Annotated in this window: 105 protein-coding genes, 2 tRNA genes, 1 pseudogene and 1 riboswitch (1 of these 109 only partly in view); of the genes and pseudogenes, 49 read left to right on the top strand and 59 right to left on the bottom strand. The window is 62.8% G+C overall.

Annotated features, from left to right (window positions below; genetic code table 11):
* The 7 genes from HU770_RS00540 to HU770_RS00510 form a co-directional block, all read right to left on the bottom strand.
* Nucleotides 1–284, bottom strand: the beginning of a protein-coding gene (locus HU770_RS00540) for an MBL fold metallo-hydrolase (protein ID WP_186660238.1). The gene continues 361 nt to the left of window position 1, outside the view; 284 of the gene's 645 nt are visible here — the first part of the coding sequence; the start codon lies at nt 282–284; its stop codon lies off the left edge, out of view.
* 1,381 nt (nt 285–1,665) lie between these two features.
* Nucleotides 1,666–2,358 (bottom strand): HAMP domain-containing sensor histidine kinase, encoded by a 693-nt coding sequence (locus tag HU770_RS00535; RefSeq protein ID WP_186662879.1) that lies wholly within the window; start codon nt 2,356–2,358, stop codon nt 1,666–1,668.
* Entirely contained in the window at nt 2,355–3,962 is a 1,608-nt protein-coding gene (locus tag HU770_RS00530; RefSeq protein ID WP_033701281.1) for a tetratricopeptide repeat-containing response regulator, read from the bottom strand. Before HU770_RS00530 ends, HU770_RS00535 begins: the two co-directional genes overlap by 4 nt.
* A 172-nt stretch (nt 3,963–4,134) precedes the next feature.
* The gene (locus HU770_RS00525; protein ID WP_186662878.1) at nt 4,135–6,852 is read right to left on the bottom strand and encodes a LuxR C-terminal-related transcriptional regulator; all 2,718 of its coding nucleotides are present in this window, start codon (nt 6,850–6,852) and stop codon (nt 4,135–4,137) included.
* A gap of 278 nt (nt 6,853–7,130) precedes the next feature.
* Complete coding sequence (locus HU770_RS00520; RefSeq protein ID WP_186662877.1) at nt 7,131–8,495, bottom strand: DUF1329 domain-containing protein; 1,365 nt, start codon at nt 8,493–8,495, stop codon at nt 7,131–7,133.
* 25 nt (nt 8,496–8,520) lie between these two features.
* Nucleotides 8,521–10,407: a DUF1302 domain-containing protein gene (locus tag HU770_RS00515; protein ID WP_186660245.1), complete on the bottom strand. Its 1,887-nt coding sequence runs from the start codon at nt 10,405–10,407 to the stop codon at nt 8,521–8,523.
* A gap of 333 nt (nt 10,408–10,740) precedes the next feature.
* Complete coding sequence (locus HU770_RS00510) at nt 10,741–12,423, bottom strand: fatty acid--CoA ligase (protein ID WP_047582748.1); 1,683 nt, start codon at nt 12,421–12,423, stop codon at nt 10,741–10,743.
* A 215-nt stretch (nt 12,424–12,638) separates the two neighbouring features.
* Between HU770_RS00510 and HU770_RS00505 the strand changes: the two genes are divergently transcribed.
* The 3 genes from HU770_RS00505 (at nt 12,639) to HU770_RS00495 (ending at nt 15,510) form a co-directional block, all read left to right on the top strand.
* A complete protein-coding gene (locus HU770_RS00505; RefSeq protein WP_033701288.1) occupies nt 12,639–13,604 on the top strand; it encodes a 2-hydroxyacid dehydrogenase in 966 nt (321 codons plus the stop codon).
* Nucleotides 13,605–13,658: 54 nt separating this feature from the next.
* Nucleotides 13,659–14,657: a class I SAM-dependent methyltransferase gene (locus tag HU770_RS00500; RefSeq protein ID WP_186662876.1), complete on the top strand. Its 999-nt coding sequence runs from the start codon at nt 13,659–13,661 to the stop codon at nt 14,655–14,657.
* A gap of 39 nt (nt 14,658–14,696) precedes the next feature.
* A riboswitch (yybP-ykoY riboswitch) is annotated at nt 14,697–14,838 on the top strand.
* 90 nt (nt 14,839–14,928) lie between these two features.
* Nucleotides 14,929–15,510 (top strand): TMEM165/GDT1 family protein, encoded by a 582-nt coding sequence (locus HU770_RS00495; RefSeq protein ID WP_177326489.1) that lies wholly within the window; start codon nt 14,929–14,931, stop codon nt 15,508–15,510.
* Between the two features lie 60 nt (nt 15,511–15,570).
* Here HU770_RS00495 and HU770_RS00490 read toward each other — a convergent pair whose 3' ends face one another.
* The 4 genes from HU770_RS00490 to HU770_RS00475 all read right to left on the bottom strand — a co-directional run bounded on the left by HU770_RS00490 (nt 15,571) and on the right by HU770_RS00475 (nt 17,565).
* Entirely contained in the window at nt 15,571–16,386 is an 816-nt protein-coding gene (locus HU770_RS00490; RefSeq protein ID WP_033701292.1) for a M48 family metallopeptidase, read from the bottom strand.
* A gap of 97 nt (nt 16,387–16,483) precedes the next feature.
* Nucleotides 16,484–17,104, bottom strand: a complete 621-nt coding sequence (locus HU770_RS00485) for an SOS response-associated peptidase (RefSeq protein WP_186660251.1) — start codon at nt 17,102–17,104, stop codon at nt 16,484–16,486.
* A 15-nt stretch (nt 17,105–17,119) separates the two neighbouring features.
* Nucleotides 17,120–17,380 carry a DUF2007 domain-containing protein gene (locus tag HU770_RS00480; protein ID WP_033701294.1) on the bottom strand — a complete coding sequence of 87 codons (261 nt, stop codon included), beginning with the start codon at nt 17,378–17,380 and terminating at the stop codon, nt 17,120–17,122.
* Complete coding sequence (locus tag HU770_RS00475) at nt 17,380–17,565, bottom strand: CPXCG motif-containing cysteine-rich protein (protein ID WP_033701296.1); 186 nt, start codon at nt 17,563–17,565, stop codon at nt 17,380–17,382. Before HU770_RS00475 ends, HU770_RS00480 begins: the two co-directional genes overlap by 1 nt.
* Nucleotides 17,566–17,687: 122 nt before the next feature.
* Here HU770_RS00475 and HU770_RS00470 point away from each other — a divergent pair, with 122 nt between their 5' ends.
* Nucleotides 17,688–18,857 carry a 1-acyl-sn-glycerol-3-phosphate acyltransferase gene (locus tag HU770_RS00470; protein WP_033701297.1) on the top strand — a complete coding sequence of 390 codons (1,170 nt, stop codon included), beginning with the start codon at nt 17,688–17,690 and terminating at the stop codon, nt 18,855–18,857.
* Nucleotides 18,858–18,890: 33 nt separating this feature from the next.
* Here the strand turns inward: HU770_RS00470 and HU770_RS00465 are convergent, their stop codons facing one another.
* Nucleotides 18,891–19,151 (bottom strand): hypothetical protein, encoded by a 261-nt coding sequence (locus tag HU770_RS00465; RefSeq protein ID WP_033701298.1) that lies wholly within the window; start codon nt 19,149–19,151, stop codon nt 18,891–18,893.
* A 160-nt stretch (nt 19,152–19,311) separates the two neighbouring features.
* Between HU770_RS00465 and HU770_RS00460 the strand changes: the two genes are divergently transcribed.
* Nucleotides 19,312–19,518: a hypothetical protein gene (locus HU770_RS00460; RefSeq protein WP_186662875.1), complete on the top strand. Its 207-nt coding sequence runs from the start codon at nt 19,312–19,314 to the stop codon at nt 19,516–19,518.
* Between the two features lie 67 nt (nt 19,519–19,585).
* Here the strand turns inward: HU770_RS00460 and HU770_RS00455 are convergent, their stop codons facing one another.
* Nucleotides 19,586–20,170 (bottom strand): YajG family lipoprotein, encoded by a 585-nt coding sequence (locus tag HU770_RS00455; protein ID WP_033701300.1) that lies wholly within the window; start codon nt 20,168–20,170, stop codon nt 19,586–19,588.
* 144 nt (nt 20,171–20,314) lie between these two features.
* Here HU770_RS00455 and HU770_RS00450 point away from each other — a divergent pair, with 144 nt between their 5' ends.
* Nucleotides 20,315–20,548 (top strand): hypothetical protein, encoded by a 234-nt coding sequence (locus HU770_RS00450; protein ID WP_033701301.1) that lies wholly within the window; start codon nt 20,315–20,317, stop codon nt 20,546–20,548.
* 602 nt (nt 20,549–21,150) lie between these two features.
* Entirely contained in the window at nt 21,151–22,656 is a 1,506-nt protein-coding gene (mqo, locus tag HU770_RS00445; protein WP_186660253.1) for a malate dehydrogenase (quinone), read from the top strand.
* 63 nt (nt 22,657–22,719) lie between these two features.
* On the opposite strand, the gene HU770_RS00440 is transcribed toward mqo, so the two are convergent.
* From HU770_RS00440 to HU770_RS00425, 4 genes are all read right to left on the bottom strand, one after another.
* Nucleotides 22,720–23,010, bottom strand: coding sequence for a PA4642 family protein (locus tag HU770_RS00440; protein ID WP_033701304.1), 291 nt, complete (start codon nt 23,008–23,010; stop codon nt 22,720–22,722).
* A 68-nt stretch (nt 23,011–23,078) separates the two neighbouring features.
* Nucleotides 23,079–23,549, bottom strand: coding sequence for a hypothetical protein (locus tag HU770_RS00435; protein ID WP_033701305.1), 471 nt, complete (start codon nt 23,547–23,549; stop codon nt 23,079–23,081).
* Nucleotides 23,550–23,614: 65 nt separating this feature from the next.
* A complete protein-coding gene (locus tag HU770_RS00430; protein WP_186660257.1) occupies nt 23,615–24,088 on the bottom strand; it encodes a WbuC family cupin fold metalloprotein in 474 nt (157 codons plus the stop codon).
* Between the two features lie 2 nt (nt 24,089–24,090).
* Nucleotides 24,091–24,648, bottom strand: a complete 558-nt coding sequence (locus HU770_RS00425; RefSeq protein WP_033701308.1) for a hypoxanthine-guanine phosphoribosyltransferase — start codon at nt 24,646–24,648, stop codon at nt 24,091–24,093.
* Nucleotides 24,649–24,808: 160 nt separating this feature from the next.
* Here HU770_RS00425 and upp point away from each other — a divergent pair, with 160 nt between their 5' ends.
* Together upp and HU770_RS00415 are read left to right on the top strand one after the other, a co-directional pair.
* On the top strand, nt 24,809–25,447 hold the full coding sequence (upp, locus tag HU770_RS00420) for a uracil phosphoribosyltransferase (RefSeq protein ID WP_033701309.1): 639 nt from the start codon (nt 24,809–24,811) through the stop codon (nt 25,445–25,447).
* A 2-nt stretch (nt 25,448–25,449) separates the two neighbouring features.
* Nucleotides 25,450–26,715, top strand: a complete 1,266-nt coding sequence (locus tag HU770_RS00415) for a uracil-xanthine permease family protein (RefSeq protein WP_033701311.1) — start codon at nt 25,450–25,452, stop codon at nt 26,713–26,715.
* Between the two features lie 51 nt (nt 26,716–26,766).
* On the opposite strand, the gene hemH is transcribed toward HU770_RS00415, so the two are convergent.
* Both hemH and HU770_RS00405 read right to left on the bottom strand, forming a co-directional pair.
* Nucleotides 26,767–27,780 carry a ferrochelatase gene (gene hemH, locus HU770_RS00410; RefSeq protein WP_186662874.1) on the bottom strand — a complete coding sequence of 338 codons (1,014 nt, stop codon included), beginning with the start codon at nt 27,778–27,780 and terminating at the stop codon, nt 26,767–26,769.
* A 13-nt stretch (nt 27,781–27,793) separates the two neighbouring features.
* Nucleotides 27,794–28,699, bottom strand: a complete 906-nt coding sequence (locus tag HU770_RS00405) for a TIGR01777 family oxidoreductase (RefSeq protein WP_033701313.1) — start codon at nt 28,697–28,699, stop codon at nt 27,794–27,796.
* A gap of 186 nt (nt 28,700–28,885) precedes the next feature.
* On the opposite strand from HU770_RS00405, the gene HU770_RS00400 reads away from it, so the two are divergent.
* The 5 genes from HU770_RS00400 to HU770_RS00380 all read left to right on the top strand — a co-directional run bounded on the left by HU770_RS00400 (nt 28,886) and on the right by HU770_RS00380 (nt 33,964).
* The gene (locus HU770_RS00400; protein ID WP_186662873.1) at nt 28,886–29,872 is read left to right on the top strand and encodes an NAD(P)/FAD-dependent oxidoreductase; all 987 of its coding nucleotides are present in this window, start codon (nt 28,886–28,888) and stop codon (nt 29,870–29,872) included.
* A 106-nt stretch (nt 29,873–29,978) separates the two neighbouring features.
* Nucleotides 29,979–30,947 (top strand): DUF523 and DUF1722 domain-containing protein, encoded by a 969-nt coding sequence (locus HU770_RS00395; protein WP_186660263.1) that lies wholly within the window; start codon nt 29,979–29,981, stop codon nt 30,945–30,947.
* Nucleotides 30,937–31,836, top strand: coding sequence for a MerR family transcriptional regulator (locus tag HU770_RS00390; RefSeq protein WP_186662872.1), 900 nt, complete (start codon nt 30,937–30,939; stop codon nt 31,834–31,836). Before HU770_RS00395 ends, HU770_RS00390 begins: the two co-directional genes overlap by 11 nt.
* Entirely contained in the window at nt 31,827–33,254 is a 1,428-nt protein-coding gene (gene phrB, locus HU770_RS00385) for a deoxyribodipyrimidine photo-lyase (protein WP_186662871.1), read from the top strand. Before HU770_RS00390 ends, phrB begins: the two co-directional genes overlap by 10 nt.
* A gap of 11 nt (nt 33,255–33,265) precedes the next feature.
* A complete protein-coding gene (locus HU770_RS00380) occupies nt 33,266–33,964 on the top strand; it encodes an SDR family NAD(P)-dependent oxidoreductase (RefSeq protein WP_186662870.1) in 699 nt (232 codons plus the stop codon).
* A 68-nt stretch (nt 33,965–34,032) separates the two neighbouring features.
* Here HU770_RS00380 and HU770_RS00375 read toward each other — a convergent pair whose 3' ends face one another.
* From HU770_RS00375 to hemA, 6 genes are all read right to left on the bottom strand, one after another.
* Nucleotides 34,033–34,551: an acyloxyacyl hydrolase gene (locus HU770_RS00375; protein WP_033701321.1), complete on the bottom strand. Its 519-nt coding sequence runs from the start codon at nt 34,549–34,551 to the stop codon at nt 34,033–34,035.
* A 106-nt stretch (nt 34,552–34,657) separates the two neighbouring features.
* A complete protein-coding gene (murI, locus tag HU770_RS00370) occupies nt 34,658–35,455 on the bottom strand; it encodes a glutamate racemase (protein WP_186660271.1) in 798 nt (265 codons plus the stop codon).
* On the bottom strand, nt 35,448–36,203 hold the full coding sequence (locus HU770_RS00365) for a molybdopterin-synthase adenylyltransferase MoeB (protein WP_033701323.1): 756 nt from the start codon (nt 36,201–36,203) through the stop codon (nt 35,448–35,450). Before HU770_RS00365 ends, murI begins: the two co-directional genes overlap by 8 nt.
* Nucleotides 36,197–37,027, bottom strand: a complete 831-nt coding sequence (prmC, locus tag HU770_RS00360) for a peptide chain release factor N(5)-glutamine methyltransferase (RefSeq protein ID WP_186662869.1) — start codon at nt 37,025–37,027, stop codon at nt 36,197–36,199. Before prmC ends, HU770_RS00365 begins: the two co-directional genes overlap by 7 nt.
* Nucleotides 37,027–38,109: a peptide chain release factor 1 gene (gene prfA / locus HU770_RS00355; protein ID WP_186660275.1), complete on the bottom strand. Its 1,083-nt coding sequence runs from the start codon at nt 38,107–38,109 to the stop codon at nt 37,027–37,029. Before prfA ends, prmC begins: the two co-directional genes overlap by 1 nt.
* Nucleotides 38,106–39,383 (bottom strand): glutamyl-tRNA reductase, encoded by a 1,278-nt coding sequence (gene hemA, locus HU770_RS00350; protein WP_033701328.1) that lies wholly within the window; start codon nt 39,381–39,383, stop codon nt 38,106–38,108. The genes prfA and hemA overlap by 4 nt, the downstream gene beginning before the upstream one ends.
* 333 nt (nt 39,384–39,716) lie before the next feature.
* Here hemA and HU770_RS00345 point away from each other — a divergent pair, with 333 nt between their 5' ends.
* The 8 genes from HU770_RS00345 (at nt 39,717) to ychF (ending at nt 46,505) form a co-directional block, all read left to right on the top strand.
* Nucleotides 39,717–41,438: a tetratricopeptide repeat protein gene (locus tag HU770_RS00345; RefSeq protein ID WP_156310538.1), complete on the top strand. Its 1,722-nt coding sequence runs from the start codon at nt 39,717–39,719 to the stop codon at nt 41,436–41,438.
* Nucleotides 41,439–41,442: 4 nt separating this feature from the next.
* Nucleotides 41,443–42,060: a lipoprotein insertase outer membrane protein LolB gene (gene lolB / locus HU770_RS00340; RefSeq protein ID WP_033701330.1), complete on the top strand. Its 618-nt coding sequence runs from the start codon at nt 41,443–41,445 to the stop codon at nt 42,058–42,060.
* 3 nt (nt 42,061–42,063) lie between these two features.
* A complete protein-coding gene (gene ispE / locus HU770_RS00335; protein WP_033701331.1) occupies nt 42,064–42,924 on the top strand; it encodes a 4-(cytidine 5'-diphospho)-2-C-methyl-D-erythritol kinase in 861 nt (286 codons plus the stop codon).
* A gap of 19 nt (nt 42,925–42,943) precedes the next feature.
* Nucleotides 42,944–43,018 (top strand) — tRNA-Gln (locus HU770_RS00330).
* A 47-nt stretch (nt 43,019–43,065) separates the two neighbouring features.
* On the top strand, nt 43,066–44,007 hold the full coding sequence (locus HU770_RS00325) for a ribose-phosphate pyrophosphokinase (protein WP_003247410.1): 942 nt from the start codon (nt 43,066–43,068) through the stop codon (nt 44,005–44,007).
* Between the two features lie 118 nt (nt 44,008–44,125).
* Nucleotides 44,126–44,719, top strand: a complete 594-nt coding sequence (locus HU770_RS00320) for a 50S ribosomal protein L25/general stress protein Ctc (RefSeq protein ID WP_033701332.1) — start codon at nt 44,126–44,128, stop codon at nt 44,717–44,719.
* A 79-nt stretch (nt 44,720–44,798) separates the two neighbouring features.
* Nucleotides 44,799–45,383, top strand: coding sequence for an aminoacyl-tRNA hydrolase (gene pth / locus HU770_RS00315; protein WP_008099045.1), 585 nt, complete (start codon nt 44,799–44,801; stop codon nt 45,381–45,383).
* A 21-nt stretch (nt 45,384–45,404) separates the two neighbouring features.
* The gene (ychF, locus tag HU770_RS00310; RefSeq protein ID WP_033701333.1) at nt 45,405–46,505 is read left to right on the top strand and encodes a redox-regulated ATPase YchF; all 1,101 of its coding nucleotides are present in this window, start codon (nt 45,405–45,407) and stop codon (nt 46,503–46,505) included.
* A 79-nt stretch (nt 46,506–46,584) separates the two neighbouring features.
* On the opposite strand, the gene HU770_RS00305 is transcribed toward ychF, so the two are convergent.
* The 7 genes from HU770_RS00305 to ycaC all read right to left on the bottom strand — a co-directional run bounded on the left by HU770_RS00305 (nt 46,585) and on the right by ycaC (nt 54,139).
* A complete protein-coding gene (locus HU770_RS00305) occupies nt 46,585–47,601 on the bottom strand; it encodes a DUF2955 domain-containing protein (protein WP_047582777.1) in 1,017 nt (338 codons plus the stop codon).
* Nucleotides 47,591–48,688, bottom strand: coding sequence for an HlyD family secretion protein (locus HU770_RS00300; protein WP_033701336.1), 1,098 nt, complete (start codon nt 48,686–48,688; stop codon nt 47,591–47,593). The genes HU770_RS00305 and HU770_RS00300 overlap by 11 nt, the downstream gene beginning before the upstream one ends.
* Entirely contained in the window at nt 48,685–50,205 is a 1,521-nt protein-coding gene (locus HU770_RS00295) for a TolC family protein (protein WP_186660279.1), read from the bottom strand. Before HU770_RS00295 ends, HU770_RS00300 begins: the two co-directional genes overlap by 4 nt.
* 13 nt (nt 50,206–50,218) lie before the next feature.
* Complete coding sequence (locus HU770_RS00290; RefSeq protein ID WP_186662868.1) at nt 50,219–51,316, bottom strand: AI-2E family transporter; 1,098 nt, start codon at nt 51,314–51,316, stop codon at nt 50,219–50,221.
* A gap of 39 nt (nt 51,317–51,355) precedes the next feature.
* Entirely contained in the window at nt 51,356–52,552 is a 1,197-nt protein-coding gene (locus HU770_RS00285) for a monovalent cation:proton antiporter-2 (CPA2) family protein (protein WP_186660283.1), read from the bottom strand.
* 35 nt (nt 52,553–52,587) lie between these two features.
* Nucleotides 52,588–53,406, bottom strand: coding sequence for a polyphosphate kinase 2 (gene ppk2 / locus HU770_RS00280; protein WP_033701341.1), 819 nt, complete (start codon nt 53,404–53,406; stop codon nt 52,588–52,590).
* Between the two features lie 112 nt (nt 53,407–53,518).
* A complete protein-coding gene (ycaC, locus tag HU770_RS00275) occupies nt 53,519–54,139 on the bottom strand; it encodes an isochorismate family cysteine hydrolase YcaC (RefSeq protein WP_033701343.1) in 621 nt (206 codons plus the stop codon).
* A gap of 263 nt (nt 54,140–54,402) precedes the next feature.
* On the opposite strand from ycaC, the gene HU770_RS00270 reads away from it, so the two are divergent.
* The 4 genes from HU770_RS00270 (at nt 54,403) to HU770_RS00255 (ending at nt 59,259) form a co-directional block, all read left to right on the top strand.
* On the top strand, nt 54,403–54,792 hold the full coding sequence (locus HU770_RS00270) for a nuclear transport factor 2 family protein (protein WP_186662867.1): 390 nt from the start codon (nt 54,403–54,405) through the stop codon (nt 54,790–54,792).
* Nucleotides 54,793–54,884: 92 nt separating this feature from the next.
* Complete coding sequence (locus tag HU770_RS00265) at nt 54,885–56,384, top strand: cytosine permease (RefSeq protein ID WP_186660288.1); 1,500 nt, start codon at nt 54,885–54,887, stop codon at nt 56,382–56,384.
* A gap of 13 nt (nt 56,385–56,397) precedes the next feature.
* Complete coding sequence (locus HU770_RS00260; protein ID WP_186662866.1) at nt 56,398–57,828, top strand: aldehyde dehydrogenase family protein; 1,431 nt, start codon at nt 56,398–56,400, stop codon at nt 57,826–57,828.
* A 213-nt stretch (nt 57,829–58,041) separates the two neighbouring features.
* Complete coding sequence (locus HU770_RS00255) at nt 58,042–59,259, top strand: DUF3422 domain-containing protein (RefSeq protein ID WP_186662865.1); 1,218 nt, start codon at nt 58,042–58,044, stop codon at nt 59,257–59,259.
* A 28-nt stretch (nt 59,260–59,287) separates the two neighbouring features.
* Here HU770_RS00255 and HU770_RS00250 read toward each other — a convergent pair whose 3' ends face one another.
* The 3 genes from HU770_RS00250 to HU770_RS00240 are packed head-to-tail and all read right to left on the bottom strand — an operon-like array spanning nt 59,288 to nt 63,480.
* Nucleotides 59,288–61,690 carry a DUF3772 domain-containing protein gene (locus tag HU770_RS00250; protein ID WP_186662864.1) on the bottom strand — a complete coding sequence of 801 codons (2,403 nt, stop codon included), beginning with the start codon at nt 61,688–61,690 and terminating at the stop codon, nt 59,288–59,290.
* A 56-nt stretch (nt 61,691–61,746) separates the two neighbouring features.
* Nucleotides 61,747–62,805, bottom strand: coding sequence for a bifunctional DNA-binding transcriptional regulator/O6-methylguanine-DNA methyltransferase Ada (gene ada / locus HU770_RS00245; RefSeq protein WP_186662863.1), 1,059 nt, complete (start codon nt 62,803–62,805; stop codon nt 61,747–61,749).
* A 48-nt stretch (nt 62,806–62,853) separates the two neighbouring features.
* On the bottom strand, nt 62,854–63,480 hold the full coding sequence (locus HU770_RS00240; RefSeq protein WP_156310551.1) for a DNA-3-methyladenine glycosylase: 627 nt from the start codon (nt 63,478–63,480) through the stop codon (nt 62,854–62,856).
* Nucleotides 63,481–63,652: 172 nt separating this feature from the next.
* On the opposite strand from HU770_RS00240, the gene HU770_RS00235 reads away from it, so the two are divergent.
* Complete coding sequence (locus tag HU770_RS00235) at nt 63,653–64,168, top strand: sigma-70 family RNA polymerase sigma factor (RefSeq protein ID WP_186660297.1); 516 nt, start codon at nt 63,653–63,655, stop codon at nt 64,166–64,168.
* The gene (locus HU770_RS00230; protein ID WP_186660299.1) at nt 64,155–65,111 is read left to right on the top strand and encodes a FecR domain-containing protein; all 957 of its coding nucleotides are present in this window, start codon (nt 64,155–64,157) and stop codon (nt 65,109–65,111) included. The genes HU770_RS00235 and HU770_RS00230 overlap by 14 nt, the downstream gene beginning before the upstream one ends.
* Before the next feature lie 12 nt (nt 65,112–65,123).
* Here HU770_RS00230 and HU770_RS00225 read toward each other — a convergent pair whose 3' ends face one another.
* From HU770_RS00225 to HU770_RS00215, 3 genes are all read right to left on the bottom strand, one after another.
* A complete protein-coding gene (locus tag HU770_RS00225; RefSeq protein ID WP_186662862.1) occupies nt 65,124–66,281 on the bottom strand; it encodes an MFS transporter in 1,158 nt (385 codons plus the stop codon).
* A gap of 78 nt (nt 66,282–66,359) precedes the next feature.
* Nucleotides 66,360–66,503: a hypothetical protein gene (locus HU770_RS00220; RefSeq protein ID WP_167334465.1), complete on the bottom strand. Its 144-nt coding sequence runs from the start codon at nt 66,501–66,503 to the stop codon at nt 66,360–66,362.
* 138 nt (nt 66,504–66,641) lie between these two features.
* The gene (locus HU770_RS00215; RefSeq protein ID WP_033701358.1) at nt 66,642–67,856 is read right to left on the bottom strand and encodes an MFS transporter; all 1,215 of its coding nucleotides are present in this window, start codon (nt 67,854–67,856) and stop codon (nt 66,642–66,644) included.
* A gap of 192 nt (nt 67,857–68,048) precedes the next feature.
* Between HU770_RS00215 and HU770_RS00210 the strand changes: the two genes are divergently transcribed.
* Nucleotides 68,049–68,972 carry a FecR domain-containing protein gene (locus HU770_RS00210; protein ID WP_186662861.1) on the top strand — a complete coding sequence of 308 codons (924 nt, stop codon included), beginning with the start codon at nt 68,049–68,051 and terminating at the stop codon, nt 68,970–68,972.
* A 95-nt stretch (nt 68,973–69,067) separates the two neighbouring features.
* Nucleotides 69,068–69,144: transfer RNA gene (locus HU770_RS00205), tRNA-Met, on the top strand.
* Between the two features lie 116 nt (nt 69,145–69,260).
* Here the strand turns inward: HU770_RS00205 and HU770_RS00200 are convergent.
* On the bottom strand, nt 69,261–69,878 hold the full coding sequence (locus HU770_RS00200; RefSeq protein WP_033701361.1) for a LysE family translocator: 618 nt from the start codon (nt 69,876–69,878) through the stop codon (nt 69,261–69,263).
* Between the two features lie 121 nt (nt 69,879–69,999).
* Here HU770_RS00200 and HU770_RS00195 point away from each other — a divergent pair, with 121 nt between their 5' ends.
* Entirely contained in the window at nt 70,000–70,917 is a 918-nt protein-coding gene (locus HU770_RS00195) for a LysR substrate-binding domain-containing protein (protein WP_186662860.1), read from the top strand.
* Here HU770_RS00195 and HU770_RS00190 read toward each other — a convergent pair.
* The 4 genes from HU770_RS00190 to HU770_RS00175 all read right to left on the bottom strand — a co-directional run bounded on the left by HU770_RS00190 (nt 70,857) and on the right by HU770_RS00175 (nt 73,444).
* Nucleotides 70,857–71,441: a D-Ala-D-Ala carboxypeptidase family metallohydrolase gene (locus HU770_RS00190; protein ID WP_186662859.1), complete on the bottom strand. Its 585-nt coding sequence runs from the start codon at nt 71,439–71,441 to the stop codon at nt 70,857–70,859. The two genes, HU770_RS00195 and HU770_RS00190, sit on opposite strands and share 61 nt — an antisense overlap.
* 75 nt (nt 71,442–71,516) lie before the next feature.
* Complete coding sequence (gene can, locus HU770_RS00185) at nt 71,517–72,155, bottom strand: carbonate dehydratase (RefSeq protein WP_033701363.1); 639 nt, start codon at nt 72,153–72,155, stop codon at nt 71,517–71,519.
* Nucleotides 72,156–72,206: 51 nt separating this feature from the next.
* Nucleotides 72,207–72,662, bottom strand: coding sequence for a ribosomal protein S18-alanine N-acetyltransferase (rimI, locus tag HU770_RS00180; protein WP_186660307.1), 456 nt, complete (start codon nt 72,660–72,662; stop codon nt 72,207–72,209).
* Complete coding sequence (locus HU770_RS00175; protein ID WP_186660309.1) at nt 72,659–73,444, bottom strand: energy transducer TonB; 786 nt, start codon at nt 73,442–73,444, stop codon at nt 72,659–72,661. Before HU770_RS00175 ends, rimI begins: the two co-directional genes overlap by 4 nt.
* Before the next feature lie 236 nt (nt 73,445–73,680).
* Here HU770_RS00175 and mksB point away from each other — a divergent pair, with 236 nt between their 5' ends.
* The 3 genes from mksB to mksF are packed head-to-tail and all read left to right on the top strand — an operon-like array spanning nt 73,681 to nt 78,495.
* Nucleotides 73,681–74,970 (top strand): Mks condensin complex protein MksB, encoded by a 1,290-nt coding sequence (gene mksB, locus HU770_RS00170; RefSeq protein WP_186662858.1) that lies wholly within the window; start codon nt 73,681–73,683, stop codon nt 74,968–74,970.
* Nucleotides 74,960–75,667, top strand: a complete 708-nt coding sequence (gene mksE, locus HU770_RS00165; RefSeq protein WP_033701368.1) for an Mks condensin complex protein MksE — start codon at nt 74,960–74,962, stop codon at nt 75,665–75,667. The genes mksB and mksE overlap by 11 nt, the downstream gene beginning before the upstream one ends.
* Nucleotides 75,664–78,495: an Mks condensin complex protein MksF gene (mksF, locus tag HU770_RS00160; protein ID WP_186662857.1), complete on the top strand. Its 2,832-nt coding sequence runs from the start codon at nt 75,664–75,666 to the stop codon at nt 78,493–78,495. The genes mksE and mksF overlap by 4 nt, the downstream gene beginning before the upstream one ends.
* Nucleotides 78,496–78,646: 151 nt before the next feature.
* Here the strand turns inward: mksF and HU770_RS00155 are convergent, their stop codons facing one another.
* The 5 genes from HU770_RS00155 to rplU all read right to left on the bottom strand — a co-directional run bounded on the left by HU770_RS00155 (nt 78,647) and on the right by rplU (nt 82,334).
* Entirely contained in the window at nt 78,647–79,108 is a 462-nt protein-coding gene (locus HU770_RS00155) for a CreA family protein (protein WP_047582786.1), read from the bottom strand.
* Complete coding sequence (proB, locus tag HU770_RS00150; protein WP_033701371.1) at nt 79,105–80,223, bottom strand: glutamate 5-kinase; 1,119 nt, start codon at nt 80,221–80,223, stop codon at nt 79,105–79,107. The genes HU770_RS00155 and proB overlap by 4 nt, the downstream gene beginning before the upstream one ends.
* A gap of 85 nt (nt 80,224–80,308) precedes the next feature.
* Nucleotides 80,309–81,535, bottom strand: a complete 1,227-nt coding sequence (gene cgtA, locus HU770_RS00145; protein ID WP_033701372.1) for an Obg family GTPase CgtA — start codon at nt 81,533–81,535, stop codon at nt 80,309–80,311.
* A gap of 188 nt (nt 81,536–81,723) precedes the next feature.
* Nucleotides 81,724–81,981, bottom strand: a complete 258-nt coding sequence (gene rpmA / locus HU770_RS00140; RefSeq protein WP_008092023.1) for a 50S ribosomal protein L27 — start codon at nt 81,979–81,981, stop codon at nt 81,724–81,726.
* Between the two features lie 38 nt (nt 81,982–82,019).
* Nucleotides 82,020–82,334 carry a 50S ribosomal protein L21 gene (gene rplU, locus HU770_RS00135; protein ID WP_003247466.1) on the bottom strand — a complete coding sequence of 105 codons (315 nt, stop codon included), beginning with the start codon at nt 82,332–82,334 and terminating at the stop codon, nt 82,020–82,022.
* Between the two features lie 245 nt (nt 82,335–82,579).
* Here rplU and HU770_RS00130 point away from each other — a divergent pair, with 245 nt between their 5' ends.
* From HU770_RS00130 to HU770_RS00120, 3 genes are all read left to right on the top strand, one after another.
* Nucleotides 82,580–83,548 carry a polyprenyl synthetase family protein gene (locus HU770_RS00130; protein ID WP_033701373.1) on the top strand — a complete coding sequence of 323 codons (969 nt, stop codon included), beginning with the start codon at nt 82,580–82,582 and terminating at the stop codon, nt 83,546–83,548.
* Between the two features lie 153 nt (nt 83,549–83,701).
* Nucleotides 83,702–84,043 carry a zinc ribbon domain-containing protein YjdM gene (locus HU770_RS00125; RefSeq protein ID WP_033701376.1) on the top strand — a complete coding sequence of 114 codons (342 nt, stop codon included), beginning with the start codon at nt 83,702–83,704 and terminating at the stop codon, nt 84,041–84,043.
* 151 nt (nt 84,044–84,194) lie between these two features.
* Nucleotides 84,195–84,440, top strand: coding sequence for a hypothetical protein (locus HU770_RS00120; RefSeq protein ID WP_003256316.1), 246 nt, complete (start codon nt 84,195–84,197; stop codon nt 84,438–84,440).
* 26 nt (nt 84,441–84,466) lie between these two features.
* Here HU770_RS00120 and HU770_RS00115 read toward each other — a convergent pair whose 3' ends face one another.
* The 5 genes from HU770_RS00115 to HU770_RS00095 all read right to left on the bottom strand — a co-directional run bounded on the left by HU770_RS00115 (nt 84,467) and on the right by HU770_RS00095 (nt 89,189).
* Nucleotides 84,467–85,084, bottom strand: coding sequence for an FKBP-type peptidyl-prolyl cis-trans isomerase (locus tag HU770_RS00115; protein WP_033701378.1), 618 nt, complete (start codon nt 85,082–85,084; stop codon nt 84,467–84,469).
* Between the two features lie 85 nt (nt 85,085–85,169).
* Nucleotides 85,170–85,475 carry a DUF6482 family protein gene (locus HU770_RS00110; RefSeq protein WP_033701379.1) on the bottom strand — a complete coding sequence of 102 codons (306 nt, stop codon included), beginning with the start codon at nt 85,473–85,475 and terminating at the stop codon, nt 85,170–85,172.
* Nucleotides 85,476–85,584: 109 nt separating this feature from the next.
* Nucleotides 85,585–86,073: a TIGR00645 family protein gene (locus HU770_RS00105; protein WP_016501546.1), complete on the bottom strand. Its 489-nt coding sequence runs from the start codon at nt 86,071–86,073 to the stop codon at nt 85,585–85,587.
* Nucleotides 86,074–86,249: 176 nt separating this feature from the next.
* Nucleotides 86,250–86,588: a hypothetical protein gene (locus HU770_RS00100; protein ID WP_016713353.1), complete on the bottom strand. Its 339-nt coding sequence runs from the start codon at nt 86,586–86,588 to the stop codon at nt 86,250–86,252.
* 162 nt (nt 86,589–86,750) lie between these two features.
* Nucleotides 86,751–89,189, bottom strand: a complete 2,439-nt coding sequence (locus HU770_RS00095; RefSeq protein WP_033701381.1) for an ATP-binding protein — start codon at nt 89,187–89,189, stop codon at nt 86,751–86,753.
* A 254-nt stretch (nt 89,190–89,443) separates the two neighbouring features.
* Between HU770_RS00095 and HU770_RS00090 the strand changes: the two genes are divergently transcribed.
* The 4 genes from HU770_RS00090 to HU770_RS00075 all read left to right on the top strand — a co-directional run bounded on the left by HU770_RS00090 (nt 89,444) and on the right by HU770_RS00075 (nt 92,860).
* Entirely contained in the window at nt 89,444–89,932 is a 489-nt protein-coding gene (locus HU770_RS00090; RefSeq protein ID WP_033701382.1) for a DUF3015 domain-containing protein, read from the top strand.
* 75 nt (nt 89,933–90,007) lie between these two features.
* Nucleotides 90,008–91,861 (top strand): DUF4105 domain-containing protein, encoded by a 1,854-nt coding sequence (locus tag HU770_RS00085; RefSeq protein ID WP_186660564.1) that lies wholly within the window; start codon nt 90,008–90,010, stop codon nt 91,859–91,861.
* A 78-nt stretch (nt 91,862–91,939) separates the two neighbouring features.
* Nucleotides 91,940–92,296 (top strand): lipoprotein, encoded by a 357-nt coding sequence (locus tag HU770_RS00080; protein WP_033701385.1) that lies wholly within the window; start codon nt 91,940–91,942, stop codon nt 92,294–92,296.
* A 66-nt stretch (nt 92,297–92,362) separates the two neighbouring features.
* Nucleotides 92,363–92,860, top strand: a complete 498-nt coding sequence (locus tag HU770_RS00075) for a GreA/GreB family elongation factor (RefSeq protein WP_186660566.1) — start codon at nt 92,363–92,365, stop codon at nt 92,858–92,860.
* 66 nt (nt 92,861–92,926) lie between these two features.
* Here the strand turns inward: HU770_RS00075 and gdhA are convergent, their stop codons facing one another.
* The 3 genes from gdhA to HU770_RS00060 form a co-directional block, all read right to left on the bottom strand.
* Nucleotides 92,927–94,267 (bottom strand): NADP-specific glutamate dehydrogenase, encoded by a 1,341-nt coding sequence (gdhA, locus tag HU770_RS00070; RefSeq protein WP_186662856.1) that lies wholly within the window; start codon nt 94,265–94,267, stop codon nt 92,927–92,929.
* A 324-nt stretch (nt 94,268–94,591) separates the two neighbouring features.
* Nucleotides 94,592–96,259 carry an energy-dependent translational throttle protein EttA gene (gene ettA, locus HU770_RS00065; protein WP_027594531.1) on the bottom strand — a complete coding sequence of 556 codons (1,668 nt, stop codon included), beginning with the start codon at nt 96,257–96,259 and terminating at the stop codon, nt 94,592–94,594.
* A 260-nt stretch (nt 96,260–96,519) separates the two neighbouring features.
* Nucleotides 96,520–96,918: a hypothetical protein gene (locus HU770_RS00060; RefSeq protein ID WP_047582799.1), complete on the bottom strand. Its 399-nt coding sequence runs from the start codon at nt 96,916–96,918 to the stop codon at nt 96,520–96,522.
* A 271-nt stretch (nt 96,919–97,189) separates the two neighbouring features.
* Here HU770_RS00060 and HU770_RS00055 point away from each other — a divergent pair, with 271 nt between their 5' ends.
* The 4 genes from HU770_RS00055 to HU770_RS00040 all read left to right on the top strand — a co-directional run bounded on the left by HU770_RS00055 (nt 97,190) and on the right by HU770_RS00040 (nt 104,339).
* Nucleotides 97,190–101,020: a bifunctional diguanylate cyclase/phosphodiesterase gene (locus HU770_RS00055; protein ID WP_186662855.1), complete on the top strand. Its 3,831-nt coding sequence runs from the start codon at nt 97,190–97,192 to the stop codon at nt 101,018–101,020.
* A 309-nt stretch (nt 101,021–101,329) separates the two neighbouring features.
* Entirely contained in the window at nt 101,330–102,583 is a 1,254-nt protein-coding gene (gene glyA / locus HU770_RS00050) for a serine hydroxymethyltransferase (RefSeq protein WP_033701398.1), read from the top strand.
* A gap of 142 nt (nt 102,584–102,725) precedes the next feature.
* Nucleotides 102,726–103,316, top strand: a complete 591-nt coding sequence (locus tag HU770_RS00045; protein WP_186662854.1) for a hypothetical protein — start codon at nt 102,726–102,728, stop codon at nt 103,314–103,316.
* Nucleotides 103,317–103,385: 69 nt separating this feature from the next.
* Nucleotides 103,386–104,339 carry a bile acid:sodium symporter gene (locus HU770_RS00040; protein ID WP_186662853.1) on the top strand — a complete coding sequence of 318 codons (954 nt, stop codon included), beginning with the start codon at nt 103,386–103,388 and terminating at the stop codon, nt 104,337–104,339.
* A 78-nt stretch (nt 104,340–104,417) separates the two neighbouring features.
* On the opposite strand, the gene HU770_RS00035 is transcribed toward HU770_RS00040, so the two are convergent.
* Nucleotides 104,418–105,347, bottom strand: a complete 930-nt coding sequence (locus HU770_RS00035) for a malate dehydrogenase (RefSeq protein ID WP_186662852.1) — start codon at nt 105,345–105,347, stop codon at nt 104,418–104,420.
* A gap of 114 nt (nt 105,348–105,461) precedes the next feature.
* Between HU770_RS00035 and HU770_RS00030 the strand changes: the two are divergent.
* Nucleotides 105,462–106,448: pseudogene (locus HU770_RS00030) on the top strand (TonB-dependent receptor); the annotation flags it as partial.
* A 183-nt stretch (nt 106,449–106,631) separates the two neighbouring features.
* On the opposite strand, the gene HU770_RS00025 reads toward HU770_RS00030, so the two are convergent.
* Entirely contained in the window at nt 106,632–106,859 is a 228-nt protein-coding gene (locus tag HU770_RS00025) for a hypothetical protein (RefSeq protein WP_095063997.1), read from the bottom strand.
* A gap of 580 nt (nt 106,860–107,439) precedes the next feature.
* Between HU770_RS00025 and HU770_RS00020 the strand changes: the two genes are divergently transcribed.
* Entirely contained in the window at nt 107,440–108,000 is a 561-nt protein-coding gene (locus tag HU770_RS00020) for a hypothetical protein (protein ID WP_177447937.1), read from the top strand.
* A gap of 579 nt (nt 108,001–108,579) precedes the next feature.
* Here HU770_RS00020 and arfB read toward each other — a convergent pair.
* Nucleotides 108,580–108,993: an alternative ribosome rescue aminoacyl-tRNA hydrolase ArfB gene (arfB, locus tag HU770_RS00015; protein WP_033701529.1), complete on the bottom strand. Its 414-nt coding sequence runs from the start codon at nt 108,991–108,993 to the stop codon at nt 108,580–108,582.
* 857 nt (nt 108,994–109,850) lie between these two features.
* Between arfB and HU770_RS00010 the strand changes: the two genes are divergently transcribed.
* A complete protein-coding gene (locus HU770_RS00010) occupies nt 109,851–111,197 on the top strand; it encodes a phospholipase D family protein (protein WP_186662851.1) in 1,347 nt (448 codons plus the stop codon).
* A gap of 162 nt (nt 111,198–111,359) precedes the next feature.
* Nucleotides 111,360–112,220 (top strand): hypothetical protein, encoded by an 861-nt coding sequence (locus HU770_RS00005; RefSeq protein ID WP_186662850.1) that lies wholly within the window; start codon nt 111,360–111,362, stop codon nt 112,218–112,220.
* The last annotated feature ends 529 nt before the right edge of the window (nt 112,221–112,749 follow it).

Genomic DNA, 112,749 nt, shown 5'->3' with positions numbered 1-112,749 from the left:
TTGTCCCACAGCGACTGGTCGTCCTTGTGCAGGTGCAATGTCGCGCCAGTCAGTTCCTTCAACTTGCCCGAGGCGAGGAAGTGATCGAAATGCGCGTGGGTGTGGATGATACTTACCAAGGTCAGGCCATGGGCTTGCAGGCGGGCGAGGATCTTCTCCGGGTCACCGCCTGGGTCGACGACGATGGCCTTTTTGCTCAGCGGGTCGCCGATCAGGGTGCAATTGCACTGCAGGGGGCCTACGGGGAAGGTTTCGCGGATGAGGGTGGGGGGAGCGTGGTTCATTCAACGTCTCGGTAGTAAAACAGGGGGATCTACGCAGTTCCTGGAATGAGAAAACCACCGAAGCATCATCAATCCGCTGAAAATCGGAATGCGAAAACTCACCTTCGGTAAACGAAAAACCGGCACTTTGGCCGGTTTTTACACAGAAGACCTGAGACAGTCAGGTACAGGAGCTGGTGCGGCTTGGTGATGGCATTTTGATCTTCAGGATGAAGCGCCTGCGAGAGGGCCAACCGGCTCAAGCTCTGCCCCCTTCCCTTTAGCGACTTGTAGGAAACGCATTTGGTTTTCGGAAATTCGACCTGCGAGGCGTCTAGCCTCAGCCTCAAATTTCGCCACCAATAGCTTTTCCTGCCTCTTTGCGGATCGCATGATTACCTCCAAAGCCTGATCGGGCATAGCACGGATACTATTAGGGATCTATCTGGATCACAAGCCGACCATCAGACGTGTTTGTGAATCCAAGCGCTTCATATAGTGGCCTTGCCCCAGCGAGAGGGTCTTGCACCTCGATCTCCCGACAACCCAACATTCGGGCGTAATAATCAACGGCCAACAGTGCCAGAGAGGCGACCTGCCCCTTCAGCGGATGAGACCTACAAGGGTTGCTCTCCAACAATATGACCTTTATGCACAGGCGGCTTCTTCGGGGGCTTGCTTAACAGAGACCGCAGAGCTCAGTACCGTACCAGATAGAAAGATCGAAACCCTTCGTGTCTTTATCTTTCCAGGCAGAAACCTCCTCCCAAGGGAACAGGGCGACACCCTCTGACCACTCAAGGGAAGCAGTAATGGCTTCATACGTTATGGGCTCCATTCGGACACTGGTAGTCGCGATAGAGTTGCTCAAAAACTCTGGTTGACGGTGCAGGAACTCATTGACAAGGGCTCTGGCCTGGGATCGAAAGACTTGGTAACGAAGATTAATATTTCGCTGCCTCATGGAAGTCCCTTCCACCGAATGGACTCCATAACCATTCAGAACTCAAGCCCGACTGATCCCATTCGCTCCCAAATCAGTAGTTCTGCCGATTGCGGCGAATTCAAGTCACATTGACTGATGAGCGAAGCCAGGTCGTACGGACCCATCTTGACGCTATTCATATTGCTCACTGCCCGCCCCTCACCTTCAAGCCGGTCTGGAAGATCAGGCAGAGTCCATGAGTGGAGCTTGGATTGCTGAACAGGGTTGCTCATGATTCATTCACTGGCAGTCATTTGGAATCGGATATCTACCAGCTCGAACCCTAATGAAAAAGGGCTAAAAATCCCTCTTAGCTGTCTTCGGATCCTTCCCACAGTACATCGGGAAACCTTTCCTCCAAGTCGACCGGAAAGGTTACGCTTTATGACAATAGAGGCACTTTTTCAGCCTTTCACCTCAAGGCAAATACAACCTGAACAACCCGCCCCCAAGCGCCCCGCCATTTGAAATCTCGATGCGCCCCTTCACCCCATCGCTCTCATGCAGCGCCGCGATCCGCGCAGCGAAGTACAGGCCCAGGCCAGTACTGCCACTGTGTGAATCGATCCCCTGAATGAACTCTTCCTGGCGTTCGAGCATGCGCTGTGGATAACCCGGGCCGTCATCGTTGACGCAGATCACCAGTTGGTTGGCCTCTTCCTCGATGCTGATCAACAAGGCATGCCCGGCAAAACGGGTGGCGTTGGTGATCACGTTGGCGATCACCGACGCCACCAGTTCGCGGTCGAAAAAGCCCAACGGGTTGTCGGTGTCGATACGCCAGGTGGCGAGGATGTCGTTGTGCTTGAGTACTTCCTGATGGGCAGCCAACTGGGCTTCGATGAAGTCGTCCAGCTCGTGGTAGTCCGGGCAGACCGGCAGCTGGTTGACACCCAGTTTGTACAGCCCCAACAGCTGCACCAGCATACCGTTGAGGTGGCGGAACTCGTGCTCCATCACCCCTTGCTCGGTGCCAGTGCGCAACTCTTCGGGCAAGCGCGCCAGCCACTGGTCATGGGACTGGATCAGCGCTGACAGGGAGTTTTTGAGGTCGTGCACGGTGGAGGCGATCACCGTGGAAAAATCCAGCCCCTGATTGTCTTGATTCATGCGCCGAACACTCGGATGTGCAGTTTGCCATAGCGGTCATAGCGGTTGTCGCTGGCCGGGATGCCGGCAACGCTGGTCAAGGCGTTGCGGCATTCCTGCATGATCGCAGGCTGTGGGTCATCCCCCCCGATGCGCAGCAGCGCCTGGGCGGTGTTGAGGGCGATGCTGATGTTCTTCGGTTGCAAGGCCAAGGCCTTGCGGAACAACTGCAGCGCTTCGTCGAGCTGACCTCCCTGGTAACTACGCACTCCCTGGCGGTTGAGGGTTACGGCTTCGGTGATCGCATTGAGTACGGCCGGATCATCCGTCAGCTTGGCTACCTTCTGCATGACCTTGGGGTCATCGCCATAGCTTTCCACACAGCTTTTGAGCACCCCAATCGCGGCCGCTTCCTGCCCTGACGCCTGCAGTTGGGCAGCCACTGTCAGCGCAGCATCGACCGAGAAGAACTGTTCCATCTTGTCCAGACGCTGCATGGCCTGCTCGGTGAGCTTGGCGGCCGTCTCGGCGTCACCGGCCTGCTGCAGGCTCGCGGCTTTCATCATCCGGGCGCGCACCTGCAAGCCTTGATCCTCGGGGTTTTCCTTGGCCACTTCACTGAGCACGGTGTTGATCTCGACGCGGGTCCGGGCGTCCAGGCCAAAGCCTGCGTTCTTGCTCATCAAGGCCTGCACCAGGCCAAGGTTGTTCTCGGCATCCTTGTAGCGCGAACTCTGCCCCTGGTTCACTGCATGGCGGAACGCCTTCGAGGAGGTTTCAAAGTCCTCGTTGCCCAGCGCCAGCTTGCCCAGCGTGGCCTGCCGACGTACCGACAGCGGCGACAGCCGCACTGCTTCTTCCAGCATGTTCTGCGCGCGCTTGTTCTCGCCCTGCGCCACCAGCACTTCGGCCATGCCGTCGTACAGGCCCGGCATGATCGGGAAGGCCTTCAGTGCCTGCTCGTACACGCCCTGAGCCTGGGCATTCTGGCCACGCTTGTGCATCAGGCTGCCCAGCGCCGAGTACACCCACGGCTGCGGGCGGCTGGCGAGAATGGCCTTGAGGAACTTTTCCAGCTCGTCAAAGCGATTGAGGTTGCGCAGGGCATCGGCCCGGTAGCGCAGGCACAAAGGGGCGAAGCGCGGGTCCTTCTTGCACAGCTCGGCGCAGGCCGCCAGGACTTCGGCCGGGCGACCGCGGTCCAGGGCCTGGAGGATCGGCTTGAGCAAGGTCTTGCGCTGGAACAGCTTCTCGACGCGCTGGGCCAGGCCTACCCGGTTGAACGGCTTGGTCAGGTAGGCATCGGGCTCATGCTCGATGGCACTGAGGACGATGGCCTGGCTGCTCTCGGCCGTCACCATGATGAACACGCACTCATGGCTGATGTGCTTGTCGAGGATCAGGTCTTCGAGCACCTGCTGGCCGTTCTTCTTGCCGTCGCCCAGGTGGAAGTCCTGCAGGATGAAGTCATAACGTTTCTGCGCGCACATGCGCAGGGCCTGCTCGCCGCTGTCGGCAGTGTCCACGTCGCGCACACCCAGCTCGCGCAACATGGAACGTGTCGACGTACGAAAGTCGGTGAAGTCGTCGACGATCAGAAAGCTCTTTTGCCCGTACTGCAGCATCAACACGACCTGTATTGGGATGATTGAAAAATCGCGCAAGGCGATGCATACCACCGAATGCTGTATCGGCAACCGGTCGGGAAAGATGAGGGTTGAGCATGCAGCGCGCTAAACAATTGCGCGCAGTGGCCTCAAGCCATTACTTTAGCGAGCAAACCCCGCGAGGGCTACCTCAGGCCAGCAAGCCCAGCGATTTGGCCTTGGCCACCGCTTGCGTCCGGCGCTCGACGCCCAGCTTGCTGTTGATGTGGCTGGCATGGGTCTTGACGGTATGCAGCGAGATAAACAGCCGCTCGCTGATCTGCTGGTTGGAACACCCCTGCGCGATCAGTTCAAGCACAGCCCGCTCCCGACCACTCAACGCCTCGCCGCTGCCGCTGCTGACCACAGGTAATGGCGGCAGGCGCTTGAGCAGTTCGGCCTGCACCGCGCAACCGGGGTGCGCTGCAAGCTGCTCGTGCAGCCACTGTGGGTGTTTTTCGAGCAACGTTTGGAAGGGGTGCAGCACGCCGCCCTGCGCGGCTTCGAGCGCCTTGGGCAGCAGCCCGGCAGCTTGCGCTTCACGGCCCTCCCCTAGCAGCAGGGCAAGCCACTGGCACAGTGCACTGACGGCCAGCAGCATGCCGCCACTGGCCAAACCCCGTTCGACCAGCCCCGACAGGCGCTGAATAGATTCATCTGTGCGCAGCTGGATACGCGCCAGCAACGCCTGCTGCAGTTCGATATGCAGTGGCAGCAACGGGTGAAACTCCGGGGCCGCTGCGGGCTGCTCGCCGCCGTAGGTCTGCCCCAGCCGCAGCAACCACGACTCGGCAAGGTCGGTACGCCCTTGCGCCAGCCACAGCTCGCATTTGACCAGGGTAATCATGGCCAGGTAGTAGATCGGCGGAACATCCCAGATGTGCATCAGCCGCTCCGCCTCGGCCAGCTCGGCGAACGCTTCGGCGAAGTGGCCCTCGCGGCCATCGAGCGTCGCAATCACACAGTGGCCGATCAGCACGCTGATGTCCCGGCAGGCCCGCGCTTCACCCAGCCCCGCACGCAGGCGCGCACGGCCTTGGGCGGCTTGCAGGCGCGAAACCAGCAGGTAGCCCTCGTACAGGGTCAGCCGCGCCCGCACCGCATACAAGCGCTGCCCCGACAGCCCCTGCAGGCGCTGCAAGCCTTGGCGCACTTCGTCCAGGGCCCGCAACACTTCACCACGGGCATGCAGCACCCGCGCCCGATCATAGTGCGCCAGGGCCTCGAACAGCGGGTTGCCGACACGCTGGGCCAGCTCCAGAGCTTCGCGGTTCCAGCCCCGCGCATGCCAGAAGTCGGCATCGGCAATGGCCAGGTTGGACAGTGTCGACAGGCACACCAGGCGCTGGCCATAACGCTTGCACGGCAGGCTTTGCAGCGCTTCACCGCAATAAGCCAAGGTGCGCTCGCGATCACCCCGCCCGCGCGCGATGACGCCGCTCAGCGCCAGCCACTGGGCCAGCATCGACTTCTGCGCGGTCGCCGACGGTGCAGGCAGAAAACGGCTGAGGTAACCGGCCAGTTCTTCGGCCGCATCCAGCTGGCAAGCCAACCCCAACGCCCAGCTATACAGCACGATCAGCCGCGGCGTGCTGATCAGCAAGCTTTCTGGGAGGTCCATCTTCCAGCGCAGCAGCATGCCGACGTTCTGCTCGGCCAGCAGCTGCTCCTCGGAAAGGCTCTGCACCAGGTCGGCAGCCACATCGAGGTGGCCGGCACGCAGCGCCTGTTCAACCGCCTCGTCCAGCAAGCCTTGCCCCTCGAACCAGCGGCAGGCACGCAAGTGCAGGCCCGCCAGCGGTTCGCTGGCCTGGCGGCTACGCAGCAGGTCAGAGAACAGGTGGTGGTAACGAAACCAGTGACCGTGCTCGTCCAGCGGCACCAGAAACACCTGGTGAGCCTGCAGGAAGCGCAGGATCGCGGTACTGTCCTCGCGGCGACGCAGGGCATCGCAGAGCGGCGCACAGAAGCGCTCCTGGCACGCCGTTTCGTAGAGAAAGGCCTGTACGTCCGCCGGCAGGATCTCGATGACTTCTTCCAGCAAGTAATCGCGTATCAGCCCTTCGCCGCCATGCAAGGCGTGGGGCAAGGCATGCTCATCGCCTGATTCGCTGGCCGCAAGCTGCCAGAAGCGTAGCCCGGCCACCCAGCCGTCACTGCGCTGGATCAGGTTGTCCAGTGCCTGGCCACGCAGGCCGGTGGGTTGGCGGCCGATTACCGCCAACGACTCGTCAGGCGTCAGGCGCAGCTCCTGCTCGTTGAGTTCGACCAGTTGCCGGGACAGACGCAAGCGCGCCAGGTGCCAATCCGGACGCTGGCGGCTGGTGATCAACAGCACCAGGCCATTGGGCAAGTGATTGAGGAAAAACTGCAGGCAACTGTCGAGTACCGGCCCTTGCGCCAGGTGATAGTCATCCAGCACCAGTAGCAGGGGCGTATCGGCTTGCAGGTACTGCGCCAGCTCGTCGAGCAGGCCGTCGAGCCACTCCTCGAAGGCGAATGGCTGGTGACGCTGGCGCATTTTCAGCAGGCCCATGGCCTGGCCACCCAAGGCGGGGCAGTACTGCTGCAGGCCTTCGAGCAGCCGCTCAAGAAAACGCCCGGGGTCGGCATCGCGCTGGCTCAGGCCAAGCCAGAGGCTTCGCCAGTGCTCGGGCAGTGCTTCGCAGAACTCGATGGCCAACGAGCTTTTACCAAAGCCCGCCGGCGCGTTGACCAGCAGCAACCGCCCGTTCAGGCCTGCCTGCAGGCGCTGGCACAGACGTGCACGCGGCACGTGGCCGTCCGGCAGCGGTGGCCGAAAGAAACGCCCGCCCAGCAGGCCGAGGGCCTGGCTGGCGAATCCATGCGTACGGGACAGATCTGTCATGGCCGGCTCGTTCTGATGGGAAGACAACGGCGATACGGATGCTTGCGAGACTAGCGGGTAACGCAGCGCATTTGAAGATGATGGGCGCAATTGCGCTGTAAAAGACTACGACAAAAAGCAACAACCCTGATGGACGAGCACTAGGCCGGGGCTTTGGCGGAACATTCACCGGCCTTATCGCGGCCCTGCAGGTGGCCGCGAATTGCGCAGTGGCTGAACAGAAACGCCCCGGCAAGCCGGGGCGTTCTGGGGATCACACGGAGTTGCAGGTTATCAGCTCAACGAATACCCGACTGACGCAGGGCCGCTGGCTGGAAGTCGGCTTTGCTGGCACTGAAGCCAAAGTCGTAAGCGCGCTTCTCTTCGTTCTTCATGCCCAGCGCCAGGTAACGACCCGACTGCAGGTCGTAAATGGTTTCCAGGGTGTACCAAGGTACTTCTTTGTTGTAATACGGCTGTGAATGGGCTTCGGAAACGCGCCACAGCTGGCCACGACCGTCGTACTGATCGATCACTGCAGCCTGCCAGGTGTCCTCATCGATGTAGAAGTCACGCTTGGCGTAGACGTGCCGCTGACTCGGTTTGAGCGTTGCAACCACGTGCCAGACGCGGCGCAGCTCGTAACGGGACAGGTCCTGGTTGATGTGCCCGGCCTTGATGATGTCGACGTACTTCAGCTTGGGGTCATCCAGCTTGAAGGCGTTGGAGGCGATGTACAGTTCCTTCTTGCCTTCCAGCTTCCAGTCGTAGCGGTCTGGCGCACCGTTGAACATGTCCAGGTTGTCCGAGGTACGCAGGCCGTCGGCAGCAGTACCCGGGCCGTCGTACGACACTTGCGGTGCCTTGCGTACGCGACGCTGGCCGGCGTTGTAGATCCAGGTATTGCGCGGTTCTTTCACCTGGTCGAGGGTTTCGTGCACCAGCAGCACGGTACCGGCCAGGCGTGCGGGCGCGGTCACTTCCTGCTTGAAGTAGAAGAGGATGTTACCCGGGTTGTTCGGGTCGTAATCCTTCATCTTGTCGCGGAAGACGAACTGGTCCGAGAAGTTCACAGCGACGAACGAGCCGTTCTGCTGCGGCGTGGCCTGGATCACCAGACGACTGACACTGCCCCCACGGTAGCGGGTAATGTGGTTCCAGATCACTTCCAGGCCGCTTTTCGGGATCGGGAACGGCACCGCCGTGTCGAAGTTGTTCAAGCCGTTGCCGCCTTCCACCAGCGTGGTCTGGGTGGCGTTTTTCTTGATGGCGGCGAACACGTCGGCAGGTACCGTGGAGCCGCGATGGGTCTTGAATACCGGGATCCTGAAGCTGTCCGGGTAGCGTTTGAACATGGCCAGTTGGCCCGGAGAAAGCTTGTCCTTGTACTGATCGGCGTTCTGCGCAGTGATGGTGAACAACGGCTTTTCACTGCCATACGGGTCGGCCAGGAAGCCCTTGCCGTCGACGCTACCCGCCGTCTTCGACAGCGGCTCCCACGGGCCGATCGAGCCATCGGCGTTGCCGGCCTTTTCGGCGCCCATCGGGGTCAGGGTACTGCCCAACTTGGCCGCCTCGTCGGCGGATACCGCAGCCATGACGCTGGTCGCCAGCAGGGACAGGCCCAGTACACCGGCTTGCAGCACACTTCTGGTCTTGTTCATGTTGTGTCGTCCTGAATCAGTATTCTTAGAAGTTCACGCCGAAGCTGAGGGCGACGAAGTCGCGGTCATCCACGGTGCTGTACTTGCCGTCGAAGAAGTTGGTGTACGACAGGCTCGCCGTATAGGTGTTCTGGTACTCGGCGTCCAGGCCCAGGCTGACGGCCTTGCGGCCTTCCTCGAAGTTGGCACCAGGGCCAGGCGAGTAGCCGGAAACGTCATGCGACCAGGCCACGCTGGGCTTGAGGTTAACCCCGGCGAAGACGTCGTTGTAGTCCCAGATGACCCGGGCGCGGTAGCCCCAGGAGGTGCTGGTGGTGTAGCCGTCGTTCTCGCATTTGCGATTCAGGTTGGTGGTGGATGCCCCAGCACCTGCGCCAGCGATGGTGCTGCCATTGAGCGCCTGGCAGGTGTCCGCACCGCCGGTAGCAGGCAGCGGGCCAGGCCCGAAGACCGGGTCACGGCCGTAGCGGGTCTCGCGTGCGTTTTCCAGGCCGCCAACGTGGGTAACCCCAACTTCGCCCACCACAGTCATGCGGCTGGCGCCCATTACCTGGTCGAAGAAGTGCGTCAGCGTAGTCTGGAACTGGGTGATTTCCTTGCGACGGTAGCCGTGCAGGTCTTGGCCGGGGGTACCGGAGAGCAGCGAAGCGTTGGTCAGTGCGCCACCAATCGGACGCACGCCCGAGAACAGGATGTCGGTGGTATTCAGTTGCACGGGGGCATTGGGGCGATAGCTGACTTCACCACTCCACGCCGTACCCGTAGGCAGCGTAGTGGAGAAGCTCAGGCCGTACAGGCGGATGTCCTCGGGGTACTCGACGAAGTACTCGGAGTTACCGGCCACAATCAGCGGTGCCAGCGCTCGCAACTGTGCAGGCAGCGCGCTCAGGCCGGCGAACACCGACGGTGGGGCGCCAGTGGCACTGAAGATCGGCGCGCGGCTGTGGTAGTTCATGAAGTAGGCACCGAACTCGGTGTCCAGCGGGTCGAACATGTAGCGCAGAGCCACGCCGAACTGGCCGCTGTCACGGGCATCACGGTCGGCGCCGCGGCGCACCATCACCCCTTCTTCGTTGATGTTCACGCCCTGAGTGGCGAGGAACTGCTGGGCTGCGCCCGGCACCGTGCGGCTGCTGTTGAGCACGCGCAGGTTGTCGGTACAGCCGTCGGCGATGATATCTGGCTGGGAGAAGAACGTGCCGCAGTTGTCGACGACGGTCTGGTCCCATTCGATCTGATAGAAGGCCTCGGCCGACAGGTTATCGGTCAAGCTCTGGGAGATGTAGAACATGTTGACCGGGATCAGGCCTTCCTTGATCTCGGCCCCCGGGCGGCGGAACGCGGACACGTCGATCGGGTTGATCGAGTTGATGCCGCCGCCGATGAAGGTACTCTCACCCCAGCTGACAACCTGCTTGCCCAGGCGCACCGAGCCTGGCATGTCGCCAATCGAATAGTTGTGATAGACGAACGCATCGAGCAGTTCGGCACCGGAAGACTTGGCGCCTTCCTTGCGGTTGGAGTCGCTGATGTCCTTGAACTCGCGGCTTTCGTCCTTCAGCTCGAAGTCGTACCAGTACTTGCCACGCACGAACACGCCGGTGTCACCGTACTTGAGTTCGAGGTCATGGATGCCCTTGAAGATCTTGGAGAACGTTTCACCCTTCTTGAAGTTCAGGTGGCCATCGTCGGAGGTCTGCGACAGGCCTTTGCCGCCGTTGTTCACCCCGATCAGGTTCTTGTTGGGGTTGGCCGTCGACCAACTGGCGCCGATGGAGAGCGACGAGTCGAACTGGCCTTCGATTTCACCAATGTTGAAACTGACAGCGAAAGCAGGACTTGCGAGCGTGGAAGCAAGGCTGACGGCCAGGGGCAACTTGGCCCGGCGCCAGAACAGGTTTGCAGATTTCATCGACGCTACTCCATGTACTTTTTTGTTATGGCAGTGAGTCCTTTCAGAAACGGCCCGTGGGACCGGTATGCAGGCTTGCGCCTGCGGCAACACGGCTTGCGCGTGTCGCCCTCCCCCATTCCTGAAAATCCCCTGGCCTCGACTATAGCCAGCAAGGCACAGGCGCTTGATCCCTCTAAAGTGTGATTTGCGCTCCGTGCCGCCAACTCGCACCGACGTTTTTCTTCGTGACGCGCTGGCAGTGCTGAAGCATGGCGCATTTTGGCTGTTTGGCAAGGCGCCGGGCTCTCTAGCATGCGGGTCGTGTTCTGACGTACACGACCCGCACGGTGCTCACAGAGTCGACAGGAACGCGCTGTTACTGGCCTGCCACTGGACGATGTCCTGGCGGATGCGTTTCTTGTCGAGTTTGCCGACACTGGTCTTGGGAATTTCAGTAACAACGGCGATCTGGCTTGGAATTGCCCACTTGTTGATGTGCCCCTCTTCGACAAAAGGCTTGAGGTGGTCCTTGAGCGACTTGGCGTCAATGGCCTGCCCGTCGCGCACCACCAGCAGGGCAAAGGGTCGCTCGCCCCACTGCGGGTCGGCGACACCCACCACCGCCACTTCGCGCACCGCCGGGTGACGGCTGATCAGGTCTTCGAGGTCAAGCGAAGATACCCACTCGCCGCCGGTCTTGATCACATCCTTGATGCGATCGCGGATATCGATGTAACCCATGCCGTCGAGGGTCGCGACGTCACCGGTGTGCAGCCAGCCGCCCTGCCACAGCTCTTGGCTCTTTTCCGGCTCCTTGAAGTAGCCCATGGTCAGCCACGGGGCTCGCAGCACCAGTTCGCCCTGGGTCTCGCCATCGGCCGGGAGGAAATTACCCTCGCCGTCGACGATCGCCGCTTCCACCAGGGGCACCGGCACGCCGGCCTTGATCCGGTAGGTGATGCGCTCATCCTCGCTGCCGGCCTGCAGTTCGTCGTTCAGGTGCGCGGCCGAAATCAACGGGCAGGTCTCGGACATGCCGTACGCCGCCGTCAGCTGGATACCGCGCGCCAGTGCAGCCTGGTACAACGACCGGTTAAGCGAACTGCCGCCGATGATGATCTTCCAGCCACCGAAGTCCTCGCCCTGGGCGCTGGGGCAATTGAGCAGCATCTGCAGGATGGTCGGCACGCAATGGGAGAAGGTGACTTTCTCTTCACGCCACAGCTTGACCAGCATGTCCGGCTCGTAGCGCCCCGGGTACACCTGCTTCATGCCAAGCATGGTGGCGGCGTAAGGGATGCCCCAGGCATGCACGTGGAACATCGGGGTGATGGGCATGTACACATCGTTGCTGCCCAGCAGGCGCACGCTGTCGATGCTGCCGGTCACCGAGGCTTCAGCCAGGGTGTGCAGCACCAGTTGCCGATGGGTGAAGTACACCCCCTTGGGGTTGCCGGTGGTACCTGTGGTGTAGAAGGTGGTGGCCACCGAGTTCTCGTCGAAATCCGGGAAGTCGTAGCGTGGGCTGGCGGCGGCGAGCAACTGTTCGTACTCGCCGACCAGGTTGGGCAGCTCGGCGGTCTTGTCAGGGCCATCGGTCAGCAGCACGGTCTTGTCGACCGTCGTCAACTGACCGGCGATGGCCTGGTAGAGCCCGACGAAGTCACTGTTGACCAGCACCACCCGGTCTTCGGCGTGGTTCATGGTGTAGAGGATCTGTTCCGGTGACAGGCGCACGTTGATGGTGTGCACCACCGCGCCGATCATCGGGATGGCGAACATGCATTCCAGGTAGCGATGGCTGTCCCAGTCCATCACCGCCACCGTGTCACCGGCCTTGACCCCGGCTTCGGTCAGGACATTGGCCAGGCGAGCGATACGCTCGTTGAGCTGTGGATAAGTCAGGCGCAACTGATCGCGATAAACGATCTCGCGGGTTTTCTCGTAACGGCTGCCGGACATCAGCAGGCGTTTGATCAGCAGCGGGTAGGCGTAGGCGCCTTCGGCGGGTTTGATGATGCGGGTCTGCAACATGGGTATCCCTTTTCTGAAAAGCGGGCCGGACAAGTCTGGATCTACTGTAGTAGCTCAATGTGACGGTCAAATCAGCCGAAGGAATGATTTGGGCCGTTGAGGTATGAGTGGCAGGCGTTGACGCGCGGTAACCGCGGGCTAGACACTGCGGCTAACCCCTTCGGGCTTTGCACCGAAACCCATGCCCATTGCCCGCCCCGCCACCGGAGAACCCCATGCCCAGCCCGCGTCGCGCCGTGTTCCTCGATCACCAGTCCCTGGACCTGGGTGACCTTGACCTGTCGCCCTTGCAATCGCAGTTCGAGGCGTTCGAGCTGTTTGCCGCCACCCGCCCGGAGCAGGTCGCCGAACGCCTGCAGGGCGCCGTCGCGGTGATCAGCAACAAGGTCATGCTCGATGCCGCAGCCCTAGCGGCCAACCCGCAGCTCAAGCTGATCCTGGTGGCCGCCACCGGCACCAACAATGTCGACCTGGCAGCGGCCCGCGCCCAAGGCATCACGGTGTGCAACTGCCAGGGTTATGGCACGCCGTCGGTGGCCCAGCACACCCTCGCCCTGCTGCTGGCCCTGGCCACGCGCCTGTGCGACTACAACCAGGCGGTGGCTGACGGCCAATGGGCCAAGGCCAACCAGTTCTGCCTGCTGGACTTCCCCATCGTCGAGCTGGAGGGCAAGACCCTTGGCCTGCTCGGCCATGGCGAGCTGGGCGGCGCGGTGGCACGCCTGGCGGAAGCCTTTGGCATGCGCGTGTTGAGCGGGCAGATCCCCGGCCGCCCGGAGCGCGCCGACCGCATGCCGCTGCAAGACCTGCTGCCGCAAGTCGACGCGCTGACCCTGCACTGCCCACTGAACGAGCATACCCGGCATATGATCGGGGCCGACGAGCTGGCCCTGCTCAAGCCCGGTGCCCTGGTGGTCAACACCGCCCGGGGCGGACTGATCGACGAGCAGGCACTGGCCGACGCCCTGCGCCAGGGCCACCTCGGTGGCGCCGCCACCGACGTGCTCAGCGTCGAGCCGCCGGTCAATGGCAACCCGCTGCTGGCAGGCGATATCCCCCGGCTGATCATCACCCCGCACAGTGCCTGGGGTGCAGTGGAGTCGCGCCAGCGCATCGTCGGCCAGCTCAGCGAGAATGCCCAGGCCTACTTCGCCGGTCAGCCACGCCGCGTGGTCAGCTGAGCGCAGCGTTAGCCTCTGCTACACTGCGCGACTTTTTTCCAGGAGGCGTCGTCCATGGACCCGCGCAGTGAAGTGTTGCTCCGCCAGGCGGACCTGTTCCAGGGCCCGCTGCTGATCGCCGGTGCGCCCGCCGACGATCTGCTCGGCCACCTGCCCATGGCCCATGGCTGGACCTGGCATGCCGGCGACCAGGCCATGCTCGAAGGGCGCTTTGCCGGGCGCAGCCACTACGGTGTCGAACCGCCCCCGGTGGCCTTCGACAGCGCCGTGCTGTTTCTGCCCAAGTCCCGTGAGCTGGCCGCCTACCTGCTCAACGCCCTGGCGTCGCGCCTGGCCGGGCGCGAGTTGTACCTGGTCGGGGAGAAACGCGGCGGTATCGAAGGCGCGGCGAAGCAACTGCAGGCCTTTGGCAAACCGCGCAAGCTCGACAGCGCCCGGCATTGCCAGTTGTGGCAAGTGACCGTCAACCAGGCGCCAGCGGCCACGCCGCTGCAAAGCCTGGCCGAGCGCTTCGAGCTCGACCTCGAAGACGGCCCACTGCAGGTGGTCAGCCTGCCGGGCGTGTTCAGCCATGGCCGCCTCGATCGCGGTACCGCACTGCTGCTCAAGCACCTCGATGGCCTACCGTGCGGGCATGTACTGGACTTCGGTTGCGGTGCCGGCGTGCTGGGTGCCACGGTGAAACGCCGCTATCCGCAAAGCCGGCTGACCTTGCTGGACGTCGACGCCTTCGCCGTGGCTGCCAGTCGCCTGACGTTGGCCGCCAACGGCCTGGAAGGTGAAGTGATCAGCGGCGATGGCATCGACGCGGCCCCCACCGACTTGAGCCTGATCCTGAGCAACCCGCCGTTTCATACCGGGGTCCACACCAACTACCAGGCGTCGGAGAACTTGCTGAAGAAATCCAGCGTTCATCTGCGAAAAGGTGGTGAAATGCGCCTGGTGGCGAACAGCTTCCTGCGCTACCAGCCGCTGATCGAAGGGGCGCTGGGCAACTGCCAGGTACGCGCCGAGGCCGACGGTTTTCGTATCTACCAGGCAACACGCGGTTAAAAACAGCGCTTGCCGAAACCGATTCGGCTAGGCAGAATCCGCACCGTCCTAGGGGAGTAGTCTCCCGCGAGCACCCAGCTCGCCCGGCACGCGTCAACATACTTGGCCCACAGGCCATGGCGCGTGCGACCCGCTATGCAGCGCCTGCATAGAGAGATCCGCACAGACGGATCCGCGGTTTGACAAGACCTATGACACGCACACCTTACCCGGGGCGGGAAGGCTGTACGTGTCATAGCCGTGTCGACCCGCCCCCGTAGGAAACCTGATGCTGGAATCCCTGCTGGTCCCCACCGCCATCGTTGCCCTCGCCGAAATCGGCGACAAGACGCAACTGCTCGCGCTCATTCTCGCTGCCCGCTTTCGCAAGCCTTGGCCGATCATCGCCGGTATAATCGCCGCCACCCTGGCCAACCATGCCGCCGCAGGCGCCGTGGGTGCGTGGGTCGGCGGGTTCTTCAGCGACTCGGCGCTGCACTGGATCCTGGCCGCCAGCTTCACCGCCACTGCACTGTGGACGCTGGTGCCGGACAAGATGGATGACGATGAAAATCCCGCGCGCCGCTTCGGCCCGTTCCTGACCACACTGATTGCGTTCTTCCTGGCCGAGATCGGCGACAAGACCCAAGTGGCCACGGTGATGCTTGCAGCACAGTACCCACACCTGATCATGGTCATCATCGGCACCACCCTGGGCATGCTGATTGCCAACGTGCCGGTGGTACTGGCGGGTAACTTTGCGGCGGATAAACTGCCGTTGACGCTGATTCGTCGCCTGGCGGCTACCGCGTTCATCGTGCTGGCGGTCGTGGCCGTTTATTCGGCGATGAAAGCCAGTGGCTGGGTGGGGTAACACAAAGCTGGGGGCGCCTTGCGTTGCAAAAGGGCCGCAAAGCGGCCCCCATCGCAATGCTTACTTCTTGGCCGCCTGATACAACGGCATCACCTTCGGAATGGCTGCCTGCAACGAGGCGATACGGCTCTCGGACGCCGGGTGAGTGCTCATGAACTCAGGCGGCGCGCCTTCGGAAGCCTTGCTCATCTTGTTCCACAAGGTGATCGCGGCATTCGGGTCGTAACCGGCACGCGCCGACAGCTCCAGGCCGATCAGGTCCGCTTCGTTCTCGTTGGAACGGCTGTTGGGCAGGGTCATGGCGTAGTTCACCACGGTATCGGCCAAGGCCATGCTGCTCTGGCCCAGTCCGAAGAGGGCGCCCGCGCCCTGGCGGGCCATTTCCACACCATAGGCCTTGGACATCGCTTCGCGGCTGTGCTCACGCAAGGCGTGGGCGATCTCGTGGCCGACCACCGCTGCAATCTCGGCATCGGTCAGCTTGAGCTGGTCGATCAGGCCGGTGTAAACGATGATCTTGCCGCCAGGCCCGCAGTTGGCATTGAGCTCATCGCTCTTGATCACGTTGACTTCCCACTTCCACTGCGCAGCATCCGGGCGGAAGATCGGCGCCTGGGCGATCAGCCGGTCAGCGATGACCTGCACGCGCTTGGCGTCGGCGCTGGACTTGTCCAGCACGCCTTTGTTCGACGCCTCACCGAGGGTCTGCTGGTAGGACTGGGCATACATCTGGTTGACCTCATCGGTCGAGAGCATGCTGAACATGTACTGCTTGCGCTCGACACCGACGGCCCCGCCGCTGGTCGTATTTACCGACTGGCAGCCTGCCAGCAGGATACCGGCGCTCAACAGACTGACAACAAATGACTTACGCATGAAAACACTCCCTTTTACATGCGGCGTATCCTAGGCCTAGTCGCCCAGGCCCGCCATAGCCGCAGGGAAGAATTTTACCGGCACTGCAGCCAGCGCATCAGGCCGGGGTCAGGCACTCTGGCGCATCGAGCTTCGGGTCATTGACGAAGTGTGCCAACGCCCGCTCACGCAACGTGGCCGGCGGGCTTGCCAGCAATTCATGCAACCGCGCCATCGGCGTATCAGGGGCCAGCCAGGCCGCTCGCCCCGCCTCATCCAGAATCAAAGGCCGGCGCTGGTTCATGGCCGCCTGGGTCACCACCGCGCAACTCAACCAGACTTGGTCCTGTACCGGATACGCCTCCCACACCGCTGCGAAATACAGCGAAGCCCCCTCCCCTGGCGTCAGCCAGTACGGGCGTTTGCGCACAGTACCGCGCCACTCATAGAAGCCATTGGCCGGCATCAGGCAACGGCGCTGGCGAAACGCCTCGCGGAACATCGGTTGCTCGGCAAGGGTTTCGGCGCGGGCATGGGCAGGCGTACGGGAAAGGTCGGTGAGCCAGGCCGGGGTCAGCCCCCAGCGCGCCTTGGCCAGTTGCTGCTGGCCGTCGAGCTGGCGCTGTATCAGCACCGAAGCACCCGGCGAGATATTCCATTGAGCCGGCTGGCCGGCCGGAAAGCCCGGCAGACTGGCAAGGGCCTGGGGCCAGCGAAACAGGGCGTAACGTCCACACATGAGCGAATTCTGAACCTAGCAGATCAAGGTACCGGGATAGCTCTCCGGTTCGTCGCCAACCAGTGGCTGGGCAGCATTGTACGCATCGATCAGCTGCCGTGCGTATTCGGCCTGCTCGTCGGGCACGGCCAGCGCCAGCAAGCCCTGCATCGGTAGCTCACCGGCAGCACCGACCAGGTCGCGCCCAATCAAATGTACCGAGACACCTTCACTGGCCAGCATGCCCATCAGCATTTCGGCCTCCAGCAAACTCTCCGGTTCGTAGATTCGCTGCATCAGGCATCGTCCTCGCGTCTGACCTCAAGCATCCATTCGTCACCGTGCACCTGCAAAATGAACACCACAGGCTGGCAACACACTTGGCAATCCTCGGTGTAGCGCTGGTCGCCACCGGAAATATCGACAGTGGTTTCCACACGTTCGCCACAATAAGGGCAATCATAGAAGTCGGTTTCCAGCATCGCGGCCTCCGCGGTGACTTATGCGTATAATTGCCGGTCTGATTACAGGGCCTGCGTGTGTTCGAGCCGTTTTTCGGACCCCGTCCCTACCTTATTACCCTAGCCGTTTCCAACAAGAGAGCATGATGGGCGAATTCGATGCCATCCGACCGTACGACGACGCTGAGGTCCCTGCCGTGCTGGCACGCCTGCTCAGCGACCCGGCATTCCTCGATATCCTCACCCACTTCCGCTTCCCGCGTGCGGCTGGCCCCCTCGGATGGCTGCTCAAGCCGCTAATCGCCCGTCGCCTGCGCAAGGAGTTCGCCGGCGTCACCTGCGTCTCGACCTTGCAGGACAAAGTCGAGTACTACGTCGATCAAACCATCGAACGTGCCACCGATGGCGTCACCTACTCGGGCGTCGAGCAGCTCAAGGCCGGCACCGCGTACCTGTTCCTGGCCAACCACCGCGACATCGTCATGGACCCGGCCTTCGTCAACTACGCCGTGTACCACGCCGGCCTGCCGACCCCACGCATCGCCATCGGTGACAACCTGCTGCAAAAGCCCTTCGTCAGCGACATGATGCGCCTGAACAAGAGCTTCATCGTGCACCGCTCGCTCAGCGGTCGTCGCGAAAAGCTGGCGGCTTACCAACTGCTTTCGGCCTACATCAACCACTCGATCCGCAACGATACTGCGTCGATCTGGATCGCCCAGGCCGAAGGCCGTGCCAAGGATGGTGACGACCGCACCGACTCGGCGATCCTCAAGATGTTCCACATGAGCCGCAAGGACGAACCGTTCGGCGCGGTCATCCAGAGCCTTAACCTGACGCCGGTGTCGATCAGCTACGAGTACGACCCCTGCGACCAGGCCAAAGCCCGTGAGCTGTACATCCGCGCCACCACTGGCACCTACAAGAAGGCGCCGGGCGAAGACGACAACAGCATCGCCAAAGGCATCACTGGCTACAAAGGTCGTGTGCACATCAACTTTGCAGCGCCGGTGACCGAATACTTCGAAGACACCAAGCAGTTGGCAGCCGAAATCGACCGGCAGATCCTCGGCGGCTACCGGCTGTTCCCGGTGCACTACCTGGCCTACGCGATGTGGGACGAAAAGGATGAGGCACTGCAGGTGCCGAGTGCCGAGAAGGTGTTCCCGGCCGAAGAGTTGGCGCGGGCCAAGGAAGAATGGCAGCGGCGCCTGGAGGCATGCCCCGAAGAGCAGCGGCCGTACCTGGTGTTGCAGTATGCGACGCCGGTGCGCAACCAGTATCAGGTCAGGCAGCAGGCACCGGTCGCCTGACTAACCTTGGGGCTGCTCTGCGGCCCCAGGTTTTCAGACCCAGGTACTGAACCAGGACAACAACAGCGCCAGGGCCAGGCACGAAAAACCGAGAATATAGAAGTAACGCGGCACCCTCAGGTCAAACGCATCCATCACCCCTTCATCCATTGCCAGGCTTTCACGCGTGACCGCCTCGCGGCGCCGTGCGCTGTGCAGCAGCAGGCCGCCTGGGCAGGTCATCAGCAATGCCAGCAGGTTGATCAGCTTGGTGGGATGGGCGGCCAGAAACCCCCAGAGCACTTGCAACGACATCACGCTTCCTCGGTTTGAACGACAACGAAGGCCGGCATTCTACCCAACTCCGACCCAGGCGCCCGGCCTGGGCGACAAAGTGTCACTAAATTTCATCTGTCACATGCTCGTCATCAGAACAGGCCACCCTGTCGGCCTTTCCCCGATCCGGAGCTTGTTCATGCTGCACGCCGAAAACCAGGACCGCCTCTATCTCGTTGCCCAGAGCGACGAACAACAGGCGTTGATCGACGGTTTCGCCATCAATGTGCAAGACCGGCAGTGGCTGGTCTATTGCGCATTGGGAGGGCATGCTCATGAAGACTTGCCAGAGGTGGATGTTGCCACCGGTTTCAGCGTGCTGGATTTCCACATCCTGGCGGCCTGAAGCCCCCGCAGCCACCCACAAAAAACCCGCTGCCAGGCAGCGGGTTTTTTGTAAGGCAACTGACGGCTTACTCGGCCAGCACCTGCCCGATGGTCGGGTCTTTGAACAGGCGGGTCAGGGCGTCGCTCAGCACATCACTGACCAGCTTGGTGTTGGTTTCCTGGTTCGGCGCCATGCCGAAGCGCTGATCCAGCGAAGCGCCGTAACGGCCGCTGTAGCGGCGGTTGGCGTTGGCCACGTCGGCACGGAAGGTGGCGCCGATGGTGGCCTCGGTCACGTACAGGTTGTCCTTGGGCGACTGGTATTTCAGCTCGGCCAGGGTCACGGTCAGTTGCGGCGCATTGTTAGCGTTCGGCGTCGGGGTGAAACCGAGCAGGCGTACAGCGGCTTCGGCCTGGGCCTGCAGCTTGGGCAGCACATCATTGCCACTGACGCTGATGGTGCTGGTCTCGGGGTACATGCCACCGCGAGTGCCCAGGGACTGCGAAGCCCGACCATCAACCACCTTGACCACCACCGGCTGACCCTGGCCGACAGGTGCGAGCTGGGCGGTGAGCTTGGGTTGCGGGCTGAGTTGTTGCGGGCTGTGGGCACATCCGACCAGGCTGAGGCTGGCCACGGCGATCAAACCGAACAACAGACGTTGCAACATGCGCGTTTCTCCAGAAAATGCGGCTAAGGCGCACAGTATACCCAGCCTCGCACAGGCCAGTCATCGCCAAGGCTGCGCTGTCACAATCGTTTCATGCCCCTGCCGTTATCCTTGGCCCAGCCCTAACACAAAGGACTCACCGCCATGGCCTCGCTCTGGACCCTGCTCTTCCAACGCCCGCGCCACCGCCCCTATGCCCACCTTGACGCCGACGGCAAATGCCTGGCGTTCAAGCACTGTAGCCAGCCGCCAAGCGGCAGTGGCTGGGTGCAGGTCAGCGAAGTGCAGCTCGCCTGGCTGGGCCGCCAACTGCCCGCCAGCGCTCGGGTTTGCGCGCGCGCAAACAACCGTTGGCATCAACGCAGCCTGCCGGCCTGACAAACGCTGCAATAAAAACCACGAATAACGACCTTTCTGCCCGCGACATCGCTATAATCTCCCCCCGATTATAAGGACGTCTCCTGATCGGGCCCCGCATTTGCCGCTTGACCCCGGCACCTTCACCGCTTCGCCCACAGAGAGCCTTCCACTCAGGTCTTGCATCGGCTGTCGTGCCTGCTTTTCCGGCCCTTCGCACTGCATGAACCTGTGGGTTGCCATCGCGCAGTCCCCTTTTGAGGTTCACGTCTCCAAAAGAGCGTGAAAAAACGGTTTTTCACAACTTCACGAGAGTGTGGCGAGCAAATGAACAGTCTGGCATGTGCAAAAGCAGCAGATGTGTCCCGAACAGCCCTGAACAGGCGGCAACTGCGCTCATCCCGGATGAGTATTTGAGGCCGCTCCATAACGCACGCACGACACCTTGACCATAAGTCGAATTGCCGCACCTGTGGCAAACGGGGTTCAATACCTGAACCCGAAGACTGATTGGCGGTGTCCGCGGAAGTTGCAAGAACTGCGAAAAGTCGGACATGGCGATCCTGGCAAACCCAGGTCCTATGCTGTCAATTAGGTAGCTGTAGATTGTGGAGACGCGTTAAATGGCGCAGAACGAATCGGTTGATGTAGTACTGGTAGGCGCGGGCATCATGAGTGCCACCCTGGCCGTACTGCTCAAGGAGCTCGACCCGACCCTGAAGCTTGAGGTCGTCGAGGCGATGGACTCCGGGGCCGCGGAAAGCTCCAACCCCTGGAACAACGCAGGTACCGGCCACGCTGGCCTGTGCGAGCTTAACTACACGCCCCAGGCCGCCGATGGCAGCATCGACATCAAGAAGGCCGTGCACATCAACACCCAGTTCGAGGTCTCGCGCCAGTTCTGGGCCTACCTGAGCAAGAAGAGCAACTTCGGCTCGGCGCGTGCTTTCATCAACCCTGTCCCGCACCTGAGCTACGTCGAAGGTGAAAAGGGTGTGTCCTTCCTCAAGAAGCGCTTCGAGCTGCTCAAGCAGCATCACGCCTTCACCGAGATGGAATACACCGAAGACAAGGCCGTGATGAAGGACTGGATGCCGCTGATGATGCCCGGCCGCCCGGCCGACCAGCACATCGCCGCCACCCGCGTGGCGAAAGGCACCGACGTCAACTTCGGCGCGCTGACCAACAAGATGCTCAAGCTGCTGGCCGACACCCCGGACACGCAGGTCAAGTACAGCAAGAAAGTCGTCGGCCTGCGCCGTAACGGCAGCGGCTGGACCGTGAGCATCAAGGACGTCAACAGCGGCGGCAGCCGTGAAGTCGATGCCCGCTTCGTGTTCCTCGGCGCCGGCGGCGCGGCCCTGCCGCTGCTGCAGCTTTCCGGCATCCCCGAGAGCAAAGGCTTCGGCGGCTTCCCGGTCAGCGGCCAGTGGTTGCGCTGCGACAACCCGGAAATCGTCAAACTGCACCAGGCCAAGGTCTACAGCCAGGCCGCAGTCGGCGCGCCACCGATGTCGGTGCCGCACCTGGATACCCGCGTGGTGGACGGCAAGACCTCGTTGCTGTTCGGCCCTTACGCCGGCTTTACCACCAAGTTCCTCAAGCATGGCTCGTTGATGGACCTGCCGCTGTCGGTACGCATGGGCAACATCGGCCCAATGCTGGCCGTAGCCCGCGACAACATGGACCTGACCAAGTACCTGGTCAGTGAAGTGATGCAGTCGATGGAGCAACGCCTGGAAGCCCTGCGTCGCTTCTACCCGCAGGCTAAAGCCGAAGACTGGCGCCTGGAAGTGGCCGGCCAACGCGTGCAGATCATCAAGAAAGACCCGAAAAAAGGCGGCATTCTGCAGTTCGGTACCGAGCTGGTCTCGGCTCAGGACGGCAGCCTGGCGGCGCTGCTCGGCGCATCGCCGGGTGCTTCGGTCACCGTTTCGATCATGCTCGAACTGATCGAGCGCTGCTTCCCCGAGCAGGCCAAAGGTGCCTGGGCTGCCAAGCTCAAGGAGATTTTCCCGGCTCGCGAGAAGACCTTGGCAACCGATGCTGCGCTGTACCGCAAGATCAGTGCCGACAACGATGCGGCGCTGGAACTGGTAGAAGACAGCCCGGCCCAGCATTACGCCTGAGCTGGCTGAAACGAAAAAACGCCCCTCGGGGCGTTTTTTTGTGGCTGCGATACAGGCTACACATCAGCCCCGAGCTTTCTCGATGACCTCGATGTACTCCGGCGCACCGCGCTGGTCGGCGATTACCTCGACAAAGGTCTTGCCGTGCTCGTCCTTGCCATCCAGGTCCAGGCCAGCTTCGACGAAGAAGCGGACGAAACGCTCGAAGTCGTCAATACGCAGACCGCGGTAAGCCTTGATCAGCTTGTGCTGAGAAGGCGAAGTCACGCCATCGGCCGGCTCGAACTGAAGGTACGACTTGATGTAGTCGTCGCTGATTTCGTCACCGATTACCTGTTTCTTGTCTTTACGCATTGCCGACTCCAACTGGACCATCACGGAATTTCGAAGGCCGGCAGTTTACCCCCCGCAGGGCGCACGCCTCAACGCGTACGTACGGTCCCGGTGTGCAGGTCGGCCCAGATATGGCCGTTGCCATAGGTCAGAAACTGTACGTAGAGCGTCTCGTTGCGCAAAAGGTCCATGATCACGCGGTAATCGCTGACCGGGTAATTGAGGCTCAAGGTGCGGGTTTTTTCGTCATAGACCGGTTTTTTCAAGCTTTTGCCGGGCTCGCCATCGAAGGTCAGCAGCACCTGGGCAAGGGTGGCGCCCTTGCTCAGCGGCTTGCCCTTGAGGCGCATCTGCAACGAGGCGGTGATCGGGATCGGCTGCTGGTCGGACTGGCGCTGGGCACCTACTACGACCGAATAATCGGTCACCTGCAGCAGTTGCTGACCAGTCGGCGCTTCCTGGCGCAACGACAGGTCATCGGGCGGCAGAAACTGGCTGTGCAGGGGTGCTGCACCGATCGGCAGGCTGACCGCCAGCAGGAGGGGAACAATCGCACGCATGTGAGGCTCCTTGGCATGAACAGGCACTCTAGCATGCTGTGTTCAGCCTGTACCGGAGCCGCCGCTCAATCGAACTGCGCGCGCATCCAGGCCTGGTACTCGGCCACGCCCGCTTCGCCTTCGCGTGGCGCCCAGTGCGCATGCTCGCCCTCGCCCACCGGCCGGTACGGCCCGGCCTTGCACTCGAACAAGATGCTGTCTGGCTCCAGCACCACCAACCCATGGTAGGTACCGGGTGCCAGGTCCACGCCCAGGCAGTCACCGCCAGCCTGCAGCACACGCTTGTCGGTCAGCGCGCCCTGCTCATCGAAAATCAGCAGGCCCAGGCGCCCCTTGAGCACGATCAGTGCTTCGGCCTTGTCGTCATTCAGATGCCGATGCGGCGGGATGTACGTGCTCGGCTGCAACCCGACCGCCATGCGGTGGCAGGGCTCTTCCATCTCGTGGAAATTGTGGTGCTGCCGCCCGCGAGGGTTGGCGGCAGCCTTTTGCGCCAGCCCAGCGAACAGCGATTGGTCGATGAACGCGGGCTGGCGCATGGTCACAGCCCCTTGACGGCGAAGATGCCGTTGGCGTTGCGCCAGTAGCCTTTGTAATCCATGCCATAGCCGAAGATGTAGCGATCGACGCACGGCAGGCCGACGTAGTTGGCCTTGAGGTCCGGGCTGGCCTTGCGGTCGTGGTCCTTGTCGATCAACACCGCGGTGTGCACCGAGCGAGCGCCGGCGTGCTTGCAGAACTCGATGATGGCGCTGAGGGTGTGGCCTTCGTCGAGGATGTCGTCGACGATCAGCACGTCACGGTCGATGAACGAGACTTCAGGCTTGGCCTTCCAGAACAGCTCACCGCCGCTGGTCTGGTTGCGGTAGCGGGTGGCGTGCAGGTACGACGCTTCCAGCGGGAACTGCAGGTGAGTCAGCAGCTTGCCGGTGAAAATCAGGCCGCCATTCATCACGCAGAAGACCACCGGGTTCTTGTCGTGCAGGTCTTTGCAGATCTGCTCGCCGACCTTGGCGATGGCCGCTTCGACTTCGGCTTCGTTGTACAGACAGTCAGCTTCGCGCATGACTTGACGGATGTGCTCGAGATCGGCGGACATTGCGCTCTCCGGGGGTATTTTGGAAAAGCGGGCAAAGGTACGCATCCGCTCGTCACAGATCAAGCATTTATGGACTAACGTCCAAAAGGACTACACGACAGCACAGGTTGAATAGATTAATCTAGCGCGGTTTTTTTGCCCGCCTTTCGGAGCCCCCCCTATGCCCACTCGTGAGATCCGCCATCCGCTGATCCGCCACAAGCTCGGCCTCATGCGCCGTGCCGACATCAGCACCAAGAATTTTCGCGAACTCGCCCAGGAAGTCGGCGCGCTCCTGACCTATGAAGCCACTCAAGACCTGCCGTTGGAAACCTACGAGATCGACGGCTGGTGCGGCAAGGTGCAGGTCGAAAAAATCGCCGGCAAGAAGATTACCGTGGTGCCGATCCTGCGCGCCGGTATCGGCATGCTCGACGGCGTGCTCAGCCTGATTCCGGGTGCCAAGGTCAGTGCCGTTGGCGTCGCGCGCAACGAGGAAACCCTCGAAGCCCACACCTACCTGGAAAAGCTCGCACCGGATATCAACCAGCGCCTGGCCTTGATCATCGACCCGATGCTGGCCACCGGCGCCTCGATGGTCGCCACCATCGACCTGCTGAAAAAGGCTGGCTGCAAGGAAATCCGCGCCATGGTCCTGGTTGCAGCACCGGAAGGTATCGACGTGGTGGAAAAAGCCCACCCCGACGTACAGATCTACACCGCCTCGATCGACCAGCGCCTCAACGAGCACGGCTACATCGTGCCGGGCCTGGGTGATGCCGGCGACAAGATCTTCGGCACCAAGCAAAAGGACGCCTGACCATGCAGGACGGCTTCAACGACCCGCTCTGGCGCCAGGTCGTTTCGGGCGCGCAGATGCTCTTCGTGGCATTTGGCGCGCTGGTGCTGATGCCACTGATCACCGGCCTCGACCCGAACGTCGCGCTGTTCACTGCTGGCATCGGCACGCTGCTGTTCCAACTGGTCACCGGCCGTCAGGTACCGGTGTTCCTGGCGTCGAGCTTTGCCTTCATCACCCCCATCATCCTTGCCAAGGGCCAGTTCGGCCTGGCCGAGACCATGGGCGGCGTGATGGCCGCAGGCTTCGTCTACACCTTCATGGGGCTGATGGTCAAAATCAAAGGCACCGGTTTCATCGACCGCATGCTGCCGCCCGTGGTGATTGGCCCGGTGATCATCTCGATCGGCCTGGCCATGGCGCCGATCGCCGCCAACATGGCCATGGGCAAGGGCGGTGATGGTGCTGCGCTGATGCCTTACCAGACCGCCATGCTGATCTCGATGCCGGCGCTGCTGACCACCTTGATCGTCGCGGTGTTCGGCAAGGGCATCTTCCGCCTGGTACCGATCATCTCCGGCGTGCTGGTGGGCTTTGCCCTGGCGTTCGCCTTCGGTGTGGTCGACACCGCCAAGATTGCCGCCGCGCCTTGGCTGGAGATCCCCAACTTCACCGCGCCGGCGTTCAACTGGCAGGCCATCCTGTTCATCGTGCCGGTGGCGTTGGCGCCGGCGATCGAACACATCGGCGGGGTGATCGCTGTGGGCAGCGTGACCGGCCGCGACTACCTGAAAAAGCCCGGCCTGCATCGCACCTTGCTGGGTGATGGCTTGGCGACCACGGCTGCCGGCCTGTTCGGTGGCCCGCCCAACACCACCTACGCCGAAGTGACTGGCGCGGTGATGCTGACCAAGAACTACAACCCGAAGATCATGACCTGGGCGGCGATCTTTGCCATCACCCTGGCCTTCATCGGCAAGTTCGGCGCGCTGCTGCAGAGCATTCCGGTACCGGTCATGGGCGGTATTCTGTGCCTGCTGTTCGGTTCGATCGCGGCGGTGGGCATGAACACCATGATCCGCCACAAGATCGACCTGGCCGAAGCGCGCAACCTGGTGATCGTTTCGGTGACCCTGGTGTTCGGCATTGGCGGGGTCTTGATCGGCAGCGGTGACGGCCCGGACGACTGGGGCCTCAAGGGTATTTCCCTGTGCGCCGTAGTGGCCATTGCCCTGAACCTCATTCTGCCGGGCAATGATGGCTGGAAGAACAAGAAGCTGGATGTGTAAGAGCGGCCTTGCCAGACCGCTCGCAAAGGGCCGCAATGCGGCCCTTTGCATTCAAGCCTTTTCGCACATCCCCGCCAACACCCGCACCCACTCCGGGTGATCATTCAGGCACGGCACCAGCACCAACTCCTCGCCCCCCGCCTCGATGAACTGCTCCTTGCCGCGGTCGCCAATCTCTTCCAGCGTCTCGATGCAATCGGCAACGAACGCGGGGCACATCACCAGCAGCTTCTTCACCCCCGCAGCAGCCAGTTCATCCAAGCGATTCTCGGTGTAGGGTTCGATCCACTTGTCCCGCCCCAGCCGCGACTGGAACGACACCGACCACTTGCCGTGCGGGATACCCATTTTCTGCGCAAACGCCTTGGCCGTGGCCTGACATTGCCCTCGATAGCACACTGCGCGCTCCTCGGCACTGGCGTCCTTGCAACAATCGGCCGCTCGGAAATCATGCTTGCCGGTGGGGTCCAGCTTCTTCAGGTGCCGCTCCGGCAGCCCATGGAAACTCAGCAGAAGGTGATCGTAATCCTTCTCCAGATAGGGCCTGGCACTGGCCACCAGCGCGTCGATGTAGTCGGGATGATCGTAGAACGGCTGCAGTACACGCATCTGCAGCGGCAGCTGGCGTTCGCTGATGGTCTGCTTCGCCTGCTCGACCACCGTGGTAACCGTACTGTCGGCAAACTGTGGATAAAGCGGTGCCAGGGTGACCGTGCGCACGCCTTGGGCGGCCAGGCGCTCGAGCGCCTCGGGCAATGCCGGCTGGCCATAGCGCATGGCCATCTCCACCGGGCCATGGGGCCAGTGCTCGACCATCGCCGCTTGCAGACGGCGGGTCAGCACCACCAGTGGCGAACCGTCCTCCCACCAAATGGAGGCGTAGGCGTGCGCCGACTGTTCCGGGCGCTTGATCAAGATCAGTGAGACCAGCAAGCGCCGCACCGGCCAGGGCAGGTCGATCACGTACGGGTCCATCAGGAACTGGTTGAGGTAACGGCGCACATCGGCCACCGAAGTGGAGGCCGGGGAACCCAGGTTGACCAGCAGCAGGGCGTGATCAGTCATGCAGCGTCCTATGTCAGAGGCGGCTGGACAAGTCGTCCAGGGCCGATTGCAGATCATTGAAACGGAAGGTGAACCCTGCCGCCAGCAAGCGCACCGGGCGCGCCCGCTGGCCACCGAGCAACAGCGTCGACAGCTCGCCAAGGCCGGCCTTGAGCAACAGCGCAGGCACGGGCAGCACGGCCGGCCGGTGCATGGCCCGGCCCAGGCGCTTGGCGAACTCGCGGTTGCGCACAGGCTCTGGGGCGCAGGCATTATAAGGACCGCTGGCGTCCTTGTGCTGCAAGAGAAAATCAATCAGGGCGACCTGGTCGTCTATATGGACCCACGGCATCCACTGCCGGCCATCGCCCAACGGCCCGCCCAGCCCCAGTTTGAAGGGCAGGCGCAGGCGCGACAAAAAGCCGCCATCGCTGGCCAGCACCAGCCCCGTTCGCACCAGCACCACCCGGATGCCTTGTGCCTGCGAACGCTGGGCGGTTTCTTCCCAGGCGATGCACAACTGGCTGGCAAAATCTTCGCGTACCGGCTGCGATACCTCGGTCAGTTCGCGCTCACCGCCATCCCCGTACCAACCCACCGCAGACCCGGAGATCAGCACCTCCGGGCGCTGCTCGCGGCTGCCCAGCCAAGCCAGCAACTGCTCGGTCAGGGTGACCCGGCTGGCCCACAGCAGGTTACGCCGGGCGCCGGTCCAAGGCCGATCGGCAATCGGCGCGCCGGCCAAGTTGATGACCGCATCCAACTGATCATCCGCCTGCAGTTCTTCCAGCCGGGCGATGCCGCGCACCTGGCTACCGCACAGTTTGGGTACCTGATCAGGCCGGCGGCTCCAAACCGTAAGGCGATGGCCCTGGCCGAGCCAGAGCTGGCACAGGTGCCGGCCTATCAAACCGGTGCCGCCTGTCAGCAATATATGCATGGCTGTGTCCTCGCAGAATGCGGCAGTGGTCTATTTTTAGAACAAGGCACTTTTTTGACCCGACGCTCTCGGATAAACATAGGCCAACCTGCTCTATAAAGCGGAATAACCTTATACAAAATTTGTGCATTGTACAGGTTTGCCTGACAGCGTAGTCTGCTCACAGCAAGGTTTGAAGAGGCCATCATGACAGTACCTATTGCCATCATCGGTGCCGGTATCGCCGGTCTGTCCGCCGCCCAGGCGCTGCAAAAGGCCGGGCAATCCGTGCATTTGTTCGACAAAGGCCACGGCAGTGGCGGGCGCATGGCCAGCAAGCGCAGCGACGCTGGCGCGCTGGACCTCGGCGCCCAGTATTTCACTGCCCGTGACCGGCGTTTCGTCGATCAGGTCCAGCAATGGGTGGCTGCGGGTTGGGCCGAGCAATGGAAGCCGCAACTGTACAACTACCGCGACGGCGAACTCACACCCTCCCCGGATGAGCAGACTCGCTGGGTAGGCGTGCCGCGCATGAGTGCCATCACCCGCGGCATGCTCAAGGATGTGACGGTCAACTTTGGCTGCCGCATCGCTGAAGTATTCCGCGGCAAGCAGTACTGGCACCTGCAAGACACCGAAGGCTGCAGCCACGGCCCGTTCAGCCGCGTGGTGATCGCGGTGCCTGCGCCGCAGGCAACGCCGTTACTGGCCTCGACGCCCAAACTGGCTGCCGTGGCCGCTGGCGTGCAGATGGAGCCTACCTGGGCCGTCGCCCTGGGCTTCCAGACGCCACTGGACACCCCCATGCAAGGTTGCTTCGTGCAGGACAACCCGCTCGACTGGCTGGCCCGCAACCGCAGCAAGCCCGGGCGTGACGAGCACCTCGACACCTGGGTGCTGCATGCCACGTCGAGCTGGAGCCGGCAGCATATCGACCTGCCCAAGGAAGAGGTGATCGAGCAGTTATGGGGCGAATTCGCCGAACTGGTCGGCTGCGTGGTGCCGGCACCCACCTTCTCCCTCGCCCACCGCTGGCTGTATGCACGCCCCACCAGCCACCATGAGTGGGGCGCGTTGGCCGATGCCGATCAGGGCCTGTACGCCTGCGGCGACTGGTGTTTGTCCGGCCGCGTCGAGGGGGCTTGGCTGAGTGGCCAGGAAGCCGCTCGCCGGCTGCTGGAGCATCTCGACTGAACGGGCGCTGAGCCTGTACAAAAAAATCAGTTTGCATAACGCCAAGGCTGTGCTGGAATAAACTTGTACAAAATAGATATCGCGTACAAGTTTACCGGAGACAGCCATGCAATCCCCTTCCGCTCACTGCAAGCCTCGCATCGCCATCAGCGCCTGCCTGACCGGGCACAGTGTGCGCTACAACGGTGGGCACAAGGCATCCGACTTGTGCCGCGCGCAACTTGAAGCGCACTTCGAATGGCTGCCGGTTTGCCCCGAGGTCGCTATCGGCCTCGGTGTACCGCGCGACCCTATTCGCCTGGTAGGCAACCCGGAGCAGCCGGAAGTGGTCGGTACCCGCAACCCCGGCATGGACCTCACCGGCCCGCTGCGCACCTATGGCGAGCAGATGGCCGGCGAGCTCGACGATATCTGCGGCTATATCTTCATGCAGAAGTCACCTTCGTGCGGGTTGGAGCGGGTCAAGGTCTACCAGGATAACGGCCACCCTGCGTTGCATAGCGGACGTGGTGTGTATGCCCAGGCCTTCTGCAACCTTCGCCCGGACCTGCCGGTGGAGGAGGAAGGCCGCCTGCATGACGCAGTGCTACGCGAAAACTTCATCAGCCGCGTATACGCCTATGCCGATTGGCAGCGCCTGCTGGCCGAAGGCTTGAGCCGCGGCGCCCTGGTGCGGTTTCACTCGCGCTACAAGTACCTGCTGATGGCCAACAACCCCCATGCCTACCGCACCCTGGGGCGACTACTGGGCAGCATGAGCCGGGATGACGACCCGCAGCAGGTCGGCCCACACTATTTCAGCCAGCTGATGCAGGCCCTGCGCCGCTGCGCCAGCCGTGGCACGCACTGCAACGTACTGCAGCACCTGAGCGGTTACTTCAAAGATGCCCTGACCCAGCAGGACAAGGCCGAACTGCAAGCCATCATCAGCCAGTACCAACAGGGCGTGGTGCCGCTGGTGGTGCCGCTGACGCTGCTCAAGCACCACCTGCGCAAGCACCCCGACCCTTACCTGATGCAGCAGGCCTACCTGCAGCCACACCCCGAAAGCCTAGGATTGCGCAATGCCGTCTGAGGCCCTGCTAGCGATCGGCGAACTCGCCCGCCGCACCGGCGTCAACCCAGTCACCCTACGGGCCTGGGAGCGCCGTTACGGCCTGCTCAAGCCACAGCGCACCGCAAAAGGGCATCGCTTGTATTCCAACGAGCAGGTCGAACGGGTCGAAGCGATCCTGGCCTGGCTGCAGCGCGGCGCATCGGTGGGGCAGGTGCGCGAGCTGCTCGATAAACCGGCCAGCACCGCCCCACACAGCAACTGGCAGGCGCGACAGACGCAGTTGATCGAGGCTATCGCCAACCTCTCGCAGCGGGCACTTGACCAGCAACTCAACCAGGCCATGGCGCTGTACCCCGCCATTACCCTGTGCGAGCAATTGCTGCTACCCCTGCTCGACAGCCTGGACCTGCGCTGGCGCAACTATTTCAATGCACGGCTTGAGCAAGTGTTCTTCCACAGCTGGCTGCGCAGCAAACTCGGCGCCCGGGTGTATCACGACAACCAGCTGCTACAGGGTGCGCCAGTGCTGCTGGCCGAAGACAGCGAACGCGCCTTCGACCCTGAGCTGTGGCTGTGCGCCTGGCTGCTCAGCAGCAACGGCATCCCCGTCGAGGTGCTTGAACAGCCGGTGGGTGGCCCGCAACTGCAACGGGCCATCGCCGCGCTGCAACCGCGCGCCCTGTTGCTGCACCTGGGGCCACGCATCGACATCAAGGCCTTGCAGCGCACGCTGCAGGGTACGCCGGGGGCAAAACTGCTGGGCGGCGCCACGCTCGCCCTGCATGAAGCCCAACTGAACGCCCTCGACCTCCCCGACCTGCTCCTGTTCGATACCCCGCAGGCGGCATTGCGCTTGCTTCAAGGCAATGACCGCCGGCCTGTAGAGATGAATGCACCATGCAATTGATCTGGCTGCGCAGCGACCTGCGCATCGACGACAACACCGCCTTGAGCGCCGCCTGTGAGCGCGGCCCGACCGTCGCCCTGTGGCTGCTCAGCCCCGGCCAATGGCAGGCTCACGACGACGCCGCCTGCAAAGTAGACTTCTGGCTGCGCAACCTGCGCGCGCTGCGCCAGGCACTGGGCACACTCAACATCCCGCTGCTGATCCGCTCAATTGACAGGTGGGATCAGGCATCCGATGCAATAATATCAGTATGCCATCAGCATCGGATAGATAGCGTGCACTGGAACGACGAGTACGGCATCAACGAACAGCGCCGCGACCAGGCTGTGCGGGCGCGGCTGGAGCAATCAGGCGTGCAGGCGCACAGCTACCTCGACCAGCTGTTCTTCCGCCCTGGCACCCTCCTTACCCGCAGTGGTGACTACTTCCAGGTCTTCAGCCAATTCAAGAAACGCTGCCTGGAGCATCTGCACCGCAGCCTCCCCGCGCTGGCCCCACGGCTAAAGCCCCAGGCGCCTCTGGCGATCGCCAGCGACCCGCTACCTGAGCATGTGCTGGGCTTCGACCCAGTACCGCGTGCCTTGCGCGATGGCTGGCCAGCGGGCGAAGCCGAAGCGCAAGCACGGCTGTCGCGTTTTCTCGAAGAGCGGGTGGAAGACTACCAACACCAGCGCGACCTCCCGGCCAAGCCCGGCACCAGCGAGCTCTCCGCCTACCTGGCCGCCGGGGTGATTTCGCCCCGGCAATGCCTGCACGGGGCCTTGGCCAGCAACCGTGGCGAGTTCGACAGCGGCAGCACCGGCATCCAGACCTGGGTCAACGAGTTGCTTTGGCGGGAGTTCTACAAGCACATCCTGGTGGGTTATCCACAGGTATCCCGTCACCGCGCTTTCCGTGCCCAGACCGAAGCCCTGCCCTGGCGTGATGCACCTGAAGACCTCGCGGCCTGGGAACAGGGGCGCACCGGTTTTCCGATCATCGATGCCGCCATGCGCCAGTTGCTGCACACCGGCTGGATGCACAACCGCCTGCGCATGATCGTCGCCATGTTCCTCAGCAAGAACCTGCTGATCGACTGGCGCAAAGGCGAGCGACATTTCATGCGTCACCTGATAGACGGCGACCTGGCAGCCAACAACGGCGGCTGGCAGTGGAGCGCATCTACCGGCACCGACGCCGTGCCCTATTTCCGCATCTTCAACCCGGTTTCGCAGTCTCAGCGCTTCGATCCGCAGGGGCGCTTCATTCGTCACTGGGTACCGGAACTGCAGGCGCTGGATGATAAAGCCATTCATCAGCCAGTTAAGGCTGTGGATCTTTTTGCTACCCATTCGTATCACAATCCAATAGTCGATCTCGGCAGCAGTCGCCAGCGCGCATTAGAAGCCTTCAAAGGCCTTCCGCGTCGGCAGCATTAAGGGGCAGTATCGTGAATAGAGCTCGCAGTGTCTGGGTGACAGGGGCCACTAATGGATTAGGGCTGGCATTGGTACAACAGTTGCTCGAACAGGGGCACCGGGTAGCCGCAAGTGGCAGGGAGTGTGAAGCACTGGACACGCTGGGCGAACGCTACGGCACGCAATTGCTGCGCCTGCCGGGCCAGTTGCAGGCGCTGGATCAGGTCGAGGCAGCCAGCAAGCTGCTATTGGGCAACTGGGGGTCGCTGGACTGCCTGATCATCAATGCCGGCACCGGTGAGTATGTGGCCGAGGCCATACCTGATGCCGAGCTGTTCGAGGCCATCGCCGCCAGCAACCTGCTGGCCAGCGAACAATGCCTGGCCAGTGCCTTGCCGCTGCTGACCAAGGGTGAAGCGCCTCAGGTAATGGCGATCCTCAATCGCTATTCAGCCTCGCAGCTGTTTGCGCCCACACAGGTTTCCAGCGGTTTCAACAGCACCGCGCAGTGGTTTCGCGAGCAACGCCAGGTACTGGGTCAACTGCAGATCAGCCTGACGGTGGTGGCGCCGCAATCATTGAAGACCCCCGTGACACCGGCGCAGGCTATGCCGGAGATGTGGACAGCGCAGAGCGCTGCCGAAGAACTGCTGCGGCGACTGCCGCTTCGAGAACCTGAACTGGTGCTGGAGACGCTGGACCCTAGCAGTTTGTGGCCGCTGCCGCGCTGACCCAAGGGTTGGCAAGGTGCTACCGCAGTGGGAGCGGCTCACCCGCTCCCACTGCCCAAGCAGGTGGGTTACAACGCCATACGGTAATGCAGGCTGTAGCTTTCCACACCATCGTTGGGCTGCTTGATACCGGCGTTGGAATAGTGGATGGCGCGCACGCCAATTTCATGCCCACCGGCAAAGCGCAAGCCGAAACCGATCCGGTCCTCGAACTGGAACGCCGAGCCTAGCTCGTTGCTTTCAAGCTCGGTGCTGGAGAAGGCCGCGACACCGATGCCCGCCTCGATGTAAGGCTTCACTGATTCCCCGGCAAACTCATAGACGAACACTGGCGCAAACGACAAGCTGTGGTTGCTCGCCGTCTCGTCACCCTGCCAATAGGTGTAAGCCCCATCCCAATAACCGGTGAGACGACCAACGCTGGTCTGCCACCAGCTCGCCTCCCAGTTCGACTGCAACCCCAGCCGATAGACCATGGTAGAGTCACCGGTCTGCCCCACCGAAAATGAAACATCGGCAGCCTGCGCCGACACCACTTGCCCCAAAGTTAAGGCGGCAACCGCCGCCAAGCCGAGCAGTTTCCTCATAAGAAACATCCTTCTTCCTGATGCTGTTGTTAGTGTTCGCCTCTTGCCAGGCAAATCGGTAGAAATCGGCAGTGGTACGATAGTTCAGCTGCTTTTGACGTTTTTTTCACAACGCAAAGCTTTGCACACTGTCGGACTTATGCCACAGCAACGGTAGGATTTTTCTCAGAGTTTGCGGGTCGGCACTGGTCCAGAAGCGGGTATCCAGCGCCGGGCCCTCGGCCAGCAGGTCGTTGGCGTGCAACAGCCGTTGCAGCTGGCGCGCCACGGCGGCGCCGGTATCGATGATGGCCACGTCTGCCGGCACCATGTCGGCCAGCAAGGGGCGCAGGAATGGGTAATGGGTGCAGCCAAGAATCAGCGTATCGCAGCCGGCATCCAGCAGTGGCTGCACAAACCCGAGCAGCAACTGGCGCAACGCGGGGCTGCCCAGGTCGCCGGTTTCAATCAGCTCTACCAGCCCTGGGCAAGGCTGGGTGACCACCCGTACATCGCTGGCGAAGCGGTCGAGCAATGCCGCGAACTTGGCGCTCTGCAAAGTCCCGGTAGTGGCCAGCACCCCGACCACACCGGAGCGGGTGGCGGCGGCTGCAGGCTTTACCGCAGGCTCCATACCCACCAGCGGCCAGACCGGGTACAGCTCACGCAGGTCGGCAACCGCCGCCACCGTGGCGGTATTGCAGGCCAGGACCATGGCCTTGGCGCCTTGCTGCTGGAAGAACTCGGCAATGCGTCGGCAGCGCTGGCGGATGTAATCCGCCGACTTCTCACCGTAGGGCACGTGACCGCAATCGGCCACATACAGCAGGGTTTCGTTGGGCAGCAGGCGCTGGATCTCGGCAAGCACCGACAAACCGCCGACCCCCGAATCCATCACGCCAATCGGCGCCGAACGCTCAGCCATCGCGCTTGCCGCAGACAGCGCAGGCCGGGTCGCGCTTGACCCGCAGTTCACGTATGCGCGTGCCGAGGGCATCGATCAGCAGCAGGCGGCCCACCAGTGGCTCGCCGAACCCAGCCAGCAGCTTCATGGCTTCCAGCGCCTGCAGGCTACCTACCAGCCCCACCAGCGGGCCGATCACGCCGGCTTCGCTGCAGGTCAGTTCATCCTCGCTGCCATGGCCATACAGGCAGTGGTAACACGGGCTGTAGTCACGCCGTGGGTCGAACACCGAAAGCTGGCCCTCGAGGCGGATCGCCGCCCCACTGACCAACGGCTTGCCAGCAGCGACGCAGGCGGCATTGACCGCCTCGCGCGTGGAAAAGTTGTCGGAGCAGTCCAGCACCAGGTCGACCGCAGCCACCGCTGCGGCCAGCGAATCTTCGTCCAGCGCCTGGCGGTGAGCGACCAGGCTGATCTCCGGGTTGATCGCCCCCAGGCGCTGCAGCGCCGAGTCCACCTTGCTCATGCCGACGCTGTCGCTGTCGTGCATCACCTGGCGTTGCAGATTGGTCAGGTCGACGGTGTCGAAATCTGCCAGGTGCAACTCGCCCACCCCCGCCGCAGCCAGGTACAGCGCCACAGGTGAGCCCAGCCCACCGAGGCCGACGATCAGCGCCTTGCTCTGCTTGAGGCGCAACTGGCCGTCGATATCGATCTGCGCCAGCAGCACTTGCCGGCTGTAGCGCAACAGTTCCTGATCACTCAGCATGGCAGGCGCCCCAGGGTAATGCGTTCATGGCTGCCCAGGTCGATGCGGCTGGCAACCTCGGCAAAGCCTTGTTCAGTCAGCAAGGCGCGCACCGCCGCTGCCTGATCATAACCATGCTCCAACAGCAACCAGCCGCCTGGCAGCAAGTGCTGCGGCGCCTGGGCAATGATCACGCGCAGGTCGTCCAGGCCATCGGCACCTGCCACCAGTGCGCTGCTGGGTTCGAAACGCACATCGCCAGCGGCCAGGTGGGGGTCTTCGCTGGCAATGTAGGGGGGGTTGCTGACAATCAGGTCGAAACGCTCATCGCCGAGCTGGTCAAACCAGTGGCTGACGCGCACCTGCACATTGCCCAGCCCCAGGCGCTGGCGGTTGCGCTCGGCCAGCGCGGCGGCCTCCTCGACACGGTCCACCGCCATCACCTGCCAGGCCGGGCGGTCGCCGGCCAGGGCCAAGGCAATGGCCCCGGTGCCGGTGCCCAGGTCGAGCACCTTGGCAGGTGTCGCAGGCTGAAGCTCCAGGGCGGTCTCGACCAGCAGCTCGGTGTCCGGGCGCGGGATGAGCGTATGCGGTGCCACTTCCAGGTCGATCTTCCAGAACCCCTGCTGCCCAAGGATATACGCCACCGGCTCACCGCTGCGGCGGCGCTGCAGGTAACCGGCATAAGTGTCGGCCGCTTCGCTGCTGACGATGCGCTCGGGCCAGGTATGCAGGTAGCTGCGCGACTTGCCGATGGCCGCAGCCAACAACAGTTCGGCGTCCAGCCGCTCGGTGGGCGATTCGGGCAACTGCGCATTGCGCAGCAAGCTGGCGATGATGGTCATCAGTCCCCCAGGGCGGCCAGTTGATCGGCCTGGTACTCGGCCAACAGCGGTTCGATCACGGCGTCGACGCCACCGGCAAGGATGTCGTCCAGCGAATACAAGGTCAGGTTGATGCGGTGATCGGTTACCCGGCCCTGTGGATAATTGTAGGTGCGGATACGCTCGGAGCGGTCACCGGAGCCCACCAGCAGCTTGCGCTCACTGGCGATGGCATTCTGCGCGGCGCTGGTCTGCATGTCGTTGAGCTTGGCCGACAGCCAGGACATGGCACGGGCACGGTTCTTGTGCTGCGAGCGTTCTTCCTGGCACTCGACCACGATACCGGTGGGCAAGTGAGTAATGCGAACCGCCGAGTCGGTCTTGTTGATGTGCTGGCCACCGGCCCCGGAAGCGCGGTAGGTGTCCACGCGCAAGTCGGCCGGGTTGATCTCGATCACCGCCTGCTCATCGGGCTCGGGCAGCACGGCCACGGTACAAGCGGAGGTGTGGATGCGCCCCTGCGACTCGGTCTCGGGCACCCGTTGCACACGGTGCGCACCAGACTCGAACTTAAGCTTGCCGTAAACGTTTTCGCCTTCGACGCGGGCGATGATTTCCTTGTAGCCGCCGTGTTCGCCTTCGTTCTCGGACAAAATCTCCAGACGCCAGCCACGCTTTTCGGCGTAGCGCGAATACATGCGGAACAGGTCACCCGAGAAGATCGCCGCCTCGTCACCACCGGTGCCAGCGCGGATTTCGAGGAACACGTTACGCCCGTCGTTGGGGTCCTTGGGCAGCAGCATGCGTTGCAGCTGCGCCTCCATCGCCAGCAGTTGCTCCTTGGCTTCGCGCACTTCCTCCACGGCCATTTCGCGCATATCCGGATCGCTGTCCTTGAGCAGCGCCTGGGCACCTTCAAGGTCGTCCTGGACTTTGCGCCATGCCTGATAGGCCGTGTGAACCGGCTCGACCTCGGCGTATTCGCGGGAATAAGCACGGAAACGCGTCTGGTCGCTGATGACCTCAGCGTCACCGAGCAGTGCGGTCAGTTCTTCGAAGCGGTCCTGGAGAATATCCAGTTTGTTCAGCAGCGACGCTTTCATTGCAGGGATTTGTCCGTCGAGCCCTCGTTGAGGGCAAAGAGTTCCTGGGCCATGGCCAGCGCATCGAGGCGGCCCTCGGCCGAGAGCTTTTTCAACTGCACGCTGGGCGCATGCAGAAGTTTGTTGGTCAGGCCCCGGGCCAGTTGGGCCAGCACGTCCTCGGGGTTGCCGCCGTTGGCCAGCAGGCGCTGGGCTTTTTGCAGCTCTTCGTCGCGCAGGCGCTCGCTTTGCTGGCGGTAGGCCTTGAGCACGTCCACCGCAGCCAGTTCGCGCAGGCGCACCATGAAGTCTTCGGCGCCCACCGACACCAGCTCTTCGGCAGCCTGGGCCGCACCCTGGCGGCTCTTGAGGTTTTCTGCGACTACGTCGTGCAGGTCATCGACGGTATACAGGTAGACGTCGTCGAGCTCGCCCACTTCGGGTTCGATATCACGCGGCACGGCGATGTCGACCATGAAAATCGGCTTGTGCCGGCGTTGTTTCAGCGCGCTCTCGACCGCGCCCTTGCCAAGGATCGGCAACTGGCTGGCGGTGGAGCTGATGACGATGTCACTGTTGGCCAGTTCCTGGGGGATGTCGGCCAGCAGCACGGCATGTGCGCCGAACTGCTCGGCCAGCGTGCTGGCACGCTCCAGGGTACGGTTGGCCACCACGATCCGGCGCACACCTTGCTCATGCAGGTGGCGGGCGACCAGGGTGATGGTCTCGCCGGCCCCGATCAGCAGGGCCTGGCTGCGGCCCAGGTCACTGAAGATCTGCCGCGCCAGGCTCACCGCGGCGAACGCCACCGAAACCGGGTTTTCGCCGATCGCGGTGTCGGTGCGCACCTGTTTGGCGGCACTGAAGGTGGCCTGGAACAGGCGCCCGAGCAGTGGGCCAACGGTACCGGCCTCACGCGCCACGGCGTAGGCGGACTTCATCTGGCCGAGGATCTGCGGCTCGCCGAGCACCAGCGAATCGAGGCCAGAGGCCACGCGCATCATGTGCCGCACCGCATCGTGCTCTTCATGGATGTAGGCGCTGGCGCGCAGTTCATCCAGGCTCAGCCGGTGGTAATCGGCCAGCCACAGCAGTACGGCCTCGGCAGACAGGTGGTCCTGCTCTATATAAAGCTCGCTACGGTTGCAGGTCGACAGGATCGCCGCTTCACGGCTGGCGGTCAGTCGGCAGAGCTGTTGCAGGGCGTCCACCAGCTGCTCTGGGGTAAACGCCACGCGCTCGCGTACGTCTACCGAGGCAGTCTTATGGTTGATACCAAGTGCAAGAAAGGCCATGCAAGGTCGCTGGTTGTGACGAGAAGCCGATAATTGTCCTCTTTCGCAGGTTTTAGAACAACCACCGTTCGCTATTGTCGTGTAGGAGCGGCCTTGCGTCGCGAAAGGGCTGCGCAGCGGCCCCGGCATTATCTCTGACAAACCTGAAAACCTGGGGCCGCTACGCGCCCCTTTCGCAACCCAAGGCCGCCCCCAACAGGCCACCCCCACACAGGTGGCGGAACCTGGGCGCCCCTGCCATGGTCGCAGTTAAGCAAATGCTTCGCAGGTGGGTTTGCCCCCGCGCTTGTGTCATCATGCTCCGACCGCCGGTGAGTCCTTTTAAGCCTTTCTATGAACAGACACTACGCACTGCTGCTTGCCTTCGCCCTGCTCCAGGGTTGCCAGAGCCTGGCCCCGCAAAAAGCCGAGCCACCCGTTGCCGAGGCCGGCAAGGGCGAGGCCGAAAAACCCGTGGTGTACGGTTCGTTCAAGCAAGACACCCTATATAGCCTGTTGGTAGCGGAGCTGGCCGGCCAGCGCAACCGCTTCGACATCGCCCTGGCCAACTACGCCGACCAGGCCGAAAAAACCCAGGACCCTGGCGTTTCCGAACGCGCCTACCGCATCGCCGAGTACCTCGGCGCCGACGAGCCGGCCCTGGAAAACGCCTTGATCTGGGCCCGCAACGACCCGGACAATCTCGACGCCCAGCGCGCCGCCGCCATCCAGCTGGCCCGGGCCGGTCGCTACGACGATGCTATGGTCTACATGGAAAAAGTCCTGCAAGGCCAGGGCGATACCCATTTCGACTTCCTCGCCCTGTCGGCCGCCGAGACCGACCAGAGCACCCGCGACGGCTTGCTGCAGAGCTTCGAACGCCTGCTGGTCAAGTACCCGGAAAACAGCCAGCTGGTGTTCGGCAAGGCGCTCCTGCTGAACCAGGACGGCAAGGCCGAAGAAGCGCTCGAACTGCTCGAGGAGCACCCGCCGCAAAATGGCGAGATCGCCCCGATTCTGCTGCGTGCCCGCCTGCTGCAAGCGCTCGACCGCGGCAAAGAGGCGCTGCCCCTGCTGCGTGGCGCGATCCGCGACAACCCGGATGACAAACGCCTGCGCCTGACCTACGCCCGTACCCTGGTCGAGCAGGACCGCATCGCCGATGCCAAGGGGGAGTTCATCAGCCTGGTCCAGCAGTACCCCGAGGATGACGAGCTGCGCTACTCGCTGGCACTGGTATGCCTGGAAAACAAAGACTGGGATGAAGCCGAGGGCTACCTGCAGGAGCTGGTCGAACGCGACAGCAACGTCGACGCCGCCCACCTGAACCTGGGCCGCATCCGCGAGGAGCGCCACGACCCCGAAGGCGCCTTGCGCGAATACGCCCTGGTCGGCACCGGCCCCGACTACCTGCCGGCGCAGCTGCGCCAGGCCGACATCCTGATTGCCAACGGCCGCGGCACCGAGGCTTCGCGCCTGCTCGCCGAAGCCCGCGAAGCCCAGCCGGACTACGCCATCCAGCTGTACCTGATCGAATCGGAAAGCTACAGCAACAACAACAAGGACGCCCAGGCCAACCAGGTGCTGCAACAAGGCATCCAGCGTTACCCGGACGACCTCAACCTGCTGTATACCCGCGCCATGCTGGCCGAAAAGCGTGATGACCTGCCGCAGATGGAGAAAGACCTGCGCGCCATCATCGACCGCGAGCCGGAAAACGCCATGGCCCTGAACGCCCTGGGTTACACCCTGGCCGACCGCACCACCCGCTACGCCGAGGCCAAGGCGCTGATCGACAAGGCCCACCAGCTCACCCCGGATGACCCGGCGGTGCTCGACAGCCTGGGCTGGGTCGCCTACCGCCAGGGCAACCTGGACGAAGCCGAAGGCTACCTGCGCCAGGCCCTGGAACGCTTCCCCGACCACGAAGTGGCTGCGCACCTGGGCGAAGTCCTGTGGGCCAACGGTAAGCGCCGCGAAGCCCGCCAGGTCTGGGCCAAGGCCTTCGAAGCCCAGCCCGACAGCCCCATCCTGCGCAAGACCGTACTGCGCCTGACCGGATCAGAGACCCTTTAACGCCATGTTCCTGCGCCATTGCATCACCTTCACCCTGATCGCCCTGCTCGCGGGCTGTGCCGGCTTCGGTAGCCGTGAAGCCCTGCAGGGCCATGGCGACCCGCAGCAGTGGCGCCAGCACAAAGCGCAACTCAGCACCCTCGACGGCTGGCAGATCAGCGGCAAGGTCGGCATCCGCGCCCCGCGCGATTCCGGCAGCGGCACGCTGTTCTGGTTGCAGCGCCAGGACTACTACGACATCCGCCTGGCCGGGCCATTGGGCCGTGGCGCTGCCCGCCTGACCGGCCGCCCCGGCGGCGTGGTGCTGGAAGTGGCCAACCAGGGCCGCTACGAAGCCACCAGCCCGGAAGCACTGCTGGAAGAACAACTGGGCTGGCAACTGCCGGTTTCGCATCTGGTCTGGTGGGTACGCGGCCTGCCCGCGCCCGACAGCAAGAGCCAGCTGACCCTGGACGGCGACAGCCGCCTGGCCAGCCTGCAACAGGATGGCTGGCAGGTGCAGTACCTGAGCTATACCGAGCAGAACGGCTACTGGTTGCCCGAGCGCCTGAAACTGCACGGCAAGGACCTCGACGTGACGTTGGTGGTCAAGGACTGGCAGCCGCGCCAGCTGGGGCACTGATCGATGACCACCCTTACCCTGCCCGCCCCGGCCAAGCTCAACCTGTGGCTGCACATCATCGGCCGCCGCCCGGACGGTTACCACGAGCTGGAAACCGTCTTCCAGTTTCTCGACCATGGCGACGAGCTGAGCTTCGCCCTGCGTGAAGACGGCGTGATCCGCCTGCACACCGAAATCGAGGCGGTGCCCCACGACAGCAACCTGATCGTGCGTGCCGCGCGCAAATTGCAGGAACAATCCGGCACCCGCCTTGGCGCCGACATCTGGCTGACCAAGGTCTTGCCCATGGGCGGTGGCATCGGCGGCGGCAGCTCGGACGCCGCGACCACGCTGCTGGCGCTGGCGCACTTGTGGCAGCTGGACTGGGATGAAGATCGCCTGGCCGGCCTGGGCCTGACCCTCGGTGCCGACGTGCCGGTGTTCGTGCGCGGCCACGCGGCGTTCGCCCAGGGTGTGGGCGAGCAACTGACCCCGGTCGACCCGATCGAGCCCTGGTATGTCGTGCTGGTGCCGCAAGTGTCTGTCAGTACTGTAGAAATTTTTTCACATCCGCAGTTGACACGTGATTCCCTCCCCCTTAAGATGCGCCCCGTTCCCGAGGGAAACAGTCGAAATGACTGCCAACCGGTGGTAGAGCAGAGTTACCCAGAAGTTCGCAATGCGTTGAATTCACTGGGCAAATTCACTGAAGCTCGATTAACCGGCACTGGAAGTTGTGTGTTTGGGGCCTTCCCAAGCAAAGCCGAAGCTGATAAAGTTCTGGCCCTTCTTTCAGCGACCCAAACAGGGTTTGTGGCGAAAGGAAGCAATGTTTCGATGTTGCATCGCAAGCTGCAAAGTCTGGTCAAGAAGTCGAGTGCCTAGCGCTCGCAGCAACAGATACAGGGGCGTCGCCAAGCGGTAAGGCAGCAGGTTTTGATCCTGCCATGCGTTGGTTCGAATCCAGCCGCCCCTGCCATTTTCCTATACTCATCCAGGTATACCCTCAGCCTTCAGGTACTGCGCGTGTCCAAGATGATGGTCTTTACGGGGAACGCTAACCCCGATCTGGCTCGGCGTGTCGTACGTCAGCTGCATATCCCTCTCGGTGACGTCTCTGTCGGTAAATTCTCCGACGGCGAGATCAGCACTGAGATCAATGAAAATGTCCGCGGTAAAGACGTCTTCATTATTCAGCCGACCTGTGCCCCGACCAACGATAACCTGATGGAACTGGTAGTGATGGCCGACGCCTTCCGCCGCTCCTCAGCATCCCGAATCACCGCCGTGATTCCTTACTTCGGATACGCCCGCCAGGACCGCCGTCCGCGTTCGGCACGTGTAGCCATCAGCGCCAAAGTTGTCGCTGACATGCTCACTGTCGTGGGTATCGACCGTGTACTCACCGTCGACCTGCACGCTGACCAGATCCAGGGTTTCTTCGATATCCCAGTCGACAACATCTACGGCTCGCCCGTATTGGTCGACGATATCGAAGACCAGCGTTTCGAGAACCTGATGATCGTCTCCCCGGACATCGGTGGTGTCGTGCGCGCACGTGCCGTCGCCAAGTCCCTGGGTGTCGATCTGGGTATCATCGACAAACGCCGCGAGAAGGCTAACCACTCCGAGGTGATGCACATCATCGGCGACGTCGAAGGGCGCACTTGCATCCTGGTAGACGACATGGTCGACACCGCCGGCACCCTGTGCCACGCGGCCAAAGCCCTGAAAGAACACGGCGCTGCCAAGGTTTACGCCTATTGCACGCACCCTGTCCTGTCGGGCCGCGCGATCGAGAACATCGAGAAGTCGGTACTGGACGAGCTGGTGGTGACCAACACCGTTCCGCTGTCCGCCGCTGCTCAAGCCTGTGACCGTATCCGCCAGCTGGATATCGCACCGGTTGTCGCTGAAGCGGTACGCCGCATCAGCAACGAAGAATCGATCAGCGCGATGTTCCGCTAAGCGGAACACGTGTTGATGTGAAGCGCCCCGCCCCAGCATTTGTTGGGGCGGGGCTTTTTTGCCATTCCCGTTGGCGCTGGTCGCAAACGCCCTCGGGAGGCTATTTTGGAGAAACAAAATGACTGATTTCACGCTGAACGCCAAAGTGCGTACTGACCTGGGGAAAGGTGCGAGCCGCCGCCTGCGTCACTCGCTGAGCATCCCTGCCGTTGTCTACGGTGGCGATAAAGAAGCGCAATCCCTGACCATCGTGTCGAAGGAAATCGCCAAGCTGTTCGAAAACGAAGCTGCCTACAGCCACGTGATCGAGCTGAACGTTGACGGCGCCAAGCAAAACGTCATCGTCAAGGCCATGCAGCGTCACCCAGCCAAGCAATTCATCATGCACGCTGACTTCGTTCGCGTCGTTGCTGGCCAGAAGCTGACTGCCAAGGTTCCGGTTCACTTCATCGGCGAAGAAGCGCCGATCAAGAAAGGCGGCGAGATCTCCCACGTTGTTTCCGAGATCGAAGTTTCCTGCGAAGCCAAAGACCTGCCTGAGTTCATCGAAGTTGACCTGGCTAACGCTGAAGTCGGCACCATCATCCACCTGTCGGACCTGAAAGCTCCGAAAGGCGTAGAGTTCGTCGCTCTGGCCCATGGTGATGACAAGGCTGTTGCCAACGTTCACGCGCCACGCGTTGCTCCAGAAGCAGAAGGCGCTGCCGAGTAATCCACTCGCACGCCGGTGTTGATCGGGTTACAGTGCCGCGCGCGCTGTAACCCACCAACTCCAAGGAAGAGCCCCTGACGTGACCGCCATCCAGTTGATCGTTGGCCTGGGTAACCCCGGCCCCGAATACGAACAGACCCGGCATAACGCAGGGGCTCTTTTCGTTGAACGCATTGCCAGCGCCCAGCGCGTCTCGCTGACCGCTGACCGCAAGTATTTCGGCCTGACGGCTAAATTCAGCCATCAGGGCAACGACGTTCGTCTGCTCATCCCCACCACCTACATGAACCGTAGCGGCCAGTCCGTGGCGGCCTTGGCCAATTTCTTCCGCATCAAGCCGGAAGCGATTCTGGTGGCGCATGACGAACTCGACCTGCCTCCGGGCGTCGCCAAGCTTAAACGCGGCGGCGGCCATGGCGGGCACAACGGCCTGCGCGACATCATCGCGCAGCTCGGCAACCAGAACGACTTCCACCGCCTGCGGCTTGGCATCGGCCACCCGGGTGACGCCAAACTGGTCTCCAACTTCGTCCTGGGCCGCGCGCCGCGCGCCGAGCAGGAGAAGCTCGACGCCAGCATCGATTTTGCCCTCGGCGTGCTGCCAGATGTCCTCGCTGGCGATTTCGCCAAGGCGATGCGCGAGCTGCACAGCCAGAAGGCCTGATTTCCTAGAGAGGGAATACCCATGGGTTTCAATTGCGGCATCGTCGGCCTGCCCAACGTCGGCAAGTCCACCCTGTTCAACGCCTTGACCAAGTCCGGCATCGCGGCGGAGAACTTCCCTTTCTGCACCATCGAGCCGAACAGCGGCATCGTGCCGATGCCCGACGCGCGTCTGGCTGCCCTGGCAGAGATCGTCAAGCCTAACCGCATCCTGCCGACCACCATGGAATTCGTCGACATCGCCGGCCTGGTGGCAGGCGCGTCGAAAGGTGAAGGCCTGGGCAACAAGTTCCTCGCCAACATCCGCGAGACCGACGCCATCGCCCACGTGGTGCGCTGCTTCGAAGACGAGAACGTGATCCACGTTTCCAACAGCGTCGACCCCAAGCGTGACATCGAGATCATCGACCTCGAACTGATCTTCGCCGACCTCGACAGCTGCGAGAAGCAACTGCAGAAGGTTGCCCGCAATGCCAAGGGTGGCGACAAGGAAGCCCTGGCGCAAAAGGCCATCCTGGAAAAGCTGATCCCGCACTTCACTGAAGGCAAGCCTGCACGCAGCCTGATGAAGCACATGGCTGACGACGAAAAGGCCGTCATCCGTGGCTTCCACCTGCTGACCAGCAAGCCGGTGATGTACATCGCCAACGTCGCTGAAGACGGCTTCGACAACAACCCGCACCTGGACGTGGTCAAGGCCATCGCCGAGGAAGAAGGCGCGGTCGTGGTACCGGTGTGCAACAAGATCGAAGCCGAAATCGCCGAGCTGGACGACGGTGAAGAGAAGGACATGTTCCTCGAGGCCCTGGGCCTGGAAGAGCCTGGCCTGAACCGCGTGATCCGCGCCGGTTACGAGCTGCTGAACCTGCAGACCTATTTCACTGCCGGCGTGCAGGAAGTACGCGCCTGGACCGTCCGCATTGGCGCCACCGCGCCACAGGCTGCTGGCGTGATCCACACCGACTTCGAAAAAGGCTTCATCCGCGCTGAAGTAGTGGCGTATGACGACTTCATCCAGTTCAAGGGTGAAAGTGGCGCCAAGGAAGCCGGCAAGTGGCGTTTGGAAGGTAAGGACTACATCGTCAAAGACGGCGATGTGATGCACTTCCGCTTCAACGTCTGACGCTCAGCGTTTGCCTGTCAACAAAAGCCTCCGTATGGGGGCTTTTGTATTTGTGTTGTCCCGTTCGCCCCTATCCCCCTCAGTGCGCCCACTGCCGCGCCCTGCGCCTGTCGATCCAGATCAGCAAGACGCTGGCATACACCGAGACAGCCAAGAACAGCGCCATGCGCACCGCAAAGGCCCGGTACACGTCCTGCCCTGCCGCGCTGTCCTGCACCGACTGCCCCAGCAGAATCAGCATCGTGGTCAGGCAACTGACCCAGTAAGCAGGGCCGTGCCGCGTCGCCACCGCCCGGTAGAGCCGCCGGGCCTGCCAGAGGGTGAACAGCAACACCCATAGAAAAAACATCCACAGGTGCACGAACAGGCTCAAGGCACTCCACAGCAGGATCGCCAGCAGCCCGGCTAGCAGGGTCGAACCAATCAGCTCTCGGCTGGCATTGCGGGCATGGGTTTCGCCGGCCTGCTGGCCCAGGCTCACCGACTTCATGATCAGCGGCATGAATGCATCCGGGGCAATCAGCGCCAGCAAGAACGCCGGCATGACAATCAGCGTGGCACGCAGCGCAACCCAACTGGCGCGCGCGCTGGGGAGCGGTGGCGGGGACGGTTGCGCGGGGGCATCGACAGGTTCGGGAAACAGTACATGCGCCAGCGCCGTGCCCAGCGCCGCCAACAGCATGCCTTTGGCTAACGCCTCGACCACCGACAGCGCCAAGGTGAAATCATGGGTGCCGGCTGCGGCGATCATGGTCAGGCCGATCACCAGCAGGTTGGCCACCAGGCCATTGCCGCCCTTGAGCGCGTAACGCAGCACCAGAAACACCCCAACGCCGACCAACAGCACCCCACTCACCGGGGCATGGCGCAGCAGTGGAATCAGCAACAAGCCACTGCCACAACTGAGCAGCACCAGCACCGCCAACGCCGGTGCCGCGCGCAACGGCAGCGGCTGGCTGCGGGTGGCCAACAGCAGCACCGCAAACACCGGGGCCAGGATCGGCACGGGCAGGCCGATGCCGAAGCTGACCGCCAGGCACAGCGCCACGCCCCAGGCCAGGCGTAGCGCCCGCAGGCGCCGCCACTCAATAGGCATACGACAGCCAGCTCATCAGCCACATGAACACGCGGCCCAGCACGTTCAGCGGGTTGCCCTCGCTGGGCAGCGCCATGACTTCGGCCTGGCCGCCGACCCGCAACCCGGTCTTGTCCTCCAGCTGGTCACGGTCCAGCTCGACGATCACCGGAAAACGCTGCGCCGAGCGCAGCCACTCGCGGCTGTTCTGCACGCTCGGCAGGGTACCCGGCGGGCTGCCCTGCCCCACGCTGACACCATACCCAATGCTGCGTATGCGCCCCTTCAGCACCACCCCCGGCAGCGCATCGAGCACCACCAGCACCGCTGTGCCGGAGCGCAGGCGGCCGAGGTTGTTTTCGGTCATGTCGGCGCTGATCCACACGTCATGGATCGCGATCAGGGTCATCATCGGGCTGCCGGCCGCCACATAATGGCCAACGTCTGTGCGCAGGTCAGTGATCAAACCGTTGGCATCGGCGCGCACCACGGTGCGGGCCAGATCCAGACGGGCCTTTTCAACATTCGCCGCAGCGCTGCGCAACTGGGCGTTGTCTGCCTGTGAACCGCCCTGCTGTTCACGTGCCCGCTCGACTTCGGCACGGGCCGCCGCCACCTGGCTGATGGCTTGGTCGCGCGTGGCCTGGGCCCCTTCCAGGCGGCGCACCGACACCGTGCCTGGGTCTTCCTCGATCAGTCGCTTGAGCCGCTCGGCATCCTGGCGCGCCTTGCGCTCGTTGGCCTGGGCCGCCAGCAACGCCGCCTTGGCCGAATCGATGCCGGCGGTGTTGGCGCCGATCTGCCTGCGCACGGTATCCAGGTCGGCCTCGGCGCGAGCCAGGGCAATGCGGTATTGCGCCGGGTCCAGCTCGAACAGCACCGCGCCTTGGCGTACCTCCTGGTTGTTGCCCACGGCCACGCGCTTCACCGGGCCGGCTACCTCGGCGCTCACCGGCACCACGTAGGCTTGCAGGCGGGCCTGCTGGGTGTAAGGCGTGAAACGGTCTGCCAGCAAGTACCAGAGCAGGCTTATGGCAATCAGCAGCAATACCCAGCGCATGCCACGATCAGGCGCTTGCGGGGGCGGTGTTTGCGGGGCGTCGCTCATTTCGGTTCACCGGGTTGCTGTGCGGTAGGGGGTGGCGCGTCCAGCAGGTCTCCCCAATCGGTGCGTTGCTGCATCTGTCGACGCGTGGCCGGGTCGACCGCTGCACGGCCTGGCTGCCAACCGCCGCCCAGGGCCTTGTACAAGGTCACCACGCTGCTGACGGCATTGCCGCGGCTGACCAGGTAACCGTCTTGTTGCTGCAGCAGCAGTTGCTGGGCATCGAGCACCCGCTGGAAGTCGGCAAAGCCTTCGCGGTATTGCGAGGTGGCCAGGCTCAGCGAGCGCTGCGCGGCTTGCGAGGCCTGGTCGCGAATACCCGCGCTCTGCAACGAGCGCACCAGGCCGCTGGCTGCATCGTCGGCCTCGCGGGCGGCTTCGCGCACGCCCTGCTGATACAGCTCGATTAGTTGCTGCAAGCGGGCATCCTCCACACGCACGGCGTTCTTGCGCCGGCCATAGTCGAACGGGTTCCAGATCAGGCCTGGGCCGGCGGCGAGGTCGAAACTGTCGGGCAGGTGGCTGGCCGTCACGAAGCTCCAGCCGATGCTGCCCAGCAGGCTCAGCTGTGGATAAAGGTCCGCTTCGGCCACGCCCACCAGCGCCGACTGCGCCGCGACGGCCTGCTCGGCGGCACGGATGTCCGGGCGTCGCAGCAACAAACGGGCGGGAACGTCTTGCAACAGTGCCCGGTCTGGCAGTGGTAACTGCCCGTAACGAGGTTGCAACTCCGGCAGCGGCCCCGGTGGCCGCCCAAGCAGCGAACACAACACGTTGCGCAAGGCATTGAGCTGGTTTTCGAACTCGGGGATGGTCGCCTGCGTCGCCAGGTACTGGGTGCGTGCCTGCTGCCAGTCGAGCTCATCATGCTCGCCATGGCGGAACAACCGCTCGGTGATCTCCAGGCTGCGCGCCTGGCGCTTGGCGTTTTCCTCGGCAATGGCCAGGCGCGCCTCGGCGGTACGCAAGGCAAAATAGGTGTCGGCCACCTGTGCACGCAACAACAGCATGGCATCGGCGTAGTTGGCCTCGGAGGCAAAGTACAGGGCATCGGCCGCCTCGATGGCACGGCTGAAGCGCCCCCAGAAGTCGATCTCCCAACCAATGTCGAAGCCCACGCTGGACTGCCAGAACACCGAATCACGGGCGTTGGCGGTACCGGACTGGTCCTGCTTGAGGTAGAGGCTTTGCGCGCGCAACTGCTGCAGTTGTGGATAACGCCCGGTCTGCACGATGGCCAGTTGCGCACGTGCCTCGGCGACGCGCAGCCCAGCCACGCGCAGGTTGGTGTTGTGCGCATCGGCTTGGGCGATCAGGGCATCCAGTGTCGGGTCGGCGAACACCGCCCACCACTGGCGAAAATCCGGCGCCGCGGCGCTACGGCTGGCCTGCTCCAGCAGCGGGGTGCTCCAGGTGTCCAGCCAGGGCGATTGCGCCGGCGGGTAGTCCGGACCGACCTGCGTACAGCCTGCCAGCAAAGCCACCAGGCCCAGTGCGCGGCGCCAGCGAGGTCCGGGCATGCCAGGCCCCGGCTCAAGCCGACGGTTCGGCAGGGTCTTCCGGCACCTGCAACGCCACCCACTGCCAGAACAGCACATAGGTCACGCCCAGAATCACCGGGCCGATGAACAGGCCAATGATGCCTTTGACCACCATGCCGCCCAGCGCACCGATCAGCACCACCGGCATCGGCACATCCACGCCGCGCCCCAGCAACAGCGGCTTGAGCACGTTGTCGGCAAGGCCGGCGACGAACGTGTAGATGGCAAACACGATGGTCGCGACGGTGAAGCCTTCGGCATGGAATACATAGGCGATGACCGGTAGCGTGATCAGCGTGGCCGGCGCCTGGGCGATGCCCAGCATAAGGATGGCGATTGCCAGGATCCCCGCGCCCGGCACACCCTTGACCACAAAACCTACGCCTATCAGCAGCATCTGGATGAAGGCGATGCCGATCACACCCTGGGCGACGGCGCGAATGGTGGCGGTGCACAGCCTTGCAATGGGCTTGCCGCGCGACTCACCGGAAACCCGAATGGCAATGCGCTGCGCCGCCACTTCGCCGCGCTCGCCGAAGGCCATGATCACCCCCGAGATGATGATCGCCGCGATGAACATCAAGAATGCCCCCCCGGCACTGGCAGCGGCGCCCAACAACACACGCCCGGCATCCTTGAGCTGCGGCATCACACTGTTGAGCACCCCGCTCAGGCTCTCGGAAGCCGCCAGCCACAAGGCATACACGCGCGGCCCGATCAGCGGCCAGGTGGCCACCGACTCCGAAGGCGTCGGCACGCTCCAGGCACCGCTTTTGAGCAGTGTCACCAAGCCGTCCACAGACTCGCTGATCGACACCACCACCAGGTAGATCGGCACCAGCAACACCACCAGCACCAAAAGCACCACCAGCGTTGCCGCATAGCCGTCCTTGAGCCCCGTGCCGCGTTTGATGCGCTGGTGCAGCGGGTACAGGGTCACCGCCAGGATCACCGCCCACAGCATCAATTCCAGAAAGGGCTGAAACACCTGGAAGGCGAAGATCACCAGGGCAGCCACCAGGCCTGCCTTGATCAATACATCGAGCAGGCCCCGCGACAGGGCACTGTCCAGCTTGAAACTCGGCTGCATGCTTCACCTCCGCACATTCATTTTGCCAACGGGTGCAGTTCAGTGGTCGGTTTGACGCTCAGGCGGGGACGCCTCAGCGTTGCTCAACTGCCGTGTCAGGCCCATCATCACCAGCGGTACCACGGCCATCGACAAGGTGATGGCCAGCACCAGCAGGTCGTGAACCTGCTGCTCCAATACCTGGTGCTCACGCGCCAGTTTGAACACCACGAAAGCAAACTCGCCGCCCGACGCCAGCACCACGCCCAGGCACAGCGCCTGAGCACGGTTCAACCCGCCGGCCGTGCGGCCCAGGGCAACCAACAGTGGCAGCTTGATGCCCACCAGCAGCAGCGTGAGCCCAAGCACGGCCAAGGGCATGCCGAACAACAGGCGCAAGTCTGCGCTCATGCCCACGCCGACAAAGAACAGCCCGAGCAGCAACCCTTTGAGCGGCTCGATCTGGGTTTCCAGTTCGTGGCGAAACGGCGACTCGGCCATCAATACGCCGGCCAGGAATGCGCCAAGGGCCATCGATATGCCTACATGCTCCATCACCCAGGCGGTGCCCAACACCACCAGCAACGCAGTAGCCGTGGACAGCTCCGGCAACCCGGAGCCGACTGTCCATTTGAAAATCGGGGTCATCAAGTAGCGGCCGCCGATAATGATCACACCGATGCCGAGCGCCACAGCCAGCAGCGGCCAGTTGCCTTCATCTGCATGGCTGACATCACCGCCAAGCAAGGGCACCACGGCAATCAGGGGGATGGCGGCGATGTCCTGGAACAGCAGAATCGCCACAGCCAGGCGGCCGTGGGGCTTGCCCAGGTCCTTGCGCTCGGCGAGCACCTGCAAGCCGAACGCCGTTGATGACAGCGCAAGCCCCAGCCCCAGCACAATGGCCGCCGGCTTCGACTGGCCAAATACCCCATAGGCGAGCAGGCCAAGTGCAGCGGCGGTCAGCCCGACCTGCAACGAGCCGATGCCGAACAGGGCGCGGCGCATGGTCCACAGGCGGCGGGGCGAGAGCTCAAGGCCGATCACGAACAGCAGCATCACCACGCCCATCTCCGACAGGCGGGCGACGTTGTCCGGGTTGCCCAGCAAGCCGAGCACCGAGGGGCCGATCAGGATGCCGGCCAGCAGATAGCCAGGCACTGCCCCCAGTTTCAAACGTTGCGCCAGTGGCACCAGAAGCACCACGGCCAGCAGGAACACCACCGTCGCCTGCAGCAGGCTGCCGTCATGTGGCATAGGATTTCATCCTTTAGGCTCCCCGCAAGAGGGAGTCAGAAGCGCTCTTCGACCACCTTGAACGGGTAGGCCACCGCCTTGTACTTGCCGACCTTGCCGCGCTTGGGCAACTTCACGACCTGGTCGCGGGTGATGTCCTTGTAGGGAATGCGAGTGAGCAGGTGGCTGATGATGTTCAGCCGCGCCCGCCGCTTGTCGTTGGAATGGGCCATGAACCAGGGTGCCCAGGAGGAATCCGAGGCGGCGAACATCGCGTCGCGCGCCTTGGTGTAATCATCCCAGCGGCTATACGACTTCAGGTCCATGGGTGACAGCTTCCACAGCTTGCGCCCATCGCTGATGCGGTCCTGCAGGCGGCGGGTCTGCTCTTCGGCGCTCACTTCCAGCCAGTACTTGATCAGGATGATCCCCGACTCGACCATCATCTTCTCGAACAGCGGCACCACCATGAGGAACTTGTCGGCTTGCTCATCGCTGCAAAAGCCCATCACCCGCTCGACGCCGGCGCGGTTGTACCAACTGCGGTCGAAGATCACCACTTCGCCCGCAGCGGGCAGATGGCCCAGGTAGCGTTGCACGTACATCTGCGACTTTTCCCGCTCGGTAGGTGCCGGCAGCGCCACCACACGGAACACTCGCGGGCTGACACGCTCGGTGAGGGCCTTGATGGTCCCACCCTTGCCCGCGCCGTCCCGGCCTTCAAAGACGATGCACACCTTCAGGCCCTTGGCCACGACCCATTCCTGCAGCTTCACCAACTCGACGTGAAGTTGCTTGAGTGCCTTCTCGTAGGCCTTGCCGCCCAACTTTTCCGGCTGTGCCTGTGGGGTCTTCTTCCTGGCTGACTTCGACATGGGTAGCTCCCGGCGGCGAATGAAGGTTCAGTATGGTCGATCCACGGGGGTTTGCCGCTTCGCTTGCTACCACAGCACCGCCCCCCTTTGGAGAGGGCGGACAATGGCCGGGTTATTTGGCCAGCTTGTTGTAACTGGTCATCAGGTTGCGGTAGTCGGGAATGTGGTTGGCGAACAACGTCCCCAGCCCTTCAACGTCGTTGCGCCAGTCGCGGTGCAGCTCGCAGGCGACACCGAACCAGGTCATCAGTTGCGCCCCGGCGGCCTCCATGCGGCGCCATGCCGAATCGCGGGTCAACTCGTTGAAGGTGCCAGAGGCGTCGGTGACGACGAAGACCTCGAAGCCCTCCTCAAGGGCCGACAGTGCCGGGAACGCCACGCACACTTCGGTCACCACACCAGCGATCAGCAGTTGCTTCTTGCCCGTGGCCTTGACGGCCTTGACGAAGTCTTCGTTGTCCCAGGCGTTGATGTTGCCGGGGCGGGCAATGTAGGGGGCGTCGGGGAACTGCTCTTTGAGCTCGGGGACCAGCGGGCCATTGGGGCCGGTTTCGAAGCTGGTGGTGAGGATGGTCGGCAGCTTGAAGTACTTGGCCAGGTCCGACAGGGCCAGAACGTTGTTCTTGAAACGGTCCGGGTCGATATCCCGTACCAGCGAAAGCAGGCCGGTCTGGTGATCGACCAGCAGGACTGCGACGTTGTTCTTGTCCAGACGCGTGTATTGGAAGGCCATGGTGGAGCTCCTTGCATCAGCGGATAGGGAGTATCAGCGTAGGCAAGGATGAGCGACTGCGGTAACCGTCAGTCGGGTCCGTTCTTGAGATCGAGCGCCGCCCACGCGGCGCTCGATCTCATAGGCGCCAAAACAGCCAAGGCGAGCCCCCACCGCTCACTTCACAATTTCCTGAACTGATTATTTGCCCCCAGCGATTTTTCCCCTCGCCCACCGCCACCAGAATCGCTCACCACAATCACAAAAACCGTGAGGCCACTCCCGTGGACCAGACACTCCAGGTACGGCAGGCCGCCGCCGACCTCGTCGATGCCTTTGCCAGCAACGACACCGCTCGCTACTTCGCCTGCTTCAGCGAAGACGCCACCTTCCTCTTCCACACCTTGGCCCAGCCGCTGTTGTCGCGCCGCGCCTATGAAGACCTCTGGGCCCAGTGGCAGGCCGAAGGCTTCGCCGTGCTGGCGTGTGAATCGGGCAATGCCCAGGTGAGCCTGCAAGGCGACGTGGCGATCTTCATGCATGATGTGGCCACGCATATCCGTATCGCCGGTGACGAACACCAGCTGGCTGAACGCGAGACCATCGTGTTCCGCCGCCACGGCGAACGCTGGCTGGCCTGCCATGAGCACCTGTCGGTCGTCACCACCGCCTGAACCTTCTTTTGCGGCCTTGCCGCTCTGCCATCGCACCCACAATAAGGCCCGCGCACCGCGCCGGCCAACAACAACCGCGCTGGAGCATCACCATGAGCCAATCGACCGGTATCGAGACCAACGGTGTCGAACAGATCCCCGACGATCAACGCCACGCCGCCCCGCTAGACCTGTTCCGCCTGATCTTCGGCGGTGCCAATACCTTTGCCACTGCCGTGCTGGGCAGTTTCCCGGTGCTGTTCGGGCTGTCGTTCCAGGCCGGGGTCTGGGCAATTTTGCTCGGGGTCGGCATCGGCGCCATCATCCTCGCCCCCATGGGCCTGTTCGGTGCGCTCAACGGCACCAACAACGCGGTGTCTTCGGGCGCGCACTTCGGCGTGCACGGGCGTATCGTCGGCTCGTTCCTGTCGTTGCTCACCGCCGTGGCGTTCTTCTCGCTGTCGGTGTGGAGCTCGGGCGATGCCCTGGTCGGCGGTGCCAAGCGCTTGGCCGGCTTGCCGGAAACCGACTTGACCCTGGGCCTGGCCTATGGCCTGTTCGCGGTGCTGGTACTGGTGGTGTGCATCTTCGGCTTCCGCTTCATGCTGTGGGTCAACAAGATTGCCGTGTGGGCGTCGAGCCTGCTGTTTCTGCTAGGCATCGTCGCCTTCGCCGGTCCGTTCGATGCCGGATACGCCGGCAGCGTCAACCTCGGCCAGGCGGGTTTCTGGGCCGCCTTCGTCGGCGCGGCGATCCTGGCCATGAGCAACCCGGTCTCGTTCGGTGCCTTCCTCGGCGACTGGTCGCGCTACATCCCGCGGGCAACCCCCAAGCCGCGCATCATGCTGGCCGTGATCGCCGCCCAGGCCGCGACGCTGATCCCCTTCCTGTTCGGCCTGTGCACCGCCACCCTGGTCGCCAGCCAGGCGCCGGACTACATCGCGGCCAACAACTACGTCGGCGGCCTGCTGGCGGTCTCGCCTAGCTGGTTCTTCCTGCCGGTGTGCCTGATCGCGGTGATCGGCGGCATGTCCACCGGCACCACTGCGCTGTATGGCACCGGCCTGGACATGTCCAGCGTGTTCCCGCGCCTGCTCAGCCGTGCCGGCGCCACCTTGCTGATCGGCGTGCTGGCGATCGGTTTCATCTTCATTGGCCGCTTCACCTTCAACCTGGTGCAGAGCGTGTCGACCTTCGCCGTGCTGATCATCACCTGCACCAGCCCCTGGATGGTGATCATGATCCTCGGCCTGATCACCCGCCGCGGCTTCTACCATGCCGATGACCTGCAGGTGTTCACCCGTGGCCAGCGCGGCGGCCATTACTGGTTCACGCACGGCTGGAACTGGCGCGGCATGGGGGCGTGGATCCCCAGCGCGGCGGTCGGCCTGTGCTTCGTCAACCTGCCGGGGCAGTTCGTCGGCCCGCTGGGCGACCTGGCCGGCGGCATCGACCTGAGCCTGCCGGTAACCCTGGGGCTGGCCGGGGTACTTTACCTCGTGCTGCTCAACCTGTTCCCTGAACCTGCTGGCGTGTATGGGCCTGATGGCCCGCGCTGGGTGCGCTGCAAACGCACCCCGCATGCGCCGCTAATCACTGCCGAAATAGCCTGACTGGAGTCTGCCCATGACCACTTCTCACTACATCGCCGGCCGCTGGGTCGAAGGCCAAGGCAGCGACTGCATCAGCGTCAATGACCCTGCCCTGGGCCTGCCCTTCGCCGAATTGATGGCCGCCAGCGTCGCCCAAGTCGACCAAGCCGTGGCTGCCGCCCGCGAGGCCCTGCACGCCTGGAAGCAGACCGGCACCGGCCAGCGTGCTGCGTACCTGCGCGGCTTTGCCGAGCAGCTCGGGCAGCGCCGTGAAGCGTTGATCACCCTGCAGATGCGCAACAACGGCAAGCCGCGCCACGAGGCCGAAATCGACCTGGACGACGCGATTGCCACGTTCAATTACTACGCCGACCTGGCTGAGCAGTTGCCGCAGAAAAACTGCGACGTACCTCTGGCCGCGCCTGGCTTTACTGCCCGCACCCGTCTGGAGCCGGTTGGCGTGGTCGGCCTGATCGTGCCGTGGAACTTCCCGCTGGTGACCAGCGCCTGGAAGCTTGCCCCGGCCTTGGCCGCAGGCTGCACCGTGGTGCTCAAGCCCTCGGAGGTTACCCCGCTGATCGAGCAGACTTACGGCCAGATCGCCGATACCCTGGGCCTGCCCGCAGGTGTGCTGAACATCGTCAACGGCAAGGCCGAAACCGGCGCCGCGCTGAGTGGCCACAATGGCCTGGACAAGTTGTCGTTCACCGGCAGCAACAGCGTCGGTAGCCAGGTGATGCGCAGCGCTTCGGCGCAGTGCCGGCCGGTGACCCTGGAGCTGGGCGGCAAGTCGGCGATCGTGGTGTTCGATGATTGCGATGTCGAGCAGGCGGTGGAATGGATTGTCGCCGGCATCAGCTGGAACGCCGGGCAAATGTGCTCGGCCACCTCGCGCTTGCTGGTGCAGGACGGCATTGCCGATACACTGCTGCCGCGTTTGCAGGCTGCACTGGACAACCTGCGGGTGGGCAACCCGTTGAGCGAAGAAGTGGACATGGGGCCACTGACCAGCCAAGCGCAGTGGCTGAAGGTTGCCAGCTACTTTGCCACTGCACGGGAAGAGGGTCTGCAGTGCCTGGCCGGTGGCAAGGCGCTGGACCGTGACGGCTGGTTTGTCAGCCCGACGTTGTATGTGGACGTGCCGGCAGACAGCCGCCTGTGGACTGAAGAAATTTTTGGCCCGGTGCTGTGCGCACGCCGCTTCGCCACCGAAGCGCAGGCAATTGCCGAAGCCAACGACAGCCGCTTCGGCCTGGTCGCCACCGTTTGTTCAGCGGACCTGGAACGCGCAGAGCGGGTGGCCGATGCCCTGGACGTTGGCCATGTGTGGATCAACTCGGTGCAGGCGGTGTTTGTCGAAACGTCGTGGGGCGGCACCAAGGGCAGCGGCATTGGGCGAGAGCTCGGGCCTTGGGGGTTGTCGGGGTATCTGTCGGTGAAGCATGTGACGCGGTGCCTGGGCTGATATCGCTGGGGCCGCATTGCGGCCCTTTCGACGGCAAGCCAACGCCTACAGGGATAGCGCCAGCGCTCGAATGGCGCGCCAACCTGTGCGAGCTGGCTTGCCGGTGAAGAGGCCAGCACAACCAATAGAAATCTCCCGCGCGTGACTTTGCCCTCCCCCCGCCAAGTCCCACTCCCTGGTACCCCCACAATCACAACACCAGGCCGGACCACCATGCACCCTCAACGCACCGCCTTGCACAACGAGCTGCACGCCCGCCCGTCGCTGTATTTCGATGGCCCTGCGCATGTCTTCCACCTCGCCCTGCTGGGCGGCGATGCCGCCTGTAACGCGCTTTTGCAGCGCTGCTGCCCGCAGGCTGCAGATGCCGGCGCTGCGCAAGGCATCACCCAGCTCGATGGCCACCCGTTCAAGTGGGAGCGCCATACCGAGTTCTTCACCCTGACCCTGGTAGTGCCCTGCTCGGCCGCCGACACCCAATGGCAACCGCTGCCTGCAGTGCTGGCCGATGCCATCGCGCCCCAGGCGGCGCAATTGATCAACGCGGTGCAAGTGCTGGTGCGCGACGAGCAGGACCTGAACCTGCCCGATTACGGCTTCAAGGACCCCTGCGGCTCCTGCGTCGGCGGTGGCGATGCGGTGGTGTGGAGCGACTTTCGCCTGACCGCCGACGGCACCAACCGCTTCCTGTTCATCAACCGCCGCCTCAATGCCTACCGCCAGGGCCGCATGATCCGGCGCCTGCTGGAGATCGAGACCTACCGCATGATGGCCTCGCTGACCCTGACCACGGCCAAGGCGCTGAGCCAGGAACTGGACGCCTTCGACAAGACCCTGGTGAGCCTTTCCGAACGCAGTGCCGGGGGCGATGGCCGCGACTCCAAAGGCCTGCTCGACGCCATCGCCCACCTGTCGCGGCAGGTGGTCAGCCGCACCGTGAAAACCCGCCATCGGTTCGGCGCCACGCAAGCTTATGCGCAGCTGGTGTTCGAGCGCCTGGGCGAATTGCGCGAGAGCCATGTGGGCGATTGCCAACGCCTTGGGGTGTTCATCGAGCGCCGTTTCAAACCAACGGTGCGCTACTGCGCGGCGACCGAGCAACGGCTGGAGCAGCTGGCGAAGAACGTCGCCAACCTGGGTGACCTGTTGCAGGCGCGGGTACAGGTGGAGATGGAAGAACAGAATGCCGGGATTCTGCACAGCCTCAATGCCCGGGCCGATGCCCAGGTGAAGATCCAGCGGGCGGTGGAGGGGCTGTCGATCATCGCCATCACCTATTACCTGCTGAACCTGTTCAAGCTGCTGTATGGCGGGTTGAATGTGCTGGGGCTGGAGCTGACGGCGAAGGATGCGCTGATGGCGATGGCGCCGCCGGTGTTGCTGGTGCTGCTGGTGATATTGCTGCGGATCAGGCAGGCCAAGCAGCATTGAAGCGGGGGCGCTGGGCGCCCCCCAATACTCACGCCGGCTCGTCGGCCGGGCGCGAACCTTCCTGCAGCAACACCATGCTCTGCGGCGAAGACAAGGGGATCCCCTCATCACGCAACCGCCCAAGAATGGTGAACAGCAGGTCACTGCGGGTGCCGGACACCTGCCGCGGCCCGGCCACGTAACCACTGACCGCAATCACCATGCCACTGCTCGTCAGGTCCTTGAACGACACCGAACTCGCGGGTGCATCCAGTATCGCTTCGTGCTCGTGATACGCCGCCAGCAGCAGGTCGCGCACGCGGTTGGCATCGGTTTCCAGCGGCAAGGTCAGGGTCACGCTGACCACCCCAAGGGCATTGCCCATGGTCACGTTGCGCACGTTCTGCGAAATGAACTGCGAGTTGGGCACGATCACCGTCGAGCGGTCAGACATCTGTATCTCGGTGGCGCGCACGTTGATGCGGCGGATGTCACCCTCGACACCGGCCAGGCTGACCCAGTCGCCCACCTTTACCGGGCGCTCGGTAAGCAGGATCAGACCCGAGATGAAGTTCTGCACGATCTGCTGCAGACCAAAACCGATACCCACCGACAACGCACTCACTACCCAGGTCAGGCTGGTCAGGTTGATACGCAGGGTCGACATCACCAGCATGGCCAGGAACAGGAAGCCCAGGTACCCCACCAGGGTCACCAGCGAGGCACGCATGCCGGCGTCCATGTCGGTTTCCGGCAGCAGGCGCTCGCTCAACCAGCGCTTGAGCACACGGATGCCGAACATGCCGCCGAAGAACATCGCCACGGCCAGCAGGATATCTTGCGGCACGATGTTCAAGTTGCCGAGCATCTTGCCACCGGTGCCATCCCAATCCCCCAGGCTGAGCAGCAACTCACCGGGGCTGGTGCCCGAAGGCGTGAAGGCCAGCAGTACCGCCAGGAACAGCAGCACGGTACGGCCGATGCCAGCCAAAATGGTGCTGGCCTGGGCCTGATGGCGTGGAGCCAGGCCCAATGTCGATGCCAGGGCCAGGCCGCCCGGTTGGCGGGGCGACAGCAGGGTTTCGCACAGGTCACCGAGGAAGGTGGTCAGCAGGTAGGCACAGGTCGCCACCACGCTGATCCACAGCAACTTTGCCGTAAGAAAGTACGCCAGGGTCAGGAAACCGGCCAACAGGGCCAGTACGATCAGCCCCACCCATACCACGATGACGAAGGGGATCAACCCCGCCAGGCCAGTCGGGCGTTCCAGCTCATGCTTGCGCAAGGTGCGGCGGTAGCGCAGCAAGGCCACCGAGAAAATTACCGCCACCACCAGCGCAGTCAGGCCGTTGGTCGCCACGGTCAGCGCCAGGCTGGTACCGATCACACTGTTGATGCGCTCCTGGGTCAGCAGCACCATCAACGCCAGGGCCAGCAGTTTAGGGAACCAGCCCAGGGCGCTGGCCACCTCATCGTGGATCGGTGGCAGGCGCCAGGACGGGCGCTGCAGCATCAACATGGCGCGGCCCAGGCCTGAAATGAAGGCGCTGAACACCACCAGAGTAAGGATGTGGTTAGCCAGGCTGGCGATATCCGTGCCCAGCTCGGCGCTGCTTTCCAGGCCCCAGCGCAGCAGCGACACGGAACCGGCGATGGTGCCCAGCGTCGCCAGGCTGACGCTCAGGGCCAAGGCGCTGCGGCGCAGGCGGCCTTCGGGTAGCCAGCGGATCATCGCATCTGCCAGCAAGCGCTCAAGCAGCCGACGAACCAGCGTCCACACCAGGATGGCCGCCACCAGGCTGCTGAGGAAAAACCAGCGATGTTCGGCACTGAACGCGCTGGCCACGGCATCGGCCGCCTCGCCACGCAGGTCGCGCAAGCGTGCCACGTCTTCATCGGTGGGGCGGATCAGCGACTGCCAGAACGCGGGGGTCAGCGGGCTGGTGGCGCGGCTGGTGACCTGCGAGTTGAACTGGCTGCGGCGCAGGTTGACGATCTGCGTGGACAGGTCCCGGGCCGACTGGGTCAGCTTGGTGGCCTGCTCCTGCTCGGCCAGCACGGTCTTTTTCTGCGCTTCGAGGTCCTTGCGCTGAAGGGTGATGCTGGCAGGCTCATCCGGCTGCTTCGGGCCCAGCACCTTGAGCTTGTCGTCCAGGCCTTGCACATCGGCAGTACGCAGCGCACCAAGGGCATCGGCCTGCCGCTGAACCTGTATGGCAGCCTGGCGCAGTTGCGAAAGCACATCGTCATTGGCGCTGCTGGTCACGCCCTGGCGGATCAGGTCGAGTCGATCACTCAACTGTTCAAGGCTCGCGTTCTCGTCGAGCACCGGCAACTCGGCAGCCGCCAGGCTGGCGGCTGGCGGGGCCGGAGCGGACCAGGCCGGAGTGGCCAACGCCAGCATCAGGGCCAATACGCCTAGGCAATAACGGGCAAGGCTGAGACGCCTCATCGAACAATCCTCTATGCATTTCGATTTGGCGGGGGATTCTACGCGGCTTCACGCGATCAGGAGAGTGCCGTTTCTCGCTTGAGCAGTTGCTGCTTGCGCTCCACCCCCCAGCGATAGCCGCTGATGTCGCCGTCGCGACGTACCACCCGATGGCAAGGAATGGCCACGGCAATGCGGTTGGCCGCGCAGGCCATGGCCACGGCGCGGACCGCCCTGGGTGCGCCGATACGCTCGGCGATGTCGGTGTAGCTGACCCGACAGCCGGCAGGTACCTCACGCAAGGCCTGCCAGACCCGCTCCTGAAATGCCGTGCCTTGGATATCCAACGGCAGCGCAAGGCCCAGCGCGGGGGCTTCCACAAAGCCCACCACCTCGGCGACCACCCGCTCGTATTGGATATCACCGCCGATCAGCCGAGCGTTGGGGAACTGGTCCTGCAAGGCCTGCAACAGGAGCTCGGGGTCATCGCCCAGCAGAATCGCGCAGATACCCTTCTCGCTCTGGGCAACGAGGATCGCCCCCAGCGAACACTGGCCCAGCGCAAAGCGAATGGTCGCCCCTGCCCCGCCGGCACGGTAGGCCTTGGGCCGCATGCCCAGGCGCTGCCCGGCACTTTCGTAGAACCGGCTGTTGGAGTTGTAGCCAGCGTCGTAGATGGCATCGGTCACCGAGCGCTGATCCTGCTCCAGGTGCTCACGCAGGCGTCGGGCGCGAAACGCAGAGGCATAGGCCTTGGGGGTGAGGCCGGTTTCGGCCTTGAACAGGCGGTGCAGGTGAAAGGGGCTGACCGCGAGCTGCGCGCTGAGCTGGTCCAAGTTTGGCCCGCTGGCAGCGCCCTCGATCAGGCGGCAGGCACGCGTCACCAGCTCGCTGCGCCGGGTTGCACTGGCACCGCTGTCACCCGCGCAACGCTTGCAGGCGCGGTAGCCGGCGGTTTCGGCGGCGGCGGTATCGTTGTAGAACGCGATGTTCTCGCGCTTGGCCATGCGCGACTTGCACCCTGGTCGGCAGTAGATACCCGTGGTGCGTACGGCATAGACGAAGTGGCCGGCGGCGGCGCTGTCACGGGCCTGCACGGCTTGCCAGCGCTGCTCGGGGGTGGTGTAGGGTTTCATCGCGGGTTACCTCTTGTCTGTCTCGCCTGTACCGCCAATGCAAAAACATCAGGCCCGCCACAGGTACCAGGCTGCCACGGTCCGGTACGGGCACCAGCCACCGCCCAGCGAGCGCATCTGCGCCGGCGTCGGTGCTTTCTCCAGCCCCTTCAGTCGACGATACCCCTCGCGTACCGCGAAGTCGTCGACCGGCAGAATGTCCGAGCGCTCAAGGCTGTAAATCAGCAACATCTCCACCGTCCAGCGCCCTACCCCACGCAGGGCCACAAGGCGTTCGATCAACACCTCGTCAGCCATGGCCAGCGCCTCCTGGCGGCTGGGCACCAAACCCTCGAGCCGAGCTTGGGCAATACCCTGCACGGTGGCCGTCTTGCTCGCCGAGAAGCCGCATGCGCGCATCGCTTCAGGTGTCACGGCCAGCAATTGCTCCGGGGCGGGAAAACTGCCCTCGGGGAACAGCGCCAACAGCCTTCCCAGAATCGACTCGGCGGCGCGGGCATGCAACTGCTGGTAGGCAATTGCCCGTACCAGCGCCTCATAAGGCTCGCGCCCGGGCGTTGCCTGGTGCAGGCACGGCCCGATCGCGGCAATGTGCCGTGCCCAGTCCGGGTCCGATGCGGCCAGGTGTCGGCTGGCCTCGCGGTAAGCTTCGGGCGAAAGGTCAGCCAGAATCATTGCGCCTCCAACAGGTCGATGACAGGCCCAGCTTAGCCCAACCGTTCATCGGTGAAACGCCGGATCTTGCGAGGCTAATTCCTGGCATACCATTGATCCGCGCCGCGCTCCGCGCATAGAATTGAGAACTATTCACAATCACGCACGTTCACCGGATCAGGCCTTCGCTACGATGCAGACCACCGACACGCTCAAGCCGACCGAGGTTGCTCTGCTCTATCAGTCCCACCACGCCTGGCTCAGCGGCTGGCTGCGCAGCCGGGTCGGCTGCCACGAGCATGCCGCCGACCTCGCCCAGGATACCTTCGTGCGGCTGTTGCGCGCCCGCCAGGCTTCGCCGCTAAAGGAACCCCGCGCCTACCTGAGCGCCATCGCCCGCGGCCTGATGATCGACCAATTCCGCCGCCGCGCCCTGGAGCGGGCCTACCACGAAAGCCTGGCCCTGCTGCCCGAAGCCGAGGTGCCCAGCGAAGAACACCGGCTGGTCATTCTCGATACCCTGGAGCGCCTCGACCGCGCCCTGCACACGCTGAAGCCGCGTACACGTCAGGCCTTTCTGCTGGCCCAGATCGACGGGCTGAGCATCACGCAGATCGCCGTGCAGCTCGACGTGTCCCGCGCGACGATCGAGCGCGACCTGGCCAAGGCCCTGGGTGTCTGCTACCGGTTGCGTTATGTCGACCTCTGACGGCGCGCCCGCACAGGCCCAGGTCGACCAGGCCATCGACTGGCTGGTGAAGCTGCGCTTCGACAACCCCAGCCCGCGCACCGAGCGGCAATTCCAGCAATGGCTGGCCAGCCATCCGCACAACCCCAAGGCCTGGCAGCGCGTCAGCAACCTCAGCGACGAATTGGCCGGGCTGCCCAAGGCCCTGAGCCGCAGCACCCTCGACGCCAGCCAACGCCAGCGCAGCAGCCGCCGTGACCACCTCAAACTGCTGGCGCTGCTGGCCGCCGGCGGCAGCCTGGGCTGGGCCGCGCGCGAACCGTTGGGCCTGCCGCAGCTACTGGCCGACAGCAGCACCGCCACGGGCGAACGCCGGCAATTGCACGGCAGCGATGGCAGCCGCATCCAGCTCAACACCGACAGCGCCATCGGCCTGCGCTACAGCGCCGAACAACGTCAGCTTGAGCTGCTACGGGGCGAGGTGAGCCTGGACAGCAACGCCAACGACAACCGCCCTTTCCGCATCGATACCCGCGTTGGCACCCTGGGCACCCGCGACGGGCAACTGCTGCTACGCGAAAACGACAAGGGCTTGCTGCTGGCAGTACGCGGTGGCGAGGTGACGTTGTTCCCCGCCTCTGCCCACGCACGGTTGGTGCATGCCGGCGAAACGCTGCAAGTGCAGGCCAACGGCAACTTGCAGGCCGTCAGCCTGCACAGCGACCCTTGGGGCTGGACCGACGGCGTGCTCAGCGTGCAACAGATGCCGCTGGGGGAATTTACCGCCGAACTCTCGCGCTACCGCCCGGGCCTGCTGCGCTGTGCTGACGACGTGGCAAACCTCAAGGTCTCCGGCACTTACCAACTGGCCGACACCGAGCAGATTCTGCAACTGCTAGCCCGCAGCCTGCCGGTGCGGGTCGACTACCGCACGCGTTACTGGGTGAGCATCGGCGCCGCCTGAAAAAACCTGTGATCAGTCCGCCACTGCGCGCAACCGCCCTGCCCGCCGGTACGACTGCCGGGCAAAGCAGACAAACAGCCCCGCCATCAGCGCCAGCGCCATCGGCAACCCGTGCGGCGCCACATCCATCGCCGCGCCGCTGACCAGCGGCCCGACCAGGCTACCCAATCCCCATAGCAGGCCGACACTGGCATTGGCCGTGACCAGGTCCTGCCCTTTGAAGCGCTGCCCGATCAGCACCAGTGCCAAGGTGTAGATGCCCCCCGCTACAGCGCCCAGCACCACCAGCAGTGGCCACAGCAACCAGGTCATCTGCAGCAACCACGGCAGGCCGATGCCGATCAGCATCGCCACCAGGCCGCACACCAGGTGCAGGCCGGTGCGCTCGACCCGGTCGGCCAACCAGCCCAATGGCAGCTGGAACAGCATGTCGCCGGCAAACACCACCGTCACCATCAGCGCCGCCACGCCTACGGCAAAGCCATGGCTGGTGGCATATACCGGCAGCAGCGACAGCACCACGGCATCGAAGAAGGAGAAGAACAGCACCGCCACGCACAAGGCTGGCGCCACGCGGAAGAAGCCGGCCAGGCCAAAGCTCTTTTCGCCTTCTTCATGCTCCACATAGTCGTTGGGCACCGTCAGCACGATGCACAGCAGGGCCAGGCCATAGCAGGCGGTGACCACGCCGGTGATCCATGGGCTGTTGGCCCCCAGCACGGCCAGCATCGCCGGGCCGAGTACCTGGAAACCGGTAAAGCTGGTGGCGTACAGGGCCATGATCTTGCCGCGATTGTGCTCGGGGCACAGCTCGTTGACCCAGGACTCGCCCAGAATGATGGCAACCCCCATGCCGATGCCCAGGCCCAGACGCAGCAGCGCCAGCAGCCAGATCGAGTCGAAGGCCGACTCCAGCAAGGCGATGCTGACGGTGCACAGGCTGAAGCACAGCAGGTAGATCGTCCGCCGGGTCAGCAAGCGGCAGCAGGCGTCGACCATGAACGCCGAGAGCATCATCCCCGCTGCGGGGATGGCTGAGATGATGCCGATTTCCAGGGTGCCTGCGCCGGCCTCATGCAGGCGCAACGACACCAACGGCAGGCTGGCCCCCAGGCTGAAGCCCACCACCGACACGGCGAACAACAGGCCCGCCAGCAAACGCATGTTCATTTACCACTCCTTGCAAACCGAAAAGACGAGCAAACACGAGCGCGCACGCCAGGGCGGCGGACGACGCAAAAGCGCAGATCAGTTCAGGGCAAGGTGTGGCGAGAAGGTGAAGGCAAACAGCACGCTGCGCCGACGCTTGAGCACCGTGTCACTCGGCCACGCACGACGCAGTGCCTGCAGTGCAGGCTGGCGAGCATTTGGCAGGGACGGGTTACGGCGCATTGCTTTGACTACGCAGGTTGGAGAAAAGAGGCGGCACTCTAGGCCAAGCCAGGTGGAATCGTCAATCCAAGGGCCGCTCGCAATCCCTGTAGGAGCGGCCTTGCGTCGCGATGGGCTGCGCAGCAGCCCCCAAACGCCTCAGCGCTTACGCGTACTAGGCAAAAACACCGCCAACAACCCGAACAACGGCAGGAACGAGCACACCCCATACACATACTCGATACCGCGCAGGTCCGCGACATAGCCAAGCAGCGCGGCGCCAATCCCACCGAAGCCGAACATCAAACCGAAGAAGATCCCGGCAATCATGCCCACGCTGCCCGGCACCAGTTCCTGTGCATACACCACAATGGCGGAAAACGCCGATGCCAGGATGAAGCCGATCACCACGCTCAGCACCGTGGTCCAGAACAGGTCGGCATACGGCAGCGCGAGGGTGAAGGGGGTGACCCCCAGGATGGAGAACCAGATCACCGCCTTGCGCCCGATACGGTCACCGATCGGCCCGCCAAAGAACGTACCCGCCGCCACCGCGCCCAGGAACAGGAACAGGTGCAATTGCGAGCTGGCCACCGAAACGTCGAACTTCTCGATCAGGTAGAAGGTGAAGTAGCTGGTGAAGCTGGCCATGTAGAAGTACTTCGAGAATACCAGCAGGCCCAGCACGATCAGCGCCGCGATCACCCGCTTGCGCGAGATGCCATGGGTGGCCTGCACGGCCTTGCGCGCCTTGGCCTGGTTCAGGTGCTCCTTGTACCAGCCCCGCAGCATCAGGGTCACGGCGAAGAAGAACAGCCCCGCCAGGCCGAACCAGGCGACGTGCGTCTGCCCGAACGGGATGACGATGGCCGCCGCCAACAGCGGCCCCAGCGCCGAGCCGGTGTTACCGCCCACCTGGAAGGTCGACTGGGCCAGGCCAAAGCGCCCACCCGAGGCCAACCGTGCAATGCGCGAAGTCTCTGGGTGGAAGGTGGACGAGCCGATGCCGACCAGCGCCGAGGCCAGCAGGATCATCGGGAAACTGCCGACAAAGGCCAGCATGACGATGCCCACCAGTGTGCACAAGGTGCCCAGCGGCAGCAGGTTCGGCGCAGGCCGACGGTCGGTAAAGAAGCCCACCCAAGGCTGCAGCAGCGAGGCAGTGATCTGGAAGGTCAGGGTGATCATGCCGATCTGGGCGAAGCTCAGGTCGTAGTTGGCTTTGAGCATCGGGTAGATGGCCGGCAGCACCGACTGGATCAGGTCATTGATCAGGTGCGCCAGGGCGCAGAAACCGATGATGCGCATCACCAGGGGGTTGGCAGGGTTCGCCGCTGCGCTGGTGGAAGCCGTGGAGGTGCTACTGGTGGCCATGTGCCTGAATCTCCGTCCGCAGATTTGGGATCCGATTATCAGGAAACAAATAGATACATAGCTACCTTTTTTATCCCTCCGTCGAGACGTACTTGTAAATGGTTCTCAATATATTTAGCATCCTCGACTCATTCCCCTGTCATCGTTGGGCGAAACGGCCCCTATCGTGAGCAGACCGATCCCATGAGCCCGATGCCCGCCAAACAATTCCAGCCCGACCCGCAGCAGGAAGCCCTGGAGTGGTTCTCCCGTTTGCGTCAGCCCGGGTGTGACGAAGGCGAACGCCAGGTGTTCGCCGCCTGGTGCCAGAAGCCGCAAAACGCCCAGGCTTACGCTGAGCTGGAAACCTTCTGGCAACAGCTGCAACCCGCACCGGCTCGCCTGCAACCCCGGCAGCTAACGGCGCGCCGCAGCCACCTGGGCAAATGGCTGGCGCTGGTGTTTCTACTGGTGCTGGGCGCCTTGGCCTACCTGTACTGGCCGCTGATGCAACGCTTGGGCAGCGAAATGCACACCGACGTTGGCGAACGCCGCAGCCTGCGCCTGGCCGACGGCTCGACCGTGCACCTGGACAGCGCCAGCGCGATGAACGTCGACCTGCGCGGGCGTACCCGCCAGTTGCACTTGGTACAAGGCCAGGTCTACCTCGAAGTACTGCTCGATGGCCGCGCCATGGAAGTGGACGTGGGCGATGCGCGCATCCAGGTATTCGGTACCCGCCTGCAAATTGCCCGCTTTGCCGACCACAACGAACTGGTGGTGCTCAGTGGCAAGGCGATGGTGGTCCAGGGTGGCGAACAGCGCCTGGTCTCTGCCGGCGAACGGGTGACATTCGATGCCACACGGATCGACCCTGTACAAAAAGCCGACATGAAGACCGCCGACAGTTGGCGCAACGGCCGCCTGCGAGCCACCGACATGCCGCTGGGGCAGGTGTTGGAGCGCCTGGCGGGGTACCAGGGGCAACGCCTGTGGATGCTCGACGAGCAGGCCGCCCATCGACGCGTGAGCGGCGACTTCAGCCTCGACCGCCCTGCCGAAAGCCTTGCCGCACTGGCCAGCACCCAGCAATTGCAGCTGCAGGGCGTGCTCGGCCACTGGCTGATCGTGCGCTGAGGCCTGCCCTGGCGGCTAAGTTTTTGAAAGCGTGCAAATTTTTTTTGAAATGAGTGTTGACAGAGGGGCATCACAAGGGAATAATGCGCGCCATTGGCTACATAGCTCAGTTGGTTAGAGCATAGCATTCATAATGCTGGGGTCCGGGGTTCAAGTCCCTGTGTAGCCACCAAACATGATAAAGGGCTTACCGAAAGGTAAGCCCTTTTTCTTTGCCTGCGAAAAAGCACAGCCTGAGCTGTTTGGGCGCGGCCTATATGGCCAGCACCCCAACTTGCAATCGTCACATCAACGCACACCTGTGACTGCCACCGCCAAGCCCAGGCCGATCAATGCCAGCCCGATCACCCGGTCCACCAGCCGCTGTCGCTCGATCATCGCCTTGCGCAACGCCGTGCTGGAGAAAAACACGGCCACCAGACTGAACCACAGCCAGTGAGCAAAAGACATGAACGCGCCGTAGGCGAAGTCCAGTGCCAACGGGCTGCCCGGCTGCACCACTTGTGTGTAGGCGCTGATGACGAAGAGCATGGTCTTGGGGTTCAAGGCATTGGTGAGAAAGCCGGTGCGCAGCGCGGCCGCAAGGCTGGCGCCAGTGTGCCGGTCGATACCGTCCAGGCTGATGCGCGCGGTGTTGGTCAGCGATTTGTAGCCCAGGTAGACCAGGTAACCCGCGCCCACCACCTTCATGCACAGGAACAGCGTCGGGCTCTGGCTGATGATCACCGCAATGCCCAGTACGGTGTACAGCACATGCACCTGTACGCCCAATGCAATCCCCACCGCAGCCGCCAGCCCGGCCTTGCGCCCCTGTGCATAACTGCTGCGGGTGACCATGGCGAAGTCGGCGCCAGGGCTGATGACGGCGAGGACGGTGAACAGGGCTACGGCGATGAGTTCGGTCATTGGCGGGTCTCGATAGGCGATGGAAATGCACAGACGCGCCGATTATCCTGGGCTTATTAACTGGGAAAAATCGATTTATAGTGGCGGTTATCCGCTAGTTTTTCTCACAGACCAGCACAGCATGAAACTGCCGCCCCTCAACGCTTTCCGCTACTTCGACATCGCCGCCGAAACCGAAAGCTTCGTGCGCGCCGCCGAGCGCCTGCACGTCACCCATGGCGCGGTCAGCCGTCAGGTACGCCTGCTCGAAGCAAGCCTTGGCGTCGAATTGTTCGAGCGCCGCAACCGGGCCATTTTCCTCACTGCCGCCGGCCGCGCCCTGCAGGGCACCACCCAGGCCATGTTCGAACAGCTCGAAGGCGCCGTGCAGCGCCTGCAACAGCAGGCCAGCGACAATGTGCTGGTACTCTCCTGCGAGCCCACCATCGCCATGCGCTGGCTGATCCCGCGCCTGCCCCACTTCAACGCCGCCCACCCCGACCTGCAGCTGCATCTGGTAGCCGCCGGTGGGCCAGTGGACTTTACGCGCAGCGGCGTCGACCTGGCGCTGCGCCGCGATGACTTCCATTGGGACCGCCAACTCCATCACCGCAAGATCTGCGACGAATGGATCGGCCCAGTGTGCCGCCCCGGCGCCGTCACCAGCCTGGATGGTCAACGCCTGCTGCACAGCCGCACGCGGCCCAGCGCCTGGCCCACCTGGCTGCGCCTGAGCACGCAACGGGCCAGGCACACCGAGCGCAGCGACTATGAGCATTTCTACCTGTCGATCCAGGCCGCCAGTGCAGGCCTGGGCCTGGCCATGGGCTCAGCGCTGATGGTGCGCGACGAGCTCGACAGCGACCAACTGCAGGCCCCCTTCGGCTTCTTGCGCGACGGCTCTGCCTATCACCTGCTCAGCCCGCAGCCGCTGGACGATGGCGGCAAGCGCCAGCGTTTTGCCGAGTGGGTTATCGATGAATGCGAGGCGTGCCTGGTTCACCTGGGCCTGGTGCAAAACGACGAGCCCGCACTGCCATCACCACCCCAGGTGCGATAGCCGGCGGTGTCGATGTGGATGCGACCTGACGGATAACGGCCCAGGCCCATGTTCCAGGCATGGCCGTGTTGTTGCCAGAAACTGCACAGTGGGTTGGGGTCGGCCCAGGCCGGCAACAGGATATCGACGGCGAATGCGCGGGTATGGGCGCTACCCACGGCACCGCCCGCACATCGGTTGAGGCTGGGGTCGCGGTAGGCCGAGACCACTTCGAACTGGCGCAGGATGCCCTGGTCGTCGAGGGTGTTGAGCAATGACAGCGTCGAGCGCACTGCGGGCCATTGGCTGGCAGGTGGCACGGCGAAGGGGGATGCCCGGCACAGCTTCCAGTCAGAGGCCGAGCGAAGCAGTTGATGGATCGGCACCACCCCGTACAGCCGGGCATCCACCAGCATTTCGCGGAAGGGGCGTGTTTGATGATCGCCGGCCCATTGGGCGAACATCCACAGGTCACGGTCATCGGCGTGCGCGACACTAACCACCCACATGCCCATTGCCATCAGCAGCCACTTCGCGCCTGTCATCCCCACTCCCCTGCTCAACGAGATCGAACACCCTGTTTCAAGTTATGTAAGCAGAAACGCAGGGCAACACACCGCCTACTCCAACGCCCGCAACCGATACTGCGGTGGCAGTTGGGCAAAGCCGCTGATGGTGGTGTCCAGGCTCTTCCAACGCCCGTCCTTGATGCCATAGATGCAACCATGCACCGACAGCTCCTGCCCGCGATGCCAGGCGTTCTGCACGATGCTGGTGTGGGCCACGTTGGCGACCTGCTGGATGACGTTCAGCTCGCACAGGCGATCGACCTGCGCCTCTTCGGTTTCCAGCTTGGCCAGTTCGCCGCGTTTTTCGTAGTACAGGTCGCGGATCGAACGCAGCCAGCCGTCGATCAGGCCGAGCTGGCGGTCCTGCATGGCAGCGCGCACGCCGCCGCAACCGTAGTGGCCGGTGACCAGGATGTGTTTGACCTTGAGCACTTCGACGGCGTACTGGATCACCGACAGGCAGTTCAGGTCGGTGTGCAGCACCACGTTGGCGACATTGCGGTGGACGAACAGGTCGCCAGGCAGCATGCCGACGATTTCATTGGCCGGCACGCGGGCGTCGGAGCAACCGATCCAGAGGAACTCGGGGGTTTGCTGACGGGCCAGTTTGGCGAAGAAATCGGGGTCACGCTGGGTGATGGCATCGGCCCAGCGTGCATTGTTGTCGATCAGTTCCTGCAGGTCGTGCATGGTCTTGCCTCATCAGGTTGTACCTGTGTGACAAGGCCTGCACTCGAGGGGTCACTCCTCGAACAGGGTGCAGGCCATCACCAGGGCATCTTCACGGCCGCCGGCCATCGGGTAGTAGTCACGGCGGCGGCCGATTTCGTTGAACCCGTAGCGCTCGTACAACCGATAGGCCGACTGGTTGCTGGCGCGCACTTCCAGGAAGCATTCGCGGCCATTGAGCTGGTAGGCCCGCGCCATCAGGTGCTCAAGCAGACGCAGGCCCAGGCCGAACCCTTGGTTCTCGGGTTTGACGGTAATGTTGAGCAGGTGCGCCTCGTCGATGATCACATTGATCACGCCATGGCCGACCTGCTGCTGGCCGTCGAACATCAGCCACACTTCGTAGGACTTGAGCGCATCCTGAAAGATTCCGCGGGTCCAGGGATGGCTGAACGCGGCATATTCGATCTTAAGCACGGCATCCAGATCCGCCTCGGTCATCGGGCGGAAACTGATCGAGTCACTCATTCAACGCTCTTCCAGCGCGCCATCAGCTGGCGCATGGCTTGCCAGACGTCCGCCTTGCGCTGCGGCTCGTCCATCAACAGTTCAAGGCCCGGCAAGGCCCAGGCATCGCCCAGGCCCTCAAGCTTCAGTGTTTGGTAGTAGGTGTGCGCGTCGGTATTGCCGGCAAAGCGCAGCGCGGGCAGGCCGATCAACCACAAGCAGGTACAGGGTGCCTCTTCCAGGCGGGCCTGGATGAACCCCTGGACGAAATCGCGTGCAGCGTCCGGGCCTTGGTCCATGTTGCCGCGCACCAGCAGCGGCCAGCGCACCGGCTCACCGATGATCTGTGGGGCATCGGGCAGGCCGGCGGCGCGCAGCATGTCCTTGAGCAACAAGTAGGACGGGTCGCGGCTCTGGAACGGCTGGCCGGTGGCCAGTTCCACCAGCAGCAGGCAGCTGCCGGCGCGCAGCAGTTGCAACGAGAAGCGCGGTGGCGGCACCGGCACCGGGCGCGGTGCGGGGGCTGGCTCTTCGGCTTCGACGGGCTTGGCGGCAGGCTTGGGGCTGCTGCCTGGGCGCGGAATCTCGATTTTCGGGCGTTCGCCGCTGCGCGCCTGGGGGGCGGCAGGGGCTTCGTTGGCGGCGGGCGCTGGCTTGACGTCGAAGTCAAGGTCTTCGACCGGCGCCACCGGCAACAACAGTTCCGGGCGCGACGGTGCGGCGAACGGCAGTTCGGCGCGCGGCAGCCAGTGCACCACTTGCATGGCGGAAAGGTAGGCGCGGCGACGGGGTTCGGTCAGCACGAGGCGGGTATCCGGGGGGTTATATCAATCGGGCATTGTAACGCGTACGGCGGGGTTTTTGCAGCGCCTGGGAGACCAAGCGCCGCCCGGGCGGCGCTCGGTCTCCCAGGCGCCAAAGCCCTCCCGCCATACACACAAATAAACAAAGGCCATTTCTCATTACAGACCAAGGGGTGAAATCCTCCCCCCCGTATGCAGTACAATCGCCCCCTTTTTCTTGGCAACGAGTCGAAGCCATGATCGAACCCAAGCGCGTCCTGCGCGCCCTAGCCGAACACTGGGCCCTGATCGAGCCGCTGTGCGAACGTTTCGACCAGGGCACCCTGAGCCTGGTCGAACTGCGTCAGCATGTGGCCCGCCAGCAGGTCGAGAGTACCCCGCAGGACATCACCCAGCTGCTCGACGTGTGGATCCGCCTGGATATCCTGGTGCCGGTGGCCAAGAGCCCGAACCGCTTCGAGCTCAACGCCCAGATCCACGACTTCCTCGCCTACCTACGCCGCGAACACCGCTTGGGCCTGTGCCTGGAGATCGAAGCCTACCTGCGCCACCTGGAACGCCTTGCCGGGCACATCCAGGATGCTTTCGACAACCGCGACAGCGACGACCTGGCGCGCCAGTTGCGCCTGCTCGACATGCGCGTGCGCGATGTGCTGAAGAAGCTCGACAACGACGAGCAGGCCCTGGTGGCCGTGGCCGAGCGGGCCAAGACCAGCAACCGCCAGATCCCGCTGCGCCAGCGCTACGCTGAAGTCCTCGCAACCTGGGACGAGTACGTCGAGCCGATGATCCAGCTGGTCAACGCCGACGGCGCCTTCGAACAGGGCGTGCGCAAGGTCGAAACCGTGCTGCTGCGCCTGCTGGGCGAGCAGGCGCGCCTGGGCCACCTGGTCGACGACGACATGCTGCTGCGTACCCACGCGCGCATCCTGGAAATGCAGACCAGCGCCCAGCTGACCCTGCGCCACGCCCGGGAACTGCTGCTGCCACTGCGCGAAGAAGCGCGCCGGCACAACGCCGTGACCCGTGGCGCCGCCCTGGCGCTGTCGGTGATCCGCCGCAAGGGCATCGATGCCGTGCCGCAAGCGGCCATGCCGATGTTCACCCGGCCGCAGAGCACCTTCCTCGGCAGCGCCAGCCAGGTCGAGGCCTATGTCTACGCTTTGGCCCGTTTCGAGCCCAAGCCTGCGCGCTTCCCCAAGGCGCACAAGACCGACAAAGACCCATTGCCGCGCGCGCCACGTACGGTCAAGGAAATGCTCCAACGCTGCGAGCAGGCCCTGCCGCTGCCCGACCTGATGGTCTGGCTGCTGGAGCAGGAGCCCGACGGCGCCACCGACGAACTGCTGTACTGGTTCTCGCGCCTGTCGCGCGAGAAGCGCTTCCAGCGCGAGCGCCTCGAACGCCGCGACTACACCACCCACGAACACCTGGTCAGCCTGCGCTCGTTCGCCCTGACGTCCAGCCGTGAAGACGTCGCCAGAACGACTGCCGAATCCAACGCGAGCCCAGCCAATGCATCTTGATCTTTCCGAACTGTCCCAGCTCGCACCGATCTTCCGCGAGCTGTTCAAAGGTTTCCACGTCAGCCGCCGTGACCCCGAGCTGTACGCTCAGCTGTCGAACTTCCAGGACCAGTACCGCACCCTGTTCAAGGCCCTGGGCTTCGAACTGGTGTGCGACACCCGTGGTTTCTATTACTTCGTGCCCGAGCTTGCCGCCGCGCAGGTCAACAAGACCGCCCAGCGCCTGTCGCTGTTCACCTTCATCCTGGTCGAGCACCTGGCCGACCAGGGCCGCGACCCAATGGCCGTGCTCGACGGCGGCAGCATTGGCCGCGACGAACTGCCATCGCTGCTGGAAAAGTACCGCGACCTGTTCCTGCAGGCCGAAGTGCAAACCGTCGAAGAGCTGGAAGAAAAAATCCTGCGGCGCATGACCCAGCTCGGCTTCGCCTTCGAGGAAGGCGGTATCTACCGCTTCCTGCCGCCGATGCACCGCTTCCTCGACGTCTGCCTGTCGGTGCAGCAGGACCGCGACCTGGCCGCCACCCTGCACAGCGACCTGCCTTTGCCGACCCCGGTACTGGCCGAGGAAGAAAGCCCGGAGCAACTCAACCGCACCGACGACCCGCTCGACCTGTCGCCATTCGAAGGCGACGAGAGCGAAGAGGACGCCCTGGCCCGGGCCATCCGCGAAGAGCAACAGGAGATTGACGCATGAGCCAGGAACGCTACGGCATCCGCCGCTTTGCTTTGCTCAACACCGCCGGCTACAGCCTTGGCCTGTTCCCGCTGGAGCACCCGCTGTCGGTGTACGGCGCCAACAACCTGGGTAAATCGGCCTCGATCAACGCCCTGCAGTTCCCGATCCTGGCGCGCATGTCCGACATGAGCTTCGGCAAGTACAGCCTGGAGCAGTCGCGTCGCTTCTACTTCGCCAGCGACACCTCGTACATCCTCTGCGAACTGAACCTGCCCCACGGCCCGCACGTGATCGGCGTGGTCGGCCGCGGCCCGGGCGGCGGTTTCGGCCACCAGTTCTTCGCCTACAAGGGCGAACTGGACCTGGCCCATTACCAGAAGAACGACACCTGCCTGCGTCAGAAAGAGCTGTTCACCAACCTCGAGCGCCTGGGCCTGAAGGCCTACGAGCTCAAGCCCGACGAGCTGCGTCGGCTGCTGGTCGGCGGCCACACCTCGGTGCCGCTGGACCTGACCATGATCCCGCTGCGCTCGACCAGCGAGCAAAGCCTGAAAACCTTCCGCGCGTTGTTCATCAACCTGCTGCACATGCGCGAGATCACCGCAGCCAAGCTCAAGCAGCTGTTCCTCGACGCCTTCGAGCACAGCCTGCGCTCGGGCAGCGTCGACTACATCGCGGCCTGCGAAGAAGCCTTCCGCGACGTGCGCCGCATGGAGCAGGACTACAACGCCCTGGTCGCCGCCGGCCCGCTGGTCGAAGCCCTCGCCGGTGGCGTTGCCCAGCGCGACATTCTGCGCGGCAAGCTGCACCGCCTCTCGCCCCTGCTCGACAACCTGCTGGGCACCTGGCAGGAATACGCCATGGCGCGCAAGGAAGAGCTGGTCATCCAGTCCGAGCACTACCGTGGCGAACAGGACCGGCTGCAGAACGACCAACGCGGAGGCACCCAAGAACTGATGCGGCTGGAGCGCGAGATCACCGGCATCCAGCGCTGGCTCGGCGAGCTGTCGGTGCTCAAGCGCCGCTTCGCCCTGGTCGATGACGTCAAGGTCCTGGAGCAGCAGTTGCTGGCCGCCAAGGATGCCCACGACGAACTGGCGGGCGCCCTGGCCCAGTCGCGGCAGTTCTCTGCCGAAGACCTGGACGAGCGCGTACGCGACCTGGAAAAACGCGTCAAGCAGGTCAAGCAGCAGCTCGAACACGCCGACAACAACAGCTATGCCCGCCTGCGCGAGGAGTTCTCGCAGCAGGACGTCGACCGCCTGATGCGCCTGTTCAACGGCGCGCTGTTCAGCCTGCCGCTGGGCGAGCGCGGCATCGAACTGGACGACAGCGACCTGTGGGTGAAGTCGCTGGAAGCGGTGCTCGATGGCTTCAAAGGCGAGCGCTTCGAGGCTCCGGGCCTTTCCATCGATATCTCGCACATCGACCCACCGGCCCTGCAGGCGCTGGCCGACCGCGCCGCCCTGCGCGACCAGAAGGACCGCCTGGAGCGCGAGCTCAAGCAGCTCAAGACCCAGCAGGCCGTGGCCGCCGACCGCTCCGCCTCCAAGGCGCAGACGGAAACCTTGTACCAGGCCGTACTGGATGCGCAGAAGGCGCTGGAAGACTTCCGTCGCAGCGAAACGCTGGCGGCCGAAGAACCCGAGAAACTGGAGCACTTGTCACAACTGGAAGCGGCCCAGGACGAGCTCAAACGCTCCAGCGATGCCTTCACCGAGCGCGTCCAGCAACTGTCGGCCAAGCTGCAACTGGTCGGCCGCCAGCTCGGCGACCTGGAGTCCAAGCAGCGCACCCTTGAAGACGCCCTGCGCCGCCGCCAGCTGCTGCCAGCCGACCTGCCTTACGGCACGCCGTTCATGGAAGCGGTCGACGACTCGATGGACAACCTGCTGCCGATGCTCAACGACTACCAGGACAGCTGGCAGGGCTTGCAGCGGGTGGACAACCAGATCGAGGCGCTGTACGCCCAGGTGCGCCTCAAGGGCGTGGCCAAGTTCGACAGCGAAGACGACATGGAGCGCCGCCTGCAACTGCTGGTCAACGCCTACGCGCACCGCACCGATGAGGCCCTGACCTTGGCCAAGGCGCGCCGCGCCGCAGTCACCGACATCGCCCGGACCCTGCGCAACATCCGTAGCGACTACGACAGCCTCGAGCACCAACTGGCGCTGTTCAACCGCGAGATCAACAAACGCCAGGTGTCCAACCTGCAGAGCTTCCGCGTGGTGCTGGCACCGAACAAGGAAGCGCTCAAGCACATCGACCAGATCATCCACAGCGCCGGCCAGTACGAGGAAGGCGAAACCCTGTCGGTGTTCGACCTGACGCAGAACTCCGACCAGGACCACAAGAACGAAGAGGCCAAGGAGTACCTGGCACGGCTGGTGGCGGCCAACCACAACCAGCTGGGCCTCAAGGACCTGTTCGAACTGGCCTTCGAGATCACCAAGGTCAATGGCCAGCCGGTGATCCACGCCGACATCGACGGCGCCGCGTCCAACGGCACCACCATGACCATCAAGGCGCTGACCAACATGTACTTGTTGCTGCACCTGATGGACCGTGACCTGGCCGGGCGCATTCGCCTGCCGTACTACCTCGACGAGGCGGCAGACATCGACGAACGCAACCAGGCGGCCTTGCTGGAAACCAGCCTGCAACTGGGCTTTGTGCCGATTCTGGCGAGTGTGAAGCCGCAGGTGTCGGCCAAGGTGGCGATCGACCTGGAAGGCGGTAGCGGGCCAAATGGCATCTACATTGATGAGGCGGACTGGAAGTTCATCAGCCGGCTGGATGAGGTGAAGGCCGACGTGCGTGAGGATCAGGCCGAAGCACTGGCCTGATTACTCTTCGATAGGGGCCGCTTTGCGGCCCAATCGCGGGGCAAGCCCGCTCCCACAACTACCCCGCCGCCTGTGATGACTGCGCTGAGTCTGTGGGAGCGGGCTTGCCCCGCGAAAGGAGGCCAAAGGCCTCCCAACTTTCACCGGCCTATCAATGAGCCCAAGGCAAGATCGGAATCGCCGTCACCGCATTCTGCGGGCTGCCTTCGATCATGCGGTCGCTATACACCAGGTACACCAAGGTATTGCGCTTCTTGTCGAGGAAGCGCACCACCTGCATGGTCTTGAACACCAGCGAGGTGCGTTCCTTGAACACTTCTTCGCCGTCTTTGAGCTCACCCTTGAAGTTGATCGGCCCCACCTGACGGCAGGCAATCGACGCCTCGGCACGGTCCTCAGCCAGGCCCAGGCCGCCCTTCATACCGCCCGTCTTGGCGCGCGACAGGTAGCACGTCACACCCTCGACCTTGGGGTCATCAAAAGCCTCGACCACAATGCGGTCGTTCGGCCCGAGGAACTTGAACACGGTCGACACCTGGCCAACCTCTTCCGCTGCGGCCAGCATCGGCAGTGCCAATGCCGCCACGGCAATCACCCGCTTGAACCTATTCATACCAGCACCAGGTTGTCGCGGTGCACCAGCTCCGGCTCGGCGCTGTAACCGAGCAGGGCCTCGATGGCATCGGACGACTGGCCGATGATTTTCTGCGCTTCGAGGGCGCTGTAGTTGGCCAGGCCGCGGGCCACTTCAAGGCCGTCCGGGCCGACGCACACCACCATCTCGCCACGGCGGAAACTGCCCTGCACGGTCTTCACGCCAACCGGCAACAGGCTCTTGTTGGCCTGGCGCAGTGCCTGCACGGCGCCGGCGTCGAGCACCAGCGTGCCACGGGTTTGCAGGTGCCCGGCCAGCCACTGCTTGCGCGCAGCGAGCATGCCGCGTTCAGGCGACAGCAAGGTGCCCAGGCGCTCACCCCCCTTGAGGCGATCAAGCACGCGCTCGATGCGGCCACCGATGATGATGGTATGCGCACCGGAACGTGCCGCCAGGCGTGCGGCGCGCAGCTTGGTCTGCATACCGCCACGGCCCAGCGCGCCACCGGTGCCACCGGCCACGGCGTCGAGCGCCGGGTCGTCGGCACGGGCTTCATAGATCAGCTGGGCTTCGGGGTTGTTGCGCGGGTCGGCGTCGAACATGCCGTCGCGGTCGGTGAGAATCACCAGCAGGTCGGCTTCCACCAGGTTGGCCACCAGCGCGGCCAACGTGTCGTTGTCGCCGAAGCGGATCTCGTCGGTGACCACGGTGTCGTTTTCGTTGATCACCGGCACCACGCCGAGGTCGACCAACGTGCGCAGGGTGCTGCGCGCGTTCAGGTAACGTTTGCGGTCGGACAGGTCGTCATGGGTCAGGAGGATCTGCGCGGTGTGCTTGCCGTGCTCGCCGAAGCTCGACTCCCAGGCCTGCACCAGGCGCATCTGGCCGATCGAAGCGGCGGCCTGCAGCTCGTTCATCGCGCTCGGTCGCGAGGTCCAGCCCAGCTGGCTCATGCCCGCTGCCACTGCCCCCGAAGAGACCAGCACCAACTCCACGCCTGCCTCACGCAGCGCGACCATCTGCTCGACCCAAACGGCCATTGCGCCGCGATCCAGGCCTTTGCCATCGGCGGTCAGCAGCGCACTGCCAATCTTCACGACCCAGCGCTTGGCGCCCGTCACCTTGCTTCGCATCTTCTTCCAACCTATGTCGAATCTGTAGATACAGTGGATACAAAAACGCCGCTCCAGAGAGCGGCGTTTAGTGTACTGCAACCGGTCAGTCGCGCACGTAAATGATTTCCGGGCCGTCTTCGTCGTCCTCGAAATCATCGTCCCAACCGTCATCGTCGCCGATGTCGTGGACGCTCTTGACGCCTGTGCGACGCAGGGTACGGGCGTCGTCCAGAGCCTGCAGCTGGGCGCGGGCTTCGTCTTCGATGCGCTGGTCGAGGTCGGCCAGCTCGGCGGCGAAGACCGGGTCGTTGGCCAGGCGGTCGGCGCGGTCTTCGAGGTAGCGCATCAGGTCGTGGCTGAGCTTGTCGGTGCCCTGCTTGGAGATGGCCGAGATCACGTAGACCGGGCCTTCCCACTGCAAGCGCTCGACCACTTCCTTGACCCGCTCGTCGCGCTCGTCGTCCATGACCATGTCAGACTTGTTCAGCACCAGCCAGCGCTCACGCTCGGCCAGCGATGGGCTGAAGCGGGTCAGCTCGTTGACGATCACTTCTGCGGCATCGGCCGGGCTGCTTTCGTCCAGCGGCGCCATGTCGACCAGGTGCAGCAGCACGCGGGTGCGCGCCAGGTGCTTGAGGAAGCGGATACCCAGGCCGGCACCGTCGGATGCGCCTTCGATCAGGCCGGGGATGTCGGCAATGACGAAGCTCTTCCAGCGGTCGACGCTGACCACGCCCAGGTTCGGCACCAAGGTGGTGAACGGGTAGTCGGCGACTTTCGGCTTGGCAGCCGACACCGAACGGATGAAGGTGCTCTTGCCAGCGTTTGGCAGGCCGAGCAGGCCGACGTCGGCCAGGACCTTCATTTCCATTTTCAGGTCGCGCTGGTCACCTGGCTTGCCCGGGGTGGTCTGACGCGGCGCACGGTTGGTGCTCGACTTGAAGCGGGTGTTGCCCAGGCCGTGCCAGCCGCCTTGGGCGACCATCAGCTTCTGGCCAGGGGTGATCAGGTCACCGATCACTTCCTGGGTGGTGGCGTCGATCACCGTGGTGCCGACCGGCACCCGCAGGAACAGGTCTTCACCCTTCTTGCCGGTGCAGTCGGTGCTGCCACCGTTGGCGCCCCGCTGGGCCTCATGGTGACGGGTGTAGCGGTAGTCGACCAGGGTGTTGAGGTTTTCGTCGGCAACCATGTACACCGAACCGCCGTCACCACCGTCGCCGCCGTTAGGGCCACCGTTTTCGATGAATTTTTCGCGACGGAAGCTCATGCAACCGTTACCGCCGTCACCGGCTTTGACTCGAATCGATACTTCGTCAACAAACTTCATTAAAACCGCCCCTCGTCTTCCGACGAGCTGAATACTTAAAAAACCTGAGGCTCTTGCAAAAATGAGCGCGGCGGCCCCGTACGACCGTAGAAACCCACGCCGGCAGCCCATACAAACAGCTTTGCAAGAGGCTCACCACAAACGAAAAAGCCCCGTCGCATGACGGGGCTTCTGGAGCGACGTCGCGATTAGGCTGCGACGATGCTCACGTAACGGCGGTTGAACTCGCCTTTCTTCTCGAACTTGATCACGCCTTCGATCTTGGCGAACAGGGTGTGATCCTTGCCCATGCCAACGCCGTAGCCGGCGTGGAACTGGGTGCCGCGCTGACGGACGATGATGTTGCCGGCCTTGACGACCTGGCTGCCATACATCTTCACGCCAAGGCGTTTCGATTCTGAGTCGCGACCGTTACGGGTACTACCACCAGCCTTCTTGTGAGCCATGGTTCAATTCTCCAAATAAATTCAGGGGATCTAGGGGATTAAGCCTGGATGCCGGTGATTTTGATCTCGGTGAACCACTGGCGGTGGCCCATACGCTTCATGTGGTGCTTACGACGACGGAACTTGATGATGCGGACTTTATCGTGACGGCCTTGCGAAACGACTTCAGCAACAACTTTAGCGCCGGCGACGACTGGAGCGCCGATGGTGACTTCTTCACCGTTGGCAACCAGCAGAACGCGATCGAAAGTCACGGATTCGCCAGTGGCGACTTCCAGTTTTTCGATCTTGAGGAATTCACCTTCAGCGACTTTGTACTGCTTGCCGCCGGTAACGATTACTGCGTAAGACATGGGTATTTCTCCGATAATCCTGCTCACCCAGCGCTTTATATGATGAGTATTGGCTGGCATGGCTGCATGGGGCTGGAACGGCCCGGTGCAATTGCGTAAGGCAGGTGCTGCCCAGGAAGTTAGGGTGCGCGATTGTACGCAACCCCGGTTTTGCTTGCAAGTACCGCCCCCGTGGCGCTGGCACCGCGCCTTGACACACCGGGACCCGCGACCTAGCATGCCGCGCAACGTTAATGGAGCAGCCGATGCAACCCCAAACCTTCTACCGCGCGGTGGCTGATGATTTCAGCGCCGTCGACGAGATCATCAAGAAGCAGCTGACCTCGCGCGTGCCGCTGGTATCGAAGATCGGCGACTACATCACGTCGGCCGGTGGCAAGCGCCTGCGTCCCCTGCTGGTCCTGCTGTGTGGCAAGGCCCTGGGCCGCGAAGGCGACGACCTGCGCCTGCTGGCAGCGACCATCGAGTTCCTGCACACCGCCACCTTGCTGCACGACGACGTGGTCGACATGTCCGGCATGCGCCGCGGCCGTTCCACCGCCAATGCGCTGTGGGGCAACGCACCGAGCGTGCTGGTGGGCGACTTCCTTTATTCGCGCTCGTTCGAAATGATGGTCGAACTGGGTTCGATGCCGGTCATGCAGATCCTCTCCAAGGCCACCCGCGTCATCGCCGAGGGTGAAGTGCTGCAGCTGTCGCGCGTGCGCGATGCCAGCACCACGGAAGAGGTGTACATGGAGGTCATCCGCGGCAAGACCGCCATGCTGTTCGAGGCCTCGACCCACAGCGCCGCCGCGCTGGCCGGCGCCAGCGACGCGCAGCGCGAGGCCCTGCGCACCTTCGGCGACCACCTGGGTGTGGCCTTCCAGCTGGTCGACGACCTGCTGGACTACAAGGGCGACTCGCAGACCCTGGGCAAGAACGTTGGTGACGACCTGGCCGAGGGCAAGCCTACCCTGCCGCTGATCTACACCATGCGCGAAGGCACGCCTGAACAGGCTGCGCTGGTGCGCCAGGCGATCCAGAAGGGTGGCCTTGAAGACCTCGAGCAGATCCGCGCAGCGGTCGAAGCCTCGGGCGCGCTGGACTACACCGCGCAGATGGCACGTGACTACGTGAAGCGGGCTATCGAGTGCCTGGAAGTGCTGCCGGCCAGTGAATATCGCGATGCGTTGATCGAGCTGAGCGAGTTTGCGGTAGCGCGTACGCACTAACATCGCGCCACCTTCATCGCGGGCAAGCCCGCTCCTACAGGCCCATGTAGGAGCGGGCTTGCCCGCGATGCTTTTGCAAGGACAAAACACTTCACAGAGAAAACCTTATACAATATGGGCCTTTTCAACCGCCTGTCTGTTTAAGGAACCGAAGTGAGCACTTTGCCGCCCTGCCCCAAATGCAATTCCGAATACACCTACGAGGATGGCACCCAGCTGATCTGCCCCGAGTGCGCGCACGAGTGGTCGGCCAACGGCGAAGCCGATGCCGCCAGCGATGACGTGGTGAAAAAGGATTCGGTCGGCAATGTGCTGCAGGACGGCGACACCGTCACCGTCATCAAGGACCTCAAGGTCAAGGGCTCGTCCCTGGTGGTCAAGGTCGGCACCAAGGTCAAGAACATCCGCCTGTGCGACGGCGACCACGACATCGATTGCAAGATCGACGGCATCGGCGCCATGAAGCTGAAGTCCGAGTTCGTGCGCAAGGTCTGACCCTCGGGTGCGACGGGGCTACCTTTCTGGTGGCCCTGACAGATCCTGCAACAGGGTCACTGCACCATTCGGCAAAAATACGCCAATAGACCCTTGCTATTTTGATAATAAGAATTATTCTCATTGGAACTGCTATCCAAGGAGAATAGCCATGACCTATCTGATCGACGCCTGGCTGGACCGCCCTCACCCTTACCTGCGCATCTTGCATCGCGAGACCGGCGAAGTGTGCGCGGTACTTGAAGAAGAAGCCCTTGATGAACTGCGCGACCAGGGCGACCTGGACATGAGCGGGCTGAATTCGAGCGAACCTGGGGTGCTCAAGGAGCTGGTGCGGAATTTGTTTCTGTTCTGCTATGCGCGGGCGTTGCGCCCTGGGGGGACGGATTGGAACTGAGGCCGGCTAAGCCGGCCCCATAGGCATTACAGAACGTCGAGCAGCTCGACGTCGAACACCAGTACGCTGTGCGGGGGGATGCTGCCAACGCCTTGGGCGCCGTAGGCCAGCTCGCTCGGCACGTACAGGCGCCATTTGCTGCCAGCGTTCATCAGCTGCAGGGCTTCGGTCCAGCCAGCGATCACGCCGCCTACCGGGAATTCAGCCGGCTGGCCACGCTCGTAGGAGCTGTCGAACACGGTGCCATCGATCAGGGTGCCATGGTAGTGGGTGCGCACGTTGCTTTCGCGGGTCGGCTTGGCGCCTTCACCTGCGGTCAGCACTTCGAACTGCAGGCCCGAAGCCAGGGTGGTGATGCCTTCGCGCTTGGCGTTTTCGGCCAGGAATTCCTTGCCGGCACCAGCCGCTGCTTCAGCCTTGGCAGCTGCCTCGGCTTGCATGATGTCGCGGATGACCTTGAAGCTGGCCGACAGGTCGGCTTCGCTGACGCGGCTGTCGGCGCCGTTGAAGGCGTCGGTCAGGCCGGCCAAGATGGCGTCCAGGCTGACGCCTGGTGGCGGGTTGTCACGCAGTTGGCCACCCAGCTGACGGCCGATGCCGTAGCTGACGCGGGTTTCGTCGGTAGACAGGTTGAGTTCGGACATTGTCGTGCTCCACTGCAGGGCGCAGTGAAGCCGCGCCCTTGATGAAAAGGGCGAGCAGCCTAGCACACTGGGGCGCCTGGAGCAGCTACCAGGCCGAACGCTGGGAAATCGGTACTTTCAGGTCTTCTTCGGGGTGCGTGCCCATGCCGCACATTTCGTCCTGCACTGACCAGTGCAACAAGTTCAGTGACAGCAATGGAAGGGCTTTGAGCAGGTCACGCGCTTCTTCCACGGAGTGCACGCGCAAGCGTTGCCCACGGCTGTCGGAAAGCGGATGCGCACGGCCCTTGACCCGGGCCTCAAGCAGGTAATCACCACCTTCGATGGCGATCAGGTTGAGTTCGTCGACATGGCCAACCCTGGCCTCGGTATTGAGCTGATGCAGGTTCATGAGAGCACCTCGCAGCGGGAACCGCATGAGTGCTCATTTTTTGTACAGGGCCAGGGAATACACAAGGTAAAACTGACGCCACTCGTCAGTTTTACCCTATCAAGCGGGCTCAGTGCTTGGTGAGCTTGTCCAGGTAACCCATGCAGAAGGCCGACACCACGAAGGTCATGTGGATGATCACGTACCACATCAGATAGTCGGTGGAGATGTTCTGTGCGTCCATGAACACGCGCAGCAGGTGAATCGACGAAATGGCGACGATCGAGGCAGCAACTTTCATCTTCAGCGAAGATGAGTCCATCTTGCCGAGCCAGTTGAGCTTCTCTTTGCTGTCGTCGATGTCCAGTTGCGAGACGAAGTTCTCGTAGCCGGAAATCATCACCATCACCAGCAGGCCACCCACCAGCGACATGTCGATCAGCGACAGGATCACCAGGATCAGGTCGGCTTCGCTCAGGGCAAATACGTTGGGCAGGACGTGAACGACTTCCTGGAAGAACTTCAGGGCCAGGGCCAACAGCCCGAGGGACAAGCCGAAGTAGATAGGGGCGAGCAGCCAGCGCGAGGCATACATCGCATTTTCGAGAATACGTTCCATGGAGGGTAGGGACTCGTCAGGTGACTGAAAAAGCGACGGCGAGTATAGCCAGCCACCTGCTGCAGCAAAAGCCCGGCTCCGCTATGCAGGGCAATCGCGACACAAGGCCGCACCCGGCCACCGCTGTGGGAGCCGCCGTGTGTCGCGAATGGGGACGCAGCGGCCCCAGCAATCGCCTAGCTTTCCGGATGGAACTGATAATCCCCCAGGTTACGACAGCGCTCGCCATTGATGCGCCGCAACTGGGCCTGCAGGTGCAGGCACCAGATCTGCGGGTCTTCGGCAACCTGATACCCGTGTAGCGTCAGGCTGTCGACAATGGCATTGAGCACCGACTCGGCCACCAGCGGCCCGTGAAACGGCCCCTGGGCCTTGATGGCCGAAGGTTGCTCGCCGGCCATGCCGGCGGCGAACAGCAGCGTCCACATGCCGTTGTCGCCGGCCAGTGGGCGGATGCTGCATTCGATGCGGGTCACCAGGCCCAGGCACTGGCGAGTAAGGCTGAGGTTGCGCATGGCCGCGTCCCCTCCAATGAGCCCTGTTCAGCCTGAAACCCTCAGGCTGTTTCCATCCTGAACGCTGATACCGTCCTAAGTTCCAGCATAGAGGAACAGCACAGAAAGTTGGAAAACCGGCGCTGAACGGTAGCACATCGCCGCCAGCGCCGGTTTATTGACTTAGGCCGGCTTAGCCTGCGCAATCACCTCTTCCAGGCGTTCCTTTTCTGCCTCTTTGATGTCCTCTTCACTGATCATCTCGGCGATTTCGCGCAGGCGCTCCACCACGCGGGCGTTGACGCTGCCCTCGGTGAACTCGCCATTTTCATCCGCCGTGCCGGCCTCCTCGCCCACCAGCAGGCTCAGCGCCTCGTCGGCCTGGCTGACCGCATACACGTGGAACTGCCCGCCTTCGACCGCCTGCAGTACCCGCTCGTCGAGCATCAGCGTGGCCACGTTGGCACGCGGGATGATCACGCCTTGATCGCCGGTCAAGCCGCGCGCCTCGCAGAGCCGGAAGAAGCCCTCGATCTTCTCGTTGACCCCACCCACCGCCTGCACTTCACCGAACTGGTTGATCGAACCGGTGATGGCAAAGCATTGCTTGAGCGGCGTGCGCGACAACGCCGAGATCAGCGTGCACACCTCACCCAGCGAGGCACTGTCACCGTCGACGTAACCGTAGGACTGCTCCAGGGCAATGCTCGCCGAAATGGCCAGCGGGAACTCCTGGGCGTAGCGGCTACCCAGGTAGCCGGTGAGAATCATCACGCCCTTGGAGTGGATCGGCTGGCCCAGGTTGACCTCACGCTCAATGTCGACGATGCCGCTGCCGCCGGGGTAGACCGTGGCCGAGATACGCGCCGGCATGCCGAATGCCGAATCACCCACCTCCAGCACCGTCAGGCCGTTGCACTTGCCGATGGCCGCGCCTTCGGTGTCGATCAGGATGATGCCGGCGAGCATGTCGTCCAGCACCCGCTGCGACACACGCCCGGTGCGGGTGGCCTTGGCCTTGAGCGCACGCTCGATGTGCCCGGCGTCGGTCATCTCGTCGCTGGCCAGCTGGCGAATGAAGTCGGCCTCACTGACCAGCTGGAACAGGTCACCGATGCGTGCCGACAGCCGCGACTGGTTTTCCGCCAGCCGGGCGCTGTAGGTGGCCAGGCGCGCCACGGCGTCGCTGGTCAGCGGCGCCATGCCTTCTTCGTTGGTGCGGGTACGCAAGAGCTGGGCAAATTGCTCCAGGTTCTCGTCGACCATGGGCATGTCTTCGTCGAAGTCCACCAGCACCCGGAACATTTCCTGGAAGTCCGGATCATGGTCCTGCAGCGCGTAGTAGAGCTGACGCGAGCCGATGATCACCAGCTTGACGTTGAGCGGGATCATCTGCGGCGTCAGGCTGACGCTCGCCACCCGGCCCAGCTCGCCCAGCGGCGACTCCATCTTCAGCTTGCGCGACTGCAGCGCCCGCTTGAGGGCATCCCAGACGAAGGGCTCGCCGAGCATCTTCTCGGCTTCAAGAATCAGGAAGCCGCCGTTGGCCCGGTGCAACGCCCCCGGGCGCAACTGGCGGTAGGAGGTGTACAGCGCGCCCTGGTCGGTGCTGTATTCGATCCGGCCAAACAGGTTGTCGTAGGTCGGGTGCGGCTCGAACACCACCGGCGCGCCACCGTCGTGGTGATGACCCACCACCAGGCTCGGCGCGTATTGCTCTTCGAGCATCTTGCGCGCCACGGCGTCGGTCTTGCTGTCATCGACCAGTTGCTCGACCACGGTGCGCAGCAGGTTCAACTGCACCGACTGCAGGTAGGCGCAGACCGCCGCGTTCTCGGCGTACTTTTCCGACAGCGGCGCCAGCAGCGGCTGCAGGGCCAGGGTAATGGTTTCTTCGTTGAGCTGGCGCAGCTGGTTGTTCGACTCACGCTTCCACTGCGGCAGGCTGGCCAGCTCTTCGTTGAGGCGCTCCTCGAGCAGGGCGATGTCTTCGTGGAACTGCTCACGCACCGCCTCCGGCAGTTGCGCGAACTCGGCCTCGTCCAGCGCCTTGCCTTCGGCCATCGGGGTGAAGGCGACGTTACTGGCGTCGCGGTACAGGGCCACGTCTTTTTCCAGCGAAGCGCGCTCGATCACATCCAGGGCGCGGTCATAACGCTGGTTGAAGGCACGGTCGATGGCGCCCTTCTTCTGCTGGTACGACGGGTGCTCGAACACCGCCGGGAAGGTCGACAACAGGTTGTCGATCAGCCCGTTCATGTCGGTGATGAATTCACCGGCTGTGCCCGAAGGCAGCTCCAGGGCACGCGGCTCGCGGGTGTCTTCGTAATGGTTGACGTAGACCCAGTCGGCAGGGGTGTGTTGGCGCTTGCCCTCGGCCTTGAGGTAGCGCTTGACGAACGAGAAGCGGCCGGTGCCGGGCTCGCCCATCACATACACGTTGTAGCCAGGGCGGGGCATGGCCACGCCGAATTGCAGGGCCTCGACTGCTCGCTCCTGGCCCAGGACACCTCGAAACGGCTCCAGATCGTCAGTGTGGGTAAAAGCAAACTGCTCGGGGGAAAAACGCCGGGTCAGGGCTTCAGGCGCAAGACGCAGGCGCGCAGCGACAGGATCGGGCATTGGGTTTCCTTACTTCGGCGGGGCGGATACGCAGCATTCTGGCGCTGCCCGCGCGCGCCTTGCAAGGCTCGGCGGGACTTTATGTCGCAGTCGCGATAACACAGCGCTTCAGGCAAATTTTTCGCAATCAACAACGCAACCTTTAGATCGTGCCTAAACTCCAAGCTGCGCGGGTGGGTGAAAAGCTTTCCCGCCTGGCAACCGAGTTGCCAGAAACCCTGACCCTTGGTTAAGACAAATAGAGAACAAATGCTATGAAACGGATTCTTCTGGGTACTCTGTTCACCGTGGTCTCCCTCAATGCCATGGCCGAGGCGCCTGGCGGCCCGAACTGCGGCTGGGGCAACATGCTGTTCGAAGGCCAGCGCGGTACGCCGGCCCACTTCCTGGCTTCCACCACCAACGGTACCTCCGGTAATGCCACCTTCGGCATGACCTCCGGCACCAACGGCTGCTCCACCAAGGCTTCGCTGACCTATGGCGGCAAGTCCTGGTTTGCCATGAACGGCATGATGAACGAACTGTCCGAAGACATGGCCATGGGCAAGGGCGAGGCTCTGACCACCTATGCCGTGGTACTGGGTGTAGCGCCTGAAGACCGCACCTACTTCGAGTCGGTCACCCACCAGCACTTCAACCAGATCTTCAGCAGCGCCGACGTCACGGCCGAAACCGTGCACAGCAACACCCTGGCGGTGTTGAAGAGCGACCCACGCCTGGCCAAGTACGCAACCGAGGCTTAAGTGCAGCTTGCCCCGCCCCACCTCCGGGGCGGGTTTCGCCTTTTTTTCGGCATCGTGAAGAAGTAGTTGCCCGATATGCTCAAACGCCTCGCTTACCTGGCGCTGTGTGCCTGCGCCCCTGTTCATGCTGCGCCTGCGCTGGATGAAGGCCGTATTCAGCAACTGGCCAGTACCCCCTACTGGATCGCCCTGGGCCATTACGAGACTGCCAAGCTCGGTGGCTGGCGAAGCTATGTGGACGACACCCGGTTCTTTCTCGCCGAGGATGGCGCGCACCACCCCGACCAAGAGCTGCGGGCCACGGTGCAGGCGCTGTATGCGTCGGCCAGCCTGGGCGACAAGCATGCCCAGTGCGTCTTTCCGGCACGCACCCGTTGGCTCAAGGAACAACTGGGGCTGACTGACCTGCCGCAGCCCGACTGCCAGGAATTCAAGACCTGGTACACCTCGATCGACCCGCACAGCGCCGCGCTGATCTTCCCGGCGGCCTACCTGAACAGCCCATCGTCGATGTTCGGCCATACACTGCTGCGCATCGACCAGTCCACCACCCACAGCGACGACACCACGCTGCTGAGCTACGCGATCAACTTCGGCGCCTACATCGAAGGCAGCGACAACAGCATCCTGTACGCCTGGAAGGGCCTGATGGGCGGCTATCCAGGCCTGTTTGCGCTGATGCCGTACCAAGAGAAGCTGTCCGAGTACCGCAGCCTGGAAAACCGCGACCTGTGGGAGTACAAGCTGGACCTCACCCCGCAAGAGACCGGGCGCATGGTCGAGCATGTGTGGGAGCTCAAGCAGATCCAGTTCGATTACTTCTTCTTCGACGAGAACTGCTCCTATCGCCTGCTGGAACTGCTGCAAGTAGCCCGGCCGAGCCTGGACCTGACCTCGCAGTTTCCGCTGACCGCCATCCCCACCGACACGGTCAAGGCGGTGCGCCAGTCTGGCCTGGTGGCCAGCGTCAACTACCGGCCTTCACGCGAGCGCGAACTGCTGGCCCGCGCCGAGCCTTTGGCCCCCCACGAAAAGCAGCAGGTACTGGCGGTCAGCGCCGATACCGCGCAGTTGCAAAGCCCGGCCTTCACCGCCCTGCCGCGCGAGCGCCAGGCGCTGGTGCAGGACGCCGCCTACCGCCTGGAGCGCTACCGCGCCAACGGCCAGGAGCGCGACCCGGGCCAGGCCACGCGCAGCTTCGAGCTGCTGCGGGCGATCAACCGCAACCCGCCGCCAGCGCTGGATATCGAGCGCCCCGGGCTGCCCGAAGATGGCCATGACTCACGCACCTGGCAGCTCGGTGTCGGCACGCGGGAAGACCGCGCCTACGCCGAGTACGGCCTGCGCATGGCCTATCACGACCTCAACGACAACGCCTACGGCTTCCCGCTGGGCGCGCAGATCGAGATCTTGCAGCTCAAAGTGCGCCAGTACGAAGGCAACGACTGGCAGGTACAGCGCCTGGACCTCGCCACCATTCGCTCCCTGACGCCGCGCAACGCGCTGCTCAAGCCGTGGTCATGGCAAGTGACCGGCGGCCTGGAGCGGGTGCCGGGCAAGCATGACGACGAGGTGCTGGTAAGCCATGTGAACGGCGGTGCCGGCGGTACCTGGCAACTGGCCGATGGCTTGCTGGGCTTCGCCCTGGGCACGGTACGCGTGGAGCACCACAACGACTTCGCCGAGTTCATTTCCCCGGCGGCGGGCTTCAACGGCGGGCTGCTGTGGCGCAACGGGCTGGGCAACATGACGCTGGAGGCCAAGGGCGACTTCTTCACCAATGGCGAGGTGCGCCGCAGTGTAAGCCTGAACCAGCAATGGGAAATCAGCCGCAACCTGGGCCTGCGGCTAAGTGCGTCGCGTGAGTTCAGCCACCTGGCGACGGCGCAGAACGAGGTGATGCTGGAGCTGAAGTGGTACCACTACTGACTCTTTGACGCTGTTTTGACAGCCCACCGACAAACCGCCACCTAGACTCTCCCGCATCAACTGGAGGGTCTGGTGGCTATGTCGCGGTACTGGTTAGGCCTGTGCTTTGCCTTTTTGCTGTCTGGGTGCGCAACGACCCACGAACAGATGCTCAACCACGGTTACCCGCCCGCCTACGCCGATGGCTTCCAGGATGGCTGCAGCAGCGGCCGCCAGGCTGCCGGGCTGATGGTCGGCGACTTTCGCAAGGACGTGCCGCGCTACCTGCACAACCGCCAGTACGAAAGCGGCTGGGACGATGGTTTTCGCCAGTGTCACGCCCTGCAGAACAGCGAAGAGCAGCGTCAGTACCGCGACCGCTACTGGGACCAACGCGACCGTGACTGGGAGCAGGAGAAAGACCGCGGCGCTGCGCGGGCCTACCGCCACCCCTAGGTCGCAATCGGACATCCTTTGAAACCGGCGGCCTGCCATCATGGTCTTCAGCACAAGGAGGCCACCATGAGCCGAGCATTCGTCAACGAAGACCAGGCCGCCGCCCAGGCCGACCAGCCGGTAGAGCGGCGGGTCAGCGAGCAGCCCAACTACGTCACGGCCCTGGGCCTGGCGCAACTGCAGCAACGGGTGGCCGAACTCAACACAGTGCGCAGCCAGCTGCAGGCCCAGGGCGAGCGTGCCGACAAGCAGCGCCTGGCCGATACCGAGCGTGACCTGCGCTACTTCAGCGCCCGGGTGCAGAGTGCCCAGGTGGTGCCAGCCGCCACTTCGCGGAGCAAGGTGCAGATTGGTAGCCGGGTGAGGTTTGTCGATGAGCACGACCAGGCGCACGAGGTGCAGCTGGTTGGGGAAGATCAGGCCGATGCGGGGCGCGGGTTGATCAATTGGGGGGCGCCGCTGGGGCGGGCTTTGCTAGGCGCGGGGCCTGGGGATGAAGTGGTTTGGCGGCGGCCGGTAGGGGATCAGACGATCGAGGTGGTCGCCATCGAGGGTGAGGCGTGAGGCCGCCCCCACACCTGTAGGAGCGGCGAGCCGATGGGGCCGCAAAGCGGCCCCATCGGTTTTGGATCAGACCACGCCCTGCGCCAGCATGGCATCAGCTACTTTCACAAAGCCGGCGATGTTCGCGCCCTTGACGTAGTTGATCTTGCCGTCAGCCTCTTCACCGTAGTGAACACAGGCATGGTGAATCGACTGCATGATGTTGTGCAGCTTGCTGTCCACTTCACCGGCCGTCCACAGCAGGCGCATGGCGTTCTGCGACATCTCCAGGCCCGACACGGCCACGCCGCCAGCGTTGGACGCCTTGCCCGGAGCGTACAGGATGCCCGCGTCCAGGAAGATATCCACAGCCGCGAGGGTGGTCGGCATGTTGGCGCCTTCGGCCACGCAGAAGCAGCCATTGCGCAGCAGGGTGCGGGCGTCTTCGGTGTCCAGCTCGTTCTGCGTGGCGCACGGCAGGGCGATGTCGCACGGCAGGCTCCACGGGGTCTGGCCCTTGCGGAACTCCAGGCCGAACTCGCCCGCCAGGGTGCTGAGGCGACCACGCTTGACGTTTTTCAGCTCCATCACGGCGTCCCACTGGGCGTCGCTCAGGCCCGCTTCGGCGTACAGGGTGCCCTCGGAATCGGACAGCGAGATGACCTTGCCGCCCAGGTCCATGACCTTGCGTGCGGCATACTGTGCCACGTTGCCCGAGCCGGAAATCGCCACGCGACGGCCATCGATGCGCAGGTCGCGGCGCTTGAGCATCTCTTCAGCGAAGTAGACGCAGCCGTAGCCGGTGGCCTCTGGGCGAATCAGGCTGCCGCCATAGGTCATGCCTTTGCCGGTCAGTACCGAGGTGAACTGGTTGGCCAGGCGCTTGTACTGGCCGAACATGAAGCCAATCTCGCGGGCGCCCACGCCGATGTCACCGGCAGGCACGTCGACGTCGGCACCGATGTGGCGGTACAGCTCGCTCATGAAGGCCTGGCAGAAGCGCATCACTTCTGCATCGCTCTTGCCCTTCGGGTCGAAGTCCGAGCCACCTTTGCCGCCACCCATGGGCAGCGAGGTCAGGGAGTTCTTGAACACCTGCTCGAAGGCCAGGAACTTGAGCACGCTCAGGTTGACCGACGGGTGGAAGCGCAGGCCGCCCTTGTACGGGCCGATGGCGCTGCTCATCTGGATGCGGTAGCCGCGGTTGACCTGGACCTTGCCCTGGTCATCGACCCACGAAACGCGGAACAGCACCGCGCGCTCGGGTTCGACCATGCGCTCCAGGATACCGGCCTGCAGGTAATGGGGGTTGGCTTCGAGGAACGGCCACAGAGTGCGCAAGACTTCTTCCACTGCCTGGTGGAACTCGGGCTGGGCAGGATCGCGTTGCTTGAGGCGCGCGAGGAAATTATCGACAGATTCGACCATGGTAGACATCTCACCAAGAGGGATTGGACTTATTGGTTTTTTTTCGAATGTACCAAGAAGCAATCGCACGAGAACAGGGCGTGATGTCGTTTTTTTGAAATTATTTGGTGCGTTTTATATAAATGTATACAAAATTGATGGATTGTTGTTAGCAGGTCGGGCCTCTTCGCGGGGCAAGCCCGCTCCCACAGGATCTATGAAAGGCCCCAGATCGCTGGAAATTGTGTGGGAGCGGGCTTGCCCCGCGAAGGGGGTGGCACCCATTGATGCCAGGCACAAAAATGGGGCCCCTGAGGGCCCCATTCTTGTGCATCGAAAACGGGCTTACTGGGCCAGCTTCTTGTGCCGTACACGGTGCGGCTGGGCAGCAGCATCGCCCAGGCGCTTCTTGCGGTCAGCTTCGTACTCGGTGTAGTTGCCTTCGAAGAACATCACGTTCGAGTCGTCTTCGTACGCCAGGATGTGCGTGGCCACACGGTCCAGGAACCAACGGTCGTGGGAAATCACGATCGCGGCGCCTGGGAAGTCCAGCAGGGCTTCTTCCAGCGAACGCAGGGTTTCGACGTCGAGGTCGTTGGACGGTTCGTCGAGCAGCAGGACGTTACCGCCCTCCTTCAGGGTCAGGGCCAGGTGCAGACGGCCACGCTCACCACCGGACAGGTCCTTGACGAACTTCTGCTGGTCGCCGCCCTTGAAGTTGAAGCGGCCAACGTAGGTGCGCGACGGGATCTCGTAGTTACCGATGCGGATCTGGTCGGAACCGTCGGAGATCTGCTGGAACACGGTCTTGCTGCCGTCCAGGTCTTCGCGGCTCTGGTCGACACAGGCCAGTTGCACGGTTTCGCCGATCTCGATGCTGCCCGAGTCCGGCTGCTCCTTGCCCATCAGCATGCGGAACAGGGTCGACTTACCGGCGCCGTTACCACCGATCACGCCGACGATGGCGCCTTTGGGCATGGCGAACGACAGGTTGTCGATCAGCACGCGATCGCCATAGCCTTTGGAAACGTTCTTGAACTCGATGACCTTGTCACCCAGGCGCGGGCCGGCCGGGATGTAGATCTCGTTGGTTTCGCTGCGCTTCTGGAATTCCTGCGACTGCATTTCTTCAAAGCGCTGCAGACGTGCCTTGGATTTGGACTGGCGGGCCTTGGCGCCTTTGCGCACCCACTCCAGTTCCTCTTTCATGGCCTTCTCGTGGGCGCTCTGCTGCTTGGATTCCTGCGCCAGACGGTCCGACTTGGCTTCCAGCCAGCCCGAGTAGTTGCCTTCGTACGGGATACCGGCGCCGCGGTCCAGTTCGAGGATCCAGCCGGCGACGTTGTCGAGGAAGTAACGGTCGTGGGTAATCGCTACCACGGTGCCGGGGAAGTCGTGCAGGAAGCGCTCCAGCCAGGCCACCGAGTCGGCGTCCAGGTGGTTGGTCGGTTCGTCGAGCAGCAGCATGTCGGGTGCCGACAGCAGCAGACGGCACAGGGCCACACGGCGCTTTTCACCACCGGACAGGTGTTCGATTTTCGCGTCCCAGGCCGGCAGGCGCAGGGCGTCGGCGGCAACGTCCAGCTGGCGCTCGAGGTTGTGGCCGTCGGCAGCCTGCAGGATCGACTCGAGCTTGGCCTGCTCGGCGGCCAGCTTGTCGAAGTCGGCGTCGGGTTCTGCGTAAGCCGCGTAGACCTCGTCCAGGCGAGCCTGGGCGTCCTTGATCACGCTGACCGCTTCTTCGACTACTTCACGTACGGTCTTGGCCGGGTCGAGTTGCGGTTCCTGCGGCAGGTAGCCGACGTTGATGTCGGGCATCGGACGGGCTTCGCCGTCGAATTCCTTGTCGACGCCCGCCATGATCCGCAGCAGGGTCGATTTACCCGCGCCGTTCAGGCCGAGCACGCCGATCTTGGCGCCTGGGAAGAACGACAGGGAGATGTTCTTGAGAATTTCGCGCTTCGGCGGCACGACCTTGCTCAGCCGATGCATGGTGTAGACGTATTGAGCCAAAACCAAGCCCTCTAAATAGGTAAAGACATCGACGAACGCCCCGGCAATGGGCCAGGGGGATGTGTTTACGGGGTGTCATTGAACAAAGTCGACCATTCTACGCCAACGCGCGGCGTTGCATAGGAGGGCCGGGTGGGGGGATCAACAGGGGGCCGCTTACGGCCCATTCGCGGGACAAGCCCGCCCCTACAGGTCGATTGCGGCTGTGGGAGCGGGCTTGCCCCGCGAATGAACCAGCAAACACAATTGCCCGAAAAGGCTCAGACGTGACGCTGTTTGGCCTTGCCCCGCGGCAACCGGCAACCGCCACCCTGCTCGGCCAGGCGCGCGGCCCAGGCAGACTTGACGCTGAAGCCACCCTTGCGGGCAGGCTGCTCGGCGGCCTTGGCCGGCTTGGCGGCAGGCTTGCTGACGGCCTGGGTAGCCGGCTGTTTCACCACGGGCGCGGCCGCAACCGGTGCTGCTGCCGCCTTGGCGGTCTTGCGCAGTTCGGCCAGCGACGGGGCCTTGCTTTTCGAGGCGGCTGCCGCCTCGGGTTTGACCAGCGAACGCTGGCACGACTTGCAGGATACGTCCTCGGTCACGGCAGTGCTGACAAGGGTCTGACTGCTGCGCCCACAGGCGGAATCGAGGCCATTGGAGGAAAAGTGAGTAACCAAAACCGAACATCTCCGAAGCGTTGTCATTGAAGCGGGCGGCATTCTCGCACAGGTTGCAGGGGCTTGCCGAACCACAGGGGCGCGACCACGACCGTCGGCAGGCCGAGCGCCAGCGGACAACCGGGCTGGCACTTTGCCATAATCCTAGGCATGCTAGCCGGTTTAGGGTGTCCGGCCTTATAGTGCGCCACCGCGGTCTGGCAACCAGACACCGGCACCGACCGTGCATGATCAATCCCTGCCATCGCCAGCCCAATCGCAGGACCAACGCTTGACCAATCTCACTCATCCGTCGTCGCTGCGTCCCGCTTCACTGGCCCCTGCTGCTTCCCTGCGCGGGTCGATCAAGGGTGCGCTGGCGCTGTTGGCCCTGATTCTGCTGGCCCTGCTGCTGTGGCAGCTGTTCGCCCAGTTCCGCCATACCCAGGCCGACCTGCGCAAGCAAAGCCTGGAGGCCACTGCGGAGCTTGCCGACCACCTCAGCCTGAACATGGCGCTCAAAGCCCAGCAGGCGGTGAATGTGGTGCAACCCTACGTCAATGCACCGACGCCCGCCGCCCTGCCCAGCCTGCTCGACACCCTGCGCGCACGCTTGCCCGCCCTGCGTGACCTGGCCTGGCTGGACACCAGCGGGCAGATCCGCGCCGACAGCCTGGCCGGCAGCCCAGACCGCCCATTGATTGGCGAGCTGCTGAGGTTGAACCAGGGGCGCCCCTACTTCTTCACCAACTCGGCAGACAACCGCACCCTCTACCTGTTGCTGCGCCAGTCCACCGAACAGGACCGCGGCTATTGGCTGCTGCGCCTGTCCGAGGCGTATTACCGTACCCTCACCGTGCACCTGGACAACCCGGGCCACCCGCTGTGGCTGCTGGAAAACAGCCGCAGCGGCGCGGTGCTGGAGCGCCATGCCACCGCGCGGACCAGCACCGCGCCGCTGCAGAGCGTGATGCTGGCGTTCATCGACAACAGCACCTGGCAACTGCGCGGCCTGTTCGACGCCGAGCTGGCCCAGCAGAAGTTGCTACCGGCACTGATCGGCAAGTGCATGCTGGTGCTGTTTTGTGCCCTGCTACCGGTGCTGGCATTGATCAACATGCGCCGCCGCCAACGCGCGCTGCAGGAAGACCGCCGGCGTTATCAGGAAATCTTCGAAGGCACCGGCGTTGCCCTGTGCGTGCTCGACCTCTCCAGCCTGCCCGGCCAGCTCGACCGCTACCACCTGCGCAACCACGCGGCCCTCAAGCACAGCCTGGCCCTGGACCCGAACCTGCGCCGCTCGCTGCTGCAGGAGTTGAAGATCACCGAGATCAACCAGGTGACGCGCCAGTTGCTCAACGTCGAATGCCACGAGGGTGCCTGGCAGCGCCTGATCGACGGCAGCGGCGATGGCCGTGACAGCATCGGCATGCAACTGATCGATGCACTGATCGAACAACGCTCGCTGCTGGAGCTGGAAGTGCGCCTGCCGGCGCCGCTGGGCGGCGAACTGCACCTGTGGCTGATGGCCCGCCTGCCGCTGCAGCGCCGCGACTACCAGGCGGTGATCCTCAGCATCAGCGACATCACCAGCCGCAAGCAGGTGGAGCTGTCGCTGCTCGAACGCGAGAGCTTCTGGTCGGACGTGGTGCGTACCGTGCCCGACCAGCTCTACGTGCAGGACGTGCCCAGCCAGCGCATGATCTTCAGCAACCGCCACCTCGGCCAGACCCTGGGCTACAGCCGCACCGAGCTGGCGCAGATGGGCGACCGGTTCTGGGAGTTGCTGCTGCACCCCGAAGACGCCGCGCACTTCCAGGCGCTGCGCCAGCATCAGCGTGAAACCGGCCACAGCGAACCACTGCACTGCCAGTTGCGCTTCCGTCACCACGACGGCAGCTGGCGTTGCTACGACATTCGCGAACAGGTGCTGACCCGCGACCCCGATGGCCTGGTGACGCGCATCATCGGCGTGGGCAAGGACGTCACCGTGCAGATCGAGGCCAGCCAGTCGCTGCGCGACAGCGAACAGCGCTACCGCATGCTGGCCGAAAGCATCAGCGATGTGATTTTCTCTACCGACAGCCAGCTGCAGCTGAACTACGTCAGCCCCTCGGTAAAGGCGGTACTGGGCTATCAGGCCGAGTGGATCTTCGACAACGGCTGGCAATCGATCATTGCCAACCCGGCGCAGTTGACCGGTATCTACAGCCTGATGGAGCGCGTCAGCAATGCCATGGGCGACCGCGAGCAACTGGCCCAGCTACGTAGCCAACTGCCGACTCAACTGTTCCTGTTCGACTGCCTGCGTGCCGATGGCCGCAAGATCCCGATCGAACTGCGCCTGGTGCTGGTGTGGGACGATCAGCAGCACTTCGAAGGCGTGCTCGGGGTAGGCCGCGACATCAGCCAGCAACGCCGCGCCGAAAAAGACCTGCGCATGGCCGCAACGGTATTCGAGCACTCCACCTCGGCCATCCTCATCACCGACCCGGCCGGCTACATCGTCCAGGCCAACGAGGCGTTCAGCCGGGTCAGCGGCTATGCGGTCAGCGACGTGCTCGACCAACTGCCCGGCATGCTCACCGTCGAGCAACAGCAGGAAGGCCACCTGCGCTACGTGGTCAAGCAACTGCACCAGCGCGGCAGCTGGGAAGGCGAAGTGTGGCTCAAGCGCCGTGACGGCGACCATTACCCGGCCTGGGTCGGCATCACTGCGGTGCTCGATGACGAAGGCGACCTGGCCAGCTACGTGTGCTTCTTCACCGACATCAGCGAGCGCAAGGCCAGCGAACAGCGCATCCACCGCCTGGCCTACTATGACGCCCTCACCCACCTGCCCAACCGCACCCTGTTCCAGGACCGCCTGCACACGGCCCTGCAGCAGGCTGACCGGCAAAAGGCGTGGGTGGTGCTGATGTTCCTCGACCTGGACCGCTTCAAGCCGATCAACGACTCCCTCGGCCATGCCGCGGGCGATCGCATGCTCAAGGACATGGCCCTGCGCCTGCTGGCCTGCGTGGATGACGACGACACCGTGGCGCGCATGGGTGGCGATGAGTTCACCCTGCTGCTGCAACCGCGCGCAACCCGTGAAATGGCCCTTAACCGCGCCATCCATGTGGCCGAGAACATCCTCGCCAGCCTGGTACGGCCCTTTGTGCTGGAAAACCGCGAGTTCTTTGTCACCGCCAGTATCGGCATCGCCCTCAGCCCGCAGGATGGCAGCGAGCTGAGCCAGCTGATGAAAAACGCCGACACCGCGATGTACCACGCCAAGGAACGCGGCAAGAACAACTTCCAGTTCTACCAGGCGGAAATGAACGCCAGCGCCCTGGAGCGCCTGGAGCTGGAGAGCGACCTGCGCCATGCCATGGAGCAGAACGAGTTCATCCTCTATTACCAGCCGCAGTTCAGCGGCGACGGCAAGCGCCTGACCGGCGCCGAAGCCTTGCTGCGCTGGCGCCACCCGACCCGTGGCCTGGTGCCACCGGGTGATTTTATCCCGGTGATCGAAGAGCTGGGCCTGGTGGTGGATGTCGGCGACTGGGTGCTGCGCGAAGCCAGCCGCCAACTCAAGGCCTGGCACAAGGCCAAGGTGCGGGTGCCCAAGGTGTCGGTGAACATCTCGGCGCGGCAGTTCTCCGACGGCCAACTGGGCACGCGCATCGCCACCATCCTGGAAGAAACCGGGCTGCCACCGGCGTGCCTGGAGCTGGAGCTGACCGAAAGCATCCTGATGCGCGAGGTCAACGAGGCCTTGCAGATTCTGGCCAGCCTGAAGAACCTTGGCCTGAGCATTGCGGTCGACGACTTTGGCACGGGTTACTCGTCGCTCAACTACCTCAAGCAGTTCCCGATCGACGTGTTGAAGATCGACCGCACCTTCGTCGACGGCCTGCCCGAGGGCGAGCAGGATGCGCAGATTGCCCGGGCGATCATCGCCATGGCGCACAGCCTGAACCTGGCGGTGATTGCCGAGGGCGTCGAAACCCATGAGCAGCTGGAGTTCTTGCGCGAGCATGGTTGCGACGAGGTGCAGGGCTACCTGTTCGGGCGGCCGATGCCGGCGCATCAGTTCGAGGCGCAGTTCAGCAACGAGACCCTGTTCATGTTCCAGTAACACCCCCTTTGCGCGACCCCGGGTAGGAGCGGCCTTGCGTCGCGAAAGGGCTGCGCAGCGGCCCCCGGATATGTGCGGTGACGCTGAAATCGAGGGGCCTTGCGCAGCCCTTTCGCGACGCAAGGCCGCTCCTACACCACCCACCTCCAACCGCAAAAAAAACGGACTTGAGAGTCAACTCCAGCCCAGTCAGGGCGCGGCTTGCAACATGAGTCCCATTGGTCCGCGACTTGACGTCACTTCATATGCCAGGCGCGAAGCAATCGGTTAGAATGCCCCCCCAATTCAGCCCGATCCTTGAGGACCGCCATGTTCAGCCGTGATTTGACCATTGCCAAGTACGACGCCGAGCTCTTCGAAGCCATGCAGCAAGAAGCTCTGCGCCAGGAAGAGCATATCGAGCTGATCGCTTCGGAAAACTACACCAGCCCGGCTGTCATGGAAGCCCAGGGTTCGGTACTGACCAACAAGTACGCCGAAGGCTACCCAGGCAAGCGCTACTACGGTGGTTGCGAGTACGTCGACGTGGTCGAGCAACTGGCCATCGACCGCGCCAAAGAGCTGTTCGGCGCCGACTACGCCAACGTTCAGCCGCACGCTGGCTCCCAAGCCAACGCCGCGGTCTACCTGGCCCTGCTGTCGGCCGGTGACACCATCCTGGGCATGAGCCTGGCCCACGGCGGCCACCTGACCCACGGCGCCAGCGTCAGCTCCTCGGGCAAGCTGTACAACGCCATCCAGTACGGCATCGACGGCAACGGCCTGATCGACTACGACGAAGTCGAGCGCCTGGCTGTCGAACACAAGCCGAAGATGATCGTTGCCGGCTTCTCGGCCTACTCGCAAGTGCTGGACTTCCCACGCTTCCGCGAAATCGCCGACAAGGTCGGTGCCTACCTGTTCGTCGACATGGCCCACGTTGCCGGCCTGGTTGCCGCTGGCGTGTACCCCAACCCAGTGCCGTTCGCCGACGTGGTCACCACCACCACCCACAAGACCCTGCGCGGTCCACGTGGCGGCCTGATCCTGGCCCGTGCCAACGCCGACATCGAGAAGAAGCTGAACTCCGCCGTCTTCCCAGGCGCCCAGGGCGGCCCGCTGGAGCACGTGATCGCCGCCAAGGCCATCTGCTTCAAAGAAGCCCTGCAGCCTGAGTTCAAGGCGTACCAGCAGCAAGTGGTGAAAAACGCCCAGGCCATGGCCAGCGTGTTCATCGAGCGTGGTTTCGACGTCGTTTCCGGCGGCACCCAGAACCACCTGTTCCTGCTGTCGCTGATCAAGCAGGAAATCTCCGGTAAGGACGCCGACGCCGCACTGGGCAAAGCCTTCATCACCGTGAACAAGAACTCGGTACCGAACGACCCACGTTCCCCGTTCGTCACTTCGGGCCTGCGTTTCGGCACCCCGGCTGTGACCACCCGTGGCTTCAAGGAAGCCGAGTGCAAGGAACTGGCCGGCTGGATCTGCGACATCCTGGCCGACCTGAACAACGAAGCGGTGATCGACGCCGTGCGTGAGAAGGTCAAGGCCATCTGCAAGAAGCTGCCGGTTTACGGCAACTGATTGGCGTTAGCCTGATGTGAAAAGCCCGGCCTTGTGCCGGGCTTTTTCGTTTTGCACAGCTTCGCGGAACCTGTTCCAGCTGGGTAGCCACCCCAAGACGACCTAGCCTGCGGCCTCCCCCACGCCAAACCGGAGGCCTTCCATGGCGGATCATGTAGCGCGTTCTTTCACGGCTACCCTGCAGATAGCCGAATCACCGGTGAACAGCCTGGACTGCCTGACCACAGGGCCAGTGAACCTGGTCACACCACGCTATGCACCAGGCCATGCGTTTGACGGAGCCCGGGCGCTGGGCATGCTCAACGGCACGGAAGAAGACTGGCAGCACGGCAAGGAGTCAGGGCTGATCACGTTCGACAAGGGCGCCACGCCCTGTGCGCTACTGCTGTACTTTCGCCACAGCGATGCCGGTTACAGGCTGTATGTGCGCAGCGGCCCTCATCTGGGTAAAAGCGTGTTCACGAACGTCGATGGGCAGGTGACCCTCAGAACCTCAACGTCGAAGGAGCCCAGCGTGTGGAGCCTGATCGATGTGCAAACCGGCAGCGCCTTCGACCTGACACTGCTCGAAGATGGCCGCCGCGAAATCCAGTTGATCAGCAGCGATGGCCACCCTCTGGAAATTCACAACCTATACCCTGTCGGCGGCTTTCTGGCGTGTTATGCCGAGGCCCAGCCATGCACCTTGAGCCTGTTGATCGAACAACGCGGGGTGGACTGGCTCGACACCTGATGTCGCCTGCACGCGCCCCACGTATTACCCTGTGCCGCTTCGACCACCGAGCGCGCACAGGACCCTGCCTTGACCAGAGAGCAACTCGAAACCCACCAGATCCCGCTCTACTTTGCTGCCGTGCTGGTTGCCGCGGCCTTCGGCCTGCTGGCCCCTGACGCCGCTCACCCCCTGCAAGCCCTGATCACCCCTGCCATTGCCGTGCTGATGTACGCGATGTTTCTGCAGATCCCCTTTCTCGACCTGCGCCAGGGCCTTGGCAACCGCCGCTTCATCAGTGCGCTGCTGGTGGCCAACTTCATCCTTGTGCCACTGCTGGTATGGGCGATCACCCGCGGCCTGGTCGCGCACCCGGCCATCCTGATCGGGGCCCTGTTGGTGTTGCTGACACCGTGCATCGACTACGTGGTGGTGTTCACCCATATCGGCAAAGGCGACTCACGCCAGACACTCGCCGCAACGCCGGTGCTGTTGCTGGTGCAACTGCTGCTGTTGCCGGTGTACCTGGGGTTGATGTTGGGTGACGGCGGCGAGGTGGCGATTGCCATCACCCCATTCGTGGAAGCGTTTGCCCTGTTGATCGTGTTGCCGCTGCTGCTCGCCGTGCTGACCAGCGCCAGCGCCCGTCGCTCACGTGTGGCAGCGGCATGGAACGACGCCTGGGCGTGGCTGCCGGTACCGGCGATGGCACTGGTGCTGATGGTGGTGATCGGCTCGCAGATCGCTGCCGTGCTGCATGACTTGGCGCGCTTGCTGCCGGTGATCCCGGTGTACATCGGCTTCATGCTGCTGGCGCCGCTGATCGGCTTTGCCACGGCGCGGCTGATGCGTTTGCCGGTGGCCGAGGTGAGGTCGGTGACCTTCAGTGCGGCCACCCGCAACTCGCTGGTGGTGCTGCCGCTGGCGCTGGCGTTGCCAGCAGACCTGCGCGGGCTGGCGGCAGCGGCGGTGATTACCCAGACGCTGGTGGAGTTGGTGGGGGAGTTGATTTACGTGCGCGTCGTGCCGGCGCTCGTGCGCTGATTGCTCAAACGCTACGCCAGTCAGTCAGGGCCCTTGAGCCGCTGCGCCCTGCGACCCTGTCAGAGCCCTGCACCCCGTTCATAGCGCATTCATTTCAGCGATATCGCGCAGCACCTGGTCTGCAGAGTGGTCGAACATCGCCTGCTCCTGCGCATCCAGCGGCAACTCGATGACCCGCGCAATCCCCTCCCCAGCCAGTACACAAGGCACACCCATGGCAATACCTGTGCGCCCGTACTCGCCCTCCAGCACTGCGACCGCTGGCAAAATGCGATTTCGCCCATTGGCGATCGCATCCACCATCTGCGCGATGGCCACGCCCGGCGCGTCGCAGGCACTGCCCAGCTTCTTCAGCCCCAGAATCTCGCCGCCACCCTGGCGGGTGCGCTGCACGATGCGCTCTATCTGGTTACTGGACAGGAAGTGCGCCAATGGCACCGACCCGACCGCGCAGTAGCGCATCAGCGGCACCATGCTGTCGCCATGCCCGCCCAGCACCAGGGCGGTGATGTCCCGAGCGGAAAACCCCGTTTCCTCGGCAATGAAACACTTCATGCGCGCGGTATCCAACACCCCCGCCTGCCCGAACACCTTGTTGCGGCCCAGCCCGCTGCGCGACCAGGCACGATAGGTCAGCACATCGACGGGGTTCGACACCACCAACACCGTCGCCGCCGGCGCATGTTGTTTGATGTCCAGCAGGATGCCGTCGAGAATGGGCAGGTTGATGCTCAATACATCCTGGCGCGACTGGCCAGGCTTGCGCGGCACCCCTGCCGTAATCACCACCAGCTCAGACCCCGCCAGCATTTCGGCCTTGGCCCCGCCCTGAACCCGGGTATCGGAACCCGACTCGACCGCCGCCTGCCAGATATCCAGCGCCTTGCCCTGTGCCAACTCACCCTGCACATCGATCAACATCAACTCACGGCACAACTCATCCCGGGCGATGACCTGAGCCGCCGCCTCGCCGACCAAGCCGGCACCCACAATGGATAATTTGTTCACCTGACACCTCCCAGCGGCGCGCGCCACCAGGAACACGCCTGCGTATACACAGAAGTATTGCCTGCCAGGGCTAAAAGGCCACCCAGTGGTTGATACCCGTCGGCTGAGCGGGATGGCAAGGGTTACTGGGACGAAACCTTTTCGGTACCCAACCGCGTGGACTACAACAACTGGCACGGCAACCTGCCCAAGCCCGACTGGGGGCCGGTGTCGCAGCGCACCGATGACGTGATCCGCCAGACCGGCGTCTACCTCACCACCCGCCTGAACGTCACCGACGACCTGAAAGTGCTGCTGGGCGGCCGCGTGGTCAACTACAGCCTGACCGGCCTGACCCCGACCTACACCGAGTCCGGACGCTTCATACCCTATGCTGGCGCCATCTACGACCTGAATGAAAACTTCTCGGTCTACGCCAGCTACACCGACGTGTTCATGCCGCAGGAAAACTACAACCGCGACCGCGACAACAAACTGATCGAGCCGGACGAAGGCGAGAACTACGAAATCGGGGTCAAGGGCGAGTTCTTCGACGGCCGCCTGAACGCCAGCCTGGCCTACTTCGAGGTCAAGGAAACCAACCGCTCGGTGCCGGACGACGCCTACAACAACCTGACCCCTACCCCATCCAACTACGCGTTCAAGGGCAGCAAGGCGACCACCAAGGGCTACGAGCTGGAAGTGTCCGGCGAACTGGCCCCAGGCTGGCAGGTGCAAGGCGGCTACACGCACAAGGTGGTGCGCGACAGCAACGACGTGAAGCTGTCGACCTTCGAGCCCGAAGACCAGTTCAGCCTCTACACCACCTACAAGCTCACCGGTGACCTGGACAAGATCACCCTTGGCGGTGGCGCACGCTGGCAGAACAAGGCCTGGCAGCAGATCTGGAACAGCCCCAAAGGCGTGAACGAGGACGTCACCCAGGAATCGTACTGGGTGGTGGACCTGATGACCCGCTACCAGATCACCCAGAACTTGTCGGCGACGCTTAACGTCAACAACCTCTTCGACAAGTACTACTACACCAACGTCGGCTTCTATAACTCGGCCATTTACGGCGAACCGCGCAACGTCATGGTTACTACCCGCTGGGACTTCTAAAGCCCGTGCCAGCCTGGAATACCCGAATACCCAGGCTGGCCTTTGTGGGCACAACTGCCTTGCTCAAACTTCCAAAACAGCCATGCCCCCCGTGGGAGCGGGCTTGCCCCGCGAACACGGGCGAAGCCCGTGCCATCCACCACAGTGCCTGCTTCGCGGGTAAACCCGCTCGCACCGGGCCAGCTAATCGCCCGGATCCTGCCCATTGAGCTCCATCACCTTCCCACACTGCTCACTGGCCAACCGGCTGATAATCCGAATCGCCTGATGGATACCAGCCGTGTTGCGAAAACTCAGCTGCGGGTTGTGTTCGCACTCCAGCATCTCGTCGTGCTGGACCAAGGCTTCGCCTAGCAGCTCGAGGGTCCAGGCGTAGCTTTGGATGGTGGCGAGGCGTTCGTGGTCAGTCATGGAGGGCCTCCTGGGGGGTGGAGGTGGCGCAGGAATGGGTGTCGATGGGGTAGAAACGGTGGGGGGTGCGGGCCGGCGCGGGGCGGCGGCGGAGAACGAATGCGAGGATCCTTGATGGATTTAAGGTGAGCATGCATGAGACTCCAAGTTTTAATTGGAGCTGCCACGATCCTTCCTACGGGATTGGGTGGCAGCTGTGCATGGGGTAGGAATACCGGGAAACTTGGAAACCCGGCCAGGCCGAAGCCTGCCCACACACAGCCGCCATGACACAGCACGGCAGGCACAAAAAAAGCGCCAGCTGTGGTGCAGGGGCGCCTAGTGCATGCGCCAAGTTTACCAACGGGTTCCTACGCCCGGTCACGGAATTTGCCGCGACTTAGGGAATTTATCGTCTCGTTTCGGGTAGGGCAAGGTTCTTGGTTGTGGGAAACGTCCCATTGTTTTGTACGAATGCACAGGGAAACAAAACCGTAGCGTGCAAGGCAGGGAGGATGATGGACCATGGCTATTCACGCTCAACATTTCACCCTGACAGCCGTTAAAGCTCGTTGAGTCATACACAACGATGAGAACGGTTATGAAGCGAGTCGAACGGGATTTCATTACGCTATTCAACTGTTTGTGGTACCGCGATTTTCCGGTTACCGAGGCAAACGATCTAGCGGGGCGCGCCGACTGGACAATTCACCTTGGATTGGTAGTGCGTCAGTGCGCAACGCTTCTTGGCGCAAGGGCGTTGTTTGAACAAGGTGGACGCACCGACGCTGTGCTGCGGTATCCAGAAGGCGACACACTTTCGTTCGTCGAGTGGGAATGGAAACGGGCACATACGGATATCAATGAGATTTCCAAGCTGCTTGAGCGCGCCGGCAAAGCAGTGTTCCAGACCTTCATCGGCTATAGCAGGACAGAAGACATCGCGCTCACGCTGGAGCGAATCCACACACAGTGGCAGGACGCGGACAAGCCACTGATGGTGTTCCTGATTACGTACGAGCTGTCTGGTCGTAGCCGTCATTTCATGGAGCTGCAGACGTACATGTTTGCAAGGGGAAAATACAAGAAAGTACGTGCTCAGCCGGCGTTGCCTTGGAAGGTGAATCGGGCGAAGGCTAACAGTGCATCTGATGAGGCGTGATTACTGCTGCTTACCCTAGTGCGGTGTTTTCAGAAGTACCAATGAAAATTGCTCAAGGCCCGTGCCGCACGAGCGACTGAGGCCAGGATGTCCTCGGCTTTTTTATGGTTCTTCACGGAATGTTGGAGAAGTGAGGCTGCTATGTGCTTGTCGGGAGATAGGGTGATGGCGGCTAGGTGCCTGTCTTTGGCTTGGAGGTAGGGCGGAGATCGAGCGCCGCCCGCGCGGCGCATCGCGAGCAAGCTCGCTCCTACATCCGTTTCGGGCCAGTTATTCCTGAGGCATTGGCGCGCGGCCCCTTAGCGTCCGCCTCAATATTGTGTCGTACAAACAAGGCGGTCGCGCGCGCTGGCACAGGCGATACTGGCCCGAAACAGATGTGGAGCGAGCTTGCTCGCGATGCGCCGCGCGGGCGGCGCCGGATCTGATAGGCGCTGAAAATGCCAAGCCAGGCACCTGGTTGCCCCGAATACAATTTCCAGGCATCCCCCCCTTAAAAAAGCCGAGGACATCCTGGCCTCAGTCGCTCGTGCGGCACGGGCCTTGAGCAATTTTCATTGATACTTCTGAAACACCGCACTAGAACTCCACCTTACCCCGCCCCGCCTTGACAGTACTGCGCCTGGCTTTTCCTTCGAGGCGGCGGGTCTTCGAGCCGAGAGTCGGTTTGGTGGGGCGGCGTTTCTTCTCGGTCTTGCCGGCAGTGATGATCAACTCGGCAAGACGCGCCAGTGCGTCAGCGCGGTTCTGCTCCTGGGTGCGGTACTGCTGGGCTTTGATGATCAACACGCCGTCACCGGTGATGCGACTGTCACGCAGCGCCAGCAGCCGCTCCTTGTAAAACTCGGGCAGCGACGAGGCGGGAATGTCGAAGCGCAGGTGCACGGCGCTGGACACCTTGTTGACATTCTGCCCGCCTGCGCCTTGCGCGCGGATGTATGTCAGTTCGATGTCGGCATCTGGCAGATGCACGTTATTCGAGATGGTCAGCATGGCATGGCCTTTGTCATTGCCTTCCATTATCACAGCCTTCGCCGCTGGCCTACAGAACAAAAGACGTTTGACCTCAACCACAGTGGTCGAGACGTTCTACTCCGCCATTGCCAATTCGTACAACACTGCTCCCAGCTAGGACACTTGGACTGGGGTGTTTCCCTCCAACCTCAGTCTGCGGAATAACTCAGCAGCAGGTCGTAGTGAAAAAACTGGGTCATCTCAAAATTATCTCTAAACGGAAAAAACGTTATCTAGAAAAAAATCGGCTTTGCCCCCCGTAAACATTGGTCCAAACCGAATCAACAGATACCCACTATCTAGAAAAGTCTGTAACGCTAAGTGGAAAACCGCGCCCTCTCAAGTCAAAAGCACGCAGATCAACAGCGTAAAAACAGCCACAAAAAAACCCGCACAAGGCGGGCTTTTTAGCAGGGCCAACAAGCGAAAAATCGCCATTGGCCAATCTGAATGTGGTGCCGGAGACAGGCGGACGGTTGTTGGCCGTGAGGGCCCGGTTTTCGCGGGGCTGGAATTTGGTGGATTTTTTGATGTACCTCATAGGGTATCTATAAAAAAATCAGCTAGTTATGGCTTTCAGTGGAACCAAATCGGGAACTGCGGAGGCTCCTCCAACCCCCTTCAAGTGGTACGTAAGGAACGGCAGAAACGACCCAAAGCGGCTCTTGGTGGAGGGCGGCGATCGGCCATAAGGTGTCATTCAGGACGGAAACGCTAAACCTCAACTGAACGTAGACACACTGCCGACTACTTCGTACCCTCAGGGCTGGTCCGTCGGCTTTGCTCGTTTAGCTTGATCACCCGGCAGACACCAGCATTTTGCCACGGAGGGAAAAATGAAGTTCTACGCAAACAAACTGAATGGAAACTTTCTCAGAAATGCGCTTCCCGACGAAAGTGTTCAAATTGATTGGGTTCGCGCAGCTATTGCTTACGGGAGTGATGAAACTACTCTCGTGGAGAATTGTGTGAAACACGGGCGTAGACTTGACATATGGATGCGATACGACCATACGGTTCCGGTAGATCCTCGTCTCCTTAGATTCTTGCTTCGAAACAGCGGGAACAATATATTCTGCTTTCTTATTCCGGATGTCCTTCACGCCAAGGTAATTTGGTGGAAGAACTATGGCGTATATATTGGCTCCGCAAATCTCACTGACCGTGCCTGGGTCACCAATATTGAGTTCGGCGTTTTTATCCCAGAGCAGGACCTAGAGGCCAATGGACAAATAATTGATATAGAGGGATTCTTTGAATCCTTGATTTCCTGCGATGCGGCACAACAGTTGACGGAGGAAATAATCCAAGAACAAGAGAGGATTCTTAGACTCAGAGAAAAAGACCTGCAAAAAATTGAGCGCGGGTCGGAGAGTTTGAGGAGCATCAAAAGGTGGGAAGGACCGGCGTTTACGAGCTCCGATAAAGCGTTTGATATTCGCAAGGAATCTTTCATTAAGGAATGGCGCAACGGCCTCTCCGTTTTGCGAGATATTGCGGAAAAAGCCCCGGATTATCGTCCAAGGTGGCTCAGTCAAGATGTGCCTGCGGCTTGGCAAGCGGACCAGTTTCTACACGCCTTCTACTACAATAAAGTGGTTGATGGAGTTCGTCACCCATATGATGAGCACTATCAGAAAAATAGGAAAGATCCAACCGCAAGCATGCTGGCTGCGCTGAAGTGGTGGTCTGAGCTGGACGCGCCTCCATCCAGTGAAGACGTGAATTGCCACGTCCGAGCCCCTGTCATACGTCGTTATCTAGAAAAGAATAAGGTAAGGTTTCTTTCACTAGAGGAGTTCTCTGAGGTTCTGCAGGCCAACCACTCGACCGTAGACCACGTGCGTCGAATGAGGCTTGAGGAGTTAGGTCTGAGGGAAGTGCAGGTCGTCACTGAGGCGCAGCGTGTTAATGCATTCGCCAAGGCGCTATTTAGCCAGAAAAATGAAAGGGATGAAACAGTCTTAGACATCTTAGCCTTTGTGCTTGATGGCGGCTCTCCAAGTGACATTCCGGCAAGGCTGTTTGAGGTAGTGCATAGCTCAGCAAGAAGATTCCCTCATTTTGGGAACAATCAAATCGCAGAACTTGCAGGATGGGCTCGTCCCGAGTTGTGCCCGCCACGTAACGGCAGAACCAGTAAGGGGTTGAGGGCGCTAGGCTACGACGTTCACGTATACTAAAGGTTTCAGCATGCTCCGTATGGTAAAGCTAAACAATCCGGTGCAGGCGCTACGGCCCTATCCGTGCGACAGCCAGACACGCGCACTGCTCAACCGATACTGTGTTACGTATTCGTAGTCAATGCGGGGAGTAGCAACCTCCACCTCCACGGAGCCGCACAAGTGAACGAACCGCCATACCCGATGGACCTGAAGTGCACAGACGATGACTACAACGACGCGCTCTTGAAGCTAGACGTTGCCACCTGTGAGGCGATGGCAGTGAGTCAGGCTATCCGCGAAGAGAGCTCCGATCCGCACATGGGGTTTTCCGCTCAAGTATTCAAAAGGCTATGCGCCCACTCTATGGCAATGATCTGCGCACTACCTAGATCCCGATGGGTAGTGTCGGACTTCGAAAACTGGGACTTTGCCTGCATTGCAGGGCACTCAAGAGCACTTCTTGAAGGGTATTTACTGTTTCGGTATCTGGCTAAAACCCCATCCTGCAACGCGGAGTGGTCTGCAAGATTGTTTGTCCTATACATCAACGACCACTCGCGTAGAGCGGAGATGATGACCAGGGTCAGGGCAGAGGAAGCAGCAGCAGATTGGATACGCCAAGCAGATGAACTCCGTGAAAGGCTTGGCCCAAATCCATGGTTTCAAGCGTTGGACGGAAAAACCAAAAAGCGCAGCCTAGCGGGGGACAACGTCACTATTTCGACTCGGGACGAGATCATCGAGTATGCGTACGCAGGGCTAGACAAGGCAAGTTTCTACGCGGTCTGGAATCTGCTTTCTCAATACTCGCACGTTCTTCCCATGTCATTTACAACGGCGGAGGACAACGTGCGCGGCTCCGGACTACCCAACCAAGCTGATCTTGACTACATGACTACAACGGTTTCGCTAGCCGCTGACACACTACACAACGCGACGAATCTCATGAGCGATGCCTTTCCAGACGCTCAATCGGTGAGAAACGGGATAGAGTCAAAATTCACTCCTGGGCCTAAGGCAAACACCCCAGATGGCACATAGCAAATCGCTACGCACTTGTAATATCAAACAGCTCAGACTCGCTTTCTAGCAAGCTAACGTGACCATTGCAGTAACAGTTTACCAAGCGGCGGTGCTCCTTCAGCCAACCAAACAGCCGCTCGATGGCGTTCTGCTGGTCGCGGTAGGAATGGCAGTCACCTGCCCCCCCCGCACAGATCCGTACGTGCAGAACTACCGCATACGGCTCCTGCCTTGGGTTTTGACGCCGAAGCGGGTTATGGGATGCGGATGCATTGGTAGCTCTCTTGGATAGGATATGAATAGCCGGGCCAACGTAGCCATGCGTTCCCAGTTCAGACGGTGCCGCTGACTTCGCCGTTTAAGAGCATGTCTCCACGCGCCGATCACTTCACGGCGAAAGGCATCCAGTCGCCGTGTGTTACCGGGTACGTGATAGGTGTCCGCTCCATGAAGCCCACATTCCAAGCGACTACCTGAAGCCCGATGCTGCGCTCCCGATTTCTTTCTGGAGCCAGTCCGCCATGATGCGTCCCGACAGCAAAGTCGA

It is taken from the genome of Pseudomonas sp. SWRI68 (assembly GCF_014269165.1).
Classification (GTDB): Bacteria; Pseudomonadota; Gammaproteobacteria; order Pseudomonadales; family Pseudomonadaceae; genus Aquipseudomonas; species Aquipseudomonas capeferrum.
This window is presented reverse-complemented; position numbering and strand designations above follow the sequence as displayed.

What these genes read in the sequence shown, in the direction of transcription:
- HU770_RS00535 (WP_186662879.1), bottom strand. Translation starts at nt 2,358, where the DNA reads ATGAATCAAGACAATCAGGGGCTGGATTTTTCCACGGTGATCGCCTCC.
- HU770_RS00530 (WP_033701281.1), bottom strand. Translation starts at nt 3,962, where the DNA reads ATGCTGCAGTACGGGCAAAAGAGCTTTCTGATCGTCGACGACTTCACC.
- HU770_RS00525 (WP_186662878.1), bottom strand. Translation starts at nt 6,852, where the DNA reads ATGACAGATCTGTCCCGTACGCATGGATTCGCCAGCCAGGCCCTCGGC.
- HU770_RS00520 (WP_186662877.1), bottom strand. Translation starts at nt 8,495, where the DNA reads ATGAACAAGACCAGAAGTGTGCTGCAAGCCGGTGTACTGGGCCTGTCC.
- HU770_RS00515 (WP_186660245.1), bottom strand. Translation starts at nt 10,407, where the DNA reads ATGAAATCTGCAAACCTGTTCTGGCGCCGGGCCAAGTTGCCCCTGGCC.
- HU770_RS00510 (WP_047582748.1), bottom strand. Translation starts at nt 12,423, where the DNA reads ATGTTGCAGACCCGCATCATCAAACCCGCCGAAGGCGCCTACGCCTAC.
- HU770_RS00505 (WP_033701288.1), top strand. Translation starts at nt 12,639, where the DNA reads ATGCCCAGCCCGCGTCGCGCCGTGTTCCTCGATCACCAGTCCCTGGAC.
- HU770_RS00500 (WP_186662876.1), top strand. Translation starts at nt 13,659, where the DNA reads ATGGACCCGCGCAGTGAAGTGTTGCTCCGCCAGGCGGACCTGTTCCAG.
- HU770_RS00490 (WP_033701292.1), bottom strand. Translation starts at nt 16,386, where the DNA reads ATGCGTAAGTCATTTGTTGTCAGTCTGTTGAGCGCCGGTATCCTGCTG.
- HU770_RS00485 (WP_186660251.1), bottom strand. Translation starts at nt 17,104, where the DNA reads ATGTGTGGACGTTACGCCCTGTTTCGCTGGCCCCAGGCCCTTGCCAGT.
- HU770_RS00480 (WP_033701294.1), bottom strand. Translation starts at nt 17,380, where the DNA reads ATGCAGCGAATCTACGAACCGGAGAGTTTGCTGGAGGCCGAAATGCTG.
- HU770_RS00475 (WP_033701296.1), bottom strand. Translation starts at nt 17,565, where the DNA reads ATGCTGGAAACCGACTTCTATGATTGCCCTTATTGTGGCGAACGTGTG.
- HU770_RS00470 (WP_033701297.1), top strand. Translation starts at nt 17,688, where the DNA reads ATGATGGGCGAATTCGATGCCATCCGACCGTACGACGACGCTGAGGTC.
- HU770_RS00465 (WP_033701298.1), bottom strand. Translation starts at nt 19,151, where the DNA reads ATGTCGTTGCAAGTGCTCTGGGGGTTTCTGGCCGCCCATCCCACCAAG.
- HU770_RS00460 (WP_186662875.1), top strand. Translation starts at nt 19,312, where the DNA reads ATGCTGCACGCCGAAAACCAGGACCGCCTCTATCTCGTTGCCCAGAGC.
- HU770_RS00455 (WP_033701300.1), bottom strand. Translation starts at nt 20,170, where the DNA reads ATGTTGCAACGTCTGTTGTTCGGTTTGATCGCCGTGGCCAGCCTCAGC.
- HU770_RS00450 (WP_033701301.1), top strand. Translation starts at nt 20,315, where the DNA reads ATGGCCTCGCTCTGGACCCTGCTCTTCCAACGCCCGCGCCACCGCCCC.
- mqo (WP_186660253.1), top strand. Translation starts at nt 21,151, where the DNA reads ATGGCGCAGAACGAATCGGTTGATGTAGTACTGGTAGGCGCGGGCATC.
- HU770_RS00440 (WP_033701304.1), bottom strand. Translation starts at nt 23,010, where the DNA reads ATGCGTAAAGACAAGAAACAGGTAATCGGTGACGAAATCAGCGACGAC.
- HU770_RS00435 (WP_033701305.1), bottom strand. Translation starts at nt 23,549, where the DNA reads ATGCGTGCGATTGTTCCCCTCCTGCTGGCGGTCAGCCTGCCGATCGGT.
- HU770_RS00430 (WP_186660257.1), bottom strand. Translation starts at nt 24,088, where the DNA reads ATGCGCCAGCCCGCGTTCATCGACCAATCGCTGTTCGCTGGGCTGGCG.
- HU770_RS00425 (WP_033701308.1), bottom strand. Translation starts at nt 24,648, where the DNA reads ATGTCCGCCGATCTCGAGCACATCCGTCAAGTCATGCGCGAAGCTGAC.
- upp (WP_033701309.1), top strand. Translation starts at nt 24,809, where the DNA reads ATGCCCACTCGTGAGATCCGCCATCCGCTGATCCGCCACAAGCTCGGC.
- HU770_RS00415 (WP_033701311.1), top strand. Translation starts at nt 25,450, where the DNA reads ATGCAGGACGGCTTCAACGACCCGCTCTGGCGCCAGGTCGTTTCGGGC.
- hemH (WP_186662874.1), bottom strand. Translation starts at nt 27,780, where the DNA reads ATGACTGATCACGCCCTGCTGCTGGTCAACCTGGGTTCCCCGGCCTCC.
- HU770_RS00405 (WP_033701313.1), bottom strand. Translation starts at nt 28,699, where the DNA reads ATGCATATATTGCTGACAGGCGGCACCGGTTTGATAGGCCGGCACCTG.
- HU770_RS00400 (WP_186662873.1), top strand. Translation starts at nt 28,886, where the DNA reads ATGACAGTACCTATTGCCATCATCGGTGCCGGTATCGCCGGTCTGTCC.
- HU770_RS00395 (WP_186660263.1), top strand. Translation starts at nt 29,979, where the DNA reads ATGCAATCCCCTTCCGCTCACTGCAAGCCTCGCATCGCCATCAGCGCC.
- HU770_RS00390 (WP_186662872.1), top strand. Translation starts at nt 30,937, where the DNA reads ATGCCGTCTGAGGCCCTGCTAGCGATCGGCGAACTCGCCCGCCGCACC.
- phrB (WP_186662871.1), top strand. Translation starts at nt 31,827, where the DNA reads ATGCAATTGATCTGGCTGCGCAGCGACCTGCGCATCGACGACAACACC.
- HU770_RS00375 (WP_033701321.1), bottom strand. Translation starts at nt 34,551, where the DNA reads ATGAGGAAACTGCTCGGCTTGGCGGCGGTTGCCGCCTTAACTTTGGGG.
- murI (WP_186660271.1), bottom strand. Translation starts at nt 35,455, where the DNA reads ATGGCTGAGCGTTCGGCGCCGATTGGCGTGATGGATTCGGGGGTCGGC.
- HU770_RS00365 (WP_033701323.1), bottom strand. Translation starts at nt 36,203, where the DNA reads ATGCTGAGTGATCAGGAACTGTTGCGCTACAGCCGGCAAGTGCTGCTG.
- prmC (WP_186662869.1), bottom strand. Translation starts at nt 37,027, where the DNA reads ATGACCATCATCGCCAGCTTGCTGCGCAATGCGCAGTTGCCCGAATCG.
- prfA (WP_186660275.1), bottom strand. Translation starts at nt 38,109, where the DNA reads ATGAAAGCGTCGCTGCTGAACAAACTGGATATTCTCCAGGACCGCTTC.
- hemA (WP_033701328.1), bottom strand. Translation starts at nt 39,383, where the DNA reads ATGGCCTTTCTTGCACTTGGTATCAACCATAAGACTGCCTCGGTAGAC.
- HU770_RS00345 (WP_156310538.1), top strand. Translation starts at nt 39,717, where the DNA reads ATGAACAGACACTACGCACTGCTGCTTGCCTTCGCCCTGCTCCAGGGT.
- lolB (WP_033701330.1), top strand. Translation starts at nt 41,443, where the DNA reads ATGTTCCTGCGCCATTGCATCACCTTCACCCTGATCGCCCTGCTCGCG.
- ispE (WP_033701331.1), top strand. Translation starts at nt 42,064, where the DNA reads ATGACCACCCTTACCCTGCCCGCCCCGGCCAAGCTCAACCTGTGGCTG.
- HU770_RS00320 (WP_033701332.1), top strand. Translation starts at nt 44,126, where the DNA reads ATGACTGATTTCACGCTGAACGCCAAAGTGCGTACTGACCTGGGGAAA.
- ychF (WP_033701333.1), top strand. Translation starts at nt 45,405, where the DNA reads ATGGGTTTCAATTGCGGCATCGTCGGCCTGCCCAACGTCGGCAAGTCC.
- HU770_RS00305 (WP_047582777.1), bottom strand. Translation starts at nt 47,601, where the DNA reads ATGCCTATTGAGTGGCGGCGCCTGCGGGCGCTACGCCTGGCCTGGGGC.
- HU770_RS00300 (WP_033701336.1), bottom strand. Translation starts at nt 48,688, where the DNA reads ATGAGCGACGCCCCGCAAACACCGCCCCCGCAAGCGCCTGATCGTGGC.
- HU770_RS00295 (WP_186660279.1), bottom strand. Translation starts at nt 50,205, where the DNA reads ATGCCCGGACCTCGCTGGCGCCGCGCACTGGGCCTGGTGGCTTTGCTG.
- HU770_RS00290 (WP_186662868.1), bottom strand. Translation starts at nt 51,316, where the DNA reads ATGCAGCCGAGTTTCAAGCTGGACAGTGCCCTGTCGCGGGGCCTGCTC.
- HU770_RS00285 (WP_186660283.1), bottom strand. Translation starts at nt 52,552, where the DNA reads ATGCCACATGACGGCAGCCTGCTGCAGGCGACGGTGGTGTTCCTGCTG.
- ppk2 (WP_033701341.1), bottom strand. Translation starts at nt 53,406, where the DNA reads ATGTCGAAGTCAGCCAGGAAGAAGACCCCACAGGCACAGCCGGAAAAG.
- ycaC (WP_033701343.1), bottom strand. Translation starts at nt 54,139, where the DNA reads ATGGCCTTCCAATACACGCGTCTGGACAAGAACAACGTCGCAGTCCTG.
- HU770_RS00265 (WP_186660288.1), top strand. Translation starts at nt 54,885, where the DNA reads ATGAGCCAATCGACCGGTATCGAGACCAACGGTGTCGAACAGATCCCC.
- HU770_RS00260 (WP_186662866.1), top strand. Translation starts at nt 56,398, where the DNA reads ATGACCACTTCTCACTACATCGCCGGCCGCTGGGTCGAAGGCCAAGGC.
- HU770_RS00255 (WP_186662865.1), top strand. Translation starts at nt 58,042, where the DNA reads ATGCACCCTCAACGCACCGCCTTGCACAACGAGCTGCACGCCCGCCCG.
- HU770_RS00250 (WP_186662864.1), bottom strand. Translation starts at nt 61,690, where the DNA reads ATGAGGCGTCTCAGCCTTGCCCGTTATTGCCTAGGCGTATTGGCCCTG.
- ada (WP_186662863.1), bottom strand. Translation starts at nt 62,805, where the DNA reads ATGAAACCCTACACCACCCCCGAGCAGCGCTGGCAAGCCGTGCAGGCC.
- HU770_RS00240 (WP_156310551.1), bottom strand. Translation starts at nt 63,480, where the DNA reads ATGATTCTGGCTGACCTTTCGCCCGAAGCTTACCGCGAGGCCAGCCGA.
- HU770_RS00235 (WP_186660297.1), top strand. Translation starts at nt 63,653, where the DNA reads ATGCAGACCACCGACACGCTCAAGCCGACCGAGGTTGCTCTGCTCTAT.
- HU770_RS00230 (WP_186660299.1), top strand. Translation starts at nt 64,155, where the DNA reads ATGTCGACCTCTGACGGCGCGCCCGCACAGGCCCAGGTCGACCAGGCC.
- HU770_RS00225 (WP_186662862.1), bottom strand. Translation starts at nt 66,281, where the DNA reads ATGAACATGCGTTTGCTGGCGGGCCTGTTGTTCGCCGTGTCGGTGGTG.
- HU770_RS00220 (WP_167334465.1), bottom strand. Translation starts at nt 66,503, where the DNA reads ATGCGCCGTAACCCGTCCCTGCCAAATGCTCGCCAGCCTGCACTGCAG.
- HU770_RS00215 (WP_033701358.1), bottom strand. Translation starts at nt 67,856, where the DNA reads ATGGCCACCAGTAGCACCTCCACGGCTTCCACCAGCGCAGCGGCGAAC.
- HU770_RS00210 (WP_186662861.1), top strand. Translation starts at nt 68,049, where the DNA reads ATGCCCGCCAAACAATTCCAGCCCGACCCGCAGCAGGAAGCCCTGGAG.
- HU770_RS00200 (WP_033701361.1), bottom strand. Translation starts at nt 69,878, where the DNA reads ATGACCGAACTCATCGCCGTAGCCCTGTTCACCGTCCTCGCCGTCATC.
- HU770_RS00195 (WP_186662860.1), top strand. Translation starts at nt 70,000, where the DNA reads ATGAAACTGCCGCCCCTCAACGCTTTCCGCTACTTCGACATCGCCGCC.
- HU770_RS00190 (WP_186662859.1), bottom strand. Translation starts at nt 71,441, where the DNA reads ATGACAGGCGCGAAGTGGCTGCTGATGGCAATGGGCATGTGGGTGGTT.
- can (WP_033701363.1), bottom strand. Translation starts at nt 72,155, where the DNA reads ATGCACGACCTGCAGGAACTGATCGACAACAATGCACGCTGGGCCGAT.
- rimI (WP_186660307.1), bottom strand. Translation starts at nt 72,662, where the DNA reads ATGAGTGACTCGATCAGTTTCCGCCCGATGACCGAGGCGGATCTGGAT.
- mksB (WP_186662858.1), top strand. Translation starts at nt 73,681, where the DNA reads ATGATCGAACCCAAGCGCGTCCTGCGCGCCCTAGCCGAACACTGGGCC.
- mksE (WP_033701368.1), top strand. Translation starts at nt 74,960, where the DNA reads ATGCATCTTGATCTTTCCGAACTGTCCCAGCTCGCACCGATCTTCCGC.
- mksF (WP_186662857.1), top strand. Translation starts at nt 75,664, where the DNA reads ATGAGCCAGGAACGCTACGGCATCCGCCGCTTTGCTTTGCTCAACACC.
- HU770_RS00155 (WP_047582786.1), bottom strand. Translation starts at nt 79,108, where the DNA reads ATGAATAGGTTCAAGCGGGTGATTGCCGTGGCGGCATTGGCACTGCCG.
- proB (WP_033701371.1), bottom strand. Translation starts at nt 80,223, where the DNA reads ATGCGAAGCAAGGTGACGGGCGCCAAGCGCTGGGTCGTGAAGATTGGC.
- cgtA (WP_033701372.1), bottom strand. Translation starts at nt 81,535, where the DNA reads ATGAAGTTTGTTGACGAAGTATCGATTCGAGTCAAAGCCGGTGACGGC.
- rpmA (WP_008092023.1), bottom strand. Translation starts at nt 81,981, where the DNA reads ATGGCTCACAAGAAGGCTGGTGGTAGTACCCGTAACGGTCGCGACTCA.
- rplU (WP_003247466.1), bottom strand. Translation starts at nt 82,334, where the DNA reads ATGTCTTACGCAGTAATCGTTACCGGCGGCAAGCAGTACAAAGTCGCT.
- HU770_RS00130 (WP_033701373.1), top strand. Translation starts at nt 82,580, where the DNA reads ATGCAACCCCAAACCTTCTACCGCGCGGTGGCTGATGATTTCAGCGCC.
- HU770_RS00120 (WP_003256316.1), top strand. Translation starts at nt 84,195, where the DNA reads ATGACCTATCTGATCGACGCCTGGCTGGACCGCCCTCACCCTTACCTG.
- HU770_RS00115 (WP_033701378.1), bottom strand. Translation starts at nt 85,084, where the DNA reads ATGTCCGAACTCAACCTGTCTACCGACGAAACCCGCGTCAGCTACGGC.
- HU770_RS00110 (WP_033701379.1), bottom strand. Translation starts at nt 85,475, where the DNA reads ATGAACCTGCATCAGCTCAATACCGAGGCCAGGGTTGGCCATGTCGAC.
- HU770_RS00105 (WP_016501546.1), bottom strand. Translation starts at nt 86,073, where the DNA reads ATGGAACGTATTCTCGAAAATGCGATGTATGCCTCGCGCTGGCTGCTC.
- HU770_RS00100 (WP_016713353.1), bottom strand. Translation starts at nt 86,588, where the DNA reads ATGCGCAACCTCAGCCTTACTCGCCAGTGCCTGGGCCTGGTGACCCGC.
- HU770_RS00095 (WP_033701381.1), bottom strand. Translation starts at nt 89,189, where the DNA reads ATGCCCGATCCTGTCGCTGCGCGCCTGCGTCTTGCGCCTGAAGCCCTG.
- HU770_RS00090 (WP_033701382.1), top strand. Translation starts at nt 89,444, where the DNA reads ATGAAACGGATTCTTCTGGGTACTCTGTTCACCGTGGTCTCCCTCAAT.
- HU770_RS00085 (WP_186660564.1), top strand. Translation starts at nt 90,008, where the DNA reads ATGCTCAAACGCCTCGCTTACCTGGCGCTGTGTGCCTGCGCCCCTGTT.
- HU770_RS00080 (WP_033701385.1), top strand. Translation starts at nt 91,940, where the DNA reads ATGTCGCGGTACTGGTTAGGCCTGTGCTTTGCCTTTTTGCTGTCTGGG.
- HU770_RS00075 (WP_186660566.1), top strand. Translation starts at nt 92,363, where the DNA reads ATGAGCCGAGCATTCGTCAACGAAGACCAGGCCGCCGCCCAGGCCGAC.
- gdhA (WP_186662856.1), bottom strand. Translation starts at nt 94,267, where the DNA reads ATGGTCGAATCTGTCGATAATTTCCTCGCGCGCCTCAAGCAACGCGAT.
- glyA (WP_033701398.1), top strand. Translation starts at nt 101,330, where the DNA reads ATGTTCAGCCGTGATTTGACCATTGCCAAGTACGACGCCGAGCTCTTC.
- HU770_RS00045 (WP_186662854.1), top strand. Translation starts at nt 102,726, where the DNA reads ATGGCGGATCATGTAGCGCGTTCTTTCACGGCTACCCTGCAGATAGCC.
- HU770_RS00025 (WP_095063997.1), bottom strand. Translation starts at nt 106,859, where the DNA reads ATGACTGACCACGAACGCCTCGCCACCATCCAAAGCTACGCCTGGACC.
- HU770_RS00020 (WP_177447937.1), top strand. Translation starts at nt 107,440, where the DNA reads ATGAAGCGAGTCGAACGGGATTTCATTACGCTATTCAACTGTTTGTGG.
- arfB (WP_033701529.1), bottom strand. Translation starts at nt 108,993, where the DNA reads ATGCTGACCATCTCGAATAACGTGCATCTGCCAGATGCCGACATCGAA.
- HU770_RS00010 (WP_186662851.1), top strand. Translation starts at nt 109,851, where the DNA reads ATGAAGTTCTACGCAAACAAACTGAATGGAAACTTTCTCAGAAATGCG.